This window comes from Pseudomonas fluorescens, assembly GCF_018614655.1.
Lineage (GTDB): Bacteria > Pseudomonadota > Gammaproteobacteria > Pseudomonadales > Pseudomonadaceae > Aquipseudomonas > Aquipseudomonas fluorescens_BX.
Map to the genome: position 1 here is coordinate 506,839 of NZ_JAGGOG010000004.1, position 98,708 is coordinate 605,546.

A 98,708-nucleotide genomic window follows, 5' to 3' on the forward strand; every position below is an offset into this window, starting at 1 on the left:
TAACCATGTTCGGCGAGCAACGCTTGGCCGGCTTCCTGGATATCCCACAGGGTGTCGTCTTCCGGCAGGATCGGCGGCTGGTTCCAGAACACCGTGTTGGGCTCCAGGGTCAACTGATACCAGGACAGGTGCGTAGGCTTGAGGGCAATGGCCTGGCGCAGGTCAGACAGAGCGTCGTCGAGGGATTGATCGGGCAAACCGTGCATCAGGTCCAGATTGAAGTTGTCGAACCCGGCCTGGCGCGCCATGCCGGCGGCACGTATGGCCTCGTCGCCATTGTGGATGCGGCCCAACGCCTCGAGCTTTTCTTGCTGGAAGCTCTGGATGCCAATGGACAGCCGATTGATCCCCAGCTTGCGGTAGGCCACAAACTTTTCTTGCTCGAAGGTCCCTGGGTTGGCTTCCAGGGTGATCTCGATGTCACTGGCAAACGGTATGCGTGCTTCCACGCCCTTGAGCAGGCGCCCCAGTGCGGCAGCGCTGAACAGGCTCGGCGTGCCACCGCCGAAGAAAATCGAACTCAACTCACGGCCATAAACCGCATGCAGATCCTGATCGAGGTCGGCCAGTAGCGCGTCCACATACTCTTCTTCCGGCAGCACTTTGCTGGCGGTGTGGGAGTTGAAGTCGCAATAAGGGCATTTGCGCACGCACCACGGGATGTGGATGTACAGCGCCAGGGGAGGCAGGTGAGGCAGCGCCGCCCGAGGTGTTTGCGCACCACCGAGAATCAGTGGCTGCGCAGAGGTGTTCTGTATCATTTCAGTCCCAGACGCTGGCGCAATAAAACCATTGCGCGGGCGCGGTGGCTGATCTGGTTCTTGTCGGTCGGGCTCAGCTCTGCGCTGGAGACATTGCGCTCCGGCACCCAGAACAGCGGGTCATAGCCAAAGCCGTGCTCGCCGCTGGCCGCATGCAGGATACGGCCATGCCACAAGCCTTCGCAAAGGATTGGCAATGGGTCATCGGCATGGCGCACCAGGGCCAGCACGCAGACGAACTGCGCACCACGTTCGGCGTCCGGTACATCCTTGAGCGCGTCCAGCAGTTTGGCGTTGTTAGCCGCATCGCCTTGGCCGTCGGCGTAACGCGCCGAGTAGATACCTGGCGCGCCGCCGAGGAAGTCCACGGCCAATCCCGAGTCATCAGCCAGTGCCGGCAGGCCAGAAATGCGCGAAGCGTTGCGGGCCTTGAGGATGGCGTTTTCGACGAACGACAGGCCGGTTTCTTCAGGCTCCACGCTGCTGAACTCGCCAATCGAGCGCAGTTGCACCGATTCGCCCAGCATGGCCTGGAGTTCTTTGAGTTTGCCGGCGTTATGGCTGGCCAGTACGAGTTGTGTCAGGTTCATTTGTCGGCCGGAAACAGTTCTTGGTTGAAACTGAAACCGTGGGCTTTGCCGCCGGTTTCAACGTTGATCGTGAAAATTCTGACTTCCTGCTGCGGCACCGAGTACTGGGCGAGGTAATAAATCGCACCTTTTTCGGTGATCTGCTTGAACGTCAGCATCTCGGTCTTGCCACTCAGGTCTTTGATGGTGCCGGTGACCTGCGCCACTACCGGCTCGGTGCCCTTGATCACGGACACATTGATCACGCCCTTGTTTTTGCTGCGCACCAGTTCAACGGCCTGGGCCACGTCGGGCTGCAGGAAACTGGAGGTGAAGGTGTTGTAGTGCACGGTGATGTCGCCAAAATCTTTCTGGCGATTGGGGTCGATAACATCGGCGGCCATGGCGCTGACGCTCAGGCACGCGGTGAGTAGAAAAACAGCCAGGCGACTCATGATCGTCCTCCTTGAAAGTGGTTAGACGGCAATCTGATGGTCGGTCAGGCCCGGGCTGCTGACCCGATAAATCCCGATCTCACCTAACAGATTAGGCCATAGCTTACTCGCCCACCCATGGCGGTGCTGTTGATCGACCGCAAGGCGGTTGATCACCTTGGCTTCGCGCTCACCGCACAGCGCTTCGAAGTCTTCGAAGGTGCAGAAGTGGATGTTCGGCGTGTTGTACCAGGTGTACGGCAAGAAGTCCGACACAGGCATACGGCCTTTGGTGGCCAGGTACCAGCGGCAGCGCCAGTGACCGAAGTTGGGGAAGGTGATGATGCACTGGCGGCCCACCCGCAACATTTCGTCGAGGATCCGGTCCGGGTAATGCACGGCTTGCAGTGCCTGCGTCATGACCACGATGTCGAAACTGTTGCTGGCGAAGTTGCCCAGGCCCTTGTCCAGGTCCTGTTCGATCACGTTGATGCCCTTGGCCACGCATTGGGCGATGTTGTCCGGGTCGTTTTCCAGGCCGTAGCCGGTGACTTGCTTGTTGTCCCGCAGCCAGCTCAGCAGTTCGCCATCGCCGCAACCCAGGTCAAGCACGCGGCTGCCAGCGGGGATCCAGTCTTGGATGATTTCCAGGTCGGCTCTCATGGCGTTCTCACAGTTCTATGCGGTTCATGTAGTGGGTGAACGCTTGCAGGTAGCGCGGGATCGGGATCAGGAAGGCGTCGTGGCCTTGCGGTGCATCGATCTCCAGGTAGCAGACGTCTTTCCTGGCGGCCATCAGTGCGTCCACCAGCTCTCGCGAGCGGGCGGGGGAGAAGCGCCAGTCGGTGGTGAACGACATCACGCAGAACCTGGCCGTGGCATTGGCGAAGGTTTTCGCCAGGTCATCGTCGAAGTTGGCGGCCGGGTCGAAATAGTCCAGGGCCTTGGTCATCAGCAGATAGGTGTTGGCGTCGAAACGCCCGGAAAACTCTTCACCCTGATAACGCAGGTAGCTCTCGACCTGGAACTCGACGCTGTGGAAGTCGTAGTTGAGCTTCTCGCTCTTCAGGCCTCGGCCGAATTTCTCGCCCATGGAGTCATCCGACAGATAGGTGATGTGCCCGACCATCCGTGCCAGCATCAACCCACGCTTGGGGATCACGCCCGCTTCCTGGAACGAGCCGCCGTGGAACTCCGGGTCGGTCAGGATCGCCTGGCGCGCCACTTCGTTGAAGGCGATGTTCTGCGCCGACAATTTGGGGGCCGAGGCGATGGCCAGGCAATGGCGCACGCGGTCCGGGTAGGTGATGGTCCATTGCAGGGCCTGCATGCCGCCGAGGCTGCCGCCGATCACGGCGGCCCATTGAGCGATGCCCAGTACATCGGCGAGGCGCGCCTGGCTGTGGACCCAATCTTCGACGGTCAACACCGGGAAGTCGGCACCAAACGGCTTGCCGGTTTCCGGGTTGATACTGCTCGGGCCCGTTGAGCCGTTACAGCCTCCGAGGTTGTTCAGGCTGACCACGAAGAACTTGTGGGTGTCGATGGGCTTGCCAGGGCCGATGCAACTGTCCCACCAGCCGGGTTTGCGCTCGTCGATGCTGTGGAAGCCAGCGGCGTGATGATGGCCGGACAGGGCATGGCAAATCAGCACGGCATTGCTGCCCGTGGCGTTCAGTTGGCCATAGGTTTCGTAGATCAGGTCGTAGGCGGGTAGCGAACGGCCACAGGCCAGGGCCAGGGGTTCGCTGAAGTGCGCCACTTGGGGCGCGACCAGTCCAACAGAATCGGGGGGAAAGGCAGCTGGCATCGACCCTGCTCTCGTTTAAATGAGGCGTAAGTCTAAAGAGCGGGGACCCTAGCGGCAAGCGAAGGCCTGCGATCAACTGCGAGGGTCCGGATATCTGTAGCCGCTGGCGCAGCCTGCGATCGGCTGCGCAGCAGTCGCCAGGTCTTGAAACCGCCGAAGGTCTTCGGCCCTTATCGCAGCCTCGTACCTCGGCAGCGGCTACAACGGGCCAAATGTATGACCTGACAGGGCTCTTGTCTGGTGACGCGCAAGACGGTATCTACAGGGTTGCAGGTGACAATCGAGGATCAGATCGTCACCGTCCCGGCGCAAGTAGCTCTTCAGATCAGCAGGCGCAGGATGTCCGGCATCATGGTCATGGCCGCCAGGTTGTTGATCACCAGCATATCCAGGAGCTTGAGCACCATGAATGCGAGGATCGGCGAGATATCCAGGCCGCCCAGGTTCGGCAGGATCTTGCGGAACGGTGCCAGGGCTGGTTCGCAGATCTGGTTGACCAGTTCAGCGCCCGGGTTATGGCTGCCCGGGGCGACCCAGGACAGGATCACGCTGATGATCAGGGCAAAGAAGAAGATCTTCAGGAACAGAGCGGTCACGCCGATGATGGCCCAGATCAGCAATTGCAGGAAATTGCCGATGGTGCCGTAGGTCAGCAGCAGGGTCAGGGCCATCAACGCCAACTGCACCAGGATCGCGAGGACCAGCGACGACATGTCCAGGCCGAACAGGCTCGGGATTACCCGGCGCAACGGCTTGAGCAGCGGCTGAGTGGCCTTTACGGCGAACTGGCAGAGCGGGTTGTAGAAGTTTGCGCGTACCAATTGCAGGACAAAACGCAACAGCACGATCAGCAGGTACAGACTGCCGAGGGTTTGCAGCACATAGACGGCTGCGGTGTTCAAACCAATCATGTTGGCTCCTTATTGACCCAGTTGTTCGGCCATTTCGGCCGAGCGGTGCGCGGCGGCGCCCAATGCTTTTTCCACCAGGGCTTCAAAGCCCCCGGCCTGGAACGATTCAATAGCGGCTTGTGTGGTGCCGCCCGGCGAGGTGACGCGACGGCGCAACTCGGCGGCGTCGACATCGCTGCCTGCTGCCATGTGCGCGGCGCCCAAGGCGGTCTGCAGGGTCAGTTGCTCGGCGGTTTCCCGTGGCAGGCCCAGTTTCACGCCCGCAGCGGTCATGGCTTCGATCAGCAGGAAGAAATACGCCGGGCCACTGCCGGAGACGGCGGTGACCGCGTCCAGTTGCTGCTCTTCTTCCAGCCAAAGGGCGATACCGACGGCCGACAACAGCTCTTGCGCCTGATCCCGCTGCTCAGCGGTGACTTCGGCGGTGGCGTACAAACCGCTCACGCCTTGGCGCAGCAGTGCCGGGGTGTTGGGCATGCAGCGCACAATCGGCTGGGCACCAAGCCAGTTCTTCATGCTGGCGCAGGTGATGCCGGCGGCGATGGACACCACCAGTTGATGAGGCGCAAGGCTCGGCCGAAGGGCCTCGCACACGGCTTTCATGGCCTGTGGCTTGACCGCCAGTACGATCACATCAACGCCTTGAATCGCTTGGGCGTTGTCGGCGAAGACTTCGATGCCGTGTTCGCGGCTGACGCGGGTGCGGGAGTCTTCACCGGGGTCGCTGGCGCGAATCCGGTCCGCTTCCAGGCCTTTGGCCCGCAGGCCGCCGATCAGGCTGGCCGCCATGTTGCCGGCGCCGATAAAGGCTATACGCGTGTTGCTCATGACAGATCCTTACTCAGATGGAAGTCAGCCATTTCACGGCTGACCGTAGTCGCGGGCACCAAACAGGGCGGTACCGATCCGCACCCAGGTGGCCCCTTGGGCGATGGCTGACTCAAGGTCGTGGCTCATGCCCATGGAAAGTGTGTCGAGCGCAAGGTTCAGGCTCGCTTGCAGGTCGCGGACGGTTGCGAACGCAGCGTCTTGAGCCGCACGGTCGTCAGTTGGTTCGGGAATCGCCATCAAACCGCGCAGTTTCACGCGAGGCAGGGCACTGATGGCTTCGGCCAAGGCTGGCAAATCGGCGGGGGTACAGCCGGATTTGCTGGCTTCGCCGCTGACATTGACCTGAATACAGATGTTCAGCGGTGGCAGGCCGGCCGGGCGTTGTTCGGACAGGCGTTGTGCGATTTTGAGGCGGTCCACGGAATGCACCCAAGCGAAATTCTCAGCGATAGCGCGAGTCTTGTTCGATTGAATGGGGCCGATGAAGTGCCAACTCAAGGGCAGGTCGGTTAATTCCAGCTGTTTGCCCAGGGCTTCCTGCAGGTAGTTCTCGCCAAAGTCGCGCATCCCGGCGGCATAGGCTTCGCGCACGGCTTGCGCGGGTTTGGTCTTGCTGACGGCCAGCAAGTGGATGCTGTTCTCGTCGCGCTGCACGGCCTGGGCCGCTGCACGGATCCGGTCACTAACCAGGCCGATGTTGTCTGCTATCGTCGACATTCGAAGTGCGCCCGCGGGAATGGAGTCCGCGGCATTCTACTGGAAATGGAAAGCCCTATGGATATCACTGAATTGCTGGCCGCAAGCGTCAGCCTGGGCGCGTCCGACCTGCATTTGTCGGCAGGGTTGGCGCCGATGGTGCGCATTGATGGAGAGGTTCGTGCGCTTGATCAACCGACGCTGGACCCTGCGCACGTCGCATCGTTGCTTGGGTCGATACTCACCGAACAGCAGCAAAAGGATTTCGAAACATCTCTTGAAACGGATTTTGCTTTCGAGCTGCCAGGCGTGGCGCGCTTCAGGGTGAATGTGTTTCAGCAGCACCGGGGAGTCGGTGCGGTGTTTCGGGCGATTCCGTCGCGGGTCCGGAGCCTGGAAAGCCTGGGGCTGGGGGAGGTGTTTCGCCAGATCGCGGACTTGCCTCGGGGGTTGGTGCTGGTCACCGGGCCCACGGGCTCCGGCAAGTCCACGACCCTGGCAGCCATGATTGATTACCTTAACGGCCATCGTCACCAGCACATTCTGACCCTTGAAGACCCGATCGAGTTTGTTCACGAGCCGAAAAGCGCGCTGATCAACCAGCGACAGGTGCATCGTGACACCCGCAGTTTCTCGGCGGCGTTGCGCTCAGCGCTGCGGGAAGACCCGGATGTGATCCTGGTGGGCGAGATGCGTGACCTGGAAACCATTCGTCTGGCGCTCACGGCTGCAGAAACCGGGCACTTGGTGTTTGGCACGCTGCACACCACATCGGCGGCGAAAACCGTGGATCGGGTGGTGGATGTCTTCCCTGCGGGCGAGAAGGCCATGGTCCGCTCGATGCTCTCGGAGTCGTTGCAGGCAGTAGTGTCCCAGGTGCTGGTGAAGAAGGTTGGCGGCGGGCGGGTGGCCGCTCATGAAATCATGTTCGGCACGCCGGCGATCCGTAACCTGATCCGTGAGGACAAGGTGGCACAGATGTACTCGGCGATTCAGACCGGTGGGGCGCTGGGGATGAAGACGTTGGATATGAGCTTAAAGGCGTTGGTCAGCCAGGGGCTGATCAGCCGGGAGGATGGGCGGGAGAAGGCGAGGATGCCTGGGGAGTTCTGAGAGATGTAGCCGCTGTCGAGGCACGAGGCTGCGATGCGGGCCGAAGGACTGCCCTTGGTGCGGCATTCGTCGGAATGCCGCACCAAACCCATCGCAGCCTCGTGCCTCGGCAGCGGCTACAATCAGCGCTGCGCAACCCGCAGGTTGCTTTGCTCTTTAGGCAGAACACGCTTGGCAATCACGTAGTTCTTGTCCCAGAACGGCTTTTTCAGCGTGTCGATACTGACCGATTTGCCACGACGCGGTGCGTGGATAAAGCGGTCGTTGCCCAGGTAGATGGCAACGTGGTTGACCTGACGGCTCTTCAGTTTGAAGAACAACAGATCGCCTGGTTTCAGGTCCTTGCGCTCAACCTTCTGCCCGTGGCCGCTGGCCATGGCGTTGGACGTGCGTGGCAAATCCACGGCTTTAACGTCGTTAAACGCATATTTCACCAAGCCGCTGCAGTCGAACCCTTTACTTGGGCTGCTGCCGCCCCAACGATAAGGAGTGCCGAGCACATTAACGGCACGGCTCAGGACGTTGCTGCTTTGCTTGGTGTTGACCGCCATCAGGGCGGGATTTGCTTTACCGTTTGCCTTGCTCAGTTGAGTCGGGCGCTTGACGGTGAGTTTTACCGATTTGGCGGAGCTGGTGGTTGCATGAACTTTAGGGGTGAAACCATTAACGTTCGGAAGTCGTTGCTCACGGTTGGTGGCGTGGGCGGCCAGTGGCATTAATAGGCAAATGGTTAGCCATGTCTTGAAAAATGGTCGCATTAGGCAAGGCTCTTATGGGTTTGCGCGCAACTTTATAACAGCTTTTTGTGTCTTTCTCAGGCCGTTTGTCGACTGAACCCTGCGGTCAAATTCAGGAAAAGCGCGACCAAATGCCGCAATTGTCCTACACAAGTCAGGTGGTACAAGGCTTTGAGGGAAGCGACGATACCATTTGCCGCATGTCGGGTGCTCGTAAAAAAGTCACAAAGAAACCAGAAATATTTATCTATCGAGGCAAAAGAGGTACTCCATGAACACCTATCGACAGGATGTTTCGCAGCAAGATACCCACAGCAAGGTGATCGGTTACCTGCTCTGGATTTTCGGTTTTACCGGCGCTCACCGTTTTTATTACGGCAAACCGGTGACCGGGACGATCTGGTTTTTCACCTTCGGATTGTTGGGGATTGGCTGGCTGATCGACTTGTTCCTGATTCCAGCCATGGACCGGGAAGCGGACCTGCGTTTTACCGCCGGACCGATTGAGTACAACGTGGCCTGGATCCTGTTGGCGTTCCTGGGTGTGTTCGGTTTGCACCGTATGTATCAGGGCAAATGGATTACCGGGATCATCTATTTGCTGACCGGTGGTTTGTTCCTGATTGGGGTGCTGTACGACTTCTGGACGCTGAATACGCAGATTTCGATTGGCAATGCCGAGCGTAATAACGGGCGTTAAGCTTCGGGAGACTTGTGGAGATCAAAATGTGGGAGCGGGCTTGCTCGCGAAAGCGGAGTGTCAGTCACAGAATATGTCGACTGATCCACCGCATTCGCGAGCAAGCCCGCTCCCACATTTACTGTGCCCTCTGTAGGTCGAGTCAGGCCTGGTAGCTGATCCGCCCATCCACCAAGGTATACCGCACATTCGCCGGCAAACTGTGGCCGATGAACGGGCAATTCTCACCCTTGGACAGCCAGTGCTCCCCGGCAATCGTGGAACTGGCCGGATCAAACAGCACTACATCCGCCGCCGAACCCACTGCCAGCTTGCCCGCAGGCAGGCGCAGTGCCTCTGCAGGGCCGGCACTCAAGCGCGCCAGCAGCGTCGGCAGGTCCAGCAAACCATCTTCCACCAACGTCATTGCCAGTGGCAGCAACAACTCGACACTGCTGATCCCAGGCTCTGTCGCACCAAACGGTGCCAGCTTGGCATCGCGCTCGTGAGGCTGGTGATGACTGGAAATCGCTGAAACCACCCCAGACTTCACGGCCGCGCGCAAACCGTCGCGGTCGGCGCGGGTGCGCAGTGGCGGTTGCACGTGGTACAGGCTGGAGAAGTCGATCAGCGCCTCATCCGTCAGGATCAGTTGATACAGCGCCACATCTGCCGTCACCGGCAGGCCGCGTGCTTGAGCCTGGGCGATCAAGGTCACGCCCCGGGCACTGGTCAGTTGGCTGAAATGCGCACGCACGCCGCTTTGTTCGACCAACAGCAGGTCCCGGGCCAGGGCCACGGTCTCGGCGGTTTCCGGGATGCCCGGCAGGCCGAGGAAGCTGGCGATGGCGCCTTCGTGGGCCAGGCCGCCTTCGGCGAGGTCGCGGTCCTGGGAGTGGAAAATCACCGTCAGGTCGAAGGTGGCTGCATATTCCAGGGCACGGCACAGGGTGCGTGTACTGCGAAAGCTCTCCAGACCGTTGCCAAAGGCCACACAGCCGGCGTCGCGCAGGGCGATCAGCTCGGCCAACTGTTCACCGTCCAGGCCTTTGCTCAGGGCGCCGATGGGGAACACTTTGCAATTGCCGGCTTCGCGGGCGCGATCGAGGATCAGCTCGGTCACGGCCGAGGTGTCCAGCACCGGTTTGGTCTGCGGTGGGCAGCACAGGCTGGTAACGCCGCCGGCCGCTGCTGCACGGGTTTCGCTGGCGATCGTGCCTTTGCGGCTGTAACCCGGTTCGCGCAGGGCGACATTCAGGTCCACCAGCCCAGGCGCGGCCACCAGCCCTTTGGCGTCGATGGTTTCGCTGGCGCTGAAACCACTCGGGGCGGCCCCGATGGCAATGATCTTGCCGGCTTCCAGATGAAGGTCGGTGACTTGATCCAGGCCACTGGCGGAATCAATGACTCGGGCGCCGAGAATGCTGAGCTTCACTGGGCGTTCTCCTGCTCGAATTGACGTTGCGCGGTTTGCCCGCTCATGGCCATGGACAACACGGCCATGCGCACGGCGATGCCGTAGGTAACCTGGTTGAGAATGACCGATTGCGGTCCGTCGGCCACCGCCGACTCAATCTCCACGCCACGGTTGATCGGGCCCGGGTGCATGACGATGGCATCCGGTTTGGCGCCGGCCAGGCGCGCGGTGGTCAGGCCGAACAGGCGATAGAACTCGCCTTCGCTCGGCAACAGGCCACCGGACATGCGCTCGCGTTGCAGGCGCAGCATGATCACTACGTCGACGTCTTTCAGGCCTTCGGCCATGTCGGTGTAGACCTTCACGCCGTATTGCTCGATACCGATGGGCAGCAGGGTTTTTGGCGCGATCACTCGGATGTCCGGGCAGCCCAGGGTTTTCAGGGCCAGCATGTTCGAGCGCGCTACCCGTGAGTGCAGGATGTCGCCGACGATGGCCACCGAGAGGTTTTCAAAGCCGCCCTTGTGCCGGCGGATGGTCAGCATGTCGAGCATGCCCTGGGTCGGGTGGGCGTGACGGCCGTCGCCGCCGTTGATGATCGCCACCTGCGGGCACACATGTTCGGCGATGAAGTGTGCGGCACCGGAGTCGCCGTGACGCACCACGAACATGTCGGCGGCCATGGCTTCCAGGTTGCGCAGGGTGTCGAGCAGGGTTTCACCCTTGCTCGCCGACGATGTCGAGACGTTCAGGGTGATCACATCCGCCGACAGCCGCTGGGCCGCCAGTTCAAAGGTGGTGCGGGTTCGGGTGGAGTTCTCGAAGAACACGTTGCAGATGGTTTTGCCGCGCAGCAGCGGGACTTTTTTCACCGCCCGGCCGCCGACTTCCAGGAACGAGTCAGCGGTGTCGAGGATTTCGGTGAGCAGTTCGCGGGGCAAACCGTCGAGGGACAAGAAGTGGCGCAGTTGGCCCTGAGCATTGAGCTGCAGCGGGCGCTTGGCATCTAGAGGCGTCATCGCGGGGACTCTGTACAAGGCGGTTTAAAGGGCAAGGTCTTGCAGTTCGAGTTCGAGCGGCGTGGGACCGGACAATTTTACCCGTTGGCTGGCCGCAAGCGACAGTGTGGCGCCAACCACGTCCGGGCTGATGGGCAGTTCGCCCGCGTCCAGGTCCAGCAGGCAGACCAGCGTGATGCTGGCCGGGCGCCCGTAATCGAACAATTCATTCATGGCGGCGCGGATGGTACGACCGCTCATCAGCACGTCATCGATCAGTACCAGATGCTGCCCCTCGATCTCGAATGGCAGGGCCGACGGACGTACTTGTGGGTGCAGTCCGTTCTGACTGAAATCGTCGCGGTAGAAGGAGACGTCGAGCGTGCCCAGGGGCGAATGGCTGCCCAGTTCTTCCAGTAGCGCCTGGGCTACCCAGACGCCGCCCGTGCGAATGCCAATAAAGCGTGGCTCGCTGATGGCACGGTGTTCCAGGTGGGCTTTGAGGCGTAACGCCATCTGGCTGATCAGTTCGGCGGGATTGGGCAGGCTCATGGTGGCTCCTTCAAGGCCTTGCGCGGCGGGGGCGACGGCAAGGTCCGGGCTCAAACGTAAGAAGACGCGGCAAGCCGCGTCAGTCAGGACTCAAATAATGCGGTGTTTTCGTCCAGCCAGCCCTGCAACAGCAAGGCGGCGGCAATGGCGTCCACCGGGTTGTCGCGGTAGCTGCCTTTCTGCCCGCCACGGTCGCGGCGCTCGCCCTTGGCCTCGAAGGTGGTCAGGCGTTCGTCGTGGGTATAGAAGGGCAGGTTGTAGCGGCCATTGAGTCGACGGGCGAATTTTTCGGCCCGCAGGCACATGTCGCTTGGGGTGCCGTCCATGTTCAAGGGCAGGCCGACGACGACGGCGTCGGGCTTCCACTCCTTGATCAGGGCTTCCACCTGGTTCCAGTCCGGCACGCCGTTCTGGGCTTTCAGGGTACACAGCTCGCGGGCCTGGCCAGTGATGACCTGCCCGACGGCGACGCCGATCTGTTTGGTGCCGTAGTCAAAACCGAGGATCAGACGCAAGGCCATCAGGCGTGCCCCGCCTGGCTGGTCAACAGGCTGAGGTTGACCCGCAGCTTGGCCGCAGCCGCTTCCAGGCGTAATTCACTGGGGGTGTTGAACAGGATGTCAGCGTCAAACGGGCAGGTCAGCCAGGCATTGCTGGCCAGCTCGGCTTCCAGTTGCCCGGCTTCCCAGCCGGCGTAGCCGAGAGTGATCAGGCTCTGTTGCGGACCGATGCCATCGGCGATGGCAAATAGCACATCCTGGGAGGTGGACAGCGACAGCCCGTCGAGATCTACCGTGGCCTGGAATGTTGGACCTGTGGGGTGCAAGACAAAACCCCGGTCAGTTTGCACCGGCCCGCCGATGTAGATCGGCACGTCCTGGCAGTTGGCCGACGGGTCGATGTCTGGGCGCAGTTGCTCGAGGATATCAGCCAGGTTCAGGTCCTGCGGGCGGTTGACCACCAGGCCCATGGCGCCATTGGCCGTGTGCTCGACGATGTAGGTCAAGGTCTGCGCAAAGTTCGGGTCGGCCATATGGGGCATGGCGATCAGGAATTGGTGCTTGAGGTAGGTCGGGCTGACATTTTTCATGTCCGCTAGTGTGGCGTTGGAGGGGCGAACTGACAAGCTGGGGATACGCAGGAATTGGTTTGGCGTGTTGATTCTCTGTAGGAACGAGGGGTCGGTTAGTTGCTGGACAGCCGATCACCCTTGGCGAATTTCCAGGTGCGGATGATTTCCAGGCGGTCGATGTCTGCCAGGTCGCCTGTAAACGGCGCAAACGGTGCCGCCAGACGCACAATCCGCTGCGCGGCCTGGTCCAGCAATGGTTGCCCGGAAGACTCAAGCACCAGCACTTCATACAACGAACCGTCGCGGTTGATCGATACCAGTAGCCGCAAGTTGCCGTAGATCTGCTGGCGGCGGGCTTCGTCCGGGTAGTTGAGGTTGCCGATGCGCTCCACCTTCTTGCGCCATTCGTCCTTATACCAGGCACCCTTGTCGCGCATGGTGGAGGCCGCATTCAGGCGATAAATTCGTGGGCGCTTGGCATAAAGCTGCTGTTCGTTGGCCAGTTCGGCTTCCAGGCTGGAGATTTCGCTGGAGAGCTGGGAGCTGTCAAACGCGGGGGCGGACGTCTTGGGGGCGGGTTCGGTCTTGACCTTTTCGCGCTGGGTCGCGGCTTTTTGCGGCTTGGGTGCGGTGGTGGCGACAGCAGCCTTGGGTGCTGCCTGCTTGACCTCGGGCTTGGGTGCCGGAGGCGGTTTGACCTTGTTGACCTTGTTGTCCTGGAACGGCGCCACTTCGGTGGTCTTGGGTACCGCCTTCTTGTCCAGGGTGCCGCTGCCTTGTTGATTGTCCTGGGCGAGAAAGTCAGCCTTTTCCGGCTTCTTTTCGCTCTTGAAGGTGGCGAGGGTGATTTCCAGGGTTTTGCTGATCTGCTTGGGCTCGGCAAAGGTGAAGCCCAGGCCGAGGATCAAAGCCAGGTGAATCAACGCGGCCAGAAACAGGGTAAATCCGAGCCGATCAGCCGGGCGCACGCCGCTGTGGGAGAGTTCTGGGGGCAGATCGGACGAGAGCGTCATGACAAGAAAACCAACATCGCGCGTTTCACAGGTGCGGCATGATAACGCAATGTTGGTTTGTGTCTGGCTGTTCTATGTCACTTGGCTTGTAGCTTCGCGGCAATCGCCGCCATCAGCATTTCGCCGATATTGGTGCCGAACGCGTTGTCTATTTCGCGAATGCAGGTCGGGCTGGTGACATTGATTTCCGTCAGGTGCTCACCAATTACGTCAAGACCTACAAACAGCAGACCTTTTTCCCGCAGCGTCGGACCGACCTGTGCGGCGATCCAGCGGTCCTTGTCGGTCAATGGACGCGCTTCGCCACGCCCACCGGCCGCCAGGTTGCCACGGGTTTCACCGGCGGCAGGGATGCGTGCCAGGCAGTAAGGCACGGGTTCGCCGTCGATCATCAGGATGCGTTTGTCGCCGTCCTTGATTGCCGGCAGGTAGGCCTGGCCCATGATCTGCTGGGTGCCCAGCAAGGTCAGGGTTTCCAGGATCACCGACAGGTTCGGGTCGCCGACCCGGTGACGGAAGATCGAAGTACCGCCCATGCCGTCCAGCGGTTTGAGGATCACATCACCGTGCTTGGCGGCGAACTCGCGCAGCACGTCGGCGCGGCGGCTGACCACAGTCGGTGGTGTGCATTGTGGGAACAGGGTGGCGAACAGCTTTTCATTGCAGTCGCGCAGGCTCTGGGGCTTGTTGACGATCAGTACGCCGGCGCGTTCGGCCTGCTCCAGCAGGTAGGTGGAGTAGACGAACTCCATGTCGAACGGCGGATCCTTGCGCATCAGGATCACGTCGAGGTCGCTCAGCGGGCTGTCGACCTCGTCCTGCAGTTCAAACCACTTCTCAGGGTTGGCGAACACCTGCAGGGGGCGCATCCGGGCCCGCGCTTCGCCGTCACCCTGGTAAAGATCGCGCTGCTCCATATAGAACAGTGTCCAGCCGCGGGCCTGGGCGGCCAGCAACATGGCCAGCGAGCTATCCTTTTTATAGGAAATGCTGGCGATAGGGTCCATGACAATGCCGACGCGAACGCTCATGGGGGATTTCCTCTAGCAAATAAGGGCGCATAAAAGTGGCGTCAGAGTGGCGCTGCGGCTGTTGTGGGTCAAGGAAAAACCACCTTGCCGGTCGGCCGATAGATTGCCTTCCCAGTCTGTGCTAAAAAGGCTGCCATGGCGTATCAGCCCTTGAATCCCAAGGGTTTGGTGCCCGTCCTGCACAACATCAGGCTGTACACACCGAAAACCGATTCGCTGTGGCGATGGTAGAACAGATATGGAACGGCAACCCAACGCCTTGAAAGTGATGGTGATCGACGACTCGAAAACGATTCGCCGCACCGCTGAGACACTGTTGAAGAACGTAGGGTGCGAAGTCATCGCGGCCATCGACGGTTTCGATGCCCTGGCCAAGATTGTTGACCATCACCCGCACATTATCTTTGTCGACATCATGATGCCGCGCCTGGACGGTTATCAGACCTGCGCCCTGGTCAAGAACAACCCGGCGTTCAAGTCGATACCGGTGATCATGCTGTCGTCCAAGGATGGCCTGTTCGACAAGGCCAAGGGGCGCATTGTCGGCTCTGATCAGTTTTTGACCAAACCTTTTAGCAAGGAAGAACTGCTGAGTGCGATCAAGGCGTATGTGCCGGGTTTCGTCGCAGTAGAACAAGCACATTGACGGCAAGCCTTGAGCGCTTGCGTCTACCTATGTAGTGGGGAAAACCATGGCACGTGTTCTGATTGTCGACGATTCGCCGACTGAAATGTACAAACTGACCGGCATGCTGGAAAAGCATGGCCACGAGGTCCTCAAGGCCGAAAACGGCGCTGATGGCGTGGCGCTGGCCTCCCTGGAAAAACCCGATGCCGTACTGATGGACATCGTGATGCCAGGCCTCAACGGCTTCCAGGCCACTCGCCAACTGAGCAAGCACACTGACCCGAGCATCAGTTCGATTCCGATCATCATCATCACCACCAAGGATCAGGAAACCGACAAGATCTGGGGCGAGCGCCAGGGCGCGAAAGACTACCTGACCAAGCCCGTGGACGAAGACACCCTGATTGCCACCCTGAACAAGGTGTTGGCGGGCTGACGGCACGTTCCCATGACCGAGTCGCAAACCGCCTTCGAGTTGCTGCTGGACATCGACCGCCGCTGCCGTCTGTTGGCCGCCGACCTGCCTTCCCAGGAAACCCAGGTGCAAAGCTGGAGCGGGATCGGCTTCCGGCTGGGTGACCACTGGTACGTGGCGCCCATGGGCGAAGTCGCCGAAGTGTTGCACGAGCCGCGCTGCACCTTGATGCCCGGAGTCAAGCCGTGGGTCAAGGGCGTGGCCAACTTGCGCGGGCGTTTGTTGCCGGTCATCGACCTGTGCGGGTTTTTCGGCCACGAACTGTCGACCCTGCGCAAACAACGGCGCGTATTGGTCGTGGAGTATCAGGACGTGTTTGTCGGCCTGTTGGTGGATGAGGTGGTGGGGATGCAGCATTTTGCGCAAGAGTTGTTGGCCCGCGCTGCGTTGACGGTGGATGAAGCCGCCAGTGCCCCCTTTATCCAGGGCCAGTTCAAGGGCGAACAGGTGTGGCAGGTCTTCAGCCCCTTCGCCCTGGCCCAGGCCCCGCGCTTCATGGATGTCGCCGTATGAGCACCGTCACGCCCCCCAAACCCCAGGAAGCCTCCCGCAGTCGGTCGCAGATCATCGTGCTGTTTATCGCGCTGATCGTGTTCATCATGTTGCTGTTCGCCAATTTCGCGTACCTCAACACCCAATCGACCTATGACAAGCAGTACATCGGCCATGCCGGTGAGTTGCGGGTGCTGTCCCAGCGTATTGCCAAGAACGCTACGGAAGCAGCGGCGGGCAAATCCGCCGCGTTCAAACTGCTGGGTGAGGCGCGCAATGATTTTGCCCAGCGCTGGAGTTACCTGAAAAAAGGCGACCCGGCCACCGGCCTGCCGGCGGCCCCCCGCGAGGTACGCGCAGAAATGCGCGCCGTGCAGACCGACTGGGAAGCGTTGCTGAAAAACACCGACGCCATTCTGGCCAGCGAGCAAACGGTACTGTCCCTGCATCAAGTGGCGGCGACATTGGCGGAAACCGTGCCGCAACTGCAGGTCGAGTCGGAAAAGGTCGTCGATATTCTGTTGCAACGGGGCGCACCGGCCAGCCAAGTGGCGTTGGCCCAGCGCCAATCGTTGCTGGCTGAACGCATCCTCGGTGCGGTGAATACCGTGCTGGCGGGTGATGAAACGGCCGTGCAGGCTGCGGATGCTTTTGGCCGCGACGCCAACCGCTTCGGGCAGGTACTCAACGGCATGCTCCAGGGCAATGCGGGTCTGCGCATCACCCAGGTCGAGGATCACGACGCTCGAGCCCGCTTGGCGGACATCTCCGAGCTGTTTGAGTTCGTCTCCGGCTCCGTGGATGAAATCCTCGAAACCTCGCCACAACTGTTCCAGGTGCGTGCCTCGGCGAGCAATATTTTTAGCCTGTCGCAAACCCTGCTCGATGAAGCCTCGCACCTGGCCACGGGTTTTGAAAACCTCGCGAGTGGGCGCACGTTTGACACCATCGGTGGCTACGTTCTGGGTTTGCTGGCGCTGGCGTCGATCATCCTGATCGGTCTGGTGATGGTCCGCGAGACCAACCGTCAGCTACGTGAAACCGCCGAAAAGAACGAGCGCAATCAGAACGCGATCATGCGCCTGCTGGACGAAATCGAAGACCTGGCCGACGGCGACCTGACCGTCACCGCCTCGGTGACCGAAGACTTCACCGGCACCATCGCCGACTCCATCAACTATTCCGTGGGCCAACTGCGGGACCTGGTCGCCACTATCAACCTCACCGCCGGTCAGGTGGCCGGTGCCGTGCAGGAGACCCAGGCCACGGCCATGCACCTGGCCCAGGCCTCAGAGCACCAGGCTCAACAGATCGCTGAAGCCTCCACCGCGATCAACCAGATGGCCCAGTCCATTGACCAGGTATCGGCCAACGCCGCCGAATCCTCGGCGGTGGCCGAGCGCTCGGTGGAGATTGCCAACAAAGGCAACGAGGTGGTGCACAACACCATCCACGGTATGGATAACATCCGCGAACAGATCCAGGACACCGCCAAGCGCATCAAGCGCCTGGGGGAGTCATCCCAGGAAATTGGCGACATCGTCAGCCTGATCGATGACATTGCCGACCAGACCAACATCCTTGCCCTCAACGCCGCGATCCAGGCCAGCATGGCCGGTGACGCCGGACGCGGGTTTGCAGTGGTGGCCGATGAAGTGCAGCGGCTGGCTGAACGCTCTTCGGCAGCAACTCGGCAAATCGAAACCCTGGTGCGGGCGATCCAGACTGACACCAACGAAGCCGTCATCTCCATGGAACAGACCACCACCGAAGTGGTGCGGGGGGCTCGGCTGGCCCAGGACGCCGGCGTGGCGCTGGAAGAGATCGAAGGCGTGTCGAAAACCCTGGCAGCGCTGATCCAGAGCATCTCCAATGCGGCGCAGCAGCAAACCTCGTCGGCGGGGCAGATTTCGTTGACCATGAACGTGATCCAGCAGATCACCAGCCAGACGTCGTCGGGTTCTACGGCTACCGCTGAAAGCATTGGTAACCTGGCGAAAATGGCCAGTCAGTTGCGGCGGTCGGTGTCGGGGTTCACATTGCCGGCGGCACGCAAGGCGGATGAAGACTGATGCAATGACCTGCCATTCTGTAGCCGCTGGCGAAGCCTGCGATAAGGCCAAAGGTCTTCAGCGGTCTAGCGTTTCAGCGTTCCTTCGGGCCGTTCGCAGGCTTCGCCAGCGGCTACAGGGTGCAAGCCCGGAAATTAATGAATTCAAGCGGGAGCAGTTATGGTTGATCGGCACGATTATGTGGCCCTCGAATGGGTCAAGGATGAAATTGCCGAAACCCTGAAGCAGGCCCGTTCGGCGCTGGACGCCTTCATCGACGAAGCAAGCAGTGACGCAATCGCCCTGTGCCTTGAGTGCATTCATCAGGTCCATGGCAGCCTGCTTATGGTCGAGTTCTACGGCGCGGCCCTGCTCGCCGAGGAGATCGAACACCTGGCGTTGGCCCTGCAGGCTGGACGTGTCAGTCAGCGCGACGAAGGCATCCGCCTGCTGCAACAGGCCCTGGGGCAATTGCCGTTGTATCTGGACCGGGTGCACAGCGCCCGCCGCGACCTGCCGTTGGTGGTATTGCCGTTGCTCAACGATCTGCGCAGCGTGCGGGGTGAAAGCCTGCTCTCGGAAACCAGCCTGTTCAGTCCGCAGTTGCTGGTGATCCCGCCGCTGCCCGATGACATCCTGGCCCAGCGCACACCGGACGATTTCCCCGAGCTGCTGCGCCAGTGGCGGCAGATGCTGCAACAGGCCTTGGCCGGGCTGCTGCGCGAGGACCATGGCCCCAGCAACCTGGACGATATGGCGCGGGTCTTTGCCCAGCTCGAAGCGCTGTGCCAAGGCGCGCCCTTGCTACCGCTGTGGCAAGTGACTTCGGCACTGGCGGAAGGCATGCTCACCGGCGTGATCGCCAACAGCCCGGCGCTGCGCAGCCTGCTCAAGGCCTGCGACAAGGAACTCAAGCGTCTGCTGGCCCAAGGCATCGCCGGAATCAACCAGCCGGCCCCCGATGAGTTGCTCAAGAGCCTGTTGTTTTACATCGCCAAAGTCACCCGGCCGACGCCGCGCATGCAAAGCCTGAAAGAACGTTATGGCCTCGACGAAGCCCTGCCCGACAGCGCCGTGGTGGATGCCGAGCGCGCGCGCATGGCCGGCCCTGACCGCGATGCCATGGGCTCCGTCCTCGGTGCCCTCTGTGAAGAGTTGGTGCGGGTCAAGGAGCGCCTGGACCTGTTCGTGCGCAGCGACCGCCAACACACCAGTGACCTCGATAGCCTGCTGGCGCCGCTGCGGCAAATTGCCGATACCCTGGCGGTGCTGGGATTTGGCCAGCCGCGCAAAGTGATCATCGACCAACTGGCGGTGGTGCTGGGTCTGGCCCAAGGGCAGCGTGAACCGAATGACGCAGTGCTGATGGATGTCGCTGGCGCTTTGCTTTACGTCGAAGCGACCCTGGCCGGAATGGTCGGCACCGTCGAGCCGGAGCGCCGCGAAGAAAGCCGCCTGCCCACCACTGACCTGACCCAGATCCATCAGTTGGTTCTCAAGGAGTCGTGCCAGTGCCTCAAACAGGCCAAAGAGCTGATCATCGACTGTATCGAGGCTCAGTGGGATCGGCAGCGCCTGGAGTCACTGCCCGAGTTGCTGACCCAGGTCCGCGGCGCCTTGGCGATGATCCCGTTGCCCCGTGCGGCGAGCTTGATGCGTGGCTGCAATCAGTATGTCGACGAGCAACTGATGGTCAGCGCGACGGTACCTACCGACACACAGCTCGCGCATTTTGCCGATGTGATCACCAGCCTTGAGTACTACCTGGAACGCATGCTTCAGGATCATGACGCCCCTGGCGAGCGAGTGCTGGACGTGGCCGCTGAAGGTTTGACGGCGCTGGGTTACTTGCCAGCTGAAAAGCCCTGGCGCCAGGAATTGCCCGCACCGATGGATGACGTGCCGGTGCAGGCCTCGACTGCCCAATCTCTGGCGCAGGTGCTGGCCAGTCCCACCTCGCGCCTCAATCCGCCGGCATTGCAACGCCCTGGCAGCTTGCTGCCACCGCCGGCTGGAGAAGAGCCGGTGGACGATGAGCTGCGGGAGGTCTTCCTCGAAGAAACCGGGGAAGTTCTTGAGATGCTGCATCGTGACCTGCCAGGCGGCATCGCCAGCCTGGAAGACAAAGCCATCCTCAGCGAAATTCGCCGCGCCTTTCACACACTCAAGGGCAGTGGGCGCATGGTCCGCGCTCTGGTGCTGGCAGAGTTGGCGTGGGCTGTGGAAAACCTGCTCAACCGCGCGCTGGAGCGCAGTGTCGCCGCCGGGGCTGACGTGCAGGCCGTACTGGATGACGCGGTGGCGCTGCTGCCGGCATTGATCGCCGATTTCGCCACGGATAGCCAACGCCAGCGAGACGATGTCGACGACCTGGCGGCCCGGGCCCACGCCCTGGCCAGCGGTGTCGAACGGCCGACCACGGCTGATGACGATCCATCGGCCCTGGACCCGCAGTTGTTGGAGATCTTTCGCAACGAAGCCCAGAGCCATCTCGATAGCCTCAATCATTTTCTGCGCCAGGCCACCGAGTACATGCCCCTGCACGTCAGTGACGAACTGCAGCGGGCCCTGCATACCCTCAAAGGTAGCGCCTATATGGCCGGCGTGTTGCCCATCGCCGAGCTGGCGCGACCGCTGGACCACCTGACCCGCGAGTACAAGGCCCATCGCCTGCCGCTGGACCTGGATGAGGTCGAGTTGCTGCTGGAGGCCGAAGCGCTGTTTCAGTGTGGTTTGCGCCAGTTGGACAACGATCCCGTCGCGCCGATCAGCGGCGCCGCAGCCTTGATCGAACGCACGCAACAGCGTTTGAACAGCCAACTCGAAGCGCTGCTCAACGCACCCAATACGGGACTGCGGATCAAGCGCGATCCCCAGTTGATCGCCAACTTCCTGGCCCAGGGCATGGACATCCTGCTGGACGCGGAAAGCCTGCTGCGCGTTTGGCAGCAGCACCCCGGCGAACGCCAGGAACTCAGTGCGTTGCTGGACGAATTGACCACCTTGGGCGAGGGTGCACACCTGGCCGATCTGCGCCCGATGGACGAACTCTGCGAAGCCTTGCTCGATCTTTATGGCGCGGTGGAAGAGAGCAGCCTGGCGGTCAGCGAGCGGTTTTTTCATGAGGCCGAACAGGCCCATGAAGCGCTGATCAGCATGCTCGACCAACTCGCCGCGGGTCAGGAAATCAGCCCTGCCGCCACGCGGGTACGGGCGCTGCGCGAGCTGCTGGATGAAGGCTTGGACCCGTCCGCTACCGGGCTGATCAAGAGCGACGGCAGCCGCGCGTTGAGCATCTCCGAGCTGGGTGCGGCCACCGCGCAGTTGGAGCAAGAGACGACGGTGGATGACGAAATCGTCGAGATCTTCCTTGAGGAAGCAGTGGATATCCTCGACAGCGCCGGCCAGTCCCTCAAACGTTGGCTGCTGGATCCCGACAGCGTAGCGCCGCTGTCGTCTTTGCAACGGGACCTGCACACCCTCAAGGGCGGCGCACGCATGGCCGAAATCGGCTCCGTAGGCGATCTCGCCCAGGAACTGGAAAACCTTTACGAAGGGCTGGTGGACCGTCGCTACACTTATTCCAACGAGCTGGCGCAGGCCTTGATGGCCAGTCACGAGCAACTGGCGCTGCAGCTGGAGCAACTGCAACACCAGCAGCCGCTGAGCGAGTCCAACACACTGATCAGCCATCTGCGTGAGCTGCGCCAAAGTACCGGGCCAGCAACATCGCCCATAGCGCCCGAGGTCACGGGCACTGATCCTGAATTGTTGGAGATATTCCTCGAAGAAGCTGCCGACATCCTCGACAGCTCAGGTGCTGCGTTATTGCGCTGGCAGGCGGAACCTGGGAGCCGCCAGGAAGTGGAAACCCTGCTGCGGGACCTGCACACCCTCAAGGGCGGTGCGCGGATGGTCGAGATCGGGCCCATTGGTGATTTGGCCCATGAGTTGGAGTTTCTTTACGAAGGCCTTTCGGCGGGTTTACTGGCGCCGTCCACCGAATTGTTTGCGCTGCTGCAAGGCTGCCACGATCGCCTGGCGCAGATGGTCGATGCGGTGGCGGCAGGATTGCCGGTGGGGTCCGTCGAGCGGTTGATCGAGCGCATCAAAAGTTTGGTTCACCCCATTGAGGATCAGGTAGCGCCGGTGGCGCTCCCAGGGGGCAAAGCCGAGGCTGTTCCGGCCAACGAACCTGCCGCTGACATGGTGAAGATTTCCGCCGACTTACTGGACGATCTGGTCAACCTGGCCGGTGAAACCTCGATCTTTCGGGGGCGCATTGAACAGCAGGTCAACGATGCGCGTATCGCCCTCAACGAGGTAGAAACCACCATCGAGCGGATGCGCGACCAGTTGCGCCGCCTCGACACCGAAACCCAGGGCCGCATTCTCAGCCGCCAACAAGCCGACGCCGAACGTCTGGGCTATGAAGAATTCGACCCACTGGAAATGGATCGCCATTCACAGTTGCAGCAGTTGTCCCGCGCTTTGTTCGAATCGGCCTCCGATCTGCTGGACCTCAAGGAAACCCTCGAGCGTCGCAATCAGGACGCCCACACCCTGTTGCAGCAGCAGGCGCGGATCAACACCGAGTTACAGGAAGGCCTGATGCGCACACGCATGGTGCCGTTTGAACGCATGCTGCCGCGCCTTAAACGTATCGTGCGGCAAGTGGCCGAGGAACTGGGCAAGGATGTTGAGTTTGTGGTCGGCAATGCCGAAGGTGAGATGGACCGCAACGTGCTGGAGCGGATGGTCGCGCCTCTGGAACATATGCTTCGCAACGCCGTCGACCACGGTCTGGAATCTCGCGAAGTGCGGCTGGCAGCGGGCAAATCTGCCAGGGGCCGTATCAGCCTGGACCTGACCCACGTAGGCGGCGACATCGTCTTCGACCTGCGCGACGACGGTGCCGGTGTGCCCCTGGACGCGGTGCGGCGCAAGGCGATCAAGCGCGGCCTGCTGGACCCTAATCTCGAGATCAGCGATCGCGACGTGTTGCAGTTCATCCTGCAGCCGGGGTTTTCCACCGCCGAAAAAATCACCCAGATTTCCGGGCGTGGCGTGGGCATGGACGTGGTGCATGAGGAGGTGCGCCAGCTCGGTGGCTCGATGGTCATTGACTCCAAGGCGGGTGTGGGCGTGCACTTTCGCATTCGCTTGCCATTTACCGTGTCGGTCAACCGGGCGTTGATGGTTCAGTGTGCGGACGATCAGTACGCGATCCCGCTGAACACCATCGAGGGTTTGGTGCGGGTGCTGCCCAACGAGCTGGAGGGGCACTATCAGCTGGACCCGCCCTGTTATGAATACGCGGGCCAACGCTACGAGTTGTATTACCTGGGCGAATTGCTGCACACCGTCGCTCGCCCGAAACTACTGGGCCAGAACCTGCCGTTGCCGGTGTTGCTGGTGCATTGCAACGAGCGGCGCATCGCGGTGCAGGTGGACGCCATGGCAGGCACCCGCGAGATTGTGGTCAAGGGGCTCGGCCCGCAGTTCGCCGGGGTTCAAGGGTTGTCCGGGGCGACCATTCTCGGGGATGGCCGGGTGGTGCTGATCATCGACCTGCTGGCCCACCTGAGGGCGCTGCAACCGGCCGTGACGAAGAACCTGGCGAACCCGCAGATCACCGTCAACGAGCCGCTGCAAAAGCGTCCGTTGCTGGTGCTGGTGGTGGACGACTCCGTTACCGTCCGCAAGGTCACCAGCCGTCTGTTGGAACGCAATGGCATGAACGTCTTGACGGCCAAGGACGGTATCGACGCCATCGCGGTGCTGGAAGAACACACCCCGGACCTGATGCTGTTGGACATCGAAATGCCGCGCATGGATGGTTTCGAAGTCGCGATCCAGGTGCGCAACGACCCACGGCTCAAAGGCCTGCCGATCATCATGATCACCTCGCGCACCGGTCAGAAACACCGCGACCGCGCCATGGCCATTGGCGTTAACGACTACCTGGGCAAGCCCTACCAAGAGTCGGTATTGCTGGAAAGCATCGCCTACTGGAGCAAGTCCCATGCATGACCACCGTGCCAGCCAACTCACCGGGCTACTGCTGCCCTTGGCCGACCGTCACCTGCTGCTGCCCAACGTTGCCGTCGCCGAGCTGATCGACTTCCAGCGCGGTGAGCCGGCCAGCGATGCGCCGCCGTGGTATTTGCGGCAAGTGACCTGGCGCGATCAGCAATTGCCGTTGATCAGCTTTGAGGCGGCGTGTGGTGGGACGAGTGTGGTCGGGGAGCGGGCGCGGATTGTGGTGCTCAATACGTTGGGTGGGCGGCCGACGCTGAAGTTTATTGCGCTGGTGATTCAGGGGATTCCGCGCTCCTACAAACTCGATAGTCAGTTGAGCTATGTAGATGTGCCGCTGTGCCGCTTGGAACTGGCGGCGGTGCAGGTGGGGGAGCAAGTGGCGAAGGTGCCGGATTTGATGGGGGTGGAGGCGTTGTTGGTGGAGGCGGGGTTGGCTTAGTTGATGGAGCTGATACGCCGCTATCGCAGCATAGGTATCTACACAATTGCTGTAGCCGCTGCCGAGGCACGAGGCTGCGATGGGTTTGGTGCGGCATTCCGACGTAGCGGCCCCCTAAGCGGTCCTGCGGCCCGCATCGCAGCCTCATGCCTCGGCAGCGGCTACAGAAAATCAGGCACCTGCGCAATTGTGTAGATACCTATGGCTATCGCAGGTAAACCAGCTCCCACACTTGATCTCGTGTGTTTGGCCAATCGCATCCATTTTGTCCATTCAATCAATCCGGGCAAATCGCTTGATTTACGGCTGCTCGCGATGCTCCGCCTGCCACAGGCTGTAAGCGCTTTGCATCAACAACCATAGTCGCGCTTTGCTGATGCCTGCCTGCGCGCTCTAGCTTCACCGCTCAGGGCAGACATGACCATGAAGGGTCTTTGAGAAAGTTTCCCGGGCGCAGTCAAGGCGTCGAGCCGTTTCGGTGATGGTGATGCCTTCGGACTTTTCCTGCACGTTTTCGCGCAATGCGTGAACTTGTCGCTCGCGGTTATCCCGCCTAGTCTTCCTCTGTCACCGCAAAAAACGGTGACACGGACGTGCAAGTCCGACGAAACTGTTTAGGCGTACAAACGCCCAGCCATCCAAACGGGCGTTTTTTGTGCTCGCTGCTTTATGGCGGCTGCGCGCAGGAGGTCTTCGGACCTGCTGGGTGTCCTAAACAGGCCCGGTCTTGCACACCTGCGCACGGTCGCCACCCTTAATTCGCGTGCAAGCGGAAGGTGGCGCTCCTTACTAACTGTTTAGGAGTTTCATCATGTTCAAACCTACCCCCAACCCGCGGCAAAACACCTCGTTTGAGCGCCGCAAGCTCAAGGCTGCCGCCGAGCGTGCCATAGGCCACTATTTTCCGTCTTCGGCATCCGCCTTTACAGTCGCTCCTGCTCAATCCACCGAAGCCCTGCTGGTCAACGCCTCTGAAACATTCGCGTCGCTTAATGCGTTGACTTCTACTCTGGCCTTTGAATTGGAAGGTTCGCAGCGAGGAGTAGTGCTGGCAATTCAACAGATGAGTGAGTTGGGGCAGTTGTTGGTGGATCAGGCACTGGAACAGGTGGCTCCATCGTCTGTTCCATAAAAATGGATCGGTCCCAAATAGGGACTGATCGTTCCCATTTTGGGACTGCTGCGCACGTTTGCACGAACACCGCCGCTCTCACACTTAAAGTCAGCCCTTTCAAGGTCTTTGAAAAGTCAGCCGTATTTGGAGAGCGAACACTGACCTTGTGGCGAGGGGGCTTGTCCCCCGTTGGGCTGCGAAGCAGCCCTAAAACCTGCCATTGAGTTCTGCCTGAAAGAACGCGGCAGCCTTATTGGGGCTGCTTCGCAGCCCAACGGGGGACAAGCCCCCTCGCCACAAGGTCAGTGTTCGCCCCTAATTGATCGGTATTAGCCGCAAAACTGTTTTTCAAAGACCTTGAAAGGGCTGACACTTAAAGTGCGTTGAGTCCGAGCCTCAGCGTTTGTTGATGAACCATTACTCCAATCGTAACGGTTCACCGCCCAGCTTGATTGATGCCCTCCCAATACCCTCCTAAGGTACAGCCCACGACAGCAAACCCGTGGAGCGACCATGACAACAACAACTTCCCCCGGCTCGCGCTGGACGCGGCGGCGCGACGAGAAGCGGCGCAGGCTGGCGCGAGTAGCTTCGTTCGCCGACGGCGCTGTACTTCCCAGCGACCGAATCGTCGAAGCCCTGGAAGCCCTGATCCTCCCCGGCGACCGCGTGGTACTGGAGGGCAATAACCAGAAACAGGCCGATTTCCTCTCGCGCTCCCTGGCCAAGGTCGACCCCGCCAAGCTCCACGATTTGCACATGATCATGCCCAGTGTTGGCCGTTCCGAGCACCTGGACCTGTTTGAAAAGGGCATCGCCCGCAAGCTGGATTTCTCTTTCGCCGGTACGCAATCCCTACGCATCAGCCAGTTGCTGGAAGATGGCCTGCTGGAAATCGGCGCGATTCATACTTACATCGAACTTTATGCGCGGCTGGTGGTGGACCTGATCCCCAACGTGGTGCTGTCCGCCGGTTTTATGGCTGACCGTGCCGGGAATATCTACACCGGGCCCAGCACCGAAGACACGCCAGCGTTGATCGAGCCGGCGGCCTTCAGCGATGGCATCGTCATCGTCCAGGTCAACCAGTTGGTGGATGACGTCAGCGATCTGCCCCGTGTGGATATCCCGGCCTCCTGGGTCGACTTCGTGGTGGTGGCCGACAAACCCTTCTATATCGAACCGCTGTTCACTCGCGATCCACGGCACATCAAGCCGGTGCATGTGTTGATGGCGATGATGGCGATCCGTGGCATCTACGAAAAACACAACGTTCAGTCCCTGAACCACGGCATCGGCTTCAACACCGCCGCCATCGAATTGATCTTGCCGACCTATGGCGAATCCCTTGGGCTCAAGGGCAAGATCTGCCGCAACTGGACCCTCAATCCCCACCCTACGCTGATCCCCGCTATTGAAAGCGGTTGGGTCGAAAGCGTGCATTGCTTCGGCACTGAACTGGGCATGGAAAACTACATCGCCGCGCGTCCGGATGTGTTCTTCACCGGCCGCGACGGCTCCCTGCGTTCCAATCGGATGTTCTGCCAACTGGCCGGTCAGTACGCGGTGGACCTGTTTATCGGCGCTACCTTGCAGGTCGACGGCGACGGTCATTCCTCCACCGTAACCCGTGGTCGCCTCGCCGGTTTTGGTGGTGCACCGAACATGGGCCACGACCCGCGCGGCCGCCGCCATGGCACGTCGGCCTGGCTCGACATGCGCCACGACGATGCGCCCGAAGCCTTGCTCGAACGCGGCAAGAAACTGGTGGTGCAAATGGTCGAGACCTTCCAGGAGGGCGGCAAACCCACCTTCGTCGAAACCCTTGATGCGGTGGAAGTGGCGCGCAAAAGCGGCATGCCCTTGGCGCCCATCATGATCTACGGCGACGACGTCACCCACTTGCTCACCGAAGAAGGCATTGCCTACCTGTACAAGGCCAGATCCCTGGAAGAACGCCAGGCGATGATCGCTGCCGTGGCTGGGGTGACTGCCATCGGTATGCGCCACAACCCCAAGGACACCGCGCGCATGCGCCGCGAAGGGTTGATCGCTTTGCCCGAAGACCTCGGCATCCGCCGCACCGATGCCACCCGCGAGCTGCTGGCGGCCAAGAGCGTGGCCGATCTAGTGGAGTGGTCCGGTGGCTTGTACAACCCGCCCGCCAAGTTCAGGAGCTGGTAAATGCACGCACTCAATTGGCACCCACTGACATTGGCCGAGCACCTGGCTGACCTGGCGGTCGATGCGCTAATCGATGAAGCCGACCTGTCACCCAAACCGGCCCTGGTGGACCGACGTGGCAACGGTGCCCACCGTGATTTGCACTTGGGTCTGATGCACGCTTCGGCGCTGTCGTTGTGGCCGACGTTCAAGGCGATGGCTGACGCGGCCATCGAACTGGGTGAAATCGGTTTGCCGCTGCGCGAGGCGCTTGGGCGAATTGGCCGTGAGGGCGAGCAGGCAATGCTCACCACTACGGGGGGGGTGAATACGCATCGAGGTGCGATTTGGGCCCTCGGATTATTGGTCGCCGCTGCCGCGCTGGAACCTGAATCCACTGGCGCTGGCGCGGTAGCGTTACGTGCCGCACGGTTGGCTTTGCTCAACGATTGCCATGCCCCTCAACCCCTCAGCCACGGTGCTCAAGTCGCCCAACGTTATGGCGCACGCGGCGCCCGTGAAGAAGCGCAACTGGGCTTCCCCTCCGTGCTGCAACGCGGCCTGCCACAACTGAACAAAAGCCGCCTGCAACACCACGGCGAACAGAACGCTCGCCTCGACGCGTTGCTGGCGATCATGACCGACCTGGCCGACACCTGTGTGCTTTACCGCGCAGGTTTGGAAGGGTTGCAGGCCATGCAACAGGGCGCCCAAGCGGTGCTGGACGCAGGCGGCAGCGCGAGCCTCGCCGGGCGTCGTCAACTGCATGAGCTGGACCAGCAACTGCTCGCCCTGAATGCCTCCCCCGGTGGCGCCGCCGATCTGTTGGCCGCCTGCCTGTTTCTCGACCGCATTGACGGAGCGTCTTGATGGAAACCTTATCCTTTGAATTCCCCGCCGGGCAGCCGGCCAAGGGCCGGGCGTTGGTGGGTTGCGTCGGCTCAGGTGACCTGGAAGTGCTGCTGGAGCCGGGCACCGCCGGGACGCTGACCATCCAGGTGCAGACCTCGGTCAATGGCGCACAGCAACGTTGGCAGCACCTGTTCGAGCGGATCTTCCAGGAGCAGACGCCACCTGCGTTGAACATCGATATCCACGACTTCGGCGCCACGCCAGGTGTAGTGCGTTTGCGGCTGGAGCAAGGCTTCGAGGAGATCGCTCATGACTGACTTGCTCAATAAACACAGCTTCGTCGAGCTCGGCGCTCGGCAGCGCGCCAAGGCCTTGCTCGACGAAGGCAGCTTCCGTGAGTTGATCGATCCGTTCCAACGGGTGATGTCGCCGTGGTTGAGTCGCCAGGGCGTAGTGCCTCAAGCGGATGACGGTGTCGTAATTGCCAAGGGCGCCATTGCCGGCTTGCCCGTTGTCATCGCCGCGATTGAAGGCAATTTTCAGGGCGGCAGTCTCGGTGAAGTGGGCGGGGCGAAAATCGCCGGCGCACTGGAGCTGGCCGCCGAGGACAACCGCAACGGTATTCCCACCTGTGCCGTGCTGCTGTTGGAAACCGGCGGTGTGCGCCTGCAGGAAGCCAATCTTGGTTTGGCCGCGATTGCCGATATCCACGCAGCGATTGTCGACCTGCGCCAGTACCAGCCGGTGATCGGCGTGGTGGCGGGTAGCGTTGGCTGTTTTGGCGGCATGTCGATTGCAGCAGGACTGTGCAGCTACCTGTTGGTGACACGCGAAGCGCGACTTGGCCTGAATGGTCCGCAAGTGATCGAACAGGAGGCCGGTCTTGAAGAGTACGACTCCCGTGACCGGCCGTTTATCTGGAGCCTGACCGGTGGCGAACAACGCTTTGCCAGCGGTTTGGCCGACCGTTATGTGGCGGACGATGTGGCGCAGATTCAGCAGCAAGTCACCGAGTTGTTGCAGCAAGGTTTGCCCACCATTCAGCGCAGCCGTCAGGCGGAACACTATCTGCAACGCCTGGCTGTGCTGGACGCCGAGCCGCAAATTGATCCGGCGACGGTCCGCGATCTGTATCAGGGAGAACGCTCATGAGAGGGTTGCAGTGGTTCAACGCATTGAGTGCGGGTGCAACGCCTGTGAGTGGTTTGCCGAACTCCTTGAAGGTTGCCGATGGTGTGCTCGGTGATCAACCCGTGCGCTTCATCGCCGTGGTCACCGATCCGCACAATCGCTTCCCCCGTGCTCGCAATGGCGAAGTCGGTTTACTTGAAGGTTGGGGCTTGGCCAAGGCGGTGGATGAAGTGATCGAAGCGGGCGACAAGCGCCCGCTGATCGCCATCGTCGACGTGCCCAGCCAGGCCTATGGTCGCCGCGAAGAAGCGCTGGGCATTCATCAGGCCTTGGCCGCCGCTGCCGACAGCTACGCCCGTGCACGATTGGCCGGGCACCCGGTGATTGCGCTGTTGGTGGGCAAGGCCATGTCCGGTGCGTTTCTCGCCCACGGTTATCAAGCCAACCGCCTGATCGCCCTGCGTGATCCTGGAGTGATGGTCCATGCGATGGGCAAGGCTTCGGCAGCGCGTGTGACCTTGCGCAGCATTGAAGAACTGGAAGCCTTGGCCGCCAGCGTGCCGCCCATGGCTTATGACATCGACAGTTTTGCCAGCCTGGGCTTGCTCTGGGAAACGCTGACTGTCAGCCAGATTGAACAACCGACGACGGACGATCTGGCGCGTGTGAGTGACTGCCTGGTGCAGGCTATCAAGGACGTGCAAGCAGGTGGTGTTGATTTGAGTGGGCGCCTGGGCGCCGCCAATCGTGCGGCCTCCGCGCATGTGCGCCAGTTGCTGCGGGAGCAATGGTGAACGCCCACGATTTGCTCTGGGGCATGACTCCGGCGCACGTGCCCGCCGATGCACCGGCGTGGGCGCTGGAGGCGCTGAGTGCCGGGCATCCGGTGGTGGTGCGGCGCGCGATTGCACAGGCCGGGCATGTGGCGGTGGGCGTGCGGGGGCGTTTGCGTGAGCAACGCTTCGCCGCCGTGATGCCGATCGCGGCCGTGCAGCGGCGCGTGGTGCCAGAGGCGCTGTGCGGTGTGATATCGCCACGGGATTTGCCGGCGTTGCAGGCGCTCGATCAACTGCGGCCGGTGCTGGCGCGGGAGCACTGGGGCGTTGTCGGCAGTGCCGGTTTTGAGCTGGCCAGCGGCATCGAAGCGCTGCATGCCAAGAGTGATCTGGATTTGATTTTACGCACGCCCGCTCGGCTTGATCGAGGCGATGCAGAGGATCTGCTGGCGATACTGGACACGGCGGTGTGCGCCGTGGACCTGCAATTGCAAACCCCGTTTGGCGCCGTCGCTTTGCGTGAGTGGGCCGGACCATCACGTCGGGTGCTGCTGAAAAGCGCCAGCGGCGCGCAGCTGGTACTGGATCCGTGGCAGGCCATGGTATGAGCAGTCTTCTGGTGTTCCCGGGGCAGGGCGCCCAGCGTGCGGGCATGCTCCAGCAGTTGCCTCGCCCGATACTGGAGGAGGCAAGCACGGCCCTTAATGAGGACGTGCTGATGCTCGACTCAACCGAGGCATTGGCTTCAACCCGGGCTGTGCAGCTATGCCTGTTGATCGCCGGCGTCGCTGGCGCGCGCTTGCTGGAACACCGGCCGGACTACGTTGCAGGCCTCTCCATCGGTGCTTATCCGGCGGCGGTGATCGCAGGCTCCCTGGGCTTTGCCGACGCGCTCAAACTGGTCAGCTTGCGCGGTGAGCTGATGCAGCAAGCTTATCCCCAGGGCTATGGCATGACCGCAATCATCGGCCTGGAGTTGAACGCCGTCGAAGGCCTGATCGCTCAAATCCACACCCCGCAAACCCCGGTTTACCTGGCCAATATCAACGCCGATAACCAGACCGTGATAGCTGGCAGCAACGAAGCGATGAAGGCCGTGGCGAATCTTCTCCGAGGGACTGGCGTTGCCAAGCGCCTGGCTGTCAGCGTGCCGTCCCACTGCGCGCTCCTGGAAAAACCTGCCGAAGCGCTGGCCGAGGCATTCGCTCAGGTCTCGCTGAAAGTCCCGGCCATTACTTATCTGAGCAGCACCCGCGCTCGTCCCATTCGCGATATCGAACAGCTGCGCGACGACTTGGCATTCAACCTGTGCCGCATCGTCGACTGGCGCGGCACCGTGCAAAGCGCCTATGAGCGCGGCGTGCGACTGCAGATCGAACTGCCCCCCGGTGCGGTGCTCAGCGGCCTGGCGCGACGGGTGTTTGAGCAAGGCACGGTGATCGCCTTCGAAGGCGCGCGCCTGGACACCTTGCAGGCGCTGCTGCAAGAGGAGGAATGCCGCCACCGATAAAGCACGACCCAAGGCTTTCGAAGCACAAAAACAACAATTTCGATGAAGCACTTTGAGGACAACCATCATGATTATTTACGGTGTGGCGTTGCTGGCGATCTGTACGCTGGCAGGCGTAATTTTGGGCGACCTGCTCGGCGTTCTGCTGGGGGTGAAGTCCAATGTCGGCGGCGTGGGGATCGCGATGATCCTGCTGATTTGTGCGCGGCTATGGATGCAAAAAAACGGCGGAATGACCAAGGATTGCGAGATGGGCGTCGGCTTCTGGGGCGCGATGTATATCCCGGTGGTGGTGGCGATGGCGGCGCAACAAAACGTGGTTACCGCGTTGCATGGCGGCCCGGTGGCGGTGCTGGCGGCCATCGGTTCGGTGGTGATTTGCGGCTGCACCATTGCCCTGATCAGTCGCACCCACAAGGGTGAGCCGCTGCCCGATGAAGATCCGCTGATACCGGCTTCACCTGCCGCGGGAGGTCGCTGATATGTGGGACCTCATCGAGAAAGGGTTGGAACATAACGGCCTGGTCACCGCCTTTGCCTTCGTCGGCGTGGTGATGTGGATTTCCGTGGTGCTGTCCAAGCGCCTGACCTTCGGCCGGATTCATGGCTCGGCCATCGCCATTGTGATCGGGCTGGTGCTGGCTTGGGTCGGCGGTACGATCACAGGCGGGCAGAAGGGCTTGGCCGATGTGGCGCTGTTCTCCGGGATTGGGTTGATGGGCGGGGCGATGCTGCGAGACTTTGCGATTGTGGCCACCGCGTTTGAAGTGCAAGCCACCGAGGCGCGCAAGGCTGGATGGATCGGCGCTGTAGCCTTGCTGTTGGGTACGGTGCTGCCATTTATTGTGGGAGCGAGCATTGCCTGGGCGTTTGGTTATCGTGATGCGGTGAGCATGACCACCATCGGTGCGGGGGCGGTGACTTACATCGTCGGGCCGGTGACCGGTGCGGCACTGGGCGCGAGTTCCGATGTGGTGGCGCTGTCCATCGCGACCGGCTTGATCAAGGCGATCCTTGTGATGGTCGGTACGCCCATGGCGGCGCGCTGGATGGGCCTGGATAACCCTCGCTCGGCGATGGTATTTGGCGGCTTGGCGGGCACCGTCAGCGGTGTGACGGCGGGCCTGGCCGCGACGGATCGGCGGTTGGTGCCGTATGGCGCGTTGACGGCGACGTTCCATACCGGGCTTGGATGTTTACTGGGGCCTTCGTTGCTCTACTTCATCGTGCGCGGGTTGGTGGGCTAGGTTCTATCCTGTAGCCGCTGCCGAGGCACGAGGCTGCGATGCGGGCCGCAGGACCGCCCTCAAGGGCCGCTGCGTCGGAATGCCGCACCAAGCCCATCGCAGCCTCGTGCCTCGGCAGCGGCTACAGGGCTTTCATGTTTGCCGATTGGCATACATCCGACATTCCGCCAACAGCGCGAGCAAATTCGGATCGCGTTCCTTGGCTTTCAAAAACACCACGCCAATGTGCTGCTGCAACCGATAGCGCGGCTGTAGGGGAATCAGCTTCACCCGGTTCTCATACACCGCCGCAATCCGCCCCGGCAGCAGCGCATAACCCACTCCAGAGCTGACCATGCTCAGCAGGGTGAAGATGTCATTGACCTGCATCGCCACCTTGGGTTCGAAGCCCGCCTGCTTGAACACTCGACTACCATCCTGGTGGGTGGCGAAGCCTTGGGTCAGGGTGATGAAGGTGGCGTCACGCACGTCCGCCAGGTCGATTTCCTGTTCGCGGTCGAAGGGTGAATCGGCTGGCGTGGCGAGAAAGATATCGTCGGAAAACAGCGCAATCTGCGCACAGTCCGGGTCGTTGGCACGCTCGTCCAGGGAGATCAGGATGGCGTCCACTTCCATGTTCTTGAGCTTGTACAGCAGATCGAAATTGGAGCCGAGCATCAGGTCGATGTTCAGCTCGCTGCGGCGAATCTTCAAACCCATGATCAGCTGTGGCACGGTCTTGACGGTCAGCGAATACAGCGAGCCCAGCTTGAAGCGCTCGGCGGAGAACCCAGCGGCTTCGCGGGTCAGGCGCACGCTGTCGACCACGTCCTGGATCAGCTTCTGTGCGCGCTCCTCCAGCACATAGGCGCTTTCCAGCGGTGTGAGGTTGCGGCCTTCATGCTTGAACAGCGGGCAGCGCAGGGCGTTTTCCAATGAGTGAATCGCGCGGTGCACGCTGACGTTGCTGGTCTGCAACTCGGCGGCGGCACGGGCCAGGTTGCCGGTGCGCATGAACGCCAGGAAAATTTCCAGCTTCTTGAGGGTGAACTCTTCGTCGATCAGCATGGGGTGACTCTCGTTCGAATGCCGTCGATTGTGCCCCTAAAATCGTGAGGCTCCCAGCCATGTAACGCGACTTCTACCCGGAACGTCAGAACAGTCTTGCACTTTCATGCCCAAGGCTGGAGCCTTGTCTTGCAACGCCCAGTGAAGTAGTAACGGTTATTCGAGGTGAGTGGCACATGTATCACGGGGAACGATTCAATGCCTGGAGCCACTTGCTCGGGGCGGTCGCGGCCTTTGTCGGCGCGGTGTGGATGTTGGTGGTTGCCAGTCTCGATGGCAGCCCGTGGAAGATTGTCAGTGTGGCGATTTATGGTTTCACGCTGTTGGTGCTGTACAGCGCATCGACGGTCTATCACAGCGTGCGCGGGCGCAAGAAAGAGATCATGCAGAAGGTTGATCACTTCTCGATCTACTTGCTGATCGCCGGCAGCTACACGCCGTTTTGCCTGGTGACATTGCGCGGGCCATGGGGCTGGACGCTGTTCGGAATTGTCTGGGGGCTGGCGGTGATCGGCATCCTGCAGGAGATCAAGCCGCGCTCCGAGGCGCGAATCCTGTCGATCGTGATCTATGCGGTGATGGGCTGGATCGTGCTGGTGGCGGTCAAGCCGCTGATTGCTGCGCTGGGCACGGTAGGCTTTATCTGGCTGGCGTCGGGCGGTGTGTTGTACACCGTGGGCATTATCTTCTTTGCCCTGGAGGACCGGCTGCGGCACTCCCATGGGATCTGGCACCTGTTTGTGATCGGCGGGAGCCTGCTGCATTTTGTGGCGATCATGGTGTACGTCTTGTAATCGCTGATGTGTGTAGCCTCGTGCCTCGACAGCGGCTACAGCCGATCCAACTGCTCCTGGGCACGACTGCCGAAGATCTCCAGCAAGCTCGCCAGCATATGCGGCGGTGGCTCATCGGCGCGGGTCAGCGCATACAAGGTGATCGGCAATGGCGGTGCCAGTGGACGAATACAGGTGATCGCCGTGGATGCCCCCAGCGCAGTGAACGGATCGATCACCGCCAATCCCGCACCGGACTCGACCATCGCCCGGGCCAGCGAATAGGTCTGCACCGAAATGCTGATCCGTGGCGGTGGATCGACCGCTTCGAGGTAACTGTCGAGCTTTGCCGCCAGCGGATCGGCGCTGGACAGGCCAATCAACGGCGCGTCTGCCAGCGCCATCAATGGCAGTGGTTTTCCCTGCTCGGCTTCCGGCCAGTAATTGCGAGGCGCCAACGCCACCAGCACACCGTGAGCCAAGGCCTGGGCGTTCAGGCCTGGGTGATCGGGCGGCTGCAAGGTCAACGCCACGTCCATCTCGCGCATCAACAGGTTCTGCACCAGCTCCCGGCTGTGGGCGCTGGACAGCTCGCAGGCGATGTCCGGGTAGCGTTGGGTCCATTCACGAATGGCCGGTGGCAGCAATGACAGCGCGAGGGCCGGTGTGGCGCCGATACGCAGGCTTTGGCCGGGGGCGCGCCTCAGGTTCTGCGCCAGGCGCCGCACCCCTTGCAGGCTCTCGGTGACCTTGTCGACTTCGCGCTCCAGGGCCAGGGCTTCCGGGGTGGGCTGTAGTTTGCCGCGTACCCGTAGAAACAGCGGGAAGCCCAACTGGAGTTCGGCATGCTGCAGGACCTTGGTCACCGCTGGCTGCGAGACGTGCAGCAATTGTGCGGCAGCGCTGACGGAGCCGGTCTGGCGTATGGCCTGAAAGATTTCGATATGACGCAAGCGCATGATGAGTCCATAACCTTTGTTTATGGGTGACCCATCTTTATTCATTGTTCGGCGCCTGTCACCTGGCCCTACTGTTCAAGCCTGATCAAAAACGGTTTAAGGACAGACATGGCTCAGCAGGTTTGCATCATCGGCGGCGGGGTTATCGGCCTGGCAAGCGCTTACGCCCTGGTGCGCGCAGGCTGTGAAGTGACCGTGGTCGAAGCCCGGGAAACCCTGGGCAGTGAAACCAGTTTCGCCAACGGCGGCCAACTGTCCTATCGCTACGTCGCGCCCCTGGCCGATAAAGGCGTACCCCTGCAAGCCATCGGCTGGATGCTGCGGGGCGACTCGCCGTTGAAGCTGCGCCCGCGTATGGACCCGGCACAGTGGCGCTGGATGGCCTCCTTCCTGGGAGCCTGCCGCGCGTCGGTCAACAAGCGCAACGGCGGGCACCTGCTGCGGCTGGCCAGCTTGAGCCAGGACGTCCTGCAGCGCTGGCGCCAGGAGGACGTCCTGGACGGTTTTGACTGGCGGCGCAACGGTAAGCTGGTGACCTTTCGCAGCCACGGCACCTTCGAAAACGCCCGCAACAAAGTGACAGACCGCCTGCAACAGCAAGTGCTCTCGGCGGCGGACTGCGCCCGGTTGGAACCCACCTTGGGCGACAGCGGGTTTGTCGGCGGCATCTACACGCCCAATGAAGAAGTGGCGGACTGTCACCGCTTCTGCCAGCAACTGGCGCTCAGGCTGCAAGCCTCGGGCCGCTGTACGTTCTTGCTGGGGCGCAAGGTGACTGGCATTCGCCATGCCGACGGCACGGTGCAGGCCATTGAGTTGGGCGCCGAGGTACTGCCCGTGGAGCATCTGGTACTGGCGGCGGGTCACCGCAGCGCCGAGCTGGCGTTGCCCGGCGTGTCGCTGCCGCTGTACCCCCTCAAGGGCTACAGCCTGAGCGTACCGATTGGCGAGCAGCACCAGGCGCCGAATATCAGCATCACCGATTACGACCGCAAAATTGTCTATGCACGCATTGGTGAACAACTGCGGGTGGCGGCGATGGTGGATATCGTCGGTTTTGACCCACGCCTGGAACCCAAGCGCCTGGCTCTGATCAAGCGCCAGGCCTGTGAGACTTTCCCTCTGGCCGGTGATTATGAACAGGCGATTGAATGGGCCGGCATGCGCCCGGCCACGCCGACGGGTGTGCCGCTGATTGGTGCCAGTGCCTATCGCAACCTATGGTTGAACCTGGGTCATGGTGCCCTGGGGTTTACCTTGGCCTGCGGCAGCGGCCAATTGCTGGCCGAGCTGATCGGCCAGCACACGACTTCCATTGATATGCAGGGCCTCGCTCCCCGCGCCGCCTGAGGATGCACCGATGACCATCACTCGAATCAACAGCAACAGTCGGCTTTCTGGCGCCGTGATTTTTCAGGACCTGGTGTTTCTGTCTGGCCAAGTGCCGGGCGAGGGCCGGAATGTGACGGCCCAGACAGAGGAAGTCCTGGCCAAGATTGATGCACTGCTGGCCGAGGCCGGCAGTGACAAGGATCATCTGCTCAACGCAACCATCTACCTGAAAAATATCCAGGATGGTTTTGCGCCGATGAATGACGTCTGGTCGGCTTGGCTCTCGCCAGGCCAGGCGCCGACCCGTACCACCCTGCAAGCAGAACTGGCACGCCCGGATGTACTGGTGGAAATCAGCGTTATTGCTGCCCGCCGCATCTGAATAACAAGAAAACCAACGGAGAATAACAATGCAAAAATTGTGGCGAGGGGGCTTGTCCCCCGTTGGGCTGCGGAGCAGCCCGATGATTTTCTGTATTTTTGGCCTGTTGCTGGGTGCTCAAGCCCACGCCACCGAAGCCCCTCTGGATGGCACGTTGGCCAAGATCGCCAAGGCCAAGAGCATCACCTTGGGCTACCGCGATGCGTCGGTGCCGTTTTCTTATGTCGGTGATAACACGGGTAAACCCATGGGTTACTCGGTAGACCTGGCGAACAAGATTGTCGAGCGCATCCAGCAAAAAACCGGCGTGCCGAACCTCAACGTGAAGTACAACCTGGTGACGTCCCAGACCCGTATCGCGCTGGTGCAGAACGGCACCGTGGATCTGGAGTGCGGCTCCACCGGTGTGACCGCCGAGCGCCAGAAGCAGGTCGCGTTTTCCTACGGCTTCATCTACGTGAAAGGCCAACTGCTGACGGCCAAGAACAGCGGCATCCAGCGTTTTGCCGATTTGCAGGGCAAGAATGTGGTCACCACCGCAGGCACCACCAACGAGCGGTTTCTCAAGAGCTACAACGCCGATCACAAACTCAACATGTCAGTGATCAGCGCCAAGGACCACGGCGAAGCGTTCAAGATGCTGGAGTCGGGCCGGGCAGTCGCGTTCTATATGGATGACGCCTTGCTCTACGGCGAGCGCGCCAAGGCCAAAGATCCCCATAACTGGGTAGTGGTGGGAGAGGAGCAGTCGCGGGAAATCTACAGTTGCATGGTGCGCAAGGATGATCCGCAATTGCTCGCGGTCGTCAATGAAACCCTGGCGGGGTTGTACAGCTCGGGGGAGATCAACGGGATGTACCAGCGCTGGTTCCAACAGCCGATTCCGCCGAAGGGCTTGAACCTGGAGTTCCCGATGACCAGCGAGTTGAAGGCGATTATCGCCAAACCGGTGAGTGATCCGGTGGAGTAATAACCCGGTCAAAACGTGGGAGGAGGTGGGCTCACAATCGCTGTAGCCGCTGCCGAGGCACGAGGCTGCGATGGGTTTGGTGCGGCATTCCGACGTAGCGGCCCCGGGGCGGTCCTGCGGACACGCATCGCAGCCTCGTGCCTCGGCAGCGGCTACAGTGATCGAGAGCCCGCCCGCTCCCACATTTGATTGGGTTTGCAACGTTAGATTAGAAGTCGCCCCACAGCTGTTGGGCCACTGCCAACGCTACAACCGGCGCAGTCTCGGTCCGCAGTACGCGCGGACCCAACCGTGCGGAATGGAAGCCAGCCGCTTGTGCGGTCTCGACTTCCCCATCCGTCAAACCACCCTCTGGCCCGATCAAGAACGCCAGGCTTGCTGGCTTGGCGTGGCTCACCAACGGCTCAGCCACCGGATGCAACACCAACTTCAACTGCGCCTCGGTCTGCTTCAGCCAGTCCGCGAGCAATAACGGTGGATGAATCACCGGCACCTTGGAGCGGCCGCATTGCTCGCAGGCGCTGATTGCCACCTGACGCCAGTGCAGCAGGCGTTTGTCGGCGCGTTCGTCCTTCAGGCGTACCTCGCAGCGGTCGGTGAAGATCGGAGTGATCTCGTTGACCCCAAGCTCGGTGGCTTTCTGGATCGCCCAATCCATCCGCTCGCCCCGGGACAAGCCTTGGCCGAGGTGGATGTGCAGTGGGGATTCGATCTGCCCCTCGAACGCTTCGATCAGTTGCACCACCACGCGCTTTTTACCGACCTCCAGCAAGCTGCCGCGAAACTCTTGGCCGGAGCCGTCGAACAACTGCACGGCGTCCCCTTCGCCCATGCGCAATACGCGGCTGATGTAGTGGGCCTGGGCTTCGGGCAACTCGTGGTCGCCAATGCTCAGTGGAGCGTCGACAAAAAAACGGGACAGTCTCATTTCTGTTCTCTGGAAAAGTTATGTAGGAGCGTCGGTCATCAGCCCGGATCACGAAACCCTGGATGGAAATCCTTGGGCACCGCTACGCTGACTTTACTGTTGGTCGCGATATCAATCCCTTCACTGGCCACTTCGGCCAGAAAGTCGATCTGCTCCGGCGTGATCACGTAAGGCGGCAGGAAGTACACCACGCTGCCCAGCGGTCGCAGCAGCGCGCCGCGTTCCAGAGCGTGCTCGAATACCTTGAGGCCACGGCGTTCTTGCCACGGGTAGGCGGCCTTGGTGGCTTTGTCCTGGACCATTTCGATGGCCAGCACCATGCCGGTCTGGCGCACTTCCGACACGTGGGGATGATCCACCAGGTGTGCGGTGGCCGTGGCCATACGCTGGGCCAGGGCCTTGTTATTTTCGATGACGTTGTCTTCTTCGAAGATATCCAGGGTCGCGAGGGCTGCCGCACAGGCCAGCGGGTTGCCGGTATAGCTGTGGGAGTGCAGGAACGCGCGCAGGGTCGGGTAATCGTCGTAGAAGGCGCTGTAGACATCTTCGGTGGTGACCACGGCCGCCAGGGGCAGATAGCCGCCGGTCAGGGCCTTGGACAGGCAGAGGAAGTCCGGGCGAATACCGGCTTGCTCACAGGCGAACATGGTCCCGGTGCGGCCGAAGCCCACGGCGATTTCGTCGTGGATCAAGTGCACGCCATAACGATCACAGGCCTCGCGCAGCAGCTTGAGGTACACCGGGTGATACATGCGCATGCCGCCGGCGCCCTGGATCAGTGGCTCGACGATCACGGCGGCGACGGTGTCATGGTTTTCGGCCAGGGTCTGCTCCATGGCCAGGAACATGTTGCGCGAATGCTCTTCCCAGCTCATGCCTTCGGGGCGCAGGTAGCAGTCGGGGCTTGGCACCTTGATGGTGTCCAGCAGCAGCGCCTTGTAGGTTTCGGTGAACAGCGGCACATCGCCTACCGACATCGCGGCGATGGTTTCGCCGTGGTAGCTGTTGGTCAGGGTGACAAAGCGCTTCTTGTTCGCCAAGCCACGGTTGAGCCAATAGTGAAAGCTCATTTTCAGCGCGACTTCGATGCACGACGAACCGTTGTCGGCGTAGAAGCAGCGGGTCAGGCCTTCAGGCGTCATCTTCACCAGGCGCTCGGACAGCTCGATCACCGGCTGATGGCTGAAGCCGGCAAGGATCACGTGTTCCAGTTGGTCCACCTGGTCCTTGATGCGCTGGTTGATGCGCGGGTTGGCGTGGCCAAACACATTGACCCACCAGGAACTGACGGCATCGAGGTAGCGTTTGCCTTCGAAGTCTTCCAGCCACACGCCTTCACCGCGTTTGATGGGAATCAGCGGCAATTGCTGGTGGTCTTTCATCTGGGTGCAGGGATGCCACAGCACCGCAAGGTCGCGTTGCATCCACTGATTATTCAAACCCATGGTCATTCTCCTCGAAGCGGCTCGCAACCTGTGCGGGCGAAACAATCGCGCAAGCCTATGCAATGCCAGGCTGTGTCACAACCCATTGCGCGCTTGAAGGCGCAATTGGTACTAAAAGCAGGACGGTCTGTCACGTTTCTCCTGAATAGTCCTTAATCTCTGGTTAATTTATTGTTCATACGCTCAAGATCGTATTTCTCGATATTTCAAAGCGAAATTTTCCGCTTTAATTCGATAGGTAAACCGCTAGTCTTGGGCGCAGCTCTTACGGGATTGGGTACATGCAACTACGTAATTCATCGGCCCGCTACGGTTGGGTCAGCATTGTTTTGCACTGGGGCATTGCCCTGGTGGTGTTCGGTTTGTTCGCCTTGGGCTTGTGGATGGTCGGTCTCGATTACTACAGCGCCTGGCGGAAAGACGCCCCCGACTTGCACAAAAGCATTGGCATCACGCTGTTCGCCATCATGCTGGTGCGGATCGTCTGGCGTTTGATCAGCCCGCCGCCGCCATCGCTTGCCAGCTACAGCCGCATGACCCGTCTGGGTGCTGCGTTTGGCCACGCGTTCCTTTATCTCGGGCTGTTTGCCGTGATGATTGCCGGTTACCTGATTTCCACCGCAGACGGTGTCGGAATTCCGGTGTTTGGCCTGTTTGAAATTCCTGCGCTGGTTTCCGGTCTACCGGACCAGGCAGACGTAGCCGGCGTGGTGCATTTGTACCTGGCCTGGGTGCTGGTGGTGTTTGCCGGTCTCCATGGCGTGGCTGCGTTGAAACACCACTTTATTGATCGTGATGCGACCCTGGTTCGTATGCTGGGGCGCAAAGCCTGATGTTCAACCTCGACTCACAAGGAATAGAAAGCATGTTGAAAAAGACTCTCGCCGCTCTGGCCATCGGTTCTGCTCTGCTGACTGCCGGTCAGGCGATGGCGGCTGATTACGTGATCGACAAGGAAGGCCAGCACGCCTTCGTTGATTTCAAGGTCAGCCACTTGGGCTTCAGCTACATCACCGGTACCTTCAAGGACCTGGACGGCAAGTTCAGCTTTGATGCTGCCAAGCCTGAAGATGCCAAGATTGAAGTTAACGTTCGCACCGCCAGTGTTTTCAGTAACCACGCCGAGCGCGACAAGCACGTCAACAGCAAGGACTTCCTGGAGTCGGGCAAATTCCCTGACGCCAAGTTCGTTTCCACCAGCGTCAAGCCAACCGGTAAAAATGCGGATGGCAAGCAGACTGCTGATGTGACCGGTGACCTGACCTTCCACGGTGTGACCAAGCCAATCGTGGTCAAGGCTACCTTCCTGGGTGAAGGCAAGGATCCATGGGGTGGCTACCGTGCCGGTTTTGAAGGCACCACCAATATCAGCCGCAAGGAATTCAACAAGGATGGGATGGACGTTGGCCCACAGTCCGACAACGTTCAGCTGTACATCACGTTTGAAGGTGTGAAAGCGAAGTAATTTTCGCTGCGTAAATGATAAACGCCGACCTTAGGGTCGGCGTTTTGCTGTCTATCTTTTACAGGTTGCCTTGGTACTCGGCGACCTGTCCTTTAAGCCACGCCAGCAATGATGATATTTGCATTGATCGTTTGCTGTCGGTGGGCCAGACCAGAAAGTATCGTGATGAATGCTCTGGTTCCACATCAGTCAGTTTGACCAATTCCCCGCGCTCAATCAGCACCTGGGCAATCGAGCGTCGAGTCAGTGCAATCCCGTAGCCCAGCTTGACGGCCTCAAGCAGTAATGTGGAGTCGGTGAATTCCAGGATGGCTGGCGGGCGTTGGCCGTCGACTCCAGCAGCGCTGAGCCAAACAGGCCAGCTTTCACTGGCATGCAATAGGGGTTGCTCCAATACCGCCTGTGCGGTGGTTGGCAGCGCACCGCCGTTAAATCCGGGGGTGGCGACTACCAGCAATGAATCAGCCATCAGGGGCTCGCAATGCACGTCGGGCCATTGGCCGTGGCCGAAGCGGATTGCACAGTCCACCAGTCCCTGCTCAAAACTGACGAAGTCCATGGTGGACGCCAACTTGAGGTGCAAGTCGGGGTTGGCGCTCATGAAACCTTTGAGTCGAGGCAGTAGCCAAAACAGGCCATAGGATGGCAGGACTGATACGGTCAGTTGCGCATGCTTGGCCTTCGCCTGAAGCCTCTCGGTGACTCCGGCGATTTCCCCCAGTGCTTGCCGGATTTGATAGGCGTAGACACGGCCTTCATCGGTCAACACCAATGAGCGCCCGCTGCGCATCACCAGCGCAATATCGAGGTATTCCTCCAAGGAGCGGATCTGGTGGCTGACGGCACTGTGGGTGACATGCAGTTCCAGCGCAGCCTGGTTTACCTTGCCCAATCGAGCGAGTGCTTCAAAGGCACGTAAGGCGGCGAGGGGAGGGAGCTTCAATAGGTGAATTCCATTTACATAAAAGGCTAATAATAGCCGCTATACCTGAAACCAGCGCGCTGCTGATAATTAATGGCTTGTTATTAATTCAAATAACACACCGTTAAAATCTCAGGGAGCCCAGTATGGTTATTCATGAAATTCAAACTATGTTGAAAGAATACTTTGAGGTATTGCAAACCCAGGATTTAAATAAATTCGATCAGGTTTTTCATCCTGGCTCGGTGCTGTATTCCACGCAGGATGGGCAAGTGACCGTTCGCCCTTTTGCTGAGTATCGCGCTATGGTTCAAGGCCGAAAATCGCCCCAGGAAGGCAAGTTTGCTCGATTGGACGAGGTGTTGATGATTGATGTGATGTCCTCGGAAATGGCCATGGTCAAAGTTCGTCTGCGCCTATTCGATAACATCATGGTGGATTATTTGAACCTAATGAAAGTGGACGGTCGTTGGACCGTTTTTGCGAAGCTCTTTCATAAGGTGGGTGTGGTTGTCGATTAACTGGGAAAGTGCCAGATGCAAAAACGCCCCGAACTTGTCGGGGCGTTTTTTCGGTCTGAAAACTCAGCGGTTGCGGGTCAGCAACGCTGGTTTTTCGCCACGAGGACGGCCTGGCAGTTGATCCAGTTGCTCTGGTGTCAGGGTCCGATCGCTTTTCGATTCTTTGTGAATGATCTTCGGCGCAGGGCCGCCGCGCGGGTTTTGCACGGCGGGCTCTGACAAGCGTGGTTGATCATCACGGGCCGGGCGACGGTTGCGCGACTCTTCGCGACGGGCTTGACCGTCACGAGGTGCACCGTTGCGTGGGCCGCTGCGCTTGGCCGGTGGAGTGCCGGTGGTGGCGCCGTTGCTGCTGCGCGGACCGTTCTGGCGACCTTGTGGCTGGCCGGTACGTGGAGCACCTGCGCCCGGTGCCGGAGCACCTGGACGACGCCCACGGCCCTGGGCCGGCTTGGCCTGGGGCACGTAGTCAACGCGGTTACCGAAGTTATCCACGTCGTCGTCAAGGAACTCGTCCGGTGCACGGTCAGCGGCAGCGCGTGGTGGCTGGCTCGGCTGGCGCTGTTCGCGGGCCGGAGTGCCTTCACGTGGCTTTTGTTCACGGGCCGGGCGTTCGCCACGGGCGGCGGCAGGTTTGTCCTTGCCACCCTTGTCCTTGCCTTTGTCTTTGCGGCCGCCACCACCGCCGCCGCCGTTCGGGCCATCACCCTTCGGACCGCGAGGGTTACGTGGGTTACGCACATCCGGACGCTCGCGCACTTCCGGCTTCTCGGCTTCCACGGCGCTGGAATCGAAGCCCATCAGGTCGCCGTCGGCGATTTTCTGCTTGGTCATGCGTTCGATGCTTTTCAGCAGCTTTTCTTCGTCCGGCGCGACCAGGGAAATGGCCTCGCCCGAACGACCGGCACGGCCAGTACGGCCGATACGGTGTACGTAGTCTTCGTCGACGTTTGGCAGCTCGAAGTTGACCACGTGCGGCAGTTGGTCGATATCCAGGCCGCGAGCGGCGATATCGGTGGCAACCAGAATGCGTACGCTACCAGCCTTGAAGTCGGCCAAGGCTTTGGTGCGCGCGTTCTGGCTCTTGTTGCCGTGGATGGCGACGGCGGTGAGGCCGTGCTTGTCCAGGTACTCGGCCAGGCGGTTGGCGCCATGCTTGGTACGGGTGAAGACCAGGACCTGTTCCCAGGCGCCGGCGGTAATCAGGTGCGCCAACAGCGAACGCTTGTGGCTGGCCGGCAGGCGGAATACGCGCTGCTCGATGCGCTCGACCGTGGTGTTCGGCGGCGTGACTTCGATGCGCTCGGGGTTGTGCAACAACTTGCCCGCCAAAGCGGTGATGTCGTTGGAGAACGTTGCCGAGAACAGCAGGTTCTGGCGCTTGGCCGGCAGGCGGGCGAGCACTTTCTTCACATCATGGACAAAGCCCATGTCGAGCATGCGGTCGGCTTCGTCCAGCACGAGGATTTCCACGTGGGACAGGTCGACGCTGCCTTGGCCGCACAGGTCGAGCAAGCGACCAGGGCAGGCCACCAGTACGTCGACACCACGGGACATGGCCTGAACCTGTGGGTTCATACCGACGCCGCCGAAGATACAAGCGCTGACGAACTTCAAGTCGCGGGCATACAGCTTGAAGCTGTCATGCACCTGGGCGGCGAGTTCGCGGGTAGGGGTCAGGACCAGTACGCGCGGTTGGCGCGGGCCGTGACGCTGGGATTTGTCCGGATGACCGTTGGGGAACAGCCGTTCCAGGATCGGAAGGGCGAAACCGCCGGTTTTACCAGTACCTGTCTGTGCCGCAACCATCAGGTCGCGACCTTGCAACACGGCGGGGATGGCCCGCTGTTGCACCGGAGTAGGCTCGGTATAGCCCGCTGCCTCGATGGCGCGGACTAAAGCCTCGGAGAGACCGAGGGAAGCAAAGGACATGAGTAATCCTGTTTTAGTTAGGGCTTGGCCCAGAGGGATAGTCTTGCCTGGCGCGAATGGCGTTTAGATGAACGCAATCCCGTCCGGTCCTGCTGGGGCTGGCAGGCACCTCGATGGCTCGCGCGGGGCTGAAAAGCTGCGCAGTAGCGGGTTCGGGTGTCTTTTGCAGACCCAAGCGTCCGGGCGTAAGCCTGGCGGAAAGGCCGCAGTATAACAGAGCAATCACTGCGCGCTGCTTTCCTGCTGCTCAACGGTGTGTGCAGGCACAGGCTTTGAGGTCGTTTCATCGCTTGCACCGGCATATTTAGCGCTCAAGGCCGCGTAGGCGGGCTCTTGCTTGAAGCGTTTGAGTTCGGCGCCAAAGCGTTGCACCAACAGGTCCATGCCCGCGCCACGGCGCACGGCGAGGAATTGCTGCTGGCGGCTGATCACCGTTGGGGCCTGGCTGACCTTGTGTTCCAGCCCAAGCTGTTTGACCAGATGCTGACCAACCCGGCGATCAGTAATCAGCAAATCGATGCGCCCGCGCAGCAATTTGCCGAAGTTGGCCTCATGGCTGGGGGCCGGCTCACGGTTGAACAGGGTGGAGTCGCTGAACGCCGGGCTATAGAGGTAGCCCGGCGACGTGCCGATGGTCAGGCCACGCAAGTCATCAAGCGTCTGGAACGTGTGCGGGCGCGCATTGGCGTAGAACACCACGAACTCGACCTGGGACAGCGGTTCGCTGGGGTAGAGCAGCATGGCGTCTCGTTCATGACTGTGGAAAATATCCAGCGCGCCGTCGGCCTGGCCCTGTTCGAGCATGGCCAGGCAACGTTTCCAGGGCAGGAACTGCCATTGCACCTCGATGCCCAGGCGCTCAAAGACGATCACGGTGGTTTCGTAATCCAGCCCGCGCATGGTGCCGTTTTCTTCGTATACGTAAGGTGCCCAGGGCTCGGTGACAATGCGCAGTTTCTCGCCTTGGGCGGTCAGGCTCAGGCAAGCGAAAAGAACAGCTGTCAACAACCGGAGAATGACGGGCATCCCCTGAGGTTACGACTGTCTCAGGCTAAAGAGAAGCTCTGGAACGGGGATCTTCAGGCATCAATACTGAACTTTTATTGCGCCGCCAGCCCTTGGGTGAATAAGGGCCGGTGGTGCAAGGAAGCAGGTGTCAGCGGGGCAGCTTGAGGTTGTTCCACACCGCCAGGCTCGGTTCGGCCTGGTTCAGGGTGTAGAAGTGCAACCCTGGAGCGCCGCCTTGCAGCAGGCGTTCGCACATTTCGGTGATGACCTGTTCGCCGAACGCCTGGATGCTCTTGACGTCATCGCCGTAGGCTTCCAGTTGTTTGCGAACCCAGCGTGGAATTTCCGCGCCGCAGGCGTCAGAGAAGCGCGCCAGCTTGCTGTAGTTGGTGATAGGCATGATGCCTGGCACGATCGGAATGTTCACACCCATGGCCCGTACACGCTCGACGAAGTAGAAGTAGCTGTCGGCGTTGAAGAAGTACTGGGTGATCGCACTGTTGGCGCCGGCGTTGGCCTTGCGCACGAAGTTCTGCAGATCGTCTTCGAAGTTGCGCGCCTGGGGGTGCATCTCCGGGTAAGCGGCCACTTCGATGTGGAAGTGATCGCCGGTCTCTTCACGAATGAAGCTCACCAGGTCATTGGCGTAGCGCAGCTCACCGCTGGCCATGCCCATGCCGGACGGCAGGTCGCCGCGCAGGGCGACGATGCGCTGGATGCCCGCACTTTTGTACTGGGTCAGCAGGCTGCGCAGGTCAGCCTTGCTGTCGCCCACGCAGGACAAATGCGGAGCGGCAGGGACTTTGACTTCGCTTTCCAGCTGCAGCACGGTGTTGATCGTGCGGTCACGGGTCGAACCACCGGCACCGTAGGTGCAGGAGAAGAAATCAGGGTTGTAGCTGGCCAACTGACGGGCAGTGGCGAGCAGTTTTTCATGCCCAGCATCGGTCTTGGTCGGGAAGAACTCGAAGCTGTAGCGACGGTCTTGGGACATGGTCATACCCTTGGAAACTCAGAAAACTGGAAGGCTTGTGTGGGAGCGGGCTTGCTCGCGAATGCGGTGGGTCAGTCAATATTTACGGTGACTGACCCACCGCATTCGCGAGCAAGCCCGCTCCCACACAGGCCCACTCCCGCAAGGAGAGTGGGCAACAGGCTTATCAGTAGCGGTAAGCGTGCGGCTTGAACGGACCTTCGACGGTCACGCCGATGTAGTCGGCCTGGGTCTTGGTCAGTTGAGTCACTACGCCGCCGAAGCCGCGGACCATTTCCAGGGCCACTTCTTCGTCGAGTTTCTTCGGCAGTACTTCAACGGTCAGGCGCTCGGCTTTCTGGGCCGGCGACAGGTCGGCGTACTTCTGGCCGAACAGGAAGATCTGCGCCAGTACTTGGTTGGCGAACGAACCGTCCATGATGCGGCTCGGGTGACCGGTGGCGTTGCCCAGGTTCACCAGACGGCCTTCGGCCAGCAAGATCAGATAGTCGTCGTTCTGTGGGTCGAAATCACCGGCGCCGGTGCGGTGAACCTTGTGCACCTGCGGCTTCACTTCTTCCCATGCCCAGTTCTTGCGCATGAAAGCGGTGTCGATTTCGTTGTCGAAGTGACCGATGTTGCACACCACGGCGCGCTTTTTCAGGGCCTTGAGCATGTTGGCATCGCAGACGTTGACGTTACCGGTTGTGGTCACGATCAGGTCGATCTTGCCCAGCAGAGCCTTGTCGATGCTGGCGGCTGTGCCGTCGTTCTGGCCGTTGATGAACGGCGAAACCACTTCGAAACCGTCCATGCAGGCTTGCATGGCGCAGATCGGGTCGACTTCGGAAACCTTGACGATCATGCCTTCCTGACGCAGGGACTGTGACGAACCCTTGCCCACGTCACCATAGCCGATCACCAGCGCTTGCTTGCCGGACAGCAGGTGGTCGGTACCGCGCTTGATCGCATCGTTCAGGCTGTGACGGCAGCCGTACTTGTTGTCGTTCTTGCTCTTGGTCACCGAGTCGTTGACGTTGATGGCCGGGATTTTCAGCTCGCCCTTGGCCAGCATGTCCAGCAGGCGGTGAACGCCAGTGGTGGTTTCTTCGGTCACGCCGTGGACGCGGTCCAGAATCTGCGGGTACTTCTTGTGCAGCAGCTCAGTCAGGTCGCCGCCGTCGTCGAGGATCATGTTGGCATCCCAAGGCGCGCCATCTTTCAGGATGGTTTGCTCCAGGCACCACTCGTACTCTTCTTCGGTCTCGCCTTTCCAGGCGAAAACGGCGATGCCGGCAGCGGCGATAGCGGCAGCGGCCTGGTCTTGAGTCGAGAAAATGTTGCAGGACGACCAGCGCACTTCGGCACCCAGGGCAACCAGGGTTTCGATCAGCACGGCAGTCTGGATGGTCATGTGGATGCAGCCGAGAATCTTCGCGCCCTTGAGCGGCTGCTCACTGGCGTACTTGCGGCGCAGACCCATCAGGGCGGGCATTTCGGATTCGGCGATGAAGGTTTCGCGACGGCCCCAGGCGGCAAGGGACATGTCGGCGACTTTGTAGTCGTTAAAATCTGCAGGCGTGATGACAGCGCTCATGAAGAGCCTCCATTCGTAATGTGCGAATGGGCGCCGTTGTGCGTTTAGTATCAGGCCAGGACAACCAGGCCGGACAACGCCCCATCCGAGCCTGACAGGTCGAGCCTGCTGCAGCGCCCCTCGGACAGGTGGCGGGAGAACGGTATCAACTGAAGATGACCGTTTTGAAACGGTGGGGATTATAGCTGTGTGTGCCAGACTTCCCAAGCCTTTCTGTCGGCGGTATGAAGATCACTCATGGGGGCGATAGGTAATGGCTCATAGAGCTTGGGGCTGGCCTCTGCCATGATGTTGCCCATCATTCGGCAAGACGCTTTGGAGTGACCATGAACTTCCACACCCGCAAATGGGTAAAACCCGAAGACCTCAATCCCAACGGCACCCTGTTCGGTGGCAGCCTGCTGCGCTGGATCGACGAAGAAGCCGCCATTTACGCCATCGTTCAGTTGGGCAACCAGCGGGTGGTGACCAAGTACATCTCCGAAATCAACTTCGTCAGCGCCTCGCGCCAGGGCGACATCATCGAACTGGGCATTACCGCTACCGAGTTCGGTCGCACCTCGATCACTCTGACCTGCGAAGTGCGCAACAAAATTACCCGCAAAAGTATCCTGACCGTGGAAAAAATGGTTTTCGTCAACCTTGGTGAAGACGGTCTGCCGGCACCGCATGGCCGGACCGAGATCAAGTACGTGAAGGATCAGTTCCAGGAAGACGGCATCAGCGAGTAACGTCCGCCCAGGCGTGACTTGTTTTACAAGAAACTTCCGTATGGATCTTTCTCAGGCGCTCTCAGCACTCAGGACTACACCCTGTAGAGAGAGTCGACATATGGAATTGTTAAAACCCCCTGCTCCGCCTATCCAACCTTCATTCCCTCAATTGTTGCCAACCGCCGCCAATGACAGGGTTGGGAGCGGTCTGGCAGCGGCGGTCGACACGGCCTTGGCGCCCATTGTCACAAGGCGTGGACACACCACGGCTCAACCCCAAGGCACGAAAACGTCCTTGATAGAGGGTGCTGGCGAACGCAAGCTGGCGCTGAGTCGCTACCAAAATGGCGTTGTGGAAGTGACGTTGTCCCCGCCGCCGCTTAGCCAACTGGTGCTCAGTGGTGGTGGTGCCAAGGGCGTTGCCTATCCAGGCGTCATTCAGGCGCTTGAAGATAAAAATGTCTTGAAAGATGTCCGGAGCATTTCTGGCTCGTCCGCGGGTGGTATCTCAGCGGCCTTGCTGGCCAGTGGCATGGGGGCCAAGCCCTTCGACACGCTTTCGGACGGCATCGAGCTACCCAAACTGATGAACAGCAAGCATGCAATCCCCAGCTGGTTGCAGAATGCGAGTTCGAGTGTTGGCAAGGTGGCCGGCAAGGTCAGCAGTCTGGCAGAGGTCGTGTTTAACGTGCTGCCGCGTCTTGGCTCCAAGGCTGAACCCCTTGAGGAGTTGGTGCGCAACGAGTCGCGAAAGGCGGTGCTGGCACACATTGCCGATTTCCCCAGGGACCTTCGCACATCACAAGTCATGGCGATTGCTGACAAATTAAGTGCGGGTGGAGCGACGACGTTCGGTGATCTGCTGGTGTTGAGTCGATATATACCGGCAATCAAGGCGCTCAATATCACCGGCACTGGCTTGTTCGATGGCAGGCCGCAGTTGGTCGTGTTCAACGCCAGCACGACGCCAGACATGGACATCGCCCGCGCGGCGCATATTTCGGGGGCACTGCCGGTAGTGTTCAAGGCACCGAAAGAGCAGGGGCATGGGTTTCAGGAGCATGGAGAGAAAACCTTCTTTCAGGATGGCGGGTTGCTGCTCAATACGCCGGCTGCTGACTTTTACCAGCGCTCGTTTCCCGCCAGTGTGCTGGCCGATACCGAACAATTGATCTTGAAGTTTGAGGATGAAGACCCAGCGGTGGTGCGTGGCAGTGGTCTCGATGCCTTCAAGGACGGTTTTCTCGGGATCCCGAACACGGCCAATCGTGAGTTGATGTTGTCGAAACTCAACGCGGTCAAGGATCAGACCGTCATCATTCCGTTGAAGACGGACAAGGGTGACTTCAGCGGATTCCTCAACGGTACGATCAATTTCACCCTGTCGGCCGAGGTCAAGAACCATCTGCAGGAACTCTCCAGGATTGCAGTGAATACGCACCTGGAGAGGCGCTCCGAGGTGCGGGAGCAGCATCAGTTCGGCTCGATTGAAAGCGCCGTGCTGGCCATGGACGATTCCATGCTTGCCAGCGTAAAGGACGCACTTGATAAAGACGATGCATCCCGTGAAGTGCTGCGTTTTCGACACGAAGCCCTTCACGGGCTCGTAGCGCTGGATAAGGCTGTAGCACTGGTCAATACCGGCAACCGCTGGGAAATGACGTCTGAGCTGGCCTCGGCATTGCGTAACCTGGATGCGCTGGCCAGTCGCCCGGAATACGTCGAGTGGCTGGGCGTTCGGCTTAATGATGCGCACAACCCTGATTTCCAGCAGTTGCTGCAGGTGTCGCCCCCGTACCCCTCAAGGGTCCTGTGCCGTGGTATTGCTGAAATGAAGCGGCGCGATGTGGCCGTGATCGCCGATAACTTCACCCGGGAAGTGCTCTATCCCTCGTTGTTTCGTCCGGGCCAGCCAGACTCCAATGTTGCGCTGCTGCGGCGCGTGGAACATAACCTGGACCGGGCAACAACGCCGGTCCAGATTAACCTGGCCCTCGACGACATCGTTGAAAACTACGCGGCACATAATAAACTCTGGGCGCAGCCGGGGCACTCCACGACGATCGAAATGGCCAAGGCCTGGCGCCTGGCGGTTTAAACGCGATATCGACAAGAACCCGCCGCACGGTGGTGATTTCGCGTGGCGTAAAGTCCGCCCGTCCCGACGCGGTCTGCAGCCCTGAAACAGGTAGTTGTTTTTCGGTTAATGGCACTCACTCACGTGTGTCATTAACAAGTAGCTGACAGGGTTGTTACACTTTGGTAATACCTGGGTTATTCGGCGTTTTTTTTACACACTTTAATTATTAGCTAGATAGAATCTCTGCCAATGCCGATCAGTCGCATTCGCCAGATAACTAATGTGCTAATAATCATGACGCAATTACCTCCCGATGATCGTTCGTCGCGCCTGCCTTATTATTTAATGGTCGGGTTATTGGCAACCAGTGCTCACTATATAACGCTCTTGTTATTGTCCTTTGTGCTACCGATATTAGTGTCCACGCTGATCGGTGCTTTAGTGGGAACGCTGGTGAGCTATCAAGGCAACAAACGGTGGACGTTTGTGAGAAGTACGGGTTGCCCCGACGCTCATCAATGGCTGCGTTTCGGCATTACCGCCATGGTTTACAACCTCGGCAATCTGTCCCTGATGGCGCTGTTGCTGGGCTTTTTTCCGCTGCACCTCTGGCTGATGCAAATGATCACCACCGTGGCCCTGACGCTGATCACCTTCCGAATCAACCAGCATTGGACCTTCCATCATGAATCTATCAAGACCTGAGCGGGCACCTCGCCCGCTGCTCAGCGTGATTGTCTGTTGTTATAACGAGGCCAAGGTATTACCCGTCTTTCACAGGCGATTGATGGCAGTGCTGAATACATTAAGTATTCGTTATGAATTACTGTATGTGAATGATGGCAGTCGTGATGAAAGTCAGGCCTTGCTGAGTCGCTTCTGTCAGGTGCCTGGTGTTCGTTGCCTGAATTTAAGTCGTAACTTCGGCAAAGAGGCCGCCATGGTTGCCGGGATAGACCATGCACGGGGTGATGCGGTTTTATTTATTGATGCTGACTTGCAAGATCCACCTGAACTTATTCCGTTAATGGTTCACCATTGGCTGAGCGGCCGCGACATCGTCAATATGCAACGACGCAGTCGAGTGACGGACACGTCTGGTAAGCGAATCAGCGCCCATCTGTATTACAAACTCATGAGTTTTCTCGCCGATAAGTTCGATGTCCCGCCAGACGTCAGCGATTTCCGTTTGATCGGTCCGGCGCCTTTAGCCGCCTTGCGCGCCATCCCAGAGCGGACACGGTTTATGAAGGGCCTGATCAGTTGGCTAGGGTTCAACACCGTCGAGGTGCCCTACGATCGTGAGCCTCGAAGTGCCGGCCAGACCAAATGGGGGCCCTTGGCGCTGGTTGATCTGGGCATTGAGGGGGTGCTGGCCTTATCGCGCAAACCCCTGCGCTGGTTCAGCCTGCTCAGCCTGCTGATTTTCATCAGTACCCTGGCCTTCATCATCCAGCAGCTCAGCGTCGAAAACCTCAGTACCCACCACTTTATCCTGGGCGTCGCGGCGTTTATTGCCTTAGGCACGGCGATGATTGGTGAATACCTGGGCGCGACGTTGAGCGAGGTCAGGCAACGGCCCATCTATTTGCTCAACAGCCAGTTTGGCGAAACGCCTCGACAGTCCGGGAAGCCCGGAACAACTCCCTCCCGCGAACAAGAAACCATCTGATGATCATGACGCGCCGCACACTCTGGATTGTGTTGCTTGCCATTCTCGGCATTCGCCTGGCCAGCATGGGTCTGTATCCGCTAATGGATACGTCGGAGGCCCGCTACGGCGAAATGGCGCGCAAGATGCTCGTCCTGGGCGACTGGGTAACGCCACTGTTCGACGTTGGTGTGCCTTTCTGGGGCAAGCCGCCGCTGGCCTTCTGGGCCCAGGCGCTGAGCATGAAAGTGCTGGGTGTCAATGAGTTCGCCATTCGTTTTCCGGCGTGGCTGTTTCATGTCGCCAGTTGCCTGATCATCATCCGCTTTGCCCGTGAAGAGGCGGATGAACGCACCGGATTGCTGGCGGCGATTATTTTCTCCAGCTCCACCCTTGGCCTGCTGTCGGCAGGCGTGGTGTTGACCGACCCGGCGCTGAGTTTTTCAGTGGTGCTGGCCAGCTACGGTTTCTGGCGCGGTGCGGCACGCGATGATCGACGCTGGGCGCTGGCCGGGTTTGCGGGCCTGGGACTTGGCCTTTTGTCCAAAGGGCCGCTGGTGTGGGTGTTGGTGGGAGGGGCGGCGCTGGTCTGGGTGCTCTACCACAAACAGTGGCGAGCCTTGCTGCGACTGCCCTGGGTCACAGGCATTTTTCTGATGCTGTTGATTGCTGTGCCCTGGTATGTGATCGCTGAACTGCGCACGCCGGGTTTTCTGGATTACTTCCTGATTGGCGAACACTGGAAGCGCTACGTGGTCAGCGACTGGGCCGGTGACTTGTACGGCAGCGCTCATGCCCGGCCAGCAGGTGCGATCTGGCTGGATCTGCTGATGGCATTGTTCCCCTGGACGCTGTTGTTGCCCGCGCTGTACTTCGGCTACCGCAGGTTGCTCCAGTCATGGCCCTACTACAGCTATGTTGCCTTGTGGGCTTTGGTGACGCCGGCGTTTTTTACCCTCTCCGGCAACATTCTGTGGACCTATGTCTTGCCCGCCCTGCCTGCGTGGAGCTTGTTGCTGGCCGGTGCGCTCAATCGCCCTGTCGCGGTCGGCCAGGCGAGAGCTGCCGTGGGCCTTGCGCTCGGTCTGTTCCTGCCGGTTGTACTGTGGGTGGCTGCGGTGGATGGCCGTGTCTTTGAGCGTCCAAACAATCAACGCGCGCTGGCCCAGGCCTGGCAGCAACTGCAAAAGGATGAACCGGGAGCTCTTTATTACTGGGGGCGTCGGTCCTACTCGGGGGAGTTCTACACTGCAGGCCAGGCCCGACAGCTAAAGGACTTCACCCGACTTCCCGGTGACACAGTGTTCTATGTTTCCCGCCGGGAGCGGGACCTGGAGTATGGAATCGAGTCCTTGCAAGCGTTCAACTGTAAAGAGCACCTGCGCGCCAGCGAGAGCGTGCTGTTCCGGTGCGGGCCGATCAAGCCATCCCTCTGATACCCTTTCCCGTGTGATATATAGCGAATCAATTCCGTTTATTCTCACACAAGGAGTGGCCAGTGGTTGCGACGGCTCTGGTACTGGTTGCGGCGCTGTTGCATGCGACGTGGAACACCCTGATCAAATTCAGTGGCGAGCGGCTATTGGTGATCGCCTGCATGGACAGTGTTGCGCTGCTGTTTGTGTTGCTGGCGGTTGGGTTCGTGTCGTTGCCGCCGCTGGAAATCTGGCCGTGGATTGTCGCCTCGGCACTGTTTGAATTGCTGTACCGCTACCTGCTGATCCAGGCCTATCGGGTGGGCGACCTGGGGTTGGTGTATCCGCTGATGCGCGGATTGTCGCCGTTGGTGGTCCTGGTGCTGACCCTGGTGTTTGCCGGAGAGGTGCTCAGTACTCAGCAGATTCTTGGCATCCTACTGATCCCGTTCGGCATGCTGTGCCTGTTGTGGCGGGGCGGTGGCGGGGATCGGTTGCCCTGGTCGATGTTGCCGGTCGTGGCGCTGATCGGCCTGTGCATCGGTTGCTATACCTTTCTCGACGGCCAGGCCTTGCGGCGCTGGTCGCACCCGTTGGACTACCTGGTGTGGCTGACGCTGATCAGCGCCTGGCCGTTTCCGTTGCTGGCGGTGGTGCGCAAGCGCGCGGCGTTCAGCCTGTTCTGGCGCACACAGTGGCGGTTGGGGCTGAGTGTCGGTTTGTGTGTGTTGTTGAGCTACGCTCTGGTGCTCTGGGCCATGCAGTTGGGCTCGATTGCCGAAGCGGCCGCGCTGCGGGAAGTCAGCGTGATCCTGGTGGTGTTGTTCGGCATGCGATACCTGAAAGAACCTTTCGGCCGGCCACGGCTCATAGCCTGTGGGTTGGTGCTGATCGGCATGTTCGTGATGAAGCTCTAACCGTCGGATAAAACTAAAAAAGGAATGGGTTATGACAGTCGCTTTCTGGTGTGTGTTGATCGCAATTTTTCTGCCATACCTGTGCATCGGTGTGGCCAAGTTCAGTGGTGGCAGGTTCGGGCTTCAGGATAACCACGATCCCCGGGCATTCCTGGCCATCCTCGAAGGGGTTGCCAAGCGGGCCCACAGCGCGCAGCTCAACAGCTTTGAAGTGACGCCTGCGTTTGCGGCGGCGGTGATCATTGCCCATATGGCCGGTAATGCGTCGCTGGTGACCATCAATGTGCTGGCGGTGCTGTTTATCACCAGCCGGTTGCTCTACGTCATTTGCTACCTGGCGGACTGGGCGGTACTGCGTTCACTGGTGTGGTTCGTGGGGATGGTGTTGATTGCGAGTTTCTTTTTTGTGTCGATATAAGTAGTCGATCCCAGCGTAGCCGCTGCCGAGGCACGCGGCTGCGATGCGGTCCGCAAGACGGCCACCGGGGCCGCTGCGTCATCGCAGCCGCGTGTCTCGACAGCGGCCACAGGACGATCAGCTCCCGACTGGCGCATCCGGCACTTTCGGCAGCGCTGCACCTTTAGGCCACAGCATCCAGATCTGGCCCTGCTGTTTCATATTGCCAGCCAGCTCACCGGCGGCATCGCCGGTCCCCCAGAACAGGTCGGCCCGTACTTCGCCAGTAATCGCGCCACCCGTATCCTGCGCGGCCACGGGACGAGCGATCGGTGCGCCATCGGGTCGAGTGGTCGACAGCCACAACAGACTGCCCAGTGGAATCACCTTGCGGTCCACTGCAACGCTGTAGCCAGCGGTCAGCGGTACGTTCAGCGAGCCGCGAGGGCCTTCGTTGCTGTCGGGGCGGGCACTGAAAAATACATAACTGGGGTTGCTCTCCAGCAGTTCAGGAATCCGCTGGGGATGAGCCTTGGCCCAGGCGCTGATGGCGCCCATGGTGACGTCTTCTTTCTTCAGTTCGCCTTGCTCCACCAGCCAGCGGCCGATGGGGCGATACGGGAAACCGTTCTGGTCGCCATAACCGATGCGCAATTGACGACCGTCCGCCAATTGAATGCGGCCCGAACCCTGGATCTGCAGGAACTGCAGGTCCATCGGGTCGGTCAGCCAGGCGATGGGTTGGGCGGTGGAGCCTTGCTGATTGATGGTGCCGGCATCGTCATAGGGCTTGAGTACGCGGCCTTCGAGGCGTCCGCGCAGGCGCTTGTCCTTGAGCTCCGGGTAGATGCTCTCCAGGTTGACGATGATCAAGTCATCCGGCACGCCGAACACCGGTACATGGGCGGTGGTGGTTTCGGTGAGACTGCCCGGGTAGACCGGCTCGTAGTAGCCAGTGATCAGGCCGTTGGGGCTGTTGTCCGCCGAGCGTAGGCCGTACACATCCAGGTGTTCCTTGAGGAAACCACGGATGTCTGCGGTCGTTGCGGGCACATTGGCCGATGCCGCACAGGTTGCGCCCCATACCGGGTCGCTCTTGAGGCGTTGGCAGGCGCTGCGCCAGGATTCGAAACCGGCTTGCAGATCACTGTCCGAGACGGCAGGCAAGGCTTCCCAGGTCGCGCTGACGTAAGTGGCGATGGCGTGCGGTTTGTCTTTCTCGTGCTTGCCGGTGTCGCAACCGGCAAGCAGCGCAATCATTGGTAGAGCCCACGCCAGGCGGCGGCTCCAGGGTTTTAACGTGACATTCATGCAAACCATTCCTGAGGCGATTGCCCGAACCGGGTAGGGCTCAAACAAACCGTATTATTAATAGGGCTATTGGTCTTTACGGGCATGGCGAGGATACTGGCCGCCGTTTCTTCCCGTGACTCGACGCCACCATGACTCTTAAAAGACTGACTGTTGTATTGCTGGCCTGCCTGACACTGTCCGCCTGTGGTGGTGTTGATCCGAACTCGCCGTTGGGCCAGCGCAAGGCCATTTTCAAGCAGATGCTCAAGACCGGCGAAGACCTGGGCGGCATGCTGCGTGGGCGCATCCCGTTTGACGGTGCAAAGTTCGCCGAAGGCGCGGTCAAGCTTGACGCCTTGTCCCACGAGCCGTGGAAGCATTTCCCGAGCGTACGTGAAGAAGATCACACCAGCGCCAAGGACGATGTCTGGCAGAAACAGGCCCGTTTCCAGGAAATGGCCCGAACCCTTGAGGCCGCTACCGGTGAACTGGCGGTTGTCAGCCAGGTCCAGCCATACAAGGCCAGCAACCTGGGGCCTGCGGTGCAGAAGGTTGAAGACGCCTGCACCGCCTGCCACAAGCAGTTTCGGGATCATTGATCCGGGACAGGTTCCGTCTTACTTGTCCAGTTCGTCCAGGGCTTCCTGCAGCTCTTTACGTGACTGGGCAAGCTTGTCTTTGCGCTTGTTGATCTTCTCGGAATCACCTTTTTTCATCGCCTTGTCGAGGTCGGCCTGACGGCGGCTGACTTCGTGCTTGGCGTCGAGCACCTTGTTTTCCCGCTCCTTCTTCAGGGAGGCGTCAGTGCAATGGGTGGTGACTTCGCTCAGGGCTTTTTCCAGGCCCGCCTGCTGGTCGCTGTTGCCGTGGGCCTTGGCTTGTTCGATCTGGGTGCTGATGGCCTGGCGCTTGGCAGCGCAGCCGGTGAGTTGCGAGGTTTCTTCGGCCGCCAACAATGGCGTGGCCATGAAGCTTGCGGCGGTCAATAAGGCAAAAGGTGCAAGAAATTTCATAAAGGCTCCAAAGTGAATAAGGTCGCAATCCGGTGGGCAGGATGAATTCTGCCGGTACCGGTTAATGCTGCCAGGACGGATTAAAAACCATCTATCCCGGCAGCCTGTAGTGTTTCACGCATGGCCTGGACGTGCGGGTCGCGAAAAAAAGCGCTCAGTTGCGCCGCGCGCCCCGGGCCGATTCCCGCTTCGGCCTGCCAGGCTTGGGTGTCTCTGGCGGCCAGGGTCTGCCAGCCACCTTGCAAATTGTTGCGAGCCGTGGGCGGTACTCCCAAGGCCTTCAGCCATTGTGCGAACGGCCGCTGCCGGGCACTGCGTAAGCTGTCGAGCAGGCGTGCACTGCTGCGCTCGCCGAAGCCGTCAATGTTAGCAAGCTCTGCCTCCTCGAGGGTCAACCAATCGAGCAGGCTACTGATTAGACCCGCCTGAATCAGGGTATTCCAGGTTTCCCTGCCGATATGGGGCAGGGCCAGCCCCTGGTTACCACTCAGCCAGGTCAGCCGGGCGAGCAGTTGTTCCTCGCAGCCCGGGATCAACTGCCAGCAACTCAGGTGATGGAAGTCCTTGGCCAGTGGCGCCTGGACGTGAACCCGTGGCTGGCTGCGCAGGATCACCTGGTCAAGTCGCGGAATAACCTGGCCGGCGAGGCTGATGGAGACCTGGTCACCGGGACGGATATCCAGTTCCTGCCAGCGTTTTAGGGAGCCTGCGCTGACACGCCTGATCTGGCGGTCATCCAGCAGCACCGGCTCGAGCTCCAGAATCGGTGTGATGCGCCCGGTTCGGCCAACCTTGAAGTGTACTTTGCGCACTTGCGCCAAGGCCTTGATCAACGGGTATTTCCAGGCCGCAGCCCAGTAAGGCGTGCTGACTTGCCAGCGGTTGGCCGGTGCACGCTGGCTTTGGTGCAGCACCACGCCGTCGCTGGCGAAGGGCAGTGGATGGTTGTACCAGTAGGTGCGCCAGTGTCCTGCTTCAGTGATGTTCTTGATCGATTGGCTGTAGCGCTGGCTATCGGTGAAGCCCCATTGTGCGAGGGTGTTGAGTTGTTCATTCAGGTCTGCGGGGCCTTGGGGCCAGGCCCAGACAAACAGGCCGATCCCGGCGGCATCGGCGTCGGTCAGTTGCTGGCGGTTCATCAACCCGGCAATTTTACTGCGGGCGTTGATGCTGCCTTGCATCGCTTGTATGTGATCGGTCAGGCGCCAATAGAGTTCGCCCTGCAGCAGCAGGTCAATAGGCTGTGGCAGTTGTTGGACGATGCCGGGGATCTTGCGGCCAGACGTCGACCAGTCCTGGCCCAGGCTGCCATCTCCACGGCTGATGACTTGGGCCAGGCGCCCTTGGCGATAGATCAGAGTCACGGCCACACCGTCGACCTTGGGTTGAATCCAGAGATCCTGGCGAGTGCTCATCCAGGTGTCGACTGCACGTTCATTCAGCAGTTTTTCCAGCCCGGTGTGAGGGATCGGGTGGGTCAGCGTACCCCGTGAACTGGCCAGCGGATTGTCTGCAGTCGGCGCGGGTTGGGCAAAACAATCGCGCCATTGGGAAAGCTGCTGTCGGGCCTGGTCGTAGAGTTCATCGCTGATCGGTGACTGGCCGAGACGGTGGTAACTGTCATCCCAGAGGCTGATTTGCCGTTGGAGTGTGGCGATCTCTGTCCTGGCGTGATCGCTTGTCCAGTCGGGACAGTCCCCGGCCCAGGCAGCAAAGGGCAGCAACGTGAACAGCAGGCAGGCGAGTAAGCGCATACAAGGCTTCATCATGAGCATCCTTGCTCTGAAAGGGCGCCCAGCCTAAAGCATCCGCCCAGCCACAAAAAAGCCCCGCAATCGCGGGGCTTTTTACTGGGTGTTTCTGTTTACTTGAACAGGCCGCCCAGAGCTTTCACGGTATCGTTGTTCTCGGTCTTGGCCTGCTGCTTTTGCTGCTTGGCATCCAGTTTGGCCTGGGACTCGGCGATTTTGTTACAGCCTTTGTTCACTTGTTCCAGGGCCGCCTGAAACGCCGCCACTTTCAGCGTATCGCCTTTGGCATTGGCGGTGTCGATCTTGGTTTGCAAGTCTTTGGCTTGTTGCTGGCAGTCGCCGGAGTTGCCGCCACCCAGTTGCGAGGTCAGGGCGCCACCCAGTGCGCTCAGGTCGGCGGCTTGCACCGGCAGGGCGAAAAGGCTGAGCAGAAGTGCGGCAGGAGCGAGCGTGGAGATGCGCATGAAAAAACCTCAATGTTCGATCGCCTGCGCACTTAGGCATCCCGAGCAGGCGCAGTGCAATATCCAAAAGAAGGTGTGGCGCTCGGGAGGGCGCGGATTCTAGTGGGCCATCATTTGGCCTGCAAGGACGGTGTTAAACAAATGTGAATATCGTTGCGCTAATCGCCAGGCAGCAAAAAGCCCCGTCGGGTGAACCCGGCGGGGCTTGGGGTACCACGAGCAGCGATTACAGACCGGCAGCCGTGCGCAGGTCGTTGGCGCGGTCGGTTTTTTCCCAAGTGAACGTGGTGAAGGTGTCGTCGCCGACGGTCTTCTGTTCAGGGGTACGACCGAAGTGGCCGTAGGCCGCGGTTTCCTGGTACATCGGGTGCAGCAGGTCGAGCATGGTGGTGATCGCGTACGGACGCAGGTCGAAGATTTCACGTACCAGCTTGATGATCTTGTCATCGCTGATCTTGCCGGTGCCGAAGGTATTCAGTGAGATCGACGTCGGCTGCGCTACACCAATGGCGTAGGACACCTGAATCTCGCAACGCTCGGCCAGGCCGGCGGCGACGATGTTCTTGGCCACGTAACGACCGGCGTAAGCCGCGGAACGGTCAACCTTGGACGGATCCTTGCCGGAGAACGCGCCACCGCCGTGACGGGCCATGCCGCCGTAGCTGTCGACGATGATCTTGCGACCGGTCAGGCCGCAGTCGCCTACCGGGCCACCGATGATGAAGTTGCCGGTCGGGTTGATGTGAAACTGAGTGTCTTTGGTCAGCAAGTCGGCAGGCAGCACGTGCTTGACGATCAGTTCCATCACGCCTTCGCGCAGGTCGCTGTAGGACACTTCCGGATTGTGTTGGGTCGACAGCACGATGGCGTCGATGCCCACCACTTTGCCGTTTTCATAACGGCAAGTGACCTGGGATTTGGCGTCCGGGCGCAGCCACGGCAATACGCCGGACTTGCGAGCTTCGGCCTGACGCTTGACCAACTGGTGGGAGAAGGTGATCGGTGCTGGCATCAGCACGTCGGTCTCGTTGCTGGCGTAGCCGAACATCAGGCCCTGGTCGCCGGCGCCTTGATCTTCTGGCTTGCTGCGGTCAACGCCTTGGGCGATGTCTACCGACTGCTTGCCGATGATGTTCATCACCGCACAGGTTGCGCCGTCAAAGCCGACGGCGGAGCTGTTGTAGCCGATGTCCAGGATCACCTTGCGAACGATGTCTTCCAGATCGACCCAGGCCGAGGTGGTGACTTCGCCGGCGATGATGGCTACGCCGGTTTTCACCAGAGTCTCGCACGCCACGCGGGCGAATTTGTCTTCGGTAATGATGGCGTCCAGCACCGCATCAGAAATCTGGTCGGCGATTTTGTCCGGATGCCCTTCAGACACGGACTCGGAGGTGAAAAGGGAGTATTCGCTCATCTCGATGTTTTCCTGATATTTACCGATGGTGAGTGTCGCCAGTCGGTCGCTGAAAATGGCGGACCTGGATCTGGAAACCATTACGTAAACCTACATAGAGGCTTTCCCCGGGAACGAGTCCCGCAGCGGTGGCCCAACGGGCCAGATCGTCCTGTTCAAAACCCAGCCAGAGATCACCGCAGGCCTCCCTGGCCCAACTCTGGTTGTGGCTACACAAATCTGTGACTAACAGGCTGCCGCCTGGTTGCAGCAAGCTGGCCATCTGCTTTAGGGCGTCGGCCGGGGCAGCGAAATGATGCAAAACCATGTTCAGCACCACGCAATCGGCCCGCAGGCTTGCCTCATCCAAGGCATCGGCCAGTTGCAAGCTGACATTGCCTAACGCTTCGCGCTCGCACACCTCACGCGCCAGCTCCAGCATCGCCGGGCTGTTGTCCAGCGCGGTGACCTGATGAAAACGGCGTGCCAGCTCCGGCAGGAAACCGCCATCGCCAGGGCCGACTTCCAGTGCTGTCGCCCCATCACTGAAGCTCAGCTTGTCCAAAAGTGCCAGCACGCTTTCGCGGTATTGCGGCAATCCGGCGATCAAATCCTGCTGGGCGCGAAACTTCTCCGCCACCCGCGAGAAGAAGTCCTGGCTGGCGGCTGCGCGTTGCCCGTGGACCTGACTGATCCGTGACTGCACGTCGACCGGCAGGGTCAGGTTGTCTACTTCATCGAGCAGGGCGGCGTGCAATTGGCCGCCCAATTGCTCGGTGTGGGGCAGGGCGCGACGGTAAAAAATCGCATTGCCTTCACGGCGCGTGGCCACAAGGTCAGCCTGGGCCAACACTTTCAGATGGTGGCTCATGCCGGACTGGCCGATGGCGAAGATCTGCGCCAGCTCCAGCACGCCGAATGAGTCGTTGGTCAGCGCACGCAATACATTCAGCCGTAACGGATCGCCGCCAGCCTTGCACAAGGCCGCCAGCTCATCGCAGTCGTCAGGACGAAGGGAAGGCGCACGTAAGTTCATAAGGCCAGCAGTCTAGTGACGGGGGCAGCTCCTCGCAAGACCAATATCAAAAAGTTTTGATATTGGTCGATAATCGGTGGTTATAAGCAGCGGATATAACCTTTGGGTGAAGGGATGAAAGGTTTCTCCAGGTGATTGCAGGCCAATCCACAGGAAAAACACTCTCAAGTGACTATCTGTCATTGCCCATGGGTCGTGGCTGAGGGAAAATGCCGGTCCTTTTTTCCGTTTCTTTTATTCAACTCCAGGAGATCAGCGATGCCCAGCCGTCGTGAGCGTGCCAACGCCATTCGTGCCCTCAGCATGGATGCCGTGCAAAAAGCCAACAGCGGCCATCCCGGTGCCCCGATGGGCATGGCGGATATCGCCGAGGTACTTTGGCGTGACTACCTGAAACACAACCCGAGCAACCCATCGTTCGCCGACCGTGACCGCTTCGTGCTGTCCAACGGCCACGGCTCGATGCTGATCTATTCGTTGTTGCACCTGACCGGCTACGACCTGTCGATCGACGACCTGAAGAACTTCCGTCAGTTGCACAGCCGCACCCCGGGTCACCCGGAGTTCGGTTACACCGCTGGCGTCGAGACCACCACCGGTCCCCTGGGCCAAGGCCTGGCCAACGCCGTAGGTTTTGCCCTGGCTGAAAAAGTCCTGGCGGCGCAGTTCAACCGTCCAGGCCACAACGTTGTCGACCACCATACCTACGTGTTCCTGGGTGATGGCTGCATGATGGAAGGCATCTCCCACGAAGTCAGTTCCCTTGCCGGCACTTTGGGCCTGGGCAAGCTGATCGCCTTCTACGATGACAACGGCATCTCCATCGACGGCGAAGTCGAAGGCTGGTTCACCGACGACACGCCAAAACGTTTCGAAGCCTATAACTGGCAGGTTATCCGCAATGTCGACGGCCACGATCCGGAAGAGATCAAGACTGCCATCGACACCGCTCGCAAGAGCGAGCAGCCGACCCTGATCTGCTGCAAGACCACCATCGGTTTCGGCTCGCCCAACAAGCAAGGCAAGGAAGACTGCCACGGCGCCCCACTGGGTGACGCGGAAATCGCCCTGACGCGCGAAGCGTTGAAGTGGAACCACGGCCCGTTCGAAATCCCGGCTGATATCTACGCCGAGTGGGACGCCAAGGAAGCAGGCAAGGCTGCTGAAGCCGAGTGGGACCAGCGTTTTGCTGCCTACTCCGCCGAATTCCCTGAGTTGGCCAACGAGCTGGTACGTCGTCTGGCCGGTGACCTGCCTGCCGACTTCGCTGAGAAGTCCTCGGCTTACATCGCCGAAGTGGCCGCCAAAGGCGAAACCATCGCCAGCCGTAAAGCCAGCCAGAACACGCTGAACGCTTTCGGCCCGTTGCTGCCTGAATTCCTCGGCGGCTCGGCTGACCTGGCCGGTTCCAACCTGACCCTATGGAAAGGTTGCAAAGGTGTCTCGGCTGAAGACGCCAGCGGCAACTACATGTACTACGGCGTTCGCGAATTCGGCATGAGCGCCATCATGAACGGCGTTGCCTTGCACGGCGGCCTGGTGCCTTACGGCGCAACCTTCCTGATGTTCATGGAATACGCCCGCAATGCTGTACGCATGGCGTCGTTGATGAAGAAGCGTGTGATCTTCGTCTACACCCACGACTCCATTGGCCTGGGCGAAGACGGCCCGACTCACCAGCCAATCGAGCAACTGACCAGCCTGCGTACCACGCCAAACCTGGACACCTGGCGCCCATCGGACGCGGTCGAATCGGCCGTGGCCTGGAAGCACGCCATCGAGCGTAAGGACGGCCCTTCGGCGCTGATCTTCTCTCGTCAGAACCTGCAGCATCAAACCCGCGACGCCGCTCAGATCGAAGGCATCAGCCGTGGTGGCTACGTGCTCAAGGACTGCATCGGCGAGCCGGAGCTGATCCTGATCTCTACCGGTTCCGAAGTGGGCCTGGCGGTTCAGGCTTACGACAAGCTGACGGCGCAGGGTCGCAACGTGCGTGTGGTTTCCATGCCTTGCACCAGCGTCTTCGAAGCCCAGGATGCCGGCTACAAGCAAGCGGTCCTGCCGTTGCAGGTCAGCGCGCGTATCGCCATCGAAGCGGCTCACGCCGACTACTGGTACAAGTACGTGGGCCTGGAAGGCCGCGTGATTGGCATGACCACCTACGGTGAGTCGGCGCCGGCGCCGGCGTTGTTCGAAGAGTTTGGCTTCACCCTGGAAAACATCCTGGGTCAGGCTGAAGAGCTGCTGGAAGACTAAGGCTGTAGATTGGGGCGCCTGTACTGGCCCTTCGCGAGCAAGCCCGCTCCCACATTAGATTGCGGTCTAAATGTGGGAGCGGGCTTGCTCGCGAAGGGCCAGTACTGCCACCCCATTACCCAAGGTAATCGAGAACCCCATGCCTCAACCGCGTCCCTACAAAGTTGCACTCAACGGCTACGGCCGGATTGGTCGTTGCGTCTTGCGTGCTCTGTTTGAGCGAGGGGCGGCTGCCGGGTTTGAAATTGTTGCGATCAACGATCTGGCTGACATGGCCAGCATCGAATACCTGACACGCTTTGACTCCACCCACGGCCGCTTCCCCGGCGAAGTGCGGGTCGAGGACGATTGTTTGCATATTAATGGCGACTGCGTGAAGGTCCTGCGCAGTGCCACTCCCGAGGGCATCGACTGGGCGGCGCTGGGCGTCGACCTGGTGTTGGAATGCTCCGGTGCTTATCACACCCGTGCCGATGGCCAGCGTTTCCTTGATGCCGGCGCACCGCGTGTATTGTTTTCCCAGCCGATGGCCAGCGAGGCGGATGTCGACGCCACCATCGTCTACGGCGTCAATCAGGATTGCCTGACCGGCGCCGAGCTGCTGGTGTCCAACGCCTCTTGCACCACCAATTGCGGCGTGCCGTTGTTGCGCCTGCTGGACCAGGCCATTGGTCTGGAATACGTGTCGATTACCACCATTCACTCGGCGATGAACGATCAGCCGGTGATTGACGCCTACCATCATGAAGACCTGCGCCGTACGCGTTCGGCGTTTCAGTCCGTGATTCCGGTGTCCACCGGGCTGGCTCGGGGTATCGAACGCTTGCTGCCGGAACTTGCCGGGCGAATCCAGGCCAAAGCAGTGCGAGTGCCGACGGTGAACGTGTCCTGTCTGGACATCACGATGCAAACCGTCAGCGACACCGACGCCGGCGAGGTCAACCGGATTCTGCGCGACGCCGCCACCAGCGGTCCGCTCAAAGGTCTTTTGGCCTATACCGAGTTGCCTCACGCCAGTTGTGATTTCAATCATGACCCGCATTCGGCCATCGTCGATGCGAGCCAGACCCGTGTTTCCGGCCCGAGGCTGGTGAACATCCTGGCCTGGTTCGACAACGAATGGGGTTTTGCCAACCGGATGCTGGACGTCGCGGAACACTATCTGCAAATAGCTTCTCCACTTCCCAAACCTGCTCTCTAATTCAGTAACACAGGAACTGCGACCCATGACCGTGTTGAAGATGACCGACCTCGATCTGCAAGGTAAGCGCGTACTGATCCGCGAAGACCTCAACGTCCCAGTCAAGGACGGTGTTGTCACCAGCGATGCGCGAATCCTGGCCTCGCTGCCGACCATCAAGCTGGCCCTGGAAAAAGGTGCGGCCGTGATGGTCTGCTCCCACCTGGGTCGTCCGACCGAAGGTGAGTTCTCGGCGGAAAACAGCCTCAAGCCTGTTGCCGATTACCTGAGCAAGGCCCTGGGCCGCGAAGTGCCGCTGGTAGCGGATTACCTGGGTGGCGTTGACGTGAAGGCCGGCGACATCGTGCTGTTCGAAAACGTGCGCTTCAACAAGGGCGAAAAAAAGAACAGTGACGAACTGGCCCAACAATACGCCGCCCTGTGCGACGTGTTCGTGATGGACGCCTTTGGTACTGCTCACCGCGCCGAGGGTTCGACTCATGGCGTGGCCAAGTTCGCCAAGGTTGCGGCCGCTGGCCCATTGCTGGCTGCTGAGCTGGAAGCGTTGGGCAAGGCGCTGGGCGCTCCTGCCCAGCCGATGGCGGCCATCGTTGCCGGCTCCAAGGTGTCGACCAAGCTGGATGTGCTTAACAGCCTGAGCCAGATCTGCAACCAGTTGATCGTCGGCGGCGGCATTGCCAACACCTTTCTGGCGGCTGCCGGCCACCCGGTGGGCAAGTCCCTGTACGAGCCGGACCTGCTGGATACCGCGCGCGCCATCGCCGCCAAGGTCAGCGTACCGCTGCCGGTGGACGTGGTGGTTGCCAAGGAATTCGCTGAAAGCGCCACCGCTACGGTCAAACTGATCGCTGATGTTGCTGCTGACGACATGATCCTGGATATCGGTCCACAAACCGCGGCTAACTTCGCTGAACTGCTGAAATCGTCCCAGACCATCCTGTGGAACGGTCCAGTGGGCGTGTTCGAGTTCGATCAGTTCGGTAACGGCACCAAAGTGCTGGCGCACGCCATCGCTGAAAGCTCGGCGTTCTCCATCGCGGGCGGCGGCGACACCCTGGCGGCCATCGATAAATATGGCGTGGCTGACCAGATCTCCTACATTTCTACCGGTGGTGGCGCGTTCCTCGAGTTCGTCGAAGGCAAAGTGCTGCCCGCGGTTGAAGTATTGGAAAGCCGGGCCAAGGCCTAAGGCTCAGGATCAGGAAAAGGAGCATTCCCATGGTCAAGTCGTTAGCACTGGTGGTCGCCGCGGGCCTGTTGGCCGGTTGCGGCAGTGCGCCCAAGGCAACGCCCGAGAGTGAGCAGGCTGCGCCGGACAAGGGCTGCTACCAGGCTGACTGGCAAGCCGAAACCATGCCGGTGATCAGCAAGCGCATCGGGCCGGATGGGCTGGAGAAGTACGACTCCCCGCCCAAAGGTAAGGAACAGGGTTGCCCTTGACGGGTCTGACTCATTAACCGACAGCAATGGCGGCGTCATGTCGCCATTCGAGGATTGGCAATGAAAGGCGTTATCGCCCTGGCAGCCCTGGCTCTACTGGCCGGTTGCAGCAACTTGAACATGTTCGACAGCAAGGCTGAACCACAGGATAAATGGACTACTTGGACCTGCGACAGCCAGGCGCAAGTGGTCTGGCGGTTTGCCGATACCAGCCGCAGCCAGGTGGATGTGCGCCTTGGCGGTTCGGATCAGGTCTATCGTCTCAAGCAGGAGCCAGCGGCTTCGGGTGTGCTGTACAGCAATGCCCAGTTGGCGTTTCACACAAAGGGTGAGGAAGGCCTGATCTACTGGGTCGCCACCGACGATTTGATTGGCCGGGGCTGTAAAGCGCCTTAGGTCTCAATGCAATAACGATTCAGCTGGTCGGACTTCAACACCCGATCGGCAATAACTTGAATAGCAGCCGCCGCTACGGCAGGCTTGCACGATTAACGACCCTCGACCGGGAGAGAGACACAATGGCACTTATCAGCATGCGTCAAATGCTGGACCACGCAGCCGAGTTCGGCTACGGCGTTCCAGCTTTTAACGTCAACAACCTTGAGCAGATGCGAGCCATCATGGAAGCCGCTGACAAGACTGACTCTCCAGTGATCGTCCAGGCTTCGGCCGGCGCCCGCAAATACGCCGGTGCCCCGTTCCTGCGTCACCTGATCCTTGCAGCAATCGAAGAATTCCCGCACATCCCGGTGTGCATGCACCAGGACCACGGCACCAGCCCTGACGTCTGCCAGCGTTCCATCCAGCTGGGCTTCAGCTCGGTGATGATGGACGGTTCCCTGGGCGAAGACGGCAAGACCCCGACCGACTACGACTACAACGTGCGTGTTACCCAACAAACCGTGGCCATGGCTCACGCCTGCGGCGTATCGGTAGAGGGCGAGTTGGGCTGCCTGGGTTCCCTGGAAACCGGCATGGCCGGTGAAGAAGACGGTATCGGCGCCGAAGGCGTGCTGGATCACAGCCAGATGCTGACCGATCCGGAAGAAGCGGCTGACTTCGTCAAGCGTACTCAGGTCGATGCCTTGGCCATCGCCATCGGCACCAGCCACGGCGCCTACAAGTTCACCAAGCCACCTACCGGTGACGTGCTGGCTATCGACCGCATCAAGGAAATCCACAAGCGCATCCCTAACACCCACCTGGTGATGCACGGTTCTTCCTCGGTTCCGCAAGAGTGGCTGGCGATCATCAACCAGTACGGCGGCGACATCAAAGAAACCTACGGCGTGCCGGTTGAAGAAATCGTCGAAGGCATCAAGTACGGCGTACGCAAGGTCAACATCGACACTGACCTGCGCCTGGCGTCCACCGGTGCGATGCGTCGCCTGATGGCCACCAACCCGAGCGAATTTGACCCACGTAAATTCTTCGGCGCTACCGTCACCGCCATGCGCGACGTGTGCATTGCGCGCTACGAAGCTTTCGGTACTGCGGGCAACGCTTCGAAGATCAAGCCGATCTCCCTGGAAGCGATGTACCAGCGCTACCTGAAGGGTGAGTTGAACGCCAAGGTTAACTAAGCCTCAAGCGTTTATAAAAAACCCGCAGTGATGCGGGTTTTTTTGTGGCTGTAATTCAGTGGCTCGCTATTTGTCCACCAACACTTTCGGATTTGAGTTTCCCCACACTGTATACAAGTCCGCCAACAGCGCCCCGTTGATATCCTCGACTTCCGCCTGGGCAATCTGCGCATTCCCCTGCTTGCCAAACAACACCACTTCGTCCCCGCTCTTCACAGTCGGTACGTCTGTGACATCGACCATCAAGGTATTCATCGACACCTTGCCCACCACCGGCACGCGATGCCCATTGATCAGCACGATGCCCTTGTTGGTAAACGCCCGACGATAGCCGTCTGAATAACCCACGGTGATGTTCGCCAACTTTGAATCACGCCCCAGGGTGTAGGTGCGGTCGTAACCGACGGTATTGCCCTTCGGATAGCTATTAACCGACGCCACATGGGATTTGAACTGCATCACCCGCTGGTACTCGGTAAACGACGGCACGGTGTCGCCAAACAGCAGGCCACCGGGGCGAACCATGTCCAGGCGCGACTCGGGCACTTCCAGGGTGGCGAAGGAGTTGGCGGCGTGCAGGGTGATTTTGCTGCGGTCCAGTTGGGCGACGTTGATCAGCCAGTTGGCTTGTTCGTTGAAGGCCTTGAGGCCGGTGCGTACATCGGCGGCGTCTTCGACGGCGAAGTGGGTCATGATTGCCTTCACTTCGAGGTTCGGCACTTTGGTGATGGCGACGGCATCACGGCGGCCTTGGGCGGTGGTCATTTCCACGCCGTTGCGGCTCATGCCGCTGGAGTTCAAGCCCAGATGGACCACCAGTGGGCGACCATGGTTTTCGGCAATCAGGCTGGCTCGCACGGCGAAATCCAGGTTGCCCACCAGCTCTTCGACGTTGTAGGGCAGCGCCGCTTCCAGTTCGCTCAAGGCGGCAGTGCGCACCCGGATCAGTTGGCCCTTGAAGCCGCTTTCGCGGACCACGCGGGCTTCTTCATTGCTGGCGATACCCACGCAGGGCACGCCCAGCTTGATCACCGACGGCATCAACAAACCGATGCCATGGCCATAGGCATCGGCCTTGAGTACGGCGCAGATTTTCGACTTGTCAGCGAGGCTGGCTTGCAGGGTGCGGATGTTGTGTTCGAAGGCGACTTTGTTGATTTCGACCCAGGCGTTGCTGTCCTGGATATTGACCTGGGCCACCCCGTCGCTCATGGACAGTGGCGGGGCAGCGAAGGTTGGATTGTGCAACAGAACCATGCCCAGAGAGAGGGCGAGCAGGGTACGAGGGAAGGGCATTGGGTGAGTCTCCATGACTTTCTTATTGGTACAGCGCGTGTGTACGACGCAATACTCGGATTGTCCTACAAGAAAGTCGATACCCTGGTCGCGGTTCTGTCCTAAAGCGTCGTGGGATGGCTCACTGAAGCGAATCAGCGTTACTGGTGATCGATATCCAGCTTGGCAAAGGTCACCTTGCCGCCTTCCTTGCTATCACCACTGTTGTCCTGCACATAGACCCCAGCTTTGAAGTACAGCGGCTTTGCCCCCCAGGCGGCGCCGATGCGTTCGTTCCATTGTCCGCTGGCGGCTTCCACGCTCAAGAGGCCGGCACGATTCAAATGGATGACGTAAGTGAAATTGCGCTCCAGTGGAACGTTTTCGGCGACGATGATGACTCGCCCTTTGCTGTCATCCGGGCGCATGCGAACTTTGGCCACGATGTTGCCGCTTTGAGTTTTCTCCTTGTACTGATATTCAACCTTGATCAGCGGTTTCTGGCTGTCATAAGCGTGAATTTGACCGATGACGATCTTGCCGGAAGACGGTACTTGGTTGACGGCCAGGGTGGCGCGCAGAAAGTTGTCGGCCTCGGGGTAGGTCCAGTTGCGCAGTCGGCCGTCGGCGTAGGTTTCCCGCAGTTCGCTGCGTGGGTAGATGGCGTTTTCGGTGCGGGTACCGGTGACGGGGGACCAGAACTGGATGCTGCTGCCTTCTGCCTGGAAGTACTGGTCGTTGAACCCACTGAGCAGCTTGGGAGTGTCGATGGTCGTGGGCGGAGAGCCGACGGGGATGCTCAGGTTCCAGGTGGACAGATCAATCATTGAGTACGCCTTTATGCAGAATGAGAAGGGAAATCACGTTCTTTATAAGCGTCTAGTAACAGTTTGTTAACGGTTTTAAGGCGGTTAATTGACGTCAAATACCTGTCAAAAAGCCATGTTCCGCGTAAACCGTGGGCTGTGAAGACTGACCGTTAGTCGGGTACCTGGGCTTTGGCGCAATGATGGCACCGTCCTGACTTCTGCTCCTTGTGCGCAGTACCCTGATGAATTCGCTACACTGGCGCCCTTCAAATTCTCTGTCGCTGAGCTCATGACCGCGCTGAAATACCTCCAGGCCTATCCCGCTGCCTTGCAGGACCAAGTCCGCCAATTGATTGCCAAAGACCAGTTGGGCGACTACCTGAACCAGCGTTACCCCGAGCGCCATGACGTACAGAGCGATAAAGCACTCTATAGCTACGCGTTGGCCTTGAAACAGGAGCATCTGCGTAACGCCCCGCCTATCGATAAAGTGCTCTTCGACAACCGCCTCGACCTGACCCACCGCGCCCTGGGCCTGCACACCACCATCTCGCGGGTGCAGGGTGGCAATCTCAAGTCGAAGAAAGAGATCCGCATCGCCTCATTGTTCAAGGACGCCGCGCCGGAGTTCCTGCGGATGATCGTTGTGCATGAGCTGGCACACTTCAAGGAATCGGACCACAACAAGGCGTTCTACAAACTCTGCGAGCATATGCTGGCGGGGTACCATCAGGTGGAATTCGACCTGCGGGTGTACCTGACGTATCGGGACTTGCAGGGCAAGGCGCGGGAATAAACAGCAGAAGGGCAGCGAGCATGGATGTCAGCAAGACCAAAAGCAGTTTCTATCGCCGGCTCTATGTGGCGTATCTGATCGACAGCCAGCAGGCCAGCAGCGTCCCGGCGCTCACCGAAATCACGGGTATGCCCAGGCGCACCGCCCAGGACACCCTGGCGGCGTTGGCGGACCTGGATATCGTCTGTGAGTTTGAACAGGAAGACGGCGCCCGCAATCATGCCGGGCGCTATCGAATTCGCAGTTGGGGAGCGATTGATCCGCGCTGGATCGAAAGCAACCTGGCGCAGATCAAACAGGTGCTGGGCTATCCCTGAGCCCGGCGCATGCCGATGTGGGGAATATCGTCTTCCAGGTATTCCTCTCCCGACACGATAAAACCATAGCGTGCGTAATACCCCTGCAAATGTGCCTGGGCCGACAAGTAGATCGGCACTTCGGGCCATTGCTTCTCGGCCTGCTTCAGGGCCTCGTCCATCATCTGATGGCCAAGCCCCGTCCCTCTGGCGCTCGGCGCAACGATCACCCGGCCAATGACCACGTCGCCTCCCTGTGATTCGGGGTCGAGCAGGCGCAGGTAGGCCACCAGTTGATCCTCGTTCCAGGCCATCAAATGATAGGTATCGCCCTCCAGGTCCTGGCCGTCGAGGTCCTGATAGGCGCATTTTTGTTCGACAACGAAGACCTCCGACCGCAGGCGCAAGATGGCGTACAACTGCTCCTTGCCCAAGTCGTTGTGGTGTTTGCAGACCCAATCAACTGTCATCGTTCCATCCCGATTAAATGCCTGTCTGGATAGTAAGCCGCTATGCCACAACTGTCTTGGTTGTCGAGGACCTGGATGAATAATTCGCTGGTTTTGTGAATGAAGTCAATTTGCCATCATTGAGTGCTTCCGGCCCTGACTTCTTTGTGTAATCTGCTGTACAGCGCGAGTGATGAGCTACAGTCAGGTCCTGTATTCCTGCAAGACCCTGCCATCGCCCGTTGGGATTTGCCCGCTGCGCAAGGACATCAAGCATGCCGCGATTGTCTCGTGCTGTTGCTCTGCTCGTACTGCTGTTGCTGGCCCAGATAGCGGCTGCAGACCGCTTGCGCCTGGTGGCGGATGGCTGGCCACCCTTCACCGATGCGACGCTGGTCAATGGCGGCCTGGCTACGGATATTGTCAGCACTGCACTGGCCCGTGCGGGCTACCCCAGCGATTTTGAACAGGTGCCTTGGGCGCGGGCGCTGATGGGCGTGGGTGATGGGCGTTATGACGTGCTGGTCAACGCCTGGTACGACGAGGCCCGTACTCATCTGGGGCAGTTTTCCGGTGAGTACCTGCTGAACCGGGTACGGTTTATCAAGCGCCGGGATGACCCCATCGAGTTCCAGAACCTGCAGCAACTGCACGAATACCCCGTCGCGGTGGTACGCGGCTACGCCTACTCGGCGGCATTCGACAGCGACACGCAGCTACAGAAGGTGCCTGTGCATAACTTCGCCATGGCCGTGCGGATGCTGGCGGTCAAGCGTGTGCGGTTAACGGTGGAAGATGAGTTTGTCGCCCGTTACTACCTGGCCCGAGAATCACCCAGGGTGCGCAACGCGGTGGAGTTCCTGCCAACACCGTTGAGTGAAAACAGCCTGCATATCCTGGTCAGCCTGAAAAACCCGCAGCATGAACAGATCGTCGCCGGCTTTGATCGAGAGATTGCCAAGATGAAAGCGGATGGCAGTTATGCGCGGTTGATGAAGCAGCACGGGATGTAGCGAGGTGAAGCCACACCGTAGCAGCTGTCGAGCTTTAGCGAGGCTGCGTCAAGCACGACTCGGTGCTATGTGCGACTGATCTGGTAGCGGGTGCGTGTCCTGCGTAGCCTCGCTGGCGCTCGATAACTGCTACGCCAGCTTGGAGATCAAGTCGCGCTGCTGTCCTTGATCAAGTGCGCGGCCAACGTCCGTAGCGGCCCTAACTGCCGGCAAATCAGTGCCAACTGCGTTTGCACCAGCCGCTGTCCTTCATCGATTTCATCCGGCATTTGCTCCAGTTCAACCGCCAATGCTTCCTCGGCATCACTCTGGATGGTGATGGGTTGTTTGCTGGCCAGGCCGGTGGCGATTTCGTCGATGCTCAGCGCCAGGGTGTTGCCGGCGCCTTCGATCAGGTGTTCGCGTACTTCGGCCGGTAGAGGGGTTTCGCGGTGGGCGCCGAGCCCCGACAGGTAGCTGAGCAAGGTGTGGGACAACACCAGGAAACGGAAGCCCACATCGGCTTCCTTCCGGAAATGTCCCGGCTCCATCAGCATATTGGCCAGGGTGGTGGACAGTGCGGCGTCGGCGTTGTGCGCATTGCGGCGGGCCAGGCGGTAAGCCAGGTCGTCGCTTTTGCCGGCGGCGTACTGCTGCATGATTTGCCGCAGGTAGATGCTGTTGCAGGTCAGGGTATTGGCCAGCACCTTGTTCAGGCGACGGCCCTGCCAGTCCGGCAGGAACAGGAACACCGCCAGCCCGGCGATCAGGCTGCCCAGCAGGGTATCGAACAACCGTGGCAGGAACAGCCCGTAGCCATCGCCCACCTGGTTGAAGCAGAACAGGATCATCAACGTGATAGCGGCGGTCGCCAGGGTGTAGCGCGTGGTGCGGTTGATAAAGAACACCAGGCCGGCGGCGATGGCGAACATTGACTGAATCAAGGGGCTGGGAAACAAATCAAACAGCACCCACGCCACGGTCAGACCGATGGCCGTGCCGATGATCCGCTGTCCAAGCTTGCGTCGAGTGGCGCCATAGCTCGGTTGGCAGACGAACAGCGTGGTGAGGATGATCCAGTAGCCCTGGGATGGGTGGATCAAGTGCACCATGCCGTAGCCGATACTCAGTGCCAGGGGCAGGCGCAGGGCATGTCGGAACAGCAAGGATGTCGGCGTCAGCTGAGTGCGCAGGCGTGTCCACATTTCCTTGAGGTTGCGGGGCGCGCGGTCCAGCAGGCTGCTGTCGGTGGCATCGGCCAGGTTGTCGGGGTTGCTGGCGTCGCCGAGCAGCCGGTCCAGGGTCGACAGGTTGGCCGCCAGCGCGCGCAAGGAACGCAGCAAGCCGCGCCAGGCCGGATTACTCTGGATACGCAGGTGCTCCAGGGAGGCATTGAGGTCGCCGAGGGCCTCGGCGAAGCTGTCGTCATAGACGAAGGGCTGGCGCATCTGGATCGATTCGGCAAGGGTCTGGCAGGCCTTGCCTTGTTGGCGCAGCAGGCGTTGGCAGCGGAACAGCACGTCGCTGTGGAAGAAGGCCTCGGCCAGGGCGTTGTAAGGGTAGTGGGAGGAACTGGCGCGCTCGTGGATGTCCTGGGCCAGGAAGTACAGCTTGAGGTAACGGCTGACCTTGGACCCCGGCCGGCCATTGCCGACCCGGTGCAGGATGATTTCCTTGGCGGCGTTCAGGGCCGCGACCACTCGGCCATTTTGTTGGGCCAGTTCCAGGCGTCGAGCCTCTACATCCAGCTGACGGATCGGTTCGAACAGTGACGCCTTGAGCTTGAGGTAGCGCCCCAATTCACGAAACAGCCGCGCCAGGCTCTGTTGCACCGGCTGGTTGGAAAACAGCGCCTGCCACAACACCGAGAGCACGCCATACCAGGCTGCACCGGCCACCAGCAGCAACGGCTCGTGCCAGAACTCCGTGACCGTTCCGCCGCGCTGGTCCACACCGATCATGGTGTAGACCGAGAGAATCAGCGTGGCTGAGGCGATCGCTCCATAGCGTTCACCCAGGGCCCCGAGCATGGTCAGGCTGAAACTGGCCAGGGCCAGGGCAATGGCGAAGATCCAGGGGTAAGGGAAGAGTAATTCGACCGACAGCGCCGCAACGCTGAAGCACACCAACGTCACTGCCAGGGCATTGAGACGGCCTTGCCAGCTGTCATCGGTCTCGGCCAGGGCGCTGGCGATAATCCCCAGGAACAGCGGGATCAGCAGCGCCATTTCATCCTGATACCAGCACAGCGCCATGCTGCCGGTGAGGGCGATGAATACCCGTACGCTGTAGCTGAACTTATCCAGCGCCCAAAGGCGCCGCATGGATTGGCGGAACGAGGTCGATGACATGAAGTCTGGGGTCTTCCGGGACGATGTCGCTAAATTGAGCCAGTAATGACGCTACGGCAAGCGTGGCGATCACATCGGACAGCAAAATTTGTTCCGGAGTTGCCAATTCTCAAAGTGGAATGCCATCAAATGTGGGAGCTTGGGATGGAGGTTGTAGCCGCTGCCGAGGCACGAGGCTGCGATGGGTTTGGTGCGGCATTCCGACGAAGCGGCCCCCCAAGGGCGGTCCTGCGGACACGCATCGCAGCCTCGTGCCTCGGCAGCGGCTACAACCGCTTTCGCGAGCAAGTCGAATCGTCGCACCGCTGCTCCCACATTTTTTACTGTGTTGTGTCAGGCGTATTGCGCGGCAGCGTAGCCCGAAGCCCAGGCCCACTGGAAGTTGAACCCGCCCAGGTGACCGGTCACATCCAGCACTTCGCCAATGAAATACAGCCCCGGGCTTTTCAGCGACTCCATGGTCTTGGACGACACTTCCCGCGTGTCCACGCCACCCAGGGTCACTTCCGCGGTGCGATAACCTTCGGTCCCCGCCGGCACCAACTGCCAGCTCCCCAGCTTATTGGCGATGTCCGCCACTTCGGCGTGGGTGTACTGCTTCATTGGCTTGGACTCAAACCACTGCTCGGCCAACAGGTTGGCCATCTTCTTGGTGAAGATCTCACCCAGCAGGGTTTTCAGCTCGCTGTTGGGGCGCTCGGCCTGTTGCTGTTGCAGCCAGGTGTGGGCGTCGTGGTCGGGCAGCAGGTTGATTTCAACGGTGTCGCCGGGTTCCCAGTACGAGGAGATCTGCAAGATCGCCGGCCCGCTCAGGCCACGATGGGTAAACAGGATGTTCTCGCGAAAGCTCTGGTCGTTGCAGCTCACCAGGCAATCCACCGAAGTACCGGACAGCTCGCCGCACAGCGCCTTGAGTTGATCGGTGATGGTGAACGGCACCAGGCCTGCGCGGGTCGGCAGCAACTCATGGCCGAACTGTTTGGCCACCTGGTAACCGAAGCCGGTGGCACCCAGCGTCGGGATCGACAACCCGCCAGTGGCAATCACCAGGGATTCGCAGCGCAGCTCGCCCAGGGTGGTCTGCAAGTGATAACCGGTTTCAAGCTTGGCAATCTCCTGGACCGAGGTGTCCAGGTGCAGGCTGACGCCGACCTGGATGCACTCGTCCAGCAGCATGCCGAGGATGTCGCTGGATTTGTTATCGCAGAACAACTGGCCGAGTTTCTTCTCGTGGTACGGCACGCCGTGCTTGGCCACCAGCCCGATGAAATCCCACTGGGTGTAGCGCGCCAGGGCGGATTTGCAGAAGTGTGCGTTGTGGGAGAGAAAGTTCGCCGGCTCGGTGTACATGTTGGTGAAATTGCAGCGGCCACCGCCGGACATCAGGATCTTTTTGCCGGCCTTGTTCGCATGGTCGATCAACATCACCTTGCGCCCACGCCCGGCAGCGGTCAGTGCGCACATCAAACCTGCGGCGCCAGCGCCAATGATCACAACTTCGGTAGAGCGCAAAACGGTGTCCTCACACAGTATCTGATTTGGAATGCAGTCAAATGTGGGAGCGGCGGTGCGACGACTCGACTTGCTCGCGAATGCTGTGTTTCAGTCACTGTTATGTCGACTGATCCACCGCATTCGCGAGCAAGTCGAGTCGTCGCACCGCCGCTCCCACATTAGATCTCCATCAATCGGGAGATCTTTACAGGATCCGAACGCGCAGCGAACGGCCCTTGATCTTGCCGTCGTTCAAGCGCTGCAACGCCTGTTTGGCGATAGTGCGATCTACCGCCACAAACGCCTGAAAGTCAAAAATCGCGATCTTGCCGACCTGGGCACCGGGGATCCCGGCGTCGCCGGTCAGTGCGCCAAGGATGTCGCCCGGACGAACCTTGTCCTTGCGACCGGCAGCAATGCACAAGGTGCTCATGGCCGGCAGCAGCGGTGCGCCGCCCTGGGACTTGAGGTTGCTCAGTTGGTCCCAGTTCAGGGGCGACTTCTGCAGCAGCTCGATGGCCTGGGCGCGATGGGCTTCAGACGGCGCCACCAGGCTGATAGCGATGCCCGTCTCACCGGCACGACCGGTACGGCCGACGCGGTGGATGTGGATTTCCGAGTCGCGGGCCAGTTCGACGTTGATCACCATGTCCAGCGCATCAATGTCCAGACCACGGGCGGCAACGTCGGTCGCGACCAGCACCGAAGTACTGCGGTTGGCGAACATCGCCAGCACCTGGTCACGGTCACGCTGCTCCAGGTCGCCATGCAGGCCGACGGCGGAAATGCCCTTGGAGGTCAGGTGATCAACGGTTTCCTGCACTTGCTGCTTGGTAAAGCAGAACGCCACACACGAGGCCGGACGGAAATGGGCCAGGACCTTGGTCACCGCCTCCATGCGTTCTTCCGGGGAAATTTCGTAGAAACGCTGCTCGATCTGTTCGTCCGAGTGGAACGCTTCGGCTTTCACTTGCTGCGGCGCGCGCATGAATTTGGACGCCAGCTGCTTGATGCTCACCGGGTAGGTGGCGGAGAACAGCAGGGTCTGGCGGCGTGGCGGGGTCTTGCTGATGATGTCTTCGATGGCGTCGTAGAAGCCCATGTCGAGCATGCGGTCGGCTTCGTCGAGGATCAGCGTGTTCAAGCCGTCCAGCACCAGCGAACCCTTGCGCAGGTGTTGCTGGATGCGGCCCGGTGTGCCGACGATGATGTGCGCGCCGTGCTCGAGCGAGGCGATCTGCGGGCCGAGGGACACGCCGCCGCACAAGGTCAACACCTTGATGTTGTCTTCGGCGCGGGCCAGGCGACGGATTTCCTTCGCGACTTGGTCAGCCAGTTCGCGGGTAGGGCACATCACCAGGGCCTGGCAGCCGAAATAACGCGGGTTGATCGGGTTCAGCAGGCCGATACCAAAGGCCGCAGTCTTGCCGCTGCCGGTCTTGGCCTGGGCGATCAGGTCCAGCCCCTTGAGGATCACCGGCAAGCTTTGCGCCTGGATCTGCGTCATCTGGGTATAACCAAGAGCGTCCAGGTTAGCCAGCATGGCGGCGGACAGCGGCAAAGTATTAAAAGCGGTGGCGATGGTGGTCACGGGACTGGCCTGCAAAACAAAATGTCGCGCAGTGTACCAGCCTCAAGGGATTTTCCCTGCACGTTCCAGACGAGAAGTCCTGTGTGGCGCAGGTTTTTCCTACCTTTCAGTGTTCTATGTCGTGCTCGCGGTTGACCACTCGTCGGCCATCAGCAGGTGATAGCTGCAAAAAGATCGCCGCCGCCAGCATCGCCATGATGCCCACCGTGAGAAAGGTCAACTGGAACGCGCCGAGTACCGTACTGACGCCATCGTTGCCCACTTCGGCGGTAAAACCTCCCAGCAGCGCACCGGCACAGGCTACGCCGAGGCTCAGGGACAGTTGCGCCACCACCGATAGCAGGCTGTTGCCGCTGCTGGCCTGGGCATCGTCGAGGTCGATCAGGGTCACGGTGTTCATGGCGGTGAATTGCAGGGAGTTGATTGCCCCCAGAACGGCCAGCATGGCCAACAGCAGAGGGTAGGGCGTGTGTTCGCTGACCAGGCCCATGCTCGCCAGCATGATCCCGAGGAGCAACGTGTTGCCGGTCAGGACAATACGATAGCCCAGACGCTCGATCAGCGGCCGGGCGATGGATTTGGCAAACATTGCTGCCGCCGCGAGGGGCAGCATGCTCATCCCGGCTTCGGACGGCGAGTAGCCCAAGGCAATCTGTAGCAGCAGCGGTACCAGGAATGGCAGAGCGCCGCTGCCCAGGCGGGCGAACAGGTTACCGAGGATGCCCACGGCGAAGGTCCGGGTCTTGAACAGCACAGGGGAAAACAGCGGGTTATCGATATGCCCGGCCCGCAGCCAATAAGCCGCCAGGCACGCCAGGCCGCCGAACAGCAGCAACATCACCCGCAGATGCGGCAGGTGCAACTCGCCCAGGCCTTCCATGGCGATGGTGATCAACACCATCGCCGCACCAAACAGCAGGAACCCCACGCTGTCGAAGCGCGTGCGTTCGCTGCCCCGCAGGTCCGGGATGAATTTCCATACGGCGTAGCAGCCGATCATGCCCACCGGCAGGTTGATCAGGAAAATCCAGTGCCAGGTCAGGTACTGCACCATCCAACCGCCCATGGTCGGGCCGAGCAACGGGCCGAGCAGGCCGGGAATGGTGATGAAGCCCATGATGCGCACCAGCTCCGAGCGCGGGTAGGCGCGCAGCACCACCAGCCTTCCGACCGGCAACATCAGCGCGCCGCCGAGGCCCTGGATCACTCGCGCGCCCACCAGCATGGTCAAGGTGCTGGACAGGGCGCACAGCAACGAACCAATACTGAACAGCATGATCGCGCCGAAGAAGATTTTCTTGGTGCCGAAGCGGTCGGCGACCCAGCCTGAGGCCGGGATCAGCAACGCTACGGTGAGCATGTAGGCGATCACTACGCCTTGCATGCGCAGCGGGTCTTCCGCCAGGTCCCGGGCCATGGCCGGCAGTGCCGTGTTGAGGATCGTCCCATCCAGCGATTGCATGAAGAAGGCAATCGCTACCACCCAGGGTAGCCAGCGGGCGGTCTTGGCATCGAGCGGGACGCGATTCGGCATTGAGAACCCTTTTGTTAGCAGGCTATGTAGTGCCGATTATGCGCTATCGCTTGCCCTTTTTCCCACTGGCGGTTCGTCTATATCTGACAGCGATACTTCCTTGCCCAACAGGAAGCCGAGCAGCGCCTGATGCACGGACAGGGCGGCTTCGCGGGACTCCAGGTCGAGCAAGTGACCGGTATGTTCGGCGGTGGCAAAACTGCTGCGGCCGACATACTGCTTGAACAACTGCGCCTCGTTCGCCGGGGTGTATTCGTCCAGCGTGCCGTTGAGAAAGTGCACCGGTGTTTCGATCTGGCGCAGTTGCGGCAGGTAGTTGCCATCCCCCAATTGCAGCACTTGGTGGATGTGAAAACGTGCCTGACGGTATTCGGTGGTGGCCATGTTCGACAGGTGATGGTGATTGTTGCGCTTGAGCCTGGGGGACAAGTATTTGCCCACGGTCTCGTTGAGCAGATGGCCGACGGCAGATTTATCATCGGCCTCGATCAGCACCCGAACCCGTTCCACGTATTCGAGCATCGCCTGGTTCAGGTTGGGCGCCAACGCCATCACCACCGAGCTTTCGATAGACGGCGGATTGCGCGCCAGGGTCAGCAGTGTGCAGATGCCGCCCCAAGAGGCAGACACCAAGTGGTTGACCTGAAAACGCTCCACCAGTGCGCGGAGGATTTCCACTTCGTCGTCCTTGGTCACCAGGTCCAGGTCGGTGTTGTAGGGGCGTGAATAACCGGAAAACGGCAGGTCGAACATCAGCACATTGAAGTGCTCCGCCAGGCATTTGCTGGTGCGCGCAAACGAGCGGGTGGTGGACAGTGCGCCATTGACCAACAGCACGGTTTTCTTTTCCGGGTGGTTACCCAGCTGCTCTACGTGAACGTTGTAGTGCTTGAACAGCTTTTCAATGACAAAACTTCCATGGTTCATGTCAACGCTCCAGCTTGCCCTTTCCCGGGCAAGGTCATGCTTCACTTGGGGACAAGTGGGTTGAGGACGGCGGAGTAGGTGTTTGAGTTATTTTTACCGCGCAGGCGTGGCTAGAAGCCACCAACCTTTATAACGAGGATTTTGGAACGCGACAACTGGCCAAGTGGCCAGCTGTCTAGGGCGGGGGTTGTAGCGGTCTGGAGGCGCGTGCGATTCAAAATGTGGGAGCGGGCTTGCTCGCGAATGCGGTGTGTCAGCCACCCAATAAGTTGACTGACACACCGCATTCGCGAGCAAGCCCGCTCCCACACAAGCCCTTCCCTACGTGGATTTGTCGGTGTCTAAAGGGTCAGGGTCAACCGTTTTACCAGTGCACCCGGCAATAGATTCGAGGAGGTATTGCGCTGGCTATAAGTACTGGCCGACAGCAGCAACTCTCGCTCGGCGGTCAATGCTTCCAGCTGCGAACCCAACAGGTTATAGACGCTGTCATCAAAGCGCATGGTGCTCACGGGTGCCTTGATCTCGCCGTCTTCCACCCAGAACGTCGCGAAGCGGGTCATGCCGGTCAGGCGTGCGGCCGGCTGGTCGGAGTAGTTCAGGTACCACAGGTTACTGATGTACAGGCCGGTGCCCAATTGCTTGAGGATATCGGCCTGGGCCAGGTTGCCTGCGGCCATTTGCAGGGCGGTGGGGGTTTCGTCGCTTTGCGCACCGTTGGTGCTCAAGCCGTATTCGGCGGCGCTGCGGGAGTTGACCAGGCGCTCATCGGCCTTGCCTGCACTGATCAGTTTCACATCGCTGCGCGGGTAACCATCACGAGAGAACGCCGGGCTGAGGGAGCCGTTGACCTGTTCGTCCATGGACACCCACGAGCTGAGTGCCTGATCACCCGCATACAACCGTTGTAGCGGGCTGCCTTTGCTGGCGATGGCCTGGGCCGAAAAACCGCCCCAGGTCAGCATACCGACGATTTCTTCCAGCGCCGCCGGGGCCAGGTAGGCGCGGTATTGGCCGGGTGCCAGTGGGTGCAACGGTCGGCCGAGAAACTCAAGCTGCTCACGGGCCTGCTGGAATCGGCGGGCAAACGTCGTGCTGTCCCAGTCGTTGCCGGCGTAGCTGGCTTTTACCGCTTCGCCATTGGCATGGAACAGGCTGAAATCGAAATTGAAGCTGTTAGCCTGATGCCAGCCAAAGGCGCCGTTCGAGCTGGCAAAACCACGACTGATGGGACCGGCTGCATAAAAGCCGACCAGATCGATGCCCTGTGCGGCCTGGCTGATTTCTTCGAGAACCTGGGCCAGTTCCGGCAGCGGCCGGTCCTGTTCGTCCTTGCTTTGCCAGGCGTTGTGGTTGAGCAGCAGATACGGATCCTGAGGCAGCAACGGCAAGGTTTCCCGCAGTTGTTGCAGGCCATCGGCCAAGCGCTGGCGGTCCAGTGCAGGTTCGCCAGCCAAGGTAATGCCAAGGTCGGCGTGCCGACCGTCATGGATCAGTTTCAAATTCAGGCTGGCCTGTTGCACGTGGCCGGCCTGGCGCACCTGGGCGTGATTGAAGCGCACAAACTCGGACGATTCAGCCGCGTAACCGAGGTGGAACTGTTCTGTTTCGGTGACGGCTTGTTTGAGCCAGTCCACCAGAGCCTTGAACATATTCATCAGGCATCTCCCCCAAACACGTCGACGTTGCTGAACACGCAGGCCGGCGATGCATGGCCGACGCGGATCACCTGGTTAGGCTCGCCCTTGCCGCAGTTCGGTGTACCCAGTACCTGGAAGGTGCTGGCGTCGCCGACGGCGCTGAGCTTGCGCCAGAACTGCGCGGAAATGGCTCGGTAGTTGGGGTTCTTCACCACGCCCTTGAGCTCACCATTTTCAATCAGTTGGCCCCATTCGCAGCCGAACTGGAATTTATTGCGCGCGTCATCGATGGACCACGAACGGTTGGTCGACATGAGAATGCCGTGCTCGATCCCTGCGATCAGTTGTGCCTGGCTCTGGTCGCCGGCCTCGATATTGAGGTTGGCCATGCGATCGATAGGCGCGCGGTTCCAGCTGCAGGCGCGGCTGTTGGCCACGCCGCCCATGCCGGAGCGGTACTGCGACAGCGCACCGCCCAGAGGCTTGAGCAGCAGGCCCTCGCGAATCAGGAACTGTTTGCTGGCGGCGGTTCCGTCGTCGTCATGGCCATAGCTGGCGAGCTGTTCGGGAATATCCGGGTCGAAGGTCACGTTCAGCAGCTTGGAGCCGTATTGCAGATGGCCGAAGTCGCTGGCTTTGACGAAGCTGGTGCCCGCGTAATTACGTTCGTCGCCGAGGATGCGGTCGAGCTCCAGCGGATGACCGATGGACTCGTGGATCTGCAGCATCATCTGGTCGGGCATCAGCAGCAGGTCGCGTGGGCCTTCTGGCGTATTCGGTGCCAGGAGCAACTGCAACGCCTGGTCGGCGATCCGCGGGCCTGCGCCAATCAGGCCGAAGCGGCTGATCACATCCGCACCACCTTGCTGGCCGAAATTGGTACCACCCAGGGTGCGGGTCTGGCTGTCGTTACCGTTGTAGGCGGTGACGCTCAGGCCCGGGAACACAAAGCGCTGGGCCTGGCGCAACTCGGCGCCCGCGCTGCTGAGGTAAATCTGTTCAACGTGGGTCATGCCCAGGCTGACTTCCCAGTTCACCAGACGCTCGTCCTTGGGAACCGCGGCGGATTCACTGCCGAGCAGTTGGTAGCAATCGCTCAGGGATGGGAAGGGTTGGTTCAGGTCGGGCGAGAGGTAATCAGCCACGTCGCTGGACACTGGCTGGTCGCGCAGGTCGAGCAGGGCATGAGGCAAGATCCGCCGGGCTTGCTGTTCGGCACGTTCAAGGGCGGCTTGCAGGCCCGTCAGGGAAATATCATTGGTTGCCGCGTAGGCTTCGACACCCTTGAGGCGCACGGTGAGCATGGCACCTTCGTCGTGGTTCAGGTGCGGCGGCTCGGCGACGTTCTTGCGCACCGACAGGTATTGGCCGGATTCGCGAACGTAGCGCAGGGAGAAGAATTCAGCGGTGGTGCGTAGTGCAGAGAAATGTTTTTTCAGTTGCGGGTGAGCGTCGAACACATGGACCTCCTTGTGGGCTGCAATGGCCCGGAGGGCCTCATCGCGAGCAAGCCCGCTCCCACATTTTGATCTGTGAATACATTCAAATGTGGGAGCGGGCTTGCTCGCGAAGCTTTTAGCGTTAGACCGGGCAACCCTTGGCGCGCAGGATCGCGTCAAAACGATCAGGGTCCAGGGTGCCGGCTTCGATAGCCGCCAGTGTAGCCTTCTCACGGGCCAGCAGGTCGTGGCAGCGCACCAGCAGTTCCGGCAGTTCGCTGCGGGACGCGGCCACCACGCCGTCGCCGTCGCCAATCATCAGGTCGCCCGGGGCGACCAGCATGCCGGCGCAGGAAATCGGTACGTTGATCTCGCCGCCGCCGTCGGTGCTTGGGCCACGGTGTACGCCGCCGATGGCGTAGGCCGGCAATTCACCGGTTTGCCATTCGTCGAGGTCGCGCAGGGCGCCGTTGATCACCACGCCGACGATGCCGGCTTTCAAGGCCATGGCGCGCATGATGCCGCCGAACACGGCACGGGTCAGGTCGGCGCTGCCGTCGATCACCAGCACATCGCCCGGGCGGGCCATCTGCATGGCTTTGAGAATCATCAGGTTGTCACCTGGGCGCACGCGCACGGTCAGCGCACTGCCGAGCATGGGCGCATTGCCATGGAAGGCCTTGAGGCCCAGGCCACCGACGTTACGACCCAGGCAATCGCTGACGGCAGCGGCCGGGATCTTGCTGAACTCCTTCAGCCACTTTGGATCCAGGGGTTCAACGTTGGGATTGATCAGGAAGCCGGTAGGCCATTTGCTCGAAGAAACGACATCAAACATGAGAAAGCCTCGTGGCCAGGCAGAAGCCGGCGTGTCGATAGGGCAGGAAGGTGAAACGTTTGCGCGGGGACTAGATTAGGCCCGGGCGGGGGGTGGGATCAAGGGTGGGGCGGTGTGGGATGGGTTTACTGGGGGTGATGCAGGAAGACTTTTGCTGTCTGGTCGGGCCTCATCGCGGGCAAGCCCGGCTCCCACAGCTGACCGAGTTGTTCTGGCGAACGTGGTCAAAGGTGGGAGCTGGCTTGCCTGCGATACAGGCGACGCGGTGTATCAGTTACTGCGCAGTACGGCTCACTTCACGCAACGGCTTGCCACGTACCGGCGCTTCACCCGCGACGTAGTAGTCGGCGGTGCTGCGTGGCAATGGCTTGCGGTTACGGATCTTGTCGGCGATTTTCTCGGCGATCATGATCGTCGGCGCGTTCAGGTTACCGGTGGTGATGATCGGCATGATCGAGGCATCGACCACACGCAGACCCTGCATGCCATGCACGCGACCTTCGGCATCAACCACGGCCATCTCGTCGGTGCCCATCTTGCACGAGCAGGACGGGTGGAACGCGGTTTCGGCGTGCTCACGGACAAACTTGTCCAGTTGCTCGTCGGTCTGTACGTCGATGCCCGGGCTGATTTCGCGGCCACGGTACTGGTCCAGTGCCGGCTGTTGCATGATTTCCCGGGTCAGGCGGATGCCGTCGCGGAATTCCTGCCAGTCTTGCTCGGTCGCCATGTAGTTGAAGAGGATGCTCGGGTAGTCCCGTGGGTTCTTCGACTTCAACTGGATGCGGCCACGGCTAGGCGAACGCATGGAGCCCATGTGCGCCTGGAATCCGTGCTCTTTCACACCATTGCTGCCGTTGTAGTTAATCGCCACCGGCAGGAAGTGGTACTGGATGTTCGGCCAATCGAACTCTTCGCGGGTACGGATGAAACCGCCCGCTTCGAACTGGTTGCTGGCGCCGATACCGGTGCCGTTGAACAGCCACTCGGCACCGATGGCCGGCTGGTTGTACCAGAGCAGCGACGGGTACAAGGACACGGGCTGGGTGCACGCGTATTGCAGGTACAGTTCCAGGTGGTCCTGCAGGTTTTCACCGACGCCTGGCAGGTCGTGGACCACCGGGATGTCGAGGCTTTCCAGCAATTTGGCCGGGCCGACACCGGAGCGTTGCAGCAGTTGCGGCGAGGCGATAGCGCCGCTGCACACCAGGACTTCCTTGCGGGCACGGGCTTCAACGCGCTCTTCGGCAGCGCCAATCAGGTAACGCACGCCAACAGCGCGCTTGCCTTCGAACAGCACTTTATCGGTCAGGGCGTGAGTGACGATGGTCAGCGTCGAACGCTTCTTGGCTGTGTCCAGGTAACCGCGCGCGGTGCTGGCGCGACGGCCGTTCGGCGTCACGGTACGGTCCATCGGGCCGAAGCCTTCTTGCTGGTAACCGTTCAAGTCTTCGGTACGCGGGTAACCGGCTTGCACGCCTGCTTCAACCATGGCGTGGAACAGCGGGTTGTTGCCGGCTTTTGGCGTGGTCACGCTGACCGGGCCTTCGCCGCCGTGGTAGTCGTTCGGGCCGATGTCGCGGGTTTCGGCCTTGCGGAAATACGGCAGGCAGTCCAGGTAGGTCCAGTCTTCCAGGCCTGGCAGTTTCGCCCAGTTGTCGTAGTCCATGGCGTTGCCACGGATGTAGCACATGCCGTTGATCAGCGAAGAACCACCCAGGCCCTTGCCGCGACCGCATTCCATCCGGCGGCCGTCCATGTGCGGCTCTGGATCGGTTTCGTAGGCCCAGTTGTAGCGGCGGCCTTGCAGCGGGAAGGCCAGGGCGGCTGGCATCTGGGTACGGAAGTCCAGACGGTAGTCCGGGCCGCCGGCTTCCAGCAGCAGGACGGTGACGCCTTCGTCTTCGGTAAGACGGGTCGCCAGGGTGTTACCGGCGGAGCCGGCACCCACGATGATGTAGTCGTATTCTTGGGACATTAAATGCACCCTCTAAAAGTGTGATCAGGCCGCTTTTGTGGTGAGGGGGCTTGCCCCCGTTCGACTGCGTAGCAGTCGCAAAATCAGCGCTCGGGTTCTGTCTGAAAGATCGCAGTGTCTGGGATGGGGCCGCTTCGCAGCCCAACGCGGGCAAGCCCGCTCGCCACATTGGCCATCCCGGACTTAAAGGGTCTTAGAACACCGAGGCGTAGTCGCCCAGCTCAACCTGTACCGATTTGATGCGAGTGAAGTTGTTCAGCGAGCTGATGCCGTTCTCACGGCCAACACCCGACTGCTTGTAGCCGCCGACTGGCATCTTGGCATCGGACTCGCCCCAGGCGTTGATCCAGCAGATACCGGCTTCCAGTTGATGAATCACGCGGTGGGCGCGGTTCAGGTCTTTGGTGACCACGCCGGCGGCCAGGCCGAAGTCGGTGTCGTTGGCGCGGCGGATCACTTCTTCTTCGGTTTCATAGGTGAGGATGCTCATCACCGGGCCAAAGATTTCTTCACGGACGATGGTCATCTCGTCAGTGCAGTCAGTGAACACAGTCGGTGCCACGAAGGCGCCTTTGGCGAAGTCGCCGTCGGTCAGACGGTCGCCACCGCACAGCAGGCGAGCGCCTTCTTCTTTACCTTTGGCGATATAGCCCAGCACGCTTTCCATGTGGGCGAAGCTGACCAGCGGGCCGAAGTTGGTGTTCTCGTCTTCCGGGTTGCCGACGCGGATGCGTGCGACGCGTTCAACGATCTTCGCTTCGAAGGCGGCTTGCAGGTGCTTTGGAACGAACACGCGAGTGCCGTTGGTGCAGACCTGGCCGGAGCTGTAGAAGTTGGCCATCATCGCAGTGTCGGCGGCGCGATCGAGATCGGCGTCGTCGAAAATGATCAGCGGGGATTTGCCGCCCAGTTCCATGGTCACGTCTTTGAGCGAAGAGCCGGAGGCGCTGGCCATGACCTTCTTGCCGGTGTCGGTGCCGCCGGTGAAGGAGATTTTCTCGATGCGCGGGTGCTCGGTCAGCCAGGTGCCGACTTCACGGCCGCTACCGGTCAGGACGTTGAACACGCCGTCTGGAACGCCGGCTGCGGTGTAGATCTCAGCCAGTTTCAGGGTGGTCAGGGACGTCACTTCGCTTGGCTTGAAGATCATCGCGTTACCGGCCGCCAGGGCTGGAGCGGATTTCCACAGGGCGATCTGGATCGGGTAGTTCCATGCGCCGATACCGGCCACAACGCCCAGAGGCTCGCGACGGGTGTAGACGAACGAAGTGGTGCGCAGCGGGATCTGCTCGCCTTCGATGGCGGGCACCAGGCCTGCGTAGTACTCCAGCACGTCAGCACCGGTGACGATGTCGACATACTTGGTTTCAGAGAATGCTTTACCGGTGTCCAGGGTTTCCAGGGCGGCCAGCTCATCGTTGCGCTCGCGCAGGATGTCGACGGCGCGACGCAGGATGCGCGAACGCTCCATGGCGGTCATGGCGGCCCAGATTTTCTGGCCTTTTTCGGCGCTGACGACGGCGCGTTCAACGTCTTCTTTTGTCGCACGTTGCACTTTGGCGAGAACTTCACCGTTAGCCGGGTTGATGGCTTCGAAGGTGGCATCGCTGCCAGCGTCGCTGTAGCCGCCGTCAATGTAGAGTTTTTGCAGTTCGAAACGGGCCATAAAGTCCTCGCAAGTGCATAAGTGGTTGGCGTTAACCGCGAAAGGGTGGGCCATAAGGTTCTGGCAACACCGATCAGCAGCCGTTCAGGGGTTGAGCGTTTATGTGTGCTCTAACTCACCTGCTTGGCCAATTGAAAATCCATGTATTCGTAAGCGATCCGTTGCGCCTGCTCCGTGTCGAAAGCGTCTCCCGACAGGGCGCCGCGCAACCACAAACCGTCGATCAGGGCCGCCAGCCCGCGGGCTGCGCTGCGTGCCTCAGGCAGTGGCATCGCACGGCGGAACTGGCAGCACAGGTTGGAATACAGACGGTGATCGTTGATCCGCTGCAACCTGTGCAATGACGGGTGGTGCATGCTGGTGGCCCAGAAGGCCAGCCAGGTTTTCATCGCCGGGCCGTTGACTTGGCTGGCGTCGAAGTTGCCTTCGATGATTACCTGGAGGTGCGCCCGTGGGCTGTCATCCTCCAACGCGTGCCGACGTGCGTGTACGTTCTCGATCAGGGCGTTCATCAGGTACCGCATCGTCGCGGCGATCAGGCCATTCTTGTCCTGAAAGTAGTGACTGATGATGCCGTTCGAAACACCGGCCAAACGGGCGATCAGCGCAATGCTGGCGTCGCCCATTCCGACCTGATCAATGGCCGTCAACGTGGCTTCGATCAACTGCTGGCGGCGTATGGGTTGCATACCGACCTTGGGCATGTAGCACCTCTCCTTAGGCCTGCCGGCGAGCGATAAACGTCCGTCGGCTTGATGGCCAGTCTATTTTGTTTTGATTGAACGTTCAATCAACAAAGAATAAGATCTGCGACAAATGGTCGCTACCTACAGGTATTTCCTACGTGTATGTGGCGACATCTGACCTCTGCAAAACCCTTGAAACAGCCCAAGCCACGGCTTCGGTGGGGTTCAGGAATTTTCGGGGTGTCTTTATAACACCCGTCCGTCGACTGCCGAAAAATCGATGGCACGGGTCAAGCGCTGCCTTGCGTTTCTCTGCACTGCCCGGAGCATCTGTGCCATGAGTTCTGCCTCTCTTATAAAGACCCCGCCGGAAAAGGTGCGGGTCAACGGTTGGGTGTTCTACACCTCCACCGCGCTGATTCTGTTGTTGACCGCGATTTTGATCATCGCCCCGCAGGAAGCTGGCAGGATGCTCGGCGTGGCCCAGGCTTGGTTGTCGAAAAGCTTTGGCTGGTACTACATGGTGGTCATCGCCGCCTACCTGGTGTTTGTGGTCGGCCTGGCGTTTTCGTCCTACGGCAAGCTGAAACTGGGCAGCAAGGACGATACCCCGGACTTCAGCTACGGCGCCTGGGCCGGCATGCTGTTCTCGTCGGGGATCGGCATCTCGCTGTTGTACTTCGGTGCGTCCGAGCCGCTGGACCACTACTTCAATCCGCCTGAAGGCGCAGCCGCCAGCAACGGCGCGGCACGCCAGGCGTTGCAGTTGACCTTCCTGCATTGGGGCCTGCACGGCTGGGCGATCTATGCGCTGGTCGGCCTGGCCGTGGCCTACTTTGCCTACCGTCATAACCAGCCGCTGGCGTTGCGCTCGGCGCTGTACCCGTTGGTAGGCGAGCGTTGGGTCAAGGGTGCGGCCGGTCATGCGGTAGATGGCTTCGGCATGTTCGTGACGCTGCTGGGCCTGGTGACGAACCTGGGGATTGGTTCGATGCAAGTGTCGTCCGGGTTGGAAAACCTGTTCGGCATGGAGCACAGCAATACCAACCTGCTGATCGTGATCATTGTGATGAGCACCGTGGCGACCATCGCTGCCGTGTCGGGTGTGGAAAACGGCATTCGCCGCCTCTCCAACCTGAACATCGTGCTGTTCAGCGGCTTGCTGATTTTCGTGCTGCTGTTCGGCCCGACCTTGCACTTGCTCAATGGCCTGGTGCAAAACACCGGCGACTACCTGAACGGCATCGTGTTGAAAACCTTCGACCTTTATGTGTACGAAGGCGACGGCGACAAGACCGAGCGCTGGATGGGCCTGTGGACCCTGTTCTACTGGGCCTGGTGGATTTCCTGGGCACCTTTCGTAGGCATGTTCATCGCACGTATTTCCCGTGGGCGCACCGTGCGTGAACTGGTGGCCGGCGTGCTGCTGATTCCGTTGGGCTTCACCCTGGCGTGGCTGTCGATCTTCGGCAACTCGGCGTTGGACCTGGTGCTTAACCAAGGGGCGGTGGAGCTGGGCAAAACCGCCCTGGAACAACCGTCCATGGCGATCTACCAACTGCTTGAGCATTACCCTGCGTCGAAAATCGTTATTGGTGTGTCGATCTTTGTGGGCTTCGTGTTGTTCCTGACCCCGGCGGACTCCGGCGCGGTGATGATGGCGAACTTGTCCTGCAAGGGCGGCAACGTTGACGAAGATGCGCCGCACTGGCTGCGGATTTTCTGGTCGGTGGTGATCACGCTGGTGACCATCGGTCTGCTGTTCGCCGGTAACTTCGAAGCCATGCAAACCATGGTGGTACTGGCTGGCCTGCCGTTCTCGGTGGTGCTGATTCTGTTTATGTTCGGCTTGCACAAGGCCATGCGCCAGGACGTGGCGATCGAACAGGAGCAAGCGCAATTGGCCGAGCGTGGGCGTCGTGGTTTCAGCGAGCGTCTGACCGCGCTGGACCTGCAGCCGACTCAGGCGGTTGTGCAACGCTTTATGGACAAGAAGGTGACGCCGGCGTTGGAAGAAGCGGCAGTGGCCTTGCGTGCCCAAGGGCTGGATGTGCAGACCTTGCTCGGTCAATCCAAGCGCTGCATGGGCGTGCGGATCGAGATGGAAGAGGGCAACCCGTTTGTCTATGAGGTGAGCCTGGACGGTTACCTGGCGGCGCCGAGCGAGTCGGTGGAAGCCGAAGAAGAACGCACGCGCTACTACCGCGCCGAGGTTTACCTGCACAACGGGAGTCAGGAATACGACCTGATGGGCTTCACCCAGGAGCAGATCACCCGGGACGTGCTCGATCAGTTTGAAAGCCATCGGCAGCTCCTTGGCCGTGTCTATAGCTGAGTGTTGATGTGAGCGGTGTCCTCAAGGACACCGCCTATCCAATGTGGGAGCGGGCTTGTGTGGGAGCGGGCTTGCTCGCGAAAGCGGTGTGTCAGTCCGCACCTCCAATACTGACACACCGCTTTCGCGAGCAAGCCCGCTCCCACACAAGCCCGCTCCCACATTTGTTTTGCGGTGCTTATCAGCCCAGGTTCTTGCCTAGCAACGCGTGATACAACTCGCTATCCCCGAGTATCCCTACCACCTTGTTGTTGTCATGCAACACCAGCTTGTTCCCTGTCTGATAGCGAATCTGCAACGCATCGCGCATGCCGATATTGGAGTCCACCAGCGTCGGTGCCCGGCCCAGGCCTTCTACCGCCTGCCCTGGTATCCAGTTCTGCAAGTTCAGCGCCGAACCGTTCTGCCGCGCGCCCTTGATCGTGTTGCCTTCGGCCAGGTCCAGCCACGAGTCGCCGCCTGGATCGAGACACACCGAACCGTTGACGCGCGTGCACTTGTCCAGCGTGCGCATCAGGCTGCGCCCGCACAACACATTCAGCGGATTGGTATGGGCCACGAAGGTACGCACATAGTCATCGGCCGGGTTCAGCACGATCTCTTCCGGCACGCTGTACTGGATGATCCGGCCGTCTTTCATGATCGCGATACGGCTGCCGAGTTTCAGCGCTTCATCCAGGTCGTGGCTGACGAACACGATGGTCTTGCTCAGCTTGTTTTGCAGCTCCAGCAACTCGTCTTGCAAACCCTGGCGGATCAGCGGGTCGAGTGCGGAGAAGGGTTCGTCCATCAGCAGAATGTCGGCGTCCATTGCCAGGGCACGGGCCAGGCCTACACGCTGCTGCATGCCGCCGGACAGTTCGTCAGGCTTCTTGTTGCGCCACTGGGCCAGGCCCACCAGCTCCAGCTTGTCGTCGACCAACTTGCGCCGTTCTTTCTCCGGTCGGCCCTGCATTTCCAGGCCAAAGCTGATGTTCTCGCGCACCGTCAGCCAAGGCATCAGGGCAAACTTCTGGAAGACCATGGCGATGCGCTTGGTGCGCATCATTTTCAGCTCGGCGGGTGTGCAGGAAGCAATGTCGATCTGCTTGCCTTCGTGCTCGACGAACAGTTGCCCGCGGCTGACGGTGTTCAAGCCATTGATGCAGCGCAGCAAGCTCGACTTGCCGGAGCCGGACAGGCCCATCAGCACGCAGATCTCGCCTTTCTCGATGTCCAGGCTGGCCTTTTCAACGCCGACAATCTGGCCGGTTTTTTTCAGGATCTGGTCACGGGTCATACCTTGGTCGAGCAGTTTCAGGGCTTCACGCGGGTCCTTGGAGAACACCACGTCGACCTGATCGAAGCGAATGATGCTCATGCGTCACCCCCTACTTTGGCGTCGGGTTGTTTGCAGATGCGGTCGAGCATGATGGCCAGCAACACGATTGCCAGGCCGGCTTCAAAGCCCAGGGCGATGTCGGCGGTGTTCAGTGCGTTGACCACCGGTTTGCCGAGACCATCGGCACCCACCAGGGCGGCGATGACCACCATCGACAACGACAGCATGATGCATTGGGTAATGCCGGCGGCAATGCTCGGCATGGCGTGGGGCAGTTCAATGCGCGAGAGCAACTGACGGCGCGAGCAGCCAAAGGCCTTGCCTGCGTCCATCAGCTCTTGCGGCACATCACGGATACCCAGGTAGGTCAGGCGGATCGGCGCGGCAATCGCGAACACCACCGTGGAAATCAGACCGGGCACCACACCCAGCCCGAAGAGGGTCAGGGTAGGGATGAGGTAGACGAAGGTCGGTACGGTCTGCATCAGATCGAGCACCGGCCGCATCAGGGTGTAGAACATCGGTTTGTGCGCGGCAACAATGCCCAGCGGTACGCCGATGACCACGCAGACCAGGGTGGCGAACAGCACCTGCGCCAGGGTCTCCATGGTTTCCTGCCAGTAACCCAGGTTGAGGATCAGCAGGAAGGAGGCGATGACAAAAACAGTCAGTCCCCATTTACGTTGAATAAAGTGAGCCAACAGCGCAATCAGACCGATCAATGCCAGTGGATTGAACCAGGTCAGCGCGAACGTCACGCCGTGGATCATCGTTTCCAGTGTCGATGCGATTGCGTCAAAGTAGTTGGCACCGTTTTGGGTCAACCATTCGACGAAGGCAGCGATGTACTGGCCTAGTGGGATTTTCTGTTCAGTCAGCATGGTAGTGAATGTCCACATGCGAAGAGGAAAAACATCCCGGGCCAGCGAGCCGGCCCGGGGTCAGCAATTACTTGGCGAGGTAGGCTTTTACGGCGTCCAATCCTGGTTTGCCATCGAGGGTGGTGACACCGGCGAGCCAGGTGTCGAGCACTTGCGGGTTTTTCCGCAGCCAGGCCTTGGCTGCGGCGTCAGGTTTCATCTTGTCGTCCAGGACGTTACCCATCAGGGTGCTTTCCATGTTCAAGGTGAACGACAGGTTCTTCAGCAACTGACCGACGTTGCTGCATTCCTGGACGTAGCCTTTGCGAGTGTTGGTATAGATAGTGGCCTGGCCGTAGTTGGGGCCGAATGAATCGTCACCCCCGGTCAGGTACTTCATCTTGAAGCGGGTGTTCATGGGATGCGGTTCCCAGCCCAGGAATACGATCGCCTGGCCACGTTTGGTGGCGCGTTCCACCTGCGAGAGCATCCCGGCTTCGCTGGATTCGACCACCTTGAAACCGGCGTCTTTCAAGCCGAACTGATTCTTGTCGATGACGCCCTGGATCGTGCGGTTACCATCGTTACCCGGTTCAATGCCGTAAATCTTGCCGCCCAGTTCATCCTTGAATTTGACGATGTCGGCGAAGTCTTTCAGGCCCTTGTCGTACAGCGCTTCGGGTACAGCCAGGGTGTATTTGGCGTTCTCCAGGTTGGCGCGTACGGTTTCCACGGTGCCGGCATCACGGTACTGCTTGATGTCGTTTTCCATGGTCGGCATCCAGTTGCCGAGGAAGATGTCCATGTTCTTGCCATCGGCCAGGGACTTGTAGGTCACTGGCACGGAAATCATCGTGGTGCGTGGCTTGTAGCCGAGGGCCTTGAGGATTTCGCTGGTGGTGGCGGTGGTGACAGTGATGTCGGTCCAGCCGACATCGGAGAAGTTGACGGTACTGCATTGCGCCGGTTCCGCAGCTTGTGCCAGGACCGGCAGACTCAGCATGGCGGCCAACAACAACGTGGGTGAACCTTTCATGTGGGTAGACTCCTGATGTTTTTCTGGCGGCGGTTGACCGCGCTTTATAAGTGTTGCGGTTGGGGCGTGTGACACAGCTCTGCCTGGATGCCTTGCAAACGAGTCGAGCCTGATCATGTACCAGTGAAAATCTGACGCCTACAGGGGGCGTCGTATCCAGTACAGGGATGGTCGTATCCAGTGTCGGTGACGTCGCTTACAGATTTTTTCCTGCTAAAAACTGAACGTGTTGCCGCCCCGCAGCGTAAAAAAACGGTCAGGACGGATGATCGCATGGGGGCGGCGCTGTTGAGCATGGGTACGTCGGTGTGAGACGTCGCAGAGGGCAACAAAAGCTTGATGATGCCGCCATCCGGGCGACTTGAGCGTAGCAGCTCCTGCGCCTGGCCTGTGCTCATCGAGGAGTTTCACGGTAATGGCTATCAGCGTTTTCGACCTGTTCAAGATCGGCATCGGTCCTTCCAGTTCTCACACCGTCGGGCCTATGCGCGCCGCGGCGTTGTTCGTTCAAGGACTGCGCGTTCGTGATGTATTGGAACAAGTACGGCGCGTTGAAGTTCAGCTCTATGGCTCTTTGTCCGCGACTGGCATCGGTCACGGTAGCGACAACGCGACGATCATGGGCCTGATGGGCGAGTGGCCGGATGCGATTGACCCGTCGCAGATCGGCATCCGCATCGAGACCCTGCGTGAAACCAATACGTTATTACTGGACGGGCGTTTACCAGTACCGTTTGTGTGGGCGCGGGACATGCGCTTGATTGACGAAAATCTGCCGTTTCATCCCAACGCCATGACCCTGGTGGTATTCGGTGATGACGGTGAATTGCACCGCGATACCTACTATTCAGTGGGTGGCGGTTTTGTGGTGGATCAAGCCCAGGCCAATAGCGGCGTGGCGGATATGGATCGCACCGAGCTGCCTTACGATTTTTCCAGTGCGGTGGAGCTGCTGAGCCTGTGCCAGACCCACAACCTGCGGGTGGCCGAACTGATGCTCGCCAATGAGAAAGTCTGGCGTTCGGAAGAGGAGATCCGTAGCGGCCTGATGACGCTCTGGCGCGCCATGCAAGATTGCGTCGAGCAGGGCCTCAAGCACGAGGGCATTCTGCCGGGCGGTCTTAATGTGCGTCGGCGGGCAGCCAAGTTGCACCGCAGCTTGCAGGAATTGGGCAAGCCCAATGTGATCGGCTCGACCTTGAGCGCGATGGAGTGGGTCAACTTGTTCGCCCTGGCGGTGAATGAAGAAAATGCTGCAGGTGGGCGCATGGTCACTGCACCGACCAATGGCGCGGCGGGGATTATCCCGGCGGTGCTGCACTACTTTATGAAGTTCAGCGAAGTGGTGACCGAAGCCAACGTTGTCGACTATTTCCTGAGTGCCGCAGCGGTGGGCATTCTGTGTAAAAAGAACGCTTCGATTTCCGGCGCTGAAGTGGGTTGCCAGGGTGAAGTCGGCTCGGCCTGCGCCATGGCGGCGGCAGGGCTGGCAGAAATTCTCGGCGCGACTCCGGAGCAGTTGTGCAACGCGGCGGAGATTGGCCTGGAACATAACCTCGGCCTGACGTGCGACCCGGTGGGTGGGCTGGTGCAAGTGCCGTGCATCGAGCGCAATGCGATTGCGGCGGTGAAAGCGATCAACGCGGCGCAGATGGCGTTGCGGGGTGATGGCCAGCACTTTATCTCGTTGGACCGGGTGATCCGCACCATGCGAGATACCGGGGCGGATATGCATGACAAGTACAAGGAGACATCGCGGGGTGGGTTGGCGGTGAGTGCGGTGGAGTGTTGAGTTGCACCCTGTGGCGAGGGGGCTTGCCCCGGTACAAACCGGGGACATCGTTTACATTTCTAACCGGGGACATGGTTTACAGGTTAATACGCATGATCAGGAGGTATCTGATCATGCCCTGGAACCAAGAGTCCCCCATGAATCAACGAATCAAACTGGTCGCCGACTGGCTTTCTGGCAACTACACGAAAACCCAGTT

General features: G+C 60.2%; 92 protein-coding genes, 1 pseudogene and 1 riboswitch (1 of these 94 running past the window's edge). Of the genes and pseudogenes, 44 read left to right on the forward strand and 49 right to left on the reverse strand.

Features of this window, described 5'->3' with window-relative positions; all coding sequences use genetic code 11:
- The 8 genes from hemW to J7E41_RS07255 all read right to left on the reverse strand — a co-directional run.
- Positions 1-761 carry the 5' portion of a radical SAM family heme chaperone HemW gene (hemW, locus tag J7E41_RS07220; RefSeq protein ID WP_251029357.1) on the reverse strand. It extends 442 nt beyond the left edge of the window, so 761 of the gene's 1,203 nt are visible here — the first part of the coding sequence; its start codon is at positions 759-761; its stop codon lies beyond the left edge, outside the window.
- Positions 758-1,351 (reverse strand): RdgB/HAM1 family non-canonical purine NTP pyrophosphatase, encoded by a 594-nt coding sequence (rdgB, locus tag J7E41_RS07225; RefSeq protein ID WP_214991214.1) that lies wholly within the window; start codon positions 1,349-1,351, stop codon positions 758-760. The genes hemW and rdgB overlap by 4 nt, the downstream gene beginning before the upstream one ends.
- Positions 1,348-1,785: a DUF4426 domain-containing protein gene (locus J7E41_RS07230; protein WP_214991216.1), complete on the reverse strand. Its 438-nt coding sequence runs from the start codon at positions 1,783-1,785 to the stop codon at positions 1,348-1,350. The genes rdgB and J7E41_RS07230 overlap by 4 nt, the downstream gene beginning before the upstream one ends.
- 21 nt (positions 1,786-1,806) lie before the next feature.
- Positions 1,807-2,427 carry a methionine biosynthesis protein MetW gene (metW, locus tag J7E41_RS07235; protein WP_003213768.1) on the reverse strand — a complete coding sequence of 207 codons (621 nt, stop codon included), beginning with the start codon at positions 2,425-2,427 and terminating at the stop codon, positions 1,807-1,809.
- A 7-nt stretch (positions 2,428-2,434) separates the two neighbouring features.
- Positions 2,435-3,574 carry a homoserine O-succinyltransferase MetX gene (metX, locus tag J7E41_RS07240; RefSeq protein WP_214991218.1) on the reverse strand — a complete coding sequence of 380 codons (1,140 nt, stop codon included), beginning with the start codon at positions 3,572-3,574 and terminating at the stop codon, positions 2,435-2,437.
- 320 nt (positions 3,575-3,894) lie between these two features.
- Positions 3,895-4,485 (reverse strand): YggT family protein, encoded by a 591-nt coding sequence (locus J7E41_RS07245; protein WP_214991220.1) that lies wholly within the window; start codon positions 4,483-4,485, stop codon positions 3,895-3,897.
- 9 nt (positions 4,486-4,494) lie between these two features.
- On the reverse strand, positions 4,495-5,313 hold the full coding sequence (proC, locus tag J7E41_RS07250) for a pyrroline-5-carboxylate reductase (protein WP_214991222.1): 819 nt from the start codon (positions 5,311-5,313) through the stop codon (positions 4,495-4,497).
- A gap of 33 nt (positions 5,314-5,346) precedes the next feature.
- On the reverse strand, positions 5,347-6,033 hold the full coding sequence (locus J7E41_RS07255; RefSeq protein ID WP_214991224.1) for a YggS family pyridoxal phosphate-dependent enzyme: 687 nt from the start codon (positions 6,031-6,033) through the stop codon (positions 5,347-5,349).
- Between the two features lie 57 nt (positions 6,034-6,090).
- Between J7E41_RS07255 and J7E41_RS07260 the strand changes: the two genes are divergently transcribed.
- On the forward strand, positions 6,091-7,125 hold the full coding sequence (locus J7E41_RS07260; protein WP_214991226.1) for a type IV pilus twitching motility protein PilT: 1,035 nt from the start codon (positions 6,091-6,093) through the stop codon (positions 7,123-7,125).
- A gap of 122 nt (positions 7,126-7,247) precedes the next feature.
- Here J7E41_RS07260 and J7E41_RS07265 read toward each other — a convergent pair whose 3' ends face one another.
- The gene (locus J7E41_RS07265; RefSeq protein WP_214991228.1) at positions 7,248-7,883 is read right to left on the reverse strand and encodes a C40 family peptidase; all 636 of its coding nucleotides are present in this window, start codon (positions 7,881-7,883) and stop codon (positions 7,248-7,250) included.
- Positions 7,884-8,133: 250 nt separating this feature from the next.
- On the opposite strand from J7E41_RS07265, the gene J7E41_RS07270 reads away from it, so the two are divergent.
- Positions 8,134-8,562: an NINE protein gene (locus tag J7E41_RS07270; RefSeq protein ID WP_155583725.1), complete on the forward strand. Its 429-nt coding sequence runs from the start codon at positions 8,134-8,136 to the stop codon at positions 8,560-8,562.
- Positions 8,563-8,704: 142 nt separating this feature from the next.
- Here the strand turns inward: J7E41_RS07270 and J7E41_RS07275 are convergent, their stop codons facing one another.
- From J7E41_RS07275 to gshB, 7 genes are all read right to left on the reverse strand, one after another.
- Entirely contained in the window at positions 8,705-9,976 is a 1,272-nt protein-coding gene (locus J7E41_RS07275) for a dihydroorotase (protein WP_214991230.1), read from the reverse strand.
- Positions 9,973-10,977, reverse strand: coding sequence for an aspartate carbamoyltransferase catalytic subunit (locus J7E41_RS07280; RefSeq protein ID WP_169356819.1), 1,005 nt, complete (start codon positions 10,975-10,977; stop codon positions 9,973-9,975). Before J7E41_RS07280 ends, J7E41_RS07275 begins: the two co-directional genes overlap by 4 nt.
- A 24-nt stretch (positions 10,978-11,001) precedes the next feature.
- A complete protein-coding gene (pyrR, locus tag J7E41_RS07285; protein WP_169356818.1) occupies positions 11,002-11,508 on the reverse strand; it encodes a bifunctional pyr operon transcriptional regulator/uracil phosphoribosyltransferase PyrR in 507 nt (168 codons plus the stop codon).
- An 83-nt stretch (positions 11,509-11,591) separates the two neighbouring features.
- Entirely contained in the window at positions 11,592-12,029 is a 438-nt protein-coding gene (gene ruvX / locus J7E41_RS07290) for a Holliday junction resolvase RuvX (RefSeq protein WP_003195067.1), read from the reverse strand.
- Positions 12,029-12,598 (reverse strand): YqgE/AlgH family protein, encoded by a 570-nt coding sequence (locus tag J7E41_RS07295; RefSeq protein WP_214991232.1) that lies wholly within the window; start codon positions 12,596-12,598, stop codon positions 12,029-12,031. Before J7E41_RS07295 ends, ruvX begins: the two co-directional genes overlap by 1 nt.
- Before the next feature lie 95 nt (positions 12,599-12,693).
- On the reverse strand, positions 12,694-13,593 hold the full coding sequence (locus J7E41_RS07300) for an energy transducer TonB (RefSeq protein ID WP_214991234.1): 900 nt from the start codon (positions 13,591-13,593) through the stop codon (positions 12,694-12,696).
- A gap of 77 nt (positions 13,594-13,670) precedes the next feature.
- Complete coding sequence (gshB, locus tag J7E41_RS07305; protein WP_214991236.1) at positions 13,671-14,624, reverse strand: glutathione synthase; 954 nt, start codon at positions 14,622-14,624, stop codon at positions 13,671-13,673.
- Positions 14,625-14,862: 238 nt separating this feature from the next.
- On the opposite strand from gshB, the gene pilG reads away from it, so the two are divergent.
- The 6 genes from pilG (at position 14,863) to J7E41_RS07335 (ending at position 24,751) form a co-directional block, all read left to right on the forward strand.
- Positions 14,863-15,270: a twitching motility response regulator PilG gene (gene pilG, locus J7E41_RS07310; RefSeq protein WP_214991238.1), complete on the forward strand. Its 408-nt coding sequence runs from the start codon at positions 14,863-14,865 to the stop codon at positions 15,268-15,270.
- 46 nt (positions 15,271-15,316) lie between these two features.
- The gene (gene pilH / locus J7E41_RS07315) at positions 15,317-15,688 is read left to right on the forward strand and encodes a twitching motility response regulator PilH (protein ID WP_155583731.1); all 372 of its coding nucleotides are present in this window, start codon (positions 15,317-15,319) and stop codon (positions 15,686-15,688) included.
- A 12-nt stretch (positions 15,689-15,700) separates the two neighbouring features.
- Entirely contained in the window at positions 15,701-16,240 is a 540-nt protein-coding gene (locus J7E41_RS07320; RefSeq protein WP_214991240.1) for a chemotaxis protein CheW, read from the forward strand.
- Complete coding sequence (locus J7E41_RS07325) at positions 16,237-18,291, forward strand: methyl-accepting chemotaxis protein (protein ID WP_214991242.1); 2,055 nt, start codon at positions 16,237-16,239, stop codon at positions 18,289-18,291. Before J7E41_RS07320 ends, J7E41_RS07325 begins: the two co-directional genes overlap by 4 nt.
- A gap of 159 nt (positions 18,292-18,450) precedes the next feature.
- Complete coding sequence (locus J7E41_RS07330; protein WP_214991244.1) at positions 18,451-24,303, forward strand: hybrid sensor histidine kinase/response regulator; 5,853 nt, start codon at positions 18,451-18,453, stop codon at positions 24,301-24,303.
- Positions 24,296-24,751 (forward strand): chemotaxis protein CheW, encoded by a 456-nt coding sequence (locus tag J7E41_RS07335; RefSeq protein ID WP_214991246.1) that lies wholly within the window; start codon positions 24,296-24,298, stop codon positions 24,749-24,751. Before J7E41_RS07330 ends, J7E41_RS07335 begins: the two co-directional genes overlap by 8 nt.
- Before the next feature lie 300 nt (positions 24,752-25,051).
- Here J7E41_RS07335 and J7E41_RS27960 read toward each other — a convergent pair.
- Positions 25,052-25,273 (reverse strand): annotated as a pseudogene (locus J7E41_RS27960) (HigA family addiction module antitoxin).
- Between the two features lie 367 nt (positions 25,274-25,640).
- Here J7E41_RS27960 and J7E41_RS28305 point away from each other — a divergent pair.
- The 10 genes from J7E41_RS28305 (at position 25,641) to madM (ending at position 33,544) form a co-directional block, all read left to right on the forward strand.
- Positions 25,641-25,883, forward strand: a complete 243-nt coding sequence (locus tag J7E41_RS28305; protein ID WP_353049390.1) for a DUF6124 family protein — start codon at positions 25,641-25,643, stop codon at positions 25,881-25,883.
- Between the two features lie 495 nt (positions 25,884-26,378).
- Positions 26,379-28,049, forward strand: coding sequence for a malonate decarboxylase subunit alpha (gene mdcA, locus J7E41_RS07345; RefSeq protein WP_214991250.1), 1,671 nt, complete (start codon positions 26,379-26,381; stop codon positions 28,047-28,049).
- A complete protein-coding gene (locus tag J7E41_RS07350; protein WP_214991252.1) occupies positions 28,050-28,898 on the forward strand; it encodes a triphosphoribosyl-dephospho-CoA synthase in 849 nt (282 codons plus the stop codon).
- A complete protein-coding gene (locus tag J7E41_RS07355) occupies positions 28,898-29,197 on the forward strand; it encodes a malonate decarboxylase subunit delta (RefSeq protein WP_214991254.1) in 300 nt (99 codons plus the stop codon). The genes J7E41_RS07350 and J7E41_RS07355 overlap by 1 nt, the downstream gene beginning before the upstream one ends.
- Positions 29,190-30,032, forward strand: a complete 843-nt coding sequence (locus tag J7E41_RS07360) for a biotin-independent malonate decarboxylase subunit beta (protein ID WP_214991256.1) — start codon at positions 29,190-29,192, stop codon at positions 30,030-30,032. The genes J7E41_RS07355 and J7E41_RS07360 overlap by 8 nt, the downstream gene beginning before the upstream one ends.
- Positions 30,029-30,805, forward strand: a complete 777-nt coding sequence (gene mdcE / locus J7E41_RS07365; protein WP_214991257.1) for a biotin-independent malonate decarboxylase subunit gamma — start codon at positions 30,029-30,031, stop codon at positions 30,803-30,805. The genes J7E41_RS07360 and mdcE overlap by 4 nt, the downstream gene beginning before the upstream one ends.
- Entirely contained in the window at positions 30,799-31,395 is a 597-nt protein-coding gene (locus J7E41_RS07370; RefSeq protein WP_214991259.1) for a malonate decarboxylase holo-ACP synthase, read from the forward strand. Before mdcE ends, J7E41_RS07370 begins: the two co-directional genes overlap by 7 nt.
- A complete protein-coding gene (gene mdcH / locus J7E41_RS07375) occupies positions 31,392-32,297 on the forward strand; it encodes a malonate decarboxylase subunit epsilon (RefSeq protein ID WP_214991261.1) in 906 nt (301 codons plus the stop codon). The genes J7E41_RS07370 and mdcH overlap by 4 nt, the downstream gene beginning before the upstream one ends.
- Before the next feature lie 67 nt (positions 32,298-32,364).
- On the forward strand, positions 32,365-32,778 hold the full coding sequence (madL, locus tag J7E41_RS07380; RefSeq protein WP_214991263.1) for a malonate transporter subunit MadL: 414 nt from the start codon (positions 32,365-32,367) through the stop codon (positions 32,776-32,778).
- 1 nt (position 32,779) lies between these two features.
- Positions 32,780-33,544, forward strand: a complete 765-nt coding sequence (madM, locus tag J7E41_RS07385) for a malonate transporter subunit MadM (protein ID WP_214991265.1) — start codon at positions 32,780-32,782, stop codon at positions 33,542-33,544.
- 132 nt (positions 33,545-33,676) lie between these two features.
- Here the strand turns inward: madM and J7E41_RS07390 are convergent, their stop codons facing one another.
- Positions 33,677-34,591, reverse strand: coding sequence for a LysR family transcriptional regulator (locus J7E41_RS07390; RefSeq protein WP_214991267.1), 915 nt, complete (start codon positions 34,589-34,591; stop codon positions 33,677-33,679).
- A 176-nt stretch (positions 34,592-34,767) separates the two neighbouring features.
- Here J7E41_RS07390 and trhA point away from each other — a divergent pair, with 176 nt between their 5' ends.
- Positions 34,768-35,385 (forward strand): PAQR family membrane homeostasis protein TrhA, encoded by a 618-nt coding sequence (trhA, locus tag J7E41_RS07395; protein ID WP_214991269.1) that lies wholly within the window; start codon positions 34,768-34,770, stop codon positions 35,383-35,385.
- Positions 35,386-35,420: 35 nt separating this feature from the next.
- On the opposite strand, the gene J7E41_RS07400 is transcribed toward trhA, so the two are convergent.
- Complete coding sequence (locus tag J7E41_RS07400) at positions 35,421-36,323, reverse strand: LysR family transcriptional regulator (protein ID WP_214991271.1); 903 nt, start codon at positions 36,321-36,323, stop codon at positions 35,421-35,423.
- A 108-nt stretch (positions 36,324-36,431) separates the two neighbouring features.
- Between J7E41_RS07400 and J7E41_RS07405 the strand changes: the two genes are divergently transcribed.
- The 3 genes from J7E41_RS07405 to J7E41_RS07415 all read left to right on the forward strand — a co-directional run bounded on the left by J7E41_RS07405 (position 36,432) and on the right by J7E41_RS07415 (position 39,007).
- Complete coding sequence (locus tag J7E41_RS07405; RefSeq protein ID WP_214991273.1) at positions 36,432-37,673, forward strand: D-amino acid dehydrogenase; 1,242 nt, start codon at positions 36,432-36,434, stop codon at positions 37,671-37,673.
- A 10-nt stretch (positions 37,674-37,683) separates the two neighbouring features.
- A complete protein-coding gene (locus tag J7E41_RS07410; RefSeq protein ID WP_214991275.1) occupies positions 37,684-38,037 on the forward strand; it encodes a RidA family protein in 354 nt (117 codons plus the stop codon).
- Positions 38,038-38,119: 82 nt separating this feature from the next.
- Positions 38,120-39,007 (forward strand): transporter substrate-binding domain-containing protein, encoded by an 888-nt coding sequence (locus J7E41_RS07415; protein WP_214991277.1) that lies wholly within the window; start codon positions 38,120-38,122, stop codon positions 39,005-39,007.
- A 208-nt stretch (positions 39,008-39,215) separates the two neighbouring features.
- Here the strand turns inward: J7E41_RS07415 and J7E41_RS07420 are convergent, their stop codons facing one another.
- Together J7E41_RS07420 and J7E41_RS07425 are read right to left on the reverse strand one after the other, a co-directional pair.
- A complete protein-coding gene (locus J7E41_RS07420) occupies positions 39,216-39,935 on the reverse strand; it encodes a 16S rRNA (uracil(1498)-N(3))-methyltransferase (RefSeq protein WP_214991279.1) in 720 nt (239 codons plus the stop codon).
- Positions 39,936-39,973: 38 nt separating this feature from the next.
- Positions 39,974-41,380: an adenosylmethionine--8-amino-7-oxononanoate transaminase gene (locus tag J7E41_RS07425; protein ID WP_214991281.1), complete on the reverse strand. Its 1,407-nt coding sequence runs from the start codon at positions 41,378-41,380 to the stop codon at positions 39,974-39,976.
- A 281-nt stretch (positions 41,381-41,661) separates the two neighbouring features.
- Here J7E41_RS07425 and J7E41_RS07430 point away from each other — a divergent pair, with 281 nt between their 5' ends.
- A complete protein-coding gene (locus tag J7E41_RS07430; protein ID WP_214991283.1) occupies positions 41,662-42,213 on the forward strand; it encodes a cytochrome b in 552 nt (183 codons plus the stop codon).
- Positions 42,214-42,245: 32 nt separating this feature from the next.
- Positions 42,246-42,845, forward strand: a complete 600-nt coding sequence (locus tag J7E41_RS07435; RefSeq protein ID WP_214991285.1) for a YceI family protein — start codon at positions 42,246-42,248, stop codon at positions 42,843-42,845.
- A 58-nt stretch (positions 42,846-42,903) separates the two neighbouring features.
- Here the strand turns inward: J7E41_RS07435 and J7E41_RS07440 are convergent, their stop codons facing one another.
- The gene (locus tag J7E41_RS07440; RefSeq protein WP_214991287.1) at positions 42,904-43,788 is read right to left on the reverse strand and encodes a LysR substrate-binding domain-containing protein; all 885 of its coding nucleotides are present in this window, start codon (positions 43,786-43,788) and stop codon (positions 42,904-42,906) included.
- Positions 43,789-43,913: 125 nt separating this feature from the next.
- On the opposite strand from J7E41_RS07440, the gene J7E41_RS07445 reads away from it, so the two are divergent.
- Positions 43,914-44,288: a nuclear transport factor 2 family protein gene (locus J7E41_RS07445; protein ID WP_214991289.1), complete on the forward strand. Its 375-nt coding sequence runs from the start codon at positions 43,914-43,916 to the stop codon at positions 44,286-44,288.
- 63 nt (positions 44,289-44,351) lie between these two features.
- On the opposite strand, the gene J7E41_RS07450 is transcribed toward J7E41_RS07445, so the two are convergent.
- The 4 genes from J7E41_RS07450 to ahcY all read right to left on the reverse strand — a co-directional run bounded on the left by J7E41_RS07450 (position 44,352) and on the right by ahcY (position 49,798).
- Positions 44,352-46,220: a DEAD/DEAH box helicase gene (locus tag J7E41_RS07450; protein WP_214991291.1), complete on the reverse strand. Its 1,869-nt coding sequence runs from the start codon at positions 46,218-46,220 to the stop codon at positions 44,352-44,354.
- A 222-nt stretch (positions 46,221-46,442) separates the two neighbouring features.
- Complete coding sequence (locus tag J7E41_RS07455) at positions 46,443-47,246, reverse strand: substrate-binding periplasmic protein (RefSeq protein ID WP_214991293.1); 804 nt, start codon at positions 47,244-47,246, stop codon at positions 46,443-46,445.
- A gap of 130 nt (positions 47,247-47,376) precedes the next feature.
- Positions 47,377-48,222 carry a methylenetetrahydrofolate reductase [NAD(P)H] gene (gene metF / locus J7E41_RS07460; RefSeq protein ID WP_214991295.1) on the reverse strand — a complete coding sequence of 282 codons (846 nt, stop codon included), beginning with the start codon at positions 48,220-48,222 and terminating at the stop codon, positions 47,377-47,379.
- A 166-nt stretch (positions 48,223-48,388) separates the two neighbouring features.
- Positions 48,389-49,798 carry an adenosylhomocysteinase gene (gene ahcY / locus J7E41_RS07465; protein WP_214991297.1) on the reverse strand — a complete coding sequence of 470 codons (1,410 nt, stop codon included), beginning with the start codon at positions 49,796-49,798 and terminating at the stop codon, positions 48,389-48,391.
- Positions 49,799-49,819: 21 nt separating this feature from the next.
- A riboswitch (S-adenosyl-L-homocysteine riboswitch) is annotated at positions 49,820-49,926 on the reverse strand.
- Positions 49,927-50,124: 198 nt separating this feature from the next.
- Between ahcY and J7E41_RS07470 the strand changes: the two genes are divergently transcribed.
- The 7 genes from J7E41_RS07470 to J7E41_RS07500 all read left to right on the forward strand — a co-directional run bounded on the left by J7E41_RS07470 (position 50,125) and on the right by J7E41_RS07500 (position 56,992).
- Positions 50,125-50,529 carry an acyl-CoA thioesterase gene (locus tag J7E41_RS07470; protein ID WP_010167614.1) on the forward strand — a complete coding sequence of 135 codons (405 nt, stop codon included), beginning with the start codon at positions 50,125-50,127 and terminating at the stop codon, positions 50,527-50,529.
- 100 nt (positions 50,530-50,629) lie between these two features.
- Entirely contained in the window at positions 50,630-52,609 is a 1,980-nt protein-coding gene (locus J7E41_RS07475; protein WP_251029358.1) for a patatin-like phospholipase family protein, read from the forward strand.
- A gap of 276 nt (positions 52,610-52,885) precedes the next feature.
- The gene (locus tag J7E41_RS07480; protein WP_214991299.1) at positions 52,886-53,296 is read left to right on the forward strand and encodes a GtrA family protein; all 411 of its coding nucleotides are present in this window, start codon (positions 52,886-52,888) and stop codon (positions 53,294-53,296) included.
- The gene (locus J7E41_RS07485; protein WP_251029359.1) at positions 53,277-54,263 is read left to right on the forward strand and encodes a glycosyltransferase family 2 protein; all 987 of its coding nucleotides are present in this window, start codon (positions 53,277-53,279) and stop codon (positions 54,261-54,263) included. Before J7E41_RS07480 ends, J7E41_RS07485 begins: the two co-directional genes overlap by 20 nt.
- On the forward strand, positions 54,263-55,678 hold the full coding sequence (locus tag J7E41_RS07490) for an ArnT family glycosyltransferase (protein ID WP_251029360.1): 1,416 nt from the start codon (positions 54,263-54,265) through the stop codon (positions 55,676-55,678). Before J7E41_RS07485 ends, J7E41_RS07490 begins: the two co-directional genes overlap by 1 nt.
- A 62-nt stretch (positions 55,679-55,740) precedes the next feature.
- Complete coding sequence (locus J7E41_RS07495; RefSeq protein WP_214991301.1) at positions 55,741-56,574, forward strand: EamA family transporter; 834 nt, start codon at positions 55,741-55,743, stop codon at positions 56,572-56,574.
- Positions 56,575-56,605: 31 nt separating this feature from the next.
- Positions 56,606-56,992, forward strand: coding sequence for an MAPEG family protein (locus tag J7E41_RS07500; RefSeq protein WP_214991303.1), 387 nt, complete (start codon positions 56,606-56,608; stop codon positions 56,990-56,992).
- 117 nt (positions 56,993-57,109) lie between these two features.
- Here J7E41_RS07500 and mltA read toward each other — a convergent pair whose 3' ends face one another.
- Entirely contained in the window at positions 57,110-58,282 is a 1,173-nt protein-coding gene (mltA, locus tag J7E41_RS07505) for a murein transglycosylase A (RefSeq protein WP_214991305.1), read from the reverse strand.
- Between the two features lie 131 nt (positions 58,283-58,413).
- Here mltA and J7E41_RS07510 point away from each other — a divergent pair, with 131 nt between their 5' ends.
- Entirely contained in the window at positions 58,414-58,863 is a 450-nt protein-coding gene (locus tag J7E41_RS07510; protein ID WP_214991307.1) for a c-type cytochrome, read from the forward strand.
- Positions 58,864-58,881: 18 nt separating this feature from the next.
- Here the strand turns inward: J7E41_RS07510 and J7E41_RS07515 are convergent, their stop codons facing one another.
- From J7E41_RS07515 to J7E41_RS07535, 5 genes are all read right to left on the reverse strand, one after another.
- Positions 58,882-59,277, reverse strand: coding sequence for a DUF1090 domain-containing protein (locus tag J7E41_RS07515; RefSeq protein WP_214991309.1), 396 nt, complete (start codon positions 59,275-59,277; stop codon positions 58,882-58,884).
- An 80-nt stretch (positions 59,278-59,357) separates the two neighbouring features.
- On the reverse strand, positions 59,358-61,031 hold the full coding sequence (gene ligB / locus J7E41_RS07520) for an NAD-dependent DNA ligase LigB (RefSeq protein ID WP_214991311.1): 1,674 nt from the start codon (positions 61,029-61,031) through the stop codon (positions 59,358-59,360).
- A gap of 110 nt (positions 61,032-61,141) precedes the next feature.
- Complete coding sequence (locus tag J7E41_RS07525) at positions 61,142-61,492, reverse strand: DUF1090 family protein (RefSeq protein WP_214991313.1); 351 nt, start codon at positions 61,490-61,492, stop codon at positions 61,142-61,144.
- A gap of 226 nt (positions 61,493-61,718) precedes the next feature.
- Positions 61,719-62,909: a methionine adenosyltransferase gene (metK, locus tag J7E41_RS07530; protein ID WP_214991315.1), complete on the reverse strand. Its 1,191-nt coding sequence runs from the start codon at positions 62,907-62,909 to the stop codon at positions 61,719-61,721.
- A 19-nt stretch (positions 62,910-62,928) separates the two neighbouring features.
- Positions 62,929-63,924, reverse strand: coding sequence for an ArsR/SmtB family transcription factor (locus tag J7E41_RS07535; protein WP_214991317.1), 996 nt, complete (start codon positions 63,922-63,924; stop codon positions 62,929-62,931).
- A gap of 258 nt (positions 63,925-64,182) precedes the next feature.
- Between J7E41_RS07535 and tkt the strand changes: the two genes are divergently transcribed.
- The 6 genes from tkt (at position 64,183) to fba (ending at position 70,404) form a co-directional block, all read left to right on the forward strand.
- On the forward strand, positions 64,183-66,180 hold the full coding sequence (gene tkt / locus J7E41_RS07540) for a transketolase (RefSeq protein ID WP_155583780.1): 1,998 nt from the start codon (positions 64,183-64,185) through the stop codon (positions 66,178-66,180).
- A 139-nt stretch (positions 66,181-66,319) separates the two neighbouring features.
- Positions 66,320-67,381, forward strand: coding sequence for an erythrose-4-phosphate dehydrogenase (gene epd, locus J7E41_RS07545; RefSeq protein ID WP_214991319.1), 1,062 nt, complete (start codon positions 66,320-66,322; stop codon positions 67,379-67,381).
- Positions 67,382-67,406: 25 nt separating this feature from the next.
- Positions 67,407-68,570 (forward strand): phosphoglycerate kinase, encoded by a 1,164-nt coding sequence (locus J7E41_RS07550; protein WP_214991321.1) that lies wholly within the window; start codon positions 67,407-67,409, stop codon positions 68,568-68,570.
- Positions 68,571-68,599: 29 nt separating this feature from the next.
- Positions 68,600-68,821, forward strand: a complete 222-nt coding sequence (locus J7E41_RS07555; RefSeq protein WP_214991323.1) for a hypothetical protein — start codon at positions 68,600-68,602, stop codon at positions 68,819-68,821.
- 60 nt (positions 68,822-68,881) lie between these two features.
- Positions 68,882-69,217: an MliC family protein gene (locus J7E41_RS07560; protein WP_169356774.1), complete on the forward strand. Its 336-nt coding sequence runs from the start codon at positions 68,882-68,884 to the stop codon at positions 69,215-69,217.
- A 122-nt stretch (positions 69,218-69,339) separates the two neighbouring features.
- The gene (gene fba / locus J7E41_RS07565; RefSeq protein ID WP_007913760.1) at positions 69,340-70,404 is read left to right on the forward strand and encodes a class II fructose-bisphosphate aldolase; all 1,065 of its coding nucleotides are present in this window, start codon (positions 69,340-69,342) and stop codon (positions 70,402-70,404) included.
- A gap of 66 nt (positions 70,405-70,470) precedes the next feature.
- Here the strand turns inward: fba and alr are convergent, their stop codons facing one another.
- A complete protein-coding gene (gene alr / locus J7E41_RS07570; protein WP_214991325.1) occupies positions 70,471-71,700 on the reverse strand; it encodes an alanine racemase in 1,230 nt (409 codons plus the stop codon).
- Positions 71,701-71,840: 140 nt separating this feature from the next.
- Complete coding sequence (locus tag J7E41_RS07575) at positions 71,841-72,506, reverse strand: polysaccharide lyase family 7 protein (RefSeq protein ID WP_214991327.1); 666 nt, start codon at positions 72,504-72,506, stop codon at positions 71,841-71,843.
- A 271-nt stretch (positions 72,507-72,777) separates the two neighbouring features.
- On the opposite strand from J7E41_RS07575, the gene J7E41_RS07580 reads away from it, so the two are divergent.
- The gene (locus J7E41_RS07580) at positions 72,778-73,284 is read left to right on the forward strand and encodes a YgjP-like metallopeptidase domain-containing protein (RefSeq protein WP_214991329.1); all 507 of its coding nucleotides are present in this window, start codon (positions 72,778-72,780) and stop codon (positions 73,282-73,284) included.
- Positions 73,285-73,304: 20 nt separating this feature from the next.
- On the forward strand, positions 73,305-73,601 hold the full coding sequence (locus J7E41_RS07585; RefSeq protein WP_214991331.1) for a winged helix-turn-helix domain-containing protein: 297 nt from the start codon (positions 73,305-73,307) through the stop codon (positions 73,599-73,601).
- On the opposite strand, the gene J7E41_RS07590 is transcribed toward J7E41_RS07585, so the two are convergent.
- On the reverse strand, positions 73,592-74,050 hold the full coding sequence (locus tag J7E41_RS07590; protein ID WP_214991333.1) for a GNAT family N-acetyltransferase: 459 nt from the start codon (positions 74,048-74,050) through the stop codon (positions 73,592-73,594). The two genes, J7E41_RS07585 and J7E41_RS07590, sit on opposite strands and share 10 nt — an antisense overlap.
- 254 nt (positions 74,051-74,304) lie before the next feature.
- On the opposite strand from J7E41_RS07590, the gene J7E41_RS07595 reads away from it, so the two are divergent.
- Positions 74,305-75,042: a substrate-binding periplasmic protein gene (locus J7E41_RS07595; RefSeq protein ID WP_214991335.1), complete on the forward strand. Its 738-nt coding sequence runs from the start codon at positions 74,305-74,307 to the stop codon at positions 75,040-75,042.
- 146 nt (positions 75,043-75,188) lie between these two features.
- On the opposite strand, the gene yccS is transcribed toward J7E41_RS07595, so the two are convergent.
- The 11 genes from yccS to betI all read right to left on the reverse strand — a co-directional run bounded on the left by yccS (position 75,189) and on the right by betI (position 91,183).
- Positions 75,189-77,372 (reverse strand): YccS family putative transporter, encoded by a 2,184-nt coding sequence (gene yccS / locus J7E41_RS07600; protein WP_214991337.1) that lies wholly within the window; start codon positions 77,370-77,372, stop codon positions 75,189-75,191.
- A 333-nt stretch (positions 77,373-77,705) separates the two neighbouring features.
- Positions 77,706-78,884, reverse strand: a complete 1,179-nt coding sequence (locus tag J7E41_RS07605; protein ID WP_214991339.1) for an NAD(P)/FAD-dependent oxidoreductase — start codon at positions 78,882-78,884, stop codon at positions 77,706-77,708.
- A 187-nt stretch (positions 78,885-79,071) separates the two neighbouring features.
- Entirely contained in the window at positions 79,072-80,457 is a 1,386-nt protein-coding gene (dbpA, locus tag J7E41_RS07610) for an ATP-dependent RNA helicase DbpA (protein ID WP_214991341.1), read from the reverse strand.
- A 106-nt stretch (positions 80,458-80,563) separates the two neighbouring features.
- Complete coding sequence (gene mdtD / locus J7E41_RS07615; protein ID WP_214991343.1) at positions 80,564-81,991, reverse strand: multidrug transporter subunit MdtD; 1,428 nt, start codon at positions 81,989-81,991, stop codon at positions 80,564-80,566.
- A gap of 36 nt (positions 81,992-82,027) precedes the next feature.
- Positions 82,028-82,918, reverse strand: a complete 891-nt coding sequence (locus tag J7E41_RS07620; protein WP_214991345.1) for an alpha/beta fold hydrolase — start codon at positions 82,916-82,918, stop codon at positions 82,028-82,030.
- Positions 82,919-83,259: 341 nt separating this feature from the next.
- Positions 83,260-84,576, reverse strand: a complete 1,317-nt coding sequence (locus J7E41_RS07625) for a TldD/PmbA family protein (protein ID WP_214991347.1) — start codon at positions 84,574-84,576, stop codon at positions 83,260-83,262.
- Entirely contained in the window at positions 84,576-86,018 is a 1,443-nt protein-coding gene (locus J7E41_RS07630) for a TldD/PmbA family protein (protein ID WP_214991349.1), read from the reverse strand. Before J7E41_RS07630 ends, J7E41_RS07625 begins: the two co-directional genes overlap by 1 nt.
- Before the next feature lie 121 nt (positions 86,019-86,139).
- Complete coding sequence (locus tag J7E41_RS07635; protein ID WP_029297314.1) at positions 86,140-86,835, reverse strand: RraA family protein; 696 nt, start codon at positions 86,833-86,835, stop codon at positions 86,140-86,142.
- A gap of 274 nt (positions 86,836-87,109) precedes the next feature.
- Positions 87,110-88,813: a choline dehydrogenase gene (gene betA, locus J7E41_RS07640; RefSeq protein ID WP_214991351.1), complete on the reverse strand. Its 1,704-nt coding sequence runs from the start codon at positions 88,811-88,813 to the stop codon at positions 87,110-87,112.
- Between the two features lie 193 nt (positions 88,814-89,006).
- On the reverse strand, positions 89,007-90,479 hold the full coding sequence (gene betB, locus J7E41_RS07645) for a betaine-aldehyde dehydrogenase (RefSeq protein ID WP_214991353.1): 1,473 nt from the start codon (positions 90,477-90,479) through the stop codon (positions 89,007-89,009).
- 110 nt (positions 90,480-90,589) lie between these two features.
- A complete protein-coding gene (gene betI / locus J7E41_RS07650) occupies positions 90,590-91,183 on the reverse strand; it encodes a transcriptional regulator BetI (RefSeq protein ID WP_214991354.1) in 594 nt (197 codons plus the stop codon).
- A gap of 319 nt (positions 91,184-91,502) precedes the next feature.
- Here betI and betT point away from each other — a divergent pair, with 319 nt between their 5' ends.
- On the forward strand, positions 91,503-93,500 hold the full coding sequence (betT, locus tag J7E41_RS07655) for a choline BCCT transporter BetT (RefSeq protein ID WP_214991356.1): 1,998 nt from the start codon (positions 91,503-91,505) through the stop codon (positions 93,498-93,500).
- A 181-nt stretch (positions 93,501-93,681) separates the two neighbouring features.
- Here betT and choV read toward each other — a convergent pair whose 3' ends face one another.
- The 3 genes from choV to J7E41_RS07670 all read right to left on the reverse strand — a co-directional run bounded on the left by choV (position 93,682) and on the right by J7E41_RS07670 (position 96,717).
- Positions 93,682-94,860, reverse strand: a complete 1,179-nt coding sequence (choV, locus tag J7E41_RS07660) for a choline ABC transporter ATP-binding protein (RefSeq protein WP_214991358.1) — start codon at positions 94,858-94,860, stop codon at positions 93,682-93,684.
- Positions 94,857-95,702, reverse strand: a complete 846-nt coding sequence (choW, locus tag J7E41_RS07665; RefSeq protein WP_169377011.1) for a choline ABC transporter permease subunit — start codon at positions 95,700-95,702, stop codon at positions 94,857-94,859. The genes choV and choW overlap by 4 nt, the downstream gene beginning before the upstream one ends.
- A 67-nt stretch (positions 95,703-95,769) precedes the next feature.
- Positions 95,770-96,717: a choline ABC transporter substrate-binding protein gene (locus J7E41_RS07670; protein WP_214991360.1), complete on the reverse strand. Its 948-nt coding sequence runs from the start codon at positions 96,715-96,717 to the stop codon at positions 95,770-95,772.
- Between the two features lie 415 nt (positions 96,718-97,132).
- Here J7E41_RS07670 and J7E41_RS07675 point away from each other — a divergent pair, with 415 nt between their 5' ends.
- A complete protein-coding gene (locus J7E41_RS07675) occupies positions 97,133-98,509 on the forward strand; it encodes an L-serine ammonia-lyase (RefSeq protein WP_214991362.1) in 1,377 nt (458 codons plus the stop codon).
- Positions 98,510-98,708: the final 199 nt, after the last annotated feature.

Excerpts from the sequence above, each read along its gene's own strand:
- rdgB (WP_214991214.1), bottom strand. The coding sequence starts at position 1,351 with ATGAACCTGACACAACTCGTACTGGCCAGCCATAACGCCGGCAAACTC.
- J7E41_RS07230 (WP_214991216.1), bottom strand. The coding sequence starts at position 1,785 with ATGAGTCGCCTGGCTGTTTTTCTACTCACCGCGTGCCTGAGCGTCAGC.
- metW (WP_003213768.1), bottom strand. The coding sequence starts at position 2,427 with ATGAGAGCCGACCTGGAAATCATCCAAGACTGGATCCCCGCTGGCAGC.
- metX (WP_214991218.1), bottom strand. The coding sequence starts at position 3,574 with ATGCCAGCTGCCTTTCCCCCCGATTCTGTTGGACTGGTCGCGCCCCAA.
- J7E41_RS07245 (WP_214991220.1), bottom strand. The coding sequence starts at position 4,485 with ATGATTGGTTTGAACACCGCAGCCGTCTATGTGCTGCAAACCCTCGGC.
- proC (WP_214991222.1), bottom strand. The coding sequence starts at position 5,313 with ATGAGCAACACGCGTATAGCCTTTATCGGCGCCGGCAACATGGCGGCC.
- J7E41_RS07255 (WP_214991224.1), bottom strand. The coding sequence starts at position 6,033 with ATGTCGACGATAGCAGACAACATCGGCCTGGTTAGTGACCGGATCCGT.
- J7E41_RS07260 (WP_214991226.1), top strand. The coding sequence starts at position 6,091 with ATGGATATCACTGAATTGCTGGCCGCAAGCGTCAGCCTGGGCGCGTCC.
- J7E41_RS07265 (WP_214991228.1), bottom strand. The coding sequence starts at position 7,883 with ATGCGACCATTTTTCAAGACATGGCTAACCATTTGCCTATTAATGCCA.
- J7E41_RS07270 (WP_155583725.1), top strand. The coding sequence starts at position 8,134 with ATGAACACCTATCGACAGGATGTTTCGCAGCAAGATACCCACAGCAAG.
- J7E41_RS07280 (WP_169356819.1), bottom strand. The coding sequence starts at position 10,977 with ATGACGCCTCTAGATGCCAAGCGCCCGCTGCAGCTCAATGCTCAGGGC.
- pyrR (WP_169356818.1), bottom strand. The coding sequence starts at position 11,508 with ATGAGCCTGCCCAATCCCGCCGAACTGATCAGCCAGATGGCGTTACGC.
- ruvX (WP_003195067.1), bottom strand. The coding sequence starts at position 12,029 with ATGGCCTTGCGTCTGATCCTCGGTTTTGACTACGGCACCAAACAGATC.
- J7E41_RS07295 (WP_214991232.1), bottom strand. The coding sequence starts at position 12,598 with ATGAAAAATGTCAGCCCGACCTACCTCAAGCACCAATTCCTGATCGCC.
- J7E41_RS07300 (WP_214991234.1), bottom strand. The coding sequence starts at position 13,593 with ATGACGCTCTCGTCCGATCTGCCCCCAGAACTCTCCCACAGCGGCGTG.
- gshB (WP_214991236.1), bottom strand. The coding sequence starts at position 14,624 with ATGAGCGTTCGCGTCGGCATTGTCATGGACCCTATCGCCAGCATTTCC.
- pilG (WP_214991238.1), top strand. The coding sequence starts at position 14,863 with ATGGAACGGCAACCCAACGCCTTGAAAGTGATGGTGATCGACGACTCG.
- pilH (WP_155583731.1), top strand. The coding sequence starts at position 15,317 with ATGGCACGTGTTCTGATTGTCGACGATTCGCCGACTGAAATGTACAAA.
- J7E41_RS07320 (WP_214991240.1), top strand. The coding sequence starts at position 15,701 with ATGACCGAGTCGCAAACCGCCTTCGAGTTGCTGCTGGACATCGACCGC.
- J7E41_RS07325 (WP_214991242.1), top strand. The coding sequence starts at position 16,237 with ATGAGCACCGTCACGCCCCCCAAACCCCAGGAAGCCTCCCGCAGTCGG.
- J7E41_RS07330 (WP_214991244.1), top strand. The coding sequence starts at position 18,451 with ATGGTTGATCGGCACGATTATGTGGCCCTCGAATGGGTCAAGGATGAA.
- J7E41_RS07335 (WP_214991246.1), top strand. The coding sequence starts at position 24,296 with ATGCATGACCACCGTGCCAGCCAACTCACCGGGCTACTGCTGCCCTTG.
- mdcA (WP_214991250.1), top strand. The coding sequence starts at position 26,379 with ATGACAACAACAACTTCCCCCGGCTCGCGCTGGACGCGGCGGCGCGAC.
- J7E41_RS07350 (WP_214991252.1), top strand. The coding sequence starts at position 28,050 with ATGCACGCACTCAATTGGCACCCACTGACATTGGCCGAGCACCTGGCT.
- J7E41_RS07355 (WP_214991254.1), top strand. The coding sequence starts at position 28,898 with ATGGAAACCTTATCCTTTGAATTCCCCGCCGGGCAGCCGGCCAAGGGC.
- J7E41_RS07360 (WP_214991256.1), top strand. The coding sequence starts at position 29,190 with ATGACTGACTTGCTCAATAAACACAGCTTCGTCGAGCTCGGCGCTCGG.
- mdcE (WP_214991257.1), top strand. The coding sequence starts at position 30,029 with ATGAGAGGGTTGCAGTGGTTCAACGCATTGAGTGCGGGTGCAACGCCT.
- J7E41_RS07370 (WP_214991259.1), top strand. The coding sequence starts at position 30,799 with ATGGTGAACGCCCACGATTTGCTCTGGGGCATGACTCCGGCGCACGTG.
- mdcH (WP_214991261.1), top strand. The coding sequence starts at position 31,392 with ATGAGCAGTCTTCTGGTGTTCCCGGGGCAGGGCGCCCAGCGTGCGGGC.
- madL (WP_214991263.1), top strand. The coding sequence starts at position 32,365 with ATGATTATTTACGGTGTGGCGTTGCTGGCGATCTGTACGCTGGCAGGC.
- madM (WP_214991265.1), top strand. The coding sequence starts at position 32,780 with ATGTGGGACCTCATCGAGAAAGGGTTGGAACATAACGGCCTGGTCACC.
- J7E41_RS07390 (WP_214991267.1), bottom strand. The coding sequence starts at position 34,591 with ATGCTGATCGACGAAGAGTTCACCCTCAAGAAGCTGGAAATTTTCCTG.
- trhA (WP_214991269.1), top strand. The coding sequence starts at position 34,768 with ATGTATCACGGGGAACGATTCAATGCCTGGAGCCACTTGCTCGGGGCG.
- J7E41_RS07400 (WP_214991271.1), bottom strand. The coding sequence starts at position 36,323 with ATGCGCTTGCGTCATATCGAAATCTTTCAGGCCATACGCCAGACCGGC.
- J7E41_RS07405 (WP_214991273.1), top strand. The coding sequence starts at position 36,432 with ATGGCTCAGCAGGTTTGCATCATCGGCGGCGGGGTTATCGGCCTGGCA.
- J7E41_RS07410 (WP_214991275.1), top strand. The coding sequence starts at position 37,684 with ATGACCATCACTCGAATCAACAGCAACAGTCGGCTTTCTGGCGCCGTG.
- J7E41_RS07415 (WP_214991277.1), top strand. The coding sequence starts at position 38,120 with ATGATTTTCTGTATTTTTGGCCTGTTGCTGGGTGCTCAAGCCCACGCC.
- J7E41_RS07420 (WP_214991279.1), bottom strand. The coding sequence starts at position 39,935 with ATGAGACTGTCCCGTTTTTTTGTCGACGCTCCACTGAGCATTGGCGAC.
- J7E41_RS07425 (WP_214991281.1), bottom strand. The coding sequence starts at position 41,380 with ATGGGTTTGAATAATCAGTGGATGCAACGCGACCTTGCGGTGCTGTGG.
- J7E41_RS07430 (WP_214991283.1), top strand. The coding sequence starts at position 41,662 with ATGCAACTACGTAATTCATCGGCCCGCTACGGTTGGGTCAGCATTGTT.
- J7E41_RS07435 (WP_214991285.1), top strand. The coding sequence starts at position 42,246 with ATGTTGAAAAAGACTCTCGCCGCTCTGGCCATCGGTTCTGCTCTGCTG.
- J7E41_RS07445 (WP_214991289.1), top strand. The coding sequence starts at position 43,914 with ATGGTTATTCATGAAATTCAAACTATGTTGAAAGAATACTTTGAGGTA.
- J7E41_RS07450 (WP_214991291.1), bottom strand. The coding sequence starts at position 46,220 with ATGTCCTTTGCTTCCCTCGGTCTCTCCGAGGCTTTAGTCCGCGCCATC.
- J7E41_RS07455 (WP_214991293.1), bottom strand. The coding sequence starts at position 47,246 with ATGCCCGTCATTCTCCGGTTGTTGACAGCTGTTCTTTTCGCTTGCCTG.
- metF (WP_214991295.1), bottom strand. The coding sequence starts at position 48,222 with ATGTCCCAAGACCGTCGCTACAGCTTCGAGTTCTTCCCGACCAAGACC.
- ahcY (WP_214991297.1), bottom strand. The coding sequence starts at position 49,798 with ATGAGCGCTGTCATCACGCCTGCAGATTTTAACGACTACAAAGTCGCC.
- J7E41_RS07470 (WP_010167614.1), top strand. The coding sequence starts at position 50,125 with ATGAACTTCCACACCCGCAAATGGGTAAAACCCGAAGACCTCAATCCC.
- J7E41_RS07475 (WP_251029358.1), top strand. The coding sequence starts at position 50,630 with ATGGAATTGTTAAAACCCCCTGCTCCGCCTATCCAACCTTCATTCCCT.
- J7E41_RS07480 (WP_214991299.1), top strand. The coding sequence starts at position 52,886 with ATGACGCAATTACCTCCCGATGATCGTTCGTCGCGCCTGCCTTATTAT.
- J7E41_RS07485 (WP_251029359.1), top strand. The coding sequence starts at position 53,277 with ATGAATCTATCAAGACCTGAGCGGGCACCTCGCCCGCTGCTCAGCGTG.
- J7E41_RS07490 (WP_251029360.1), top strand. The coding sequence starts at position 54,263 with ATGATCATGACGCGCCGCACACTCTGGATTGTGTTGCTTGCCATTCTC.
- J7E41_RS07500 (WP_214991303.1), top strand. The coding sequence starts at position 56,606 with ATGACAGTCGCTTTCTGGTGTGTGTTGATCGCAATTTTTCTGCCATAC.
- mltA (WP_214991305.1), bottom strand. The coding sequence starts at position 58,282 with ATGAATGTCACGTTAAAACCCTGGAGCCGCCGCCTGGCGTGGGCTCTA.
- J7E41_RS07510 (WP_214991307.1), top strand. The coding sequence starts at position 58,414 with ATGACTCTTAAAAGACTGACTGTTGTATTGCTGGCCTGCCTGACACTG.
- J7E41_RS07515 (WP_214991309.1), bottom strand. The coding sequence starts at position 59,277 with ATGAAATTTCTTGCACCTTTTGCCTTATTGACCGCCGCAAGCTTCATG.
- ligB (WP_214991311.1), bottom strand. The coding sequence starts at position 61,031 with ATGCGCTTACTCGCCTGCCTGCTGTTCACGTTGCTGCCCTTTGCTGCC.
- J7E41_RS07525 (WP_214991313.1), bottom strand. The coding sequence starts at position 61,492 with ATGCGCATCTCCACGCTCGCTCCTGCCGCACTTCTGCTCAGCCTTTTC.
- metK (WP_214991315.1), bottom strand. The coding sequence starts at position 62,909 with ATGAGCGAATACTCCCTTTTCACCTCCGAGTCCGTGTCTGAAGGGCAT.
- J7E41_RS07535 (WP_214991317.1), bottom strand. The coding sequence starts at position 63,924 with ATGAACTTACGTGCGCCTTCCCTTCGTCCTGACGACTGCGATGAGCTG.
- tkt (WP_155583780.1), top strand. The coding sequence starts at position 64,183 with ATGCCCAGCCGTCGTGAGCGTGCCAACGCCATTCGTGCCCTCAGCATG.
- epd (WP_214991319.1), top strand. The coding sequence starts at position 66,320 with ATGCCTCAACCGCGTCCCTACAAAGTTGCACTCAACGGCTACGGCCGG.
- J7E41_RS07550 (WP_214991321.1), top strand. The coding sequence starts at position 67,407 with ATGACCGTGTTGAAGATGACCGACCTCGATCTGCAAGGTAAGCGCGTA.
- J7E41_RS07555 (WP_214991323.1), top strand. The coding sequence starts at position 68,600 with ATGGTCAAGTCGTTAGCACTGGTGGTCGCCGCGGGCCTGTTGGCCGGT.
- J7E41_RS07560 (WP_169356774.1), top strand. The coding sequence starts at position 68,882 with ATGAAAGGCGTTATCGCCCTGGCAGCCCTGGCTCTACTGGCCGGTTGC.
- fba (WP_007913760.1), top strand. The coding sequence starts at position 69,340 with ATGGCACTTATCAGCATGCGTCAAATGCTGGACCACGCAGCCGAGTTC.
- alr (WP_214991325.1), bottom strand. The coding sequence starts at position 71,700 with ATGCCCTTCCCTCGTACCCTGCTCGCCCTCTCTCTGGGCATGGTTCTG.
- J7E41_RS07575 (WP_214991327.1), bottom strand. The coding sequence starts at position 72,506 with ATGATTGATCTGTCCACCTGGAACCTGAGCATCCCCGTCGGCTCTCCG.
- J7E41_RS07580 (WP_214991329.1), top strand. The coding sequence starts at position 72,778 with ATGACCGCGCTGAAATACCTCCAGGCCTATCCCGCTGCCTTGCAGGAC.
- J7E41_RS07585 (WP_214991331.1), top strand. The coding sequence starts at position 73,305 with ATGGATGTCAGCAAGACCAAAAGCAGTTTCTATCGCCGGCTCTATGTG.
- J7E41_RS07590 (WP_214991333.1), bottom strand. The coding sequence starts at position 74,050 with ATGACAGTTGATTGGGTCTGCAAACACCACAACGACTTGGGCAAGGAG.
- J7E41_RS07595 (WP_214991335.1), top strand. The coding sequence starts at position 74,305 with ATGCCGCGATTGTCTCGTGCTGTTGCTCTGCTCGTACTGCTGTTGCTG.
- yccS (WP_214991337.1), bottom strand. The coding sequence starts at position 77,372 with ATGTCATCGACCTCGTTCCGCCAATCCATGCGGCGCCTTTGGGCGCTG.
- mdtD (WP_214991343.1), bottom strand. The coding sequence starts at position 81,991 with ATGCCGAATCGCGTCCCGCTCGATGCCAAGACCGCCCGCTGGCTACCC.
- J7E41_RS07620 (WP_214991345.1), bottom strand. The coding sequence starts at position 82,918 with ATGAACCATGGAAGTTTTGTCATTGAAAAGCTGTTCAAGCACTACAAC.
- J7E41_RS07625 (WP_214991347.1), bottom strand. The coding sequence starts at position 84,576 with ATGAATATGTTCAAGGCTCTGGTGGACTGGCTCAAACAAGCCGTCACC.
- J7E41_RS07635 (WP_029297314.1), bottom strand. The coding sequence starts at position 86,835 with ATGTTTGATGTCGTTTCTTCGAGCAAATGGCCTACCGGCTTCCTGATC.
- betA (WP_214991351.1), bottom strand. The coding sequence starts at position 88,813 with ATGTCCCAAGAATACGACTACATCATCGTGGGTGCCGGCTCCGCCGGT.
- betB (WP_214991353.1), bottom strand. The coding sequence starts at position 90,479 with ATGGCCCGTTTCGAACTGCAAAAACTCTACATTGACGGCGGCTACAGC.
- betI (WP_214991354.1), bottom strand. The coding sequence starts at position 91,183 with ATGCCCAAGGTCGGTATGCAACCCATACGCCGCCAGCAGTTGATCGAA.
- betT (WP_214991356.1), top strand. The coding sequence starts at position 91,503 with ATGAGTTCTGCCTCTCTTATAAAGACCCCGCCGGAAAAGGTGCGGGTC.
- choV (WP_214991358.1), bottom strand. The coding sequence starts at position 94,860 with ATGAGCATCATTCGCTTCGATCAGGTCGACGTGGTGTTCTCCAAGGAC.
- choW (WP_169377011.1), bottom strand. The coding sequence starts at position 95,702 with ATGCTGACTGAACAGAAAATCCCACTAGGCCAGTACATCGCTGCCTTC.
- J7E41_RS07670 (WP_214991360.1), bottom strand. The coding sequence starts at position 96,717 with ATGAAAGGTTCACCCACGTTGTTGTTGGCCGCCATGCTGAGTCTGCCG.
- J7E41_RS07675 (WP_214991362.1), top strand. The coding sequence starts at position 97,133 with ATGGCTATCAGCGTTTTCGACCTGTTCAAGATCGGCATCGGTCCTTCC.